This window comes from Afifella sp. YEN Y35, assembly GCF_047553465.1.
Lineage (GTDB): Bacteria > Pseudomonadota > Alphaproteobacteria > Rhizobiales > Afifellaceae > Afifella > Afifella aestuarii.
This window is the reverse complement of sequence record NZ_CP180203.1, coordinates 851071-962887: the sequence shown is the minus strand read 5'-3', so window position 1 is coordinate 962887 and position 111817 is coordinate 851071. Positions and strand designations below refer to the sequence as shown.

Annotated in this window: 113 protein-coding genes, 6 tRNA genes and 1 riboswitch (2 of these 120 running past the window's edge); of the genes, 18 read left to right on the top strand and 101 right to left on the bottom strand. The window is 62.8% G+C overall.

What is annotated here, in order from left to right; all coding sequences use genetic code 11:
* Positions 1 to 468, top strand: partial view of a MarR family winged helix-turn-helix transcriptional regulator gene (locus ACK8CP_RS04660; protein WP_414833492.1) — the 3' portion only. The gene continues 45 nt to the left of window position 1, outside the view; the window shows 468 of its 513 coding nt (coding positions 46-513); its start codon lies off the left edge, out of view; its stop codon occupies positions 466 to 468.
* On the opposite strand, the gene ACK8CP_RS04655 is transcribed toward ACK8CP_RS04660, so the two are convergent.
* From ACK8CP_RS04655 to ACK8CP_RS04635, 5 genes are all read right to left on the bottom strand, one after another.
* Complete coding sequence (locus ACK8CP_RS04655; protein ID WP_414833491.1) at positions 469 to 1659, bottom strand: AI-2E family transporter; 1191 nt, start codon at positions 1657 to 1659, stop codon at positions 469 to 471.
* Positions 1660 to 1902: 243 nt separating this feature from the next.
* Positions 1903 to 2652 carry an amino acid ABC transporter ATP-binding protein gene (locus ACK8CP_RS04650; RefSeq protein WP_274605725.1) on the bottom strand — a complete coding sequence of 250 codons (750 nt, stop codon included), beginning with the start codon at positions 2650 to 2652 and terminating at the stop codon, positions 1903 to 1905.
* Positions 2653 to 2721: 69 nt separating this feature from the next.
* On the bottom strand, positions 2722 to 4107 hold the full coding sequence (locus tag ACK8CP_RS04645) for an amino acid ABC transporter permease (protein WP_234628179.1): 1386 nt from the start codon (positions 4105 to 4107) through the stop codon (positions 2722 to 2724).
* A 3-nt stretch (positions 4108 to 4110) separates the two neighbouring features.
* Positions 4111 to 5322: an amino acid ABC transporter permease gene (locus tag ACK8CP_RS04640; protein ID WP_414833490.1), complete on the bottom strand. Its 1212-nt coding sequence runs from the start codon at positions 5320 to 5322 to the stop codon at positions 4111 to 4113.
* Between the two features lie 99 nt (positions 5323 to 5421).
* Positions 5422 to 6438 carry an amino acid ABC transporter substrate-binding protein gene (locus ACK8CP_RS04635; protein WP_414833489.1) on the bottom strand — a complete coding sequence of 339 codons (1017 nt, stop codon included), beginning with the start codon at positions 6436 to 6438 and terminating at the stop codon, positions 5422 to 5424.
* 255 nt (positions 6439 to 6693) lie between these two features.
* On the opposite strand from ACK8CP_RS04635, the gene metC reads away from it, so the two are divergent.
* Positions 6694 to 7854: a cystathionine beta-lyase gene (gene metC, locus ACK8CP_RS04630; protein ID WP_414833488.1), complete on the top strand. Its 1161-nt coding sequence runs from the start codon at positions 6694 to 6696 to the stop codon at positions 7852 to 7854.
* A gap of 49 nt (positions 7855 to 7903) precedes the next feature.
* On the opposite strand, the gene ACK8CP_RS04625 is transcribed toward metC, so the two are convergent.
* From ACK8CP_RS04625 to ACK8CP_RS04610, 4 genes are read right to left on the bottom strand one after another with little or no spacing between them, the layout of a single operon-like run.
* Positions 7904 to 8224 (bottom strand): lipid-A-disaccharide synthase N-terminal domain-containing protein, encoded by a 321-nt coding sequence (locus ACK8CP_RS04625; protein ID WP_234628183.1) that lies wholly within the window; start codon positions 8222 to 8224, stop codon positions 7904 to 7906.
* Positions 8217 to 8960, bottom strand: a complete 744-nt coding sequence (locus ACK8CP_RS04620; RefSeq protein WP_414833487.1) for a glycosyltransferase family 2 protein — start codon at positions 8958 to 8960, stop codon at positions 8217 to 8219. Before ACK8CP_RS04620 ends, ACK8CP_RS04625 begins: the two co-directional genes overlap by 8 nt.
* Positions 8957 to 9778: a phosphatase PAP2 family protein gene (locus ACK8CP_RS04615; RefSeq protein WP_414833486.1), complete on the bottom strand. Its 822-nt coding sequence runs from the start codon at positions 9776 to 9778 to the stop codon at positions 8957 to 8959. Before ACK8CP_RS04615 ends, ACK8CP_RS04620 begins: the two co-directional genes overlap by 4 nt.
* The gene (locus tag ACK8CP_RS04610; RefSeq protein ID WP_414833485.1) at positions 9775 to 11499 is read right to left on the bottom strand and encodes an ArnT family glycosyltransferase; all 1725 of its coding nucleotides are present in this window, start codon (positions 11497 to 11499) and stop codon (positions 9775 to 9777) included. The genes ACK8CP_RS04615 and ACK8CP_RS04610 overlap by 4 nt, the downstream gene beginning before the upstream one ends.
* Before the next feature lie 156 nt (positions 11500 to 11655).
* On the opposite strand from ACK8CP_RS04610, the gene ACK8CP_RS04605 reads away from it, so the two are divergent.
* Positions 11656 to 12885 carry a glycerate kinase type-2 family protein gene (locus ACK8CP_RS04605; RefSeq protein WP_414833484.1) on the top strand — a complete coding sequence of 410 codons (1230 nt, stop codon included), beginning with the start codon at positions 11656 to 11658 and terminating at the stop codon, positions 12883 to 12885.
* A gap of 71 nt (positions 12886 to 12956) precedes the next feature.
* Here the strand turns inward: ACK8CP_RS04605 and ACK8CP_RS04600 are convergent.
* Together ACK8CP_RS04600 and ACK8CP_RS04595 are read right to left on the bottom strand one after the other, a co-directional pair.
* A tRNA-Arg gene (locus tag ACK8CP_RS04600) sits at positions 12957 to 13032 on the bottom strand.
* Positions 13033 to 13051: 19 nt separating this feature from the next.
* Positions 13052 to 13357, bottom strand: coding sequence for an ETC complex I subunit (locus ACK8CP_RS04595; RefSeq protein WP_128294203.1), 306 nt, complete (start codon positions 13355 to 13357; stop codon positions 13052 to 13054).
* A 377-nt stretch (positions 13358 to 13734) separates the two neighbouring features.
* Here ACK8CP_RS04595 and ACK8CP_RS04590 point away from each other — a divergent pair, with 377 nt between their 5' ends.
* On the top strand, positions 13735 to 15276 hold the full coding sequence (locus ACK8CP_RS04590; protein ID WP_414833483.1) for a gamma-glutamyltransferase family protein: 1542 nt from the start codon (positions 13735 to 13737) through the stop codon (positions 15274 to 15276).
* A 55-nt stretch (positions 15277 to 15331) separates the two neighbouring features.
* On the opposite strand, the gene ACK8CP_RS04585 is transcribed toward ACK8CP_RS04590, so the two are convergent.
* The 22 genes from ACK8CP_RS04585 to ACK8CP_RS04480 all read right to left on the bottom strand — a co-directional run bounded on the left by ACK8CP_RS04585 (position 15332) and on the right by ACK8CP_RS04480 (position 38911).
* Complete coding sequence (locus tag ACK8CP_RS04585; protein ID WP_414833482.1) at positions 15332 to 15763, bottom strand: OsmC family protein; 432 nt, start codon at positions 15761 to 15763, stop codon at positions 15332 to 15334.
* A gap of 144 nt (positions 15764 to 15907) precedes the next feature.
* Positions 15908 to 16657 carry a hypothetical protein gene (locus ACK8CP_RS04580; protein ID WP_414833481.1) on the bottom strand — a complete coding sequence of 250 codons (750 nt, stop codon included), beginning with the start codon at positions 16655 to 16657 and terminating at the stop codon, positions 15908 to 15910.
* Positions 16658 to 16802: 145 nt separating this feature from the next.
* Entirely contained in the window at positions 16803 to 17231 is a 429-nt protein-coding gene (locus ACK8CP_RS04575) for a pseudoazurin (RefSeq protein ID WP_414833480.1), read from the bottom strand.
* 2 nt (positions 17232 to 17233) lie between these two features.
* Positions 17234 to 18019 (bottom strand): ABC transporter ATP-binding protein, encoded by a 786-nt coding sequence (locus ACK8CP_RS04570; protein ID WP_414833479.1) that lies wholly within the window; start codon positions 18017 to 18019, stop codon positions 17234 to 17236.
* The gene (locus ACK8CP_RS04565) at positions 18016 to 19065 is read right to left on the bottom strand and encodes a FecCD family ABC transporter permease (RefSeq protein ID WP_414833478.1); all 1050 of its coding nucleotides are present in this window, start codon (positions 19063 to 19065) and stop codon (positions 18016 to 18018) included. Before ACK8CP_RS04565 ends, ACK8CP_RS04570 begins: the two co-directional genes overlap by 4 nt.
* Positions 19066 to 19077: 12 nt before the next feature.
* The gene (locus ACK8CP_RS04560; RefSeq protein ID WP_414833477.1) at positions 19078 to 20085 is read right to left on the bottom strand and encodes an ABC transporter substrate-binding protein; all 1008 of its coding nucleotides are present in this window, start codon (positions 20083 to 20085) and stop codon (positions 19078 to 19080) included.
* Positions 20086 to 20214: 129 nt separating this feature from the next.
* Positions 20215 to 20448, bottom strand: a riboswitch (cobalamin riboswitch).
* A 164-nt stretch (positions 20449 to 20612) separates the two neighbouring features.
* A complete protein-coding gene (locus ACK8CP_RS04555; RefSeq protein ID WP_414833476.1) occupies positions 20613 to 22130 on the bottom strand; it encodes a class I adenylate-forming enzyme family protein in 1518 nt (505 codons plus the stop codon).
* A 3-nt stretch (positions 22131 to 22133) separates the two neighbouring features.
* Positions 22134 to 23294 carry a thiolase domain-containing protein gene (locus ACK8CP_RS04550; RefSeq protein WP_414834189.1) on the bottom strand — a complete coding sequence of 387 codons (1161 nt, stop codon included), beginning with the start codon at positions 23292 to 23294 and terminating at the stop codon, positions 22134 to 22136.
* A gap of 46 nt (positions 23295 to 23340) precedes the next feature.
* Positions 23341 to 24093, bottom strand: coding sequence for an HpcH/HpaI aldolase family protein (locus ACK8CP_RS04545; RefSeq protein WP_414833475.1), 753 nt, complete (start codon positions 24091 to 24093; stop codon positions 23341 to 23343).
* An 8-nt stretch (positions 24094 to 24101) separates the two neighbouring features.
* Positions 24102 to 25646 (bottom strand): hydantoinase B/oxoprolinase family protein, encoded by a 1545-nt coding sequence (locus ACK8CP_RS04540; RefSeq protein ID WP_414833474.1) that lies wholly within the window; start codon positions 25644 to 25646, stop codon positions 24102 to 24104.
* A complete protein-coding gene (locus ACK8CP_RS04535) occupies positions 25646 to 27724 on the bottom strand; it encodes a hydantoinase/oxoprolinase family protein (RefSeq protein ID WP_414833473.1) in 2079 nt (692 codons plus the stop codon). The genes ACK8CP_RS04540 and ACK8CP_RS04535 overlap by 1 nt, the downstream gene beginning before the upstream one ends.
* A complete protein-coding gene (locus tag ACK8CP_RS04530) occupies positions 27721 to 28503 on the bottom strand; it encodes an IclR family transcriptional regulator (protein WP_234628200.1) in 783 nt (260 codons plus the stop codon). The genes ACK8CP_RS04535 and ACK8CP_RS04530 overlap by 4 nt, the downstream gene beginning before the upstream one ends.
* 3 nt (positions 28504 to 28506) lie before the next feature.
* Positions 28507 to 29784: a TRAP transporter large permease gene (locus ACK8CP_RS04525; RefSeq protein ID WP_414833472.1), complete on the bottom strand. Its 1278-nt coding sequence runs from the start codon at positions 29782 to 29784 to the stop codon at positions 28507 to 28509.
* Positions 29781 to 30350 (bottom strand): TRAP transporter small permease, encoded by a 570-nt coding sequence (locus tag ACK8CP_RS04520; RefSeq protein WP_414833471.1) that lies wholly within the window; start codon positions 30348 to 30350, stop codon positions 29781 to 29783. The genes ACK8CP_RS04525 and ACK8CP_RS04520 overlap by 4 nt, the downstream gene beginning before the upstream one ends.
* A 98-nt stretch (positions 30351 to 30448) precedes the next feature.
* Entirely contained in the window at positions 30449 to 30826 is a 378-nt protein-coding gene (locus ACK8CP_RS04515) for a cupin domain-containing protein (RefSeq protein ID WP_234628202.1), read from the bottom strand.
* 1 nt (position 30827) lies between these two features.
* Complete coding sequence (locus ACK8CP_RS04510) at positions 30828 to 31808, bottom strand: TRAP transporter substrate-binding protein (RefSeq protein ID WP_414833470.1); 981 nt, start codon at positions 31806 to 31808, stop codon at positions 30828 to 30830.
* Positions 31809 to 32305: 497 nt separating this feature from the next.
* The gene (locus tag ACK8CP_RS04505) at positions 32306 to 33748 is read right to left on the bottom strand and encodes a gamma-aminobutyraldehyde dehydrogenase (RefSeq protein ID WP_414833469.1); all 1443 of its coding nucleotides are present in this window, start codon (positions 33746 to 33748) and stop codon (positions 32306 to 32308) included.
* A gap of 28 nt (positions 33749 to 33776) precedes the next feature.
* Positions 33777 to 34604 (bottom strand): ABC transporter permease, encoded by an 828-nt coding sequence (locus ACK8CP_RS04500; protein ID WP_414833468.1) that lies wholly within the window; start codon positions 34602 to 34604, stop codon positions 33777 to 33779.
* Complete coding sequence (locus ACK8CP_RS04495; RefSeq protein WP_414833467.1) at positions 34594 to 35574, bottom strand: ABC transporter permease; 981 nt, start codon at positions 35572 to 35574, stop codon at positions 34594 to 34596. The genes ACK8CP_RS04500 and ACK8CP_RS04495 overlap by 11 nt, the downstream gene beginning before the upstream one ends.
* Entirely contained in the window at positions 35571 to 36572 is a 1002-nt protein-coding gene (locus ACK8CP_RS04490) for an ABC transporter ATP-binding protein (protein WP_414833466.1), read from the bottom strand. The genes ACK8CP_RS04495 and ACK8CP_RS04490 overlap by 4 nt, the downstream gene beginning before the upstream one ends.
* An 83-nt stretch (positions 36573 to 36655) precedes the next feature.
* Complete coding sequence (locus ACK8CP_RS04485) at positions 36656 to 37804, bottom strand: ABC transporter substrate-binding protein (RefSeq protein ID WP_414834188.1); 1149 nt, start codon at positions 37802 to 37804, stop codon at positions 36656 to 36658.
* 180 nt (positions 37805 to 37984) lie between these two features.
* Positions 37985 to 38911, bottom strand: coding sequence for a LysR family transcriptional regulator (locus ACK8CP_RS04480; RefSeq protein ID WP_234629339.1), 927 nt, complete (start codon positions 38909 to 38911; stop codon positions 37985 to 37987).
* Positions 38912 to 39149: 238 nt separating this feature from the next.
* Here ACK8CP_RS04480 and ACK8CP_RS04475 point away from each other — a divergent pair, with 238 nt between their 5' ends.
* Entirely contained in the window at positions 39150 to 40457 is a 1308-nt protein-coding gene (locus ACK8CP_RS04475) for a glycosyl hydrolase family 28-related protein (RefSeq protein ID WP_414833465.1), read from the top strand.
* Between the two features lie 24 nt (positions 40458 to 40481).
* Here ACK8CP_RS04475 and ACK8CP_RS04470 read toward each other — a convergent pair whose 3' ends face one another.
* Genes ACK8CP_RS04470 through ACK8CP_RS04435 form a run of 8 tightly spaced genes read right to left on the bottom strand, consistent with a single transcriptional unit; the run spans position 40482 to position 47239 of the window.
* Entirely contained in the window at positions 40482 to 41552 is a 1071-nt protein-coding gene (locus tag ACK8CP_RS04470; RefSeq protein WP_414833464.1) for a LacI family DNA-binding transcriptional regulator, read from the bottom strand.
* A gap of 30 nt (positions 41553 to 41582) precedes the next feature.
* Complete coding sequence (locus tag ACK8CP_RS04465; protein ID WP_414833463.1) at positions 41583 to 42590, bottom strand: succinylglutamate desuccinylase/aspartoacylase family protein; 1008 nt, start codon at positions 42588 to 42590, stop codon at positions 41583 to 41585.
* 60 nt (positions 42591 to 42650) lie between these two features.
* Positions 42651 to 42998: a RidA family protein gene (locus ACK8CP_RS04460; RefSeq protein ID WP_414833462.1), complete on the bottom strand. Its 348-nt coding sequence runs from the start codon at positions 42996 to 42998 to the stop codon at positions 42651 to 42653.
* A 27-nt stretch (positions 42999 to 43025) separates the two neighbouring features.
* On the bottom strand, positions 43026 to 43811 hold the full coding sequence (locus ACK8CP_RS04455; RefSeq protein ID WP_128294230.1) for a transporter substrate-binding domain-containing protein: 786 nt from the start codon (positions 43809 to 43811) through the stop codon (positions 43026 to 43028).
* Positions 43812 to 43823: 12 nt separating this feature from the next.
* Entirely contained in the window at positions 43824 to 44555 is a 732-nt protein-coding gene (locus tag ACK8CP_RS04450) for an amino acid ABC transporter ATP-binding protein (RefSeq protein WP_414833461.1), read from the bottom strand.
* Positions 44542 to 45192, bottom strand: coding sequence for an amino acid ABC transporter permease (locus tag ACK8CP_RS04445; protein WP_234628212.1), 651 nt, complete (start codon positions 45190 to 45192; stop codon positions 44542 to 44544). The genes ACK8CP_RS04450 and ACK8CP_RS04445 overlap by 14 nt, the downstream gene beginning before the upstream one ends.
* Positions 45193 to 45214: 22 nt before the next feature.
* A complete protein-coding gene (locus tag ACK8CP_RS04440) occupies positions 45215 to 45883 on the bottom strand; it encodes an amino acid ABC transporter permease (protein WP_414833460.1) in 669 nt (222 codons plus the stop codon).
* Positions 45884 to 45889: 6 nt separating this feature from the next.
* Entirely contained in the window at positions 45890 to 47239 is a 1350-nt protein-coding gene (locus tag ACK8CP_RS04435; RefSeq protein WP_414833459.1) for an alanine racemase, read from the bottom strand.
* A 134-nt stretch (positions 47240 to 47373) separates the two neighbouring features.
* On the opposite strand from ACK8CP_RS04435, the gene ACK8CP_RS04430 reads away from it, so the two are divergent.
* Both ACK8CP_RS04430 and ACK8CP_RS04425 read left to right on the top strand, forming a co-directional pair.
* Positions 47374 to 48408 (top strand): succinylglutamate desuccinylase/aspartoacylase family protein, encoded by a 1035-nt coding sequence (locus ACK8CP_RS04430; protein ID WP_414833458.1) that lies wholly within the window; start codon positions 47374 to 47376, stop codon positions 48406 to 48408.
* Entirely contained in the window at positions 48405 to 49340 is a 936-nt protein-coding gene (locus ACK8CP_RS04425) for a threonine ammonia-lyase (RefSeq protein ID WP_414833457.1), read from the top strand. Before ACK8CP_RS04430 ends, ACK8CP_RS04425 begins: the two co-directional genes overlap by 4 nt.
* 392 nt (positions 49341 to 49732) lie before the next feature.
* On the opposite strand, the gene ACK8CP_RS04420 is transcribed toward ACK8CP_RS04425, so the two are convergent.
* Positions 49733 to 49809: transfer RNA gene (locus ACK8CP_RS04420), tRNA-Pro, on the bottom strand.
* A 220-nt stretch (positions 49810 to 50029) separates the two neighbouring features.
* Here ACK8CP_RS04420 and ACK8CP_RS04415 point away from each other — a divergent pair.
* Positions 50030 to 50395 carry a hypothetical protein gene (locus ACK8CP_RS04415; protein WP_414833456.1) on the top strand — a complete coding sequence of 122 codons (366 nt, stop codon included), beginning with the start codon at positions 50030 to 50032 and terminating at the stop codon, positions 50393 to 50395.
* 61 nt (positions 50396 to 50456) lie between these two features.
* Here ACK8CP_RS04415 and ACK8CP_RS04410 read toward each other — a convergent pair whose 3' ends face one another.
* From ACK8CP_RS04410 to ACK8CP_RS04400, 3 genes are all read right to left on the bottom strand, one after another.
* Entirely contained in the window at positions 50457 to 50906 is a 450-nt protein-coding gene (locus tag ACK8CP_RS04410; RefSeq protein ID WP_414833455.1) for a DUF192 domain-containing protein, read from the bottom strand.
* Positions 50907 to 51003: 97 nt separating this feature from the next.
* Complete coding sequence (locus ACK8CP_RS04405) at positions 51004 to 51579, bottom strand: cold-shock protein (RefSeq protein WP_414834187.1); 576 nt, start codon at positions 51577 to 51579, stop codon at positions 51004 to 51006.
* A gap of 137 nt (positions 51580 to 51716) precedes the next feature.
* Positions 51717 to 52508 carry an SIR2 family NAD-dependent protein deacylase gene (locus ACK8CP_RS04400; protein ID WP_414833454.1) on the bottom strand — a complete coding sequence of 264 codons (792 nt, stop codon included), beginning with the start codon at positions 52506 to 52508 and terminating at the stop codon, positions 51717 to 51719.
* A gap of 35 nt (positions 52509 to 52543) precedes the next feature.
* On the opposite strand from ACK8CP_RS04400, the gene gloA reads away from it, so the two are divergent.
* Positions 52544 to 52984: a lactoylglutathione lyase gene (gene gloA, locus ACK8CP_RS04395; protein WP_128294239.1), complete on the top strand. Its 441-nt coding sequence runs from the start codon at positions 52544 to 52546 to the stop codon at positions 52982 to 52984.
* Between the two features lie 137 nt (positions 52985 to 53121).
* A tRNA-Glu gene (locus tag ACK8CP_RS04390) sits at positions 53122 to 53197 on the top strand.
* Positions 53198 to 53387: 190 nt separating this feature from the next.
* Here ACK8CP_RS04390 and ACK8CP_RS04385 read toward each other — a convergent pair.
* On the bottom strand, positions 53388 to 54926 hold the full coding sequence (locus ACK8CP_RS04385; RefSeq protein WP_414833453.1) for an acetolactate synthase large subunit: 1539 nt from the start codon (positions 54924 to 54926) through the stop codon (positions 53388 to 53390).
* Positions 54927 to 55252: 326 nt separating this feature from the next.
* Positions 55253 to 56524: a beta-ketoacyl-ACP synthase II gene (fabF, locus tag ACK8CP_RS04380; protein WP_414833452.1), complete on the bottom strand. Its 1272-nt coding sequence runs from the start codon at positions 56522 to 56524 to the stop codon at positions 55253 to 55255.
* Positions 56525 to 56949: 425 nt separating this feature from the next.
* On the opposite strand from fabF, the gene ACK8CP_RS04375 reads away from it, so the two are divergent.
* Genes ACK8CP_RS04375 through hxlB form a run of 3 tightly spaced genes read left to right on the top strand, consistent with a single transcriptional unit; the run spans position 56950 to position 59672 of the window.
* Complete coding sequence (locus tag ACK8CP_RS04375) at positions 56950 to 58032, top strand: ABC transporter permease (protein WP_414833451.1); 1083 nt, start codon at positions 56950 to 56952, stop codon at positions 58030 to 58032.
* Positions 58033 to 58039: 7 nt separating this feature from the next.
* A complete protein-coding gene (locus ACK8CP_RS04370) occupies positions 58040 to 59098 on the top strand; it encodes an ABC transporter permease (protein ID WP_414833450.1) in 1059 nt (352 codons plus the stop codon).
* A 13-nt stretch (positions 59099 to 59111) separates the two neighbouring features.
* Positions 59112 to 59672 (top strand): 6-phospho-3-hexuloisomerase, encoded by a 561-nt coding sequence (hxlB, locus tag ACK8CP_RS04365; RefSeq protein WP_414833449.1) that lies wholly within the window; start codon positions 59112 to 59114, stop codon positions 59670 to 59672.
* A gap of 58 nt (positions 59673 to 59730) precedes the next feature.
* On the opposite strand, the gene ACK8CP_RS04360 is transcribed toward hxlB, so the two are convergent.
* The 3 genes from ACK8CP_RS04360 to ACK8CP_RS04350 all read right to left on the bottom strand — a co-directional run bounded on the left by ACK8CP_RS04360 (position 59731) and on the right by ACK8CP_RS04350 (position 63820).
* Entirely contained in the window at positions 59731 to 61221 is a 1491-nt protein-coding gene (locus ACK8CP_RS04360; protein WP_414833448.1) for a sugar ABC transporter ATP-binding protein, read from the bottom strand.
* A gap of 21 nt (positions 61222 to 61242) precedes the next feature.
* Positions 61243 to 62244: an autoinducer 2 ABC transporter substrate-binding protein gene (locus ACK8CP_RS04355; RefSeq protein ID WP_414833447.1), complete on the bottom strand. Its 1002-nt coding sequence runs from the start codon at positions 62242 to 62244 to the stop codon at positions 61243 to 61245.
* A gap of 172 nt (positions 62245 to 62416) precedes the next feature.
* Positions 62417 to 63820, bottom strand: a complete 1404-nt coding sequence (locus tag ACK8CP_RS04350) for a PLP-dependent aminotransferase family protein (protein WP_414833446.1) — start codon at positions 63818 to 63820, stop codon at positions 62417 to 62419.
* Positions 63821 to 63898: 78 nt separating this feature from the next.
* Between ACK8CP_RS04350 and ACK8CP_RS04345 the strand changes: the two genes are divergently transcribed.
* Both ACK8CP_RS04345 and ACK8CP_RS04340 read left to right on the top strand, forming a co-directional pair.
* Entirely contained in the window at positions 63899 to 64834 is a 936-nt protein-coding gene (locus ACK8CP_RS04345; RefSeq protein WP_414833445.1) for a DMT family transporter, read from the top strand.
* A gap of 121 nt (positions 64835 to 64955) precedes the next feature.
* A complete protein-coding gene (locus ACK8CP_RS04340) occupies positions 64956 to 65909 on the top strand; it encodes a DMT family transporter (RefSeq protein ID WP_414833444.1) in 954 nt (317 codons plus the stop codon).
* A 38-nt stretch (positions 65910 to 65947) separates the two neighbouring features.
* Here the strand turns inward: ACK8CP_RS04340 and ACK8CP_RS04335 are convergent, their stop codons facing one another.
* The gene (locus ACK8CP_RS04335; protein WP_234628230.1) at positions 65948 to 67480 is read right to left on the bottom strand and encodes an acyl-CoA carboxylase subunit beta; all 1533 of its coding nucleotides are present in this window, start codon (positions 67478 to 67480) and stop codon (positions 65948 to 65950) included.
* A 208-nt stretch (positions 67481 to 67688) separates the two neighbouring features.
* Here ACK8CP_RS04335 and ACK8CP_RS04330 point away from each other — a divergent pair, with 208 nt between their 5' ends.
* Both ACK8CP_RS04330 and ACK8CP_RS04325 read left to right on the top strand, forming a co-directional pair.
* Positions 67689 to 68519, top strand: coding sequence for a cytochrome b/b6 domain-containing protein (locus ACK8CP_RS04330; RefSeq protein WP_414833443.1), 831 nt, complete (start codon positions 67689 to 67691; stop codon positions 68517 to 68519).
* A complete protein-coding gene (locus tag ACK8CP_RS04325) occupies positions 68516 to 69277 on the top strand; it encodes a molybdopterin-binding protein (RefSeq protein WP_414833442.1) in 762 nt (253 codons plus the stop codon). Before ACK8CP_RS04330 ends, ACK8CP_RS04325 begins: the two co-directional genes overlap by 4 nt.
* A gap of 32 nt (positions 69278 to 69309) precedes the next feature.
* On the opposite strand, the gene ACK8CP_RS04320 is transcribed toward ACK8CP_RS04325, so the two are convergent.
* The 49 genes from ACK8CP_RS04320 to ACK8CP_RS04080 all read right to left on the bottom strand — a co-directional run bounded on the left by ACK8CP_RS04320 (position 69310) and on the right by ACK8CP_RS04080 (position 110651).
* Entirely contained in the window at positions 69310 to 70068 is a 759-nt protein-coding gene (locus tag ACK8CP_RS04320) for an ATP12 family chaperone protein (protein ID WP_414833441.1), read from the bottom strand.
* Between the two features lie 93 nt (positions 70069 to 70161).
* Positions 70162 to 71070: a DMT family transporter gene (locus tag ACK8CP_RS04315; RefSeq protein WP_414833440.1), complete on the bottom strand. Its 909-nt coding sequence runs from the start codon at positions 71068 to 71070 to the stop codon at positions 70162 to 70164.
* A gap of 5 nt (positions 71071 to 71075) precedes the next feature.
* On the bottom strand, positions 71076 to 72071 hold the full coding sequence (locus ACK8CP_RS04310; RefSeq protein WP_414833439.1) for an RluA family pseudouridine synthase: 996 nt from the start codon (positions 72069 to 72071) through the stop codon (positions 71076 to 71078).
* A 242-nt stretch (positions 72072 to 72313) separates the two neighbouring features.
* Entirely contained in the window at positions 72314 to 73948 is a 1635-nt protein-coding gene (locus ACK8CP_RS04305) for a BCCT family transporter (RefSeq protein ID WP_234628236.1), read from the bottom strand.
* A gap of 393 nt (positions 73949 to 74341) precedes the next feature.
* Positions 74342 to 75667, bottom strand: coding sequence for a replication-associated recombination protein A (locus tag ACK8CP_RS04300; protein ID WP_234628237.1), 1326 nt, complete (start codon positions 75665 to 75667; stop codon positions 74342 to 74344).
* 7 nt (positions 75668 to 75674) lie between these two features.
* Positions 75675 to 77120: a DegQ family serine endoprotease gene (locus ACK8CP_RS04295; RefSeq protein ID WP_414833438.1), complete on the bottom strand. Its 1446-nt coding sequence runs from the start codon at positions 77118 to 77120 to the stop codon at positions 75675 to 75677.
* Positions 77121 to 77323: 203 nt separating this feature from the next.
* Positions 77324 to 77749 carry a 50S ribosomal protein L17 gene (gene rplQ / locus ACK8CP_RS04290; protein WP_092816606.1) on the bottom strand — a complete coding sequence of 142 codons (426 nt, stop codon included), beginning with the start codon at positions 77747 to 77749 and terminating at the stop codon, positions 77324 to 77326.
* Between the two features lie 50 nt (positions 77750 to 77799).
* Positions 77800 to 78816, bottom strand: a complete 1017-nt coding sequence (locus ACK8CP_RS04285; RefSeq protein ID WP_092816615.1) for a DNA-directed RNA polymerase subunit alpha — start codon at positions 78814 to 78816, stop codon at positions 77800 to 77802.
* Positions 78817 to 78898: 82 nt separating this feature from the next.
* Complete coding sequence (gene rpsK, locus ACK8CP_RS04280) at positions 78899 to 79288, bottom strand: 30S ribosomal protein S11 (RefSeq protein WP_092816604.1); 390 nt, start codon at positions 79286 to 79288, stop codon at positions 78899 to 78901.
* 22 nt (positions 79289 to 79310) lie between these two features.
* Positions 79311 to 79679 (bottom strand): 30S ribosomal protein S13, encoded by a 369-nt coding sequence (rpsM, locus tag ACK8CP_RS04275; protein WP_234628239.1) that lies wholly within the window; start codon positions 79677 to 79679, stop codon positions 79311 to 79313.
* A 184-nt stretch (positions 79680 to 79863) separates the two neighbouring features.
* Positions 79864 to 80520: an adenylate kinase gene (locus ACK8CP_RS04270; RefSeq protein WP_414833437.1), complete on the bottom strand. Its 657-nt coding sequence runs from the start codon at positions 80518 to 80520 to the stop codon at positions 79864 to 79866.
* The gene (gene secY, locus ACK8CP_RS04265) at positions 80517 to 81854 is read right to left on the bottom strand and encodes a preprotein translocase subunit SecY (RefSeq protein ID WP_234628241.1); all 1338 of its coding nucleotides are present in this window, start codon (positions 81852 to 81854) and stop codon (positions 80517 to 80519) included. Before secY ends, ACK8CP_RS04270 begins: the two co-directional genes overlap by 4 nt.
* Positions 81855 to 81894: 40 nt before the next feature.
* Positions 81895 to 82401 carry a 50S ribosomal protein L15 gene (rplO, locus tag ACK8CP_RS04260; RefSeq protein WP_261211159.1) on the bottom strand — a complete coding sequence of 169 codons (507 nt, stop codon included), beginning with the start codon at positions 82399 to 82401 and terminating at the stop codon, positions 81895 to 81897.
* Between the two features lie 31 nt (positions 82402 to 82432).
* Entirely contained in the window at positions 82433 to 82621 is a 189-nt protein-coding gene (rpmD, locus tag ACK8CP_RS04255; protein WP_128294257.1) for a 50S ribosomal protein L30, read from the bottom strand.
* Between the two features lie 2 nt (positions 82622 to 82623).
* Entirely contained in the window at positions 82624 to 83208 is a 585-nt protein-coding gene (gene rpsE, locus ACK8CP_RS04250) for a 30S ribosomal protein S5 (protein WP_092816594.1), read from the bottom strand.
* A 62-nt stretch (positions 83209 to 83270) separates the two neighbouring features.
* Positions 83271 to 83618 carry a 50S ribosomal protein L18 gene (gene rplR, locus ACK8CP_RS04245; RefSeq protein WP_128294258.1) on the bottom strand — a complete coding sequence of 116 codons (348 nt, stop codon included), beginning with the start codon at positions 83616 to 83618 and terminating at the stop codon, positions 83271 to 83273.
* Positions 83619 to 83657: 39 nt separating this feature from the next.
* Positions 83658 to 84191: a 50S ribosomal protein L6 gene (rplF, locus tag ACK8CP_RS04240; RefSeq protein WP_092816590.1), complete on the bottom strand. Its 534-nt coding sequence runs from the start codon at positions 84189 to 84191 to the stop codon at positions 83658 to 83660.
* 27 nt (positions 84192 to 84218) lie between these two features.
* On the bottom strand, positions 84219 to 84617 hold the full coding sequence (gene rpsH / locus ACK8CP_RS04235; protein WP_092816588.1) for a 30S ribosomal protein S8: 399 nt from the start codon (positions 84615 to 84617) through the stop codon (positions 84219 to 84221).
* Positions 84618 to 84627: 10 nt separating this feature from the next.
* A complete protein-coding gene (gene rpsN / locus ACK8CP_RS04230) occupies positions 84628 to 84933 on the bottom strand; it encodes a 30S ribosomal protein S14 (protein WP_092816586.1) in 306 nt (101 codons plus the stop codon).
* Positions 84934 to 84977: 44 nt separating this feature from the next.
* A complete protein-coding gene (gene rplE / locus ACK8CP_RS04225; protein ID WP_128294259.1) occupies positions 84978 to 85550 on the bottom strand; it encodes a 50S ribosomal protein L5 in 573 nt (190 codons plus the stop codon).
* A complete protein-coding gene (gene rplX, locus ACK8CP_RS04220; protein WP_092816583.1) occupies positions 85543 to 85860 on the bottom strand; it encodes a 50S ribosomal protein L24 in 318 nt (105 codons plus the stop codon). Before rplX ends, rplE begins: the two co-directional genes overlap by 8 nt.
* Positions 85861 to 85873: 13 nt before the next feature.
* Complete coding sequence (gene rplN, locus ACK8CP_RS04215) at positions 85874 to 86242, bottom strand: 50S ribosomal protein L14 (RefSeq protein WP_092816581.1); 369 nt, start codon at positions 86240 to 86242, stop codon at positions 85874 to 85876.
* Between the two features lie 60 nt (positions 86243 to 86302).
* On the bottom strand, positions 86303 to 86548 hold the full coding sequence (gene rpsQ, locus ACK8CP_RS04210) for a 30S ribosomal protein S17 (RefSeq protein WP_092816579.1): 246 nt from the start codon (positions 86546 to 86548) through the stop codon (positions 86303 to 86305).
* A 10-nt stretch (positions 86549 to 86558) separates the two neighbouring features.
* Positions 86559 to 86762, bottom strand: a complete 204-nt coding sequence (gene rpmC, locus ACK8CP_RS04205; protein WP_414833436.1) for a 50S ribosomal protein L29 — start codon at positions 86760 to 86762, stop codon at positions 86559 to 86561.
* A 10-nt stretch (positions 86763 to 86772) separates the two neighbouring features.
* The gene (gene rplP, locus ACK8CP_RS04200; RefSeq protein WP_092816575.1) at positions 86773 to 87186 is read right to left on the bottom strand and encodes a 50S ribosomal protein L16; all 414 of its coding nucleotides are present in this window, start codon (positions 87184 to 87186) and stop codon (positions 86773 to 86775) included.
* Between the two features lie 40 nt (positions 87187 to 87226).
* Complete coding sequence (gene rpsC, locus ACK8CP_RS04195) at positions 87227 to 87925, bottom strand: 30S ribosomal protein S3 (protein WP_414833435.1); 699 nt, start codon at positions 87923 to 87925, stop codon at positions 87227 to 87229.
* Between the two features lie 17 nt (positions 87926 to 87942).
* Positions 87943 to 88323, bottom strand: coding sequence for a 50S ribosomal protein L22 (rplV, locus tag ACK8CP_RS04190; protein ID WP_092816571.1), 381 nt, complete (start codon positions 88321 to 88323; stop codon positions 87943 to 87945).
* A gap of 2 nt (positions 88324 to 88325) precedes the next feature.
* Positions 88326 to 88604 carry a 30S ribosomal protein S19 gene (gene rpsS, locus ACK8CP_RS04185; protein ID WP_092816569.1) on the bottom strand — a complete coding sequence of 93 codons (279 nt, stop codon included), beginning with the start codon at positions 88602 to 88604 and terminating at the stop codon, positions 88326 to 88328.
* A gap of 36 nt (positions 88605 to 88640) precedes the next feature.
* Positions 88641 to 89477: a 50S ribosomal protein L2 gene (gene rplB, locus ACK8CP_RS04180; RefSeq protein ID WP_414833434.1), complete on the bottom strand. Its 837-nt coding sequence runs from the start codon at positions 89475 to 89477 to the stop codon at positions 88641 to 88643.
* Positions 89478 to 89480: 3 nt separating this feature from the next.
* Positions 89481 to 89774 carry a 50S ribosomal protein L23 gene (locus ACK8CP_RS04175; protein ID WP_092816565.1) on the bottom strand — a complete coding sequence of 98 codons (294 nt, stop codon included), beginning with the start codon at positions 89772 to 89774 and terminating at the stop codon, positions 89481 to 89483.
* On the bottom strand, positions 89771 to 90391 hold the full coding sequence (rplD, locus tag ACK8CP_RS04170; RefSeq protein ID WP_414833433.1) for a 50S ribosomal protein L4: 621 nt from the start codon (positions 90389 to 90391) through the stop codon (positions 89771 to 89773). The genes ACK8CP_RS04175 and rplD overlap by 4 nt, the downstream gene beginning before the upstream one ends.
* Positions 90391 to 91113, bottom strand: a complete 723-nt coding sequence (gene rplC / locus ACK8CP_RS04165) for a 50S ribosomal protein L3 (RefSeq protein WP_234628247.1) — start codon at positions 91111 to 91113, stop codon at positions 90391 to 90393. Before rplC ends, rplD begins: the two co-directional genes overlap by 1 nt.
* A gap of 27 nt (positions 91114 to 91140) precedes the next feature.
* Entirely contained in the window at positions 91141 to 91449 is a 309-nt protein-coding gene (gene rpsJ, locus ACK8CP_RS04160; RefSeq protein WP_092816559.1) for a 30S ribosomal protein S10, read from the bottom strand.
* Between the two features lie 62 nt (positions 91450 to 91511).
* A complete protein-coding gene (tuf, locus tag ACK8CP_RS04155; RefSeq protein WP_234628248.1) occupies positions 91512 to 92687 on the bottom strand; it encodes an elongation factor Tu in 1176 nt (391 codons plus the stop codon).
* A 41-nt stretch (positions 92688 to 92728) separates the two neighbouring features.
* A complete protein-coding gene (fusA, locus tag ACK8CP_RS04150; protein ID WP_414833432.1) occupies positions 92729 to 94819 on the bottom strand; it encodes an elongation factor G in 2091 nt (696 codons plus the stop codon).
* Between the two features lie 21 nt (positions 94820 to 94840).
* Positions 94841 to 95311, bottom strand: a complete 471-nt coding sequence (gene rpsG, locus ACK8CP_RS04145) for a 30S ribosomal protein S7 (protein WP_092816690.1) — start codon at positions 95309 to 95311, stop codon at positions 94841 to 94843.
* Positions 95312 to 95322: 11 nt separating this feature from the next.
* Positions 95323 to 95694 (bottom strand): 30S ribosomal protein S12, encoded by a 372-nt coding sequence (gene rpsL / locus ACK8CP_RS04140; protein ID WP_026381892.1) that lies wholly within the window; start codon positions 95692 to 95694, stop codon positions 95323 to 95325.
* 1003 nt (positions 95695 to 96697) lie between these two features.
* A complete protein-coding gene (rpoC, locus tag ACK8CP_RS04135; RefSeq protein WP_414833431.1) occupies positions 96698 to 100915 on the bottom strand; it encodes a DNA-directed RNA polymerase subunit beta' in 4218 nt (1405 codons plus the stop codon).
* A 102-nt stretch (positions 100916 to 101017) separates the two neighbouring features.
* Positions 101018 to 105172 (bottom strand): DNA-directed RNA polymerase subunit beta, encoded by a 4155-nt coding sequence (gene rpoB, locus ACK8CP_RS04130; protein WP_234628251.1) that lies wholly within the window; start codon positions 105170 to 105172, stop codon positions 101018 to 101020.
* A 151-nt stretch (positions 105173 to 105323) separates the two neighbouring features.
* Positions 105324 to 105704 carry a 50S ribosomal protein L7/L12 gene (gene rplL, locus ACK8CP_RS04125; protein ID WP_092816657.1) on the bottom strand — a complete coding sequence of 127 codons (381 nt, stop codon included), beginning with the start codon at positions 105702 to 105704 and terminating at the stop codon, positions 105324 to 105326.
* Positions 105705 to 105755: 51 nt separating this feature from the next.
* Positions 105756 to 106274: a 50S ribosomal protein L10 gene (rplJ, locus tag ACK8CP_RS04120; protein ID WP_414833430.1), complete on the bottom strand. Its 519-nt coding sequence runs from the start codon at positions 106272 to 106274 to the stop codon at positions 105756 to 105758.
* Between the two features lie 328 nt (positions 106275 to 106602).
* Positions 106603 to 107301 (bottom strand): 50S ribosomal protein L1, encoded by a 699-nt coding sequence (gene rplA, locus ACK8CP_RS04115; protein WP_234628252.1) that lies wholly within the window; start codon positions 107299 to 107301, stop codon positions 106603 to 106605.
* 4 nt (positions 107302 to 107305) lie between these two features.
* Entirely contained in the window at positions 107306 to 107734 is a 429-nt protein-coding gene (gene rplK, locus ACK8CP_RS04110) for a 50S ribosomal protein L11 (RefSeq protein ID WP_092816651.1), read from the bottom strand.
* 169 nt (positions 107735 to 107903) lie between these two features.
* Entirely contained in the window at positions 107904 to 108434 is a 531-nt protein-coding gene (gene nusG, locus ACK8CP_RS04105) for a transcription termination/antitermination protein NusG (RefSeq protein ID WP_234628253.1), read from the bottom strand.
* Positions 108435 to 108453: 19 nt separating this feature from the next.
* Positions 108454 to 108651 (bottom strand): preprotein translocase subunit SecE, encoded by a 198-nt coding sequence (gene secE, locus ACK8CP_RS04100; protein ID WP_092816647.1) that lies wholly within the window; start codon positions 108649 to 108651, stop codon positions 108454 to 108456.
* 132 nt (positions 108652 to 108783) lie between these two features.
* Positions 108784 to 108859 (bottom strand) — tRNA-Trp (locus tag ACK8CP_RS04095).
* 191 nt (positions 108860 to 109050) lie between these two features.
* Positions 109051 to 110226 (bottom strand): elongation factor Tu, encoded by a 1176-nt coding sequence (gene tuf, locus ACK8CP_RS04090; RefSeq protein ID WP_234628248.1) that lies wholly within the window; start codon positions 110224 to 110226, stop codon positions 109051 to 109053.
* 247 nt (positions 110227 to 110473) lie between these two features.
* Positions 110474 to 110547: transfer RNA gene (locus tag ACK8CP_RS04085), tRNA-Gly, on the bottom strand.
* Positions 110548 to 110566: 19 nt separating this feature from the next.
* Positions 110567 to 110651, bottom strand: a tRNA-Tyr gene (locus ACK8CP_RS04080).
* Between the two features lie 198 nt (positions 110652 to 110849).
* Here ACK8CP_RS04080 and rlmB point away from each other — a divergent pair.
* The gene (rlmB, locus tag ACK8CP_RS04075; RefSeq protein ID WP_414833429.1) at positions 110850 to 111629 is read left to right on the top strand and encodes a 23S rRNA (guanosine(2251)-2'-O)-methyltransferase RlmB; all 780 of its coding nucleotides are present in this window, start codon (positions 110850 to 110852) and stop codon (positions 111627 to 111629) included.
* Positions 111630 to 111635: 6 nt separating this feature from the next.
* Here the strand turns inward: rlmB and ACK8CP_RS04070 are convergent, their stop codons facing one another.
* A protein-coding gene (locus ACK8CP_RS04070; RefSeq protein ID WP_414833428.1) for a BA14K family protein crosses the window boundary here: on the bottom strand, positions 111636 to 111817 show its 3' portion. It continues 343 nt past the right edge of the window; 182 of the gene's 525 nt are visible here — the last part of the coding sequence; the start codon falls outside the window, past its right edge; the stop codon is at positions 111636 to 111638.

Sequence of the window (111817 nt, the reverse complement as noted above, 5' to 3'; positions counted from 1 at the left end):
CTGGAGGCGGTCCACCGCAAACGCGGCTATCCCCTTGAGCGCGCCCATTATCTGCTGCTGCTGCAATTGCGCGAAGGCCCCGCCAGCGTCACCGACCTCGCCCACCACCTCGACCTCGACGATTCAACCGTCACGAGGCAGATCGCCGCCATGCAGAGGCGGCGCCTGATCCGCCGCGTCAAAAATCCGGCCGACGGACGCAGCACCCTGATTGAGCGCACACGGCTCGGCGCCGAGAGCGCCGAGACGATGCGCCTGGCAAGGCTTGGACGCATCGAGACGCTGTTTGGCGCCTGGAAGCAGGCCGACCGCGAGAAATTCGCTCAGATGCTCACGCAGGTGAATCTTGCCCTGTCGGACTCGCTCAAGGAGATGACGGAAGAGCTGCCCTCCCCGCCTCCGCAGCAACCCAAGCCGGCGCGGCCCAAGCCGGCGCGGCAACCAAGGCCCAAGCCTCAGAAAAAGTGACTATCCCCCACTCGGAGCGCTCGCTTCATCTGCCTCCTCGGGCTCCTCGACGGCGCGCCGGGGATCGCCGGAGAGAAACTCGGCCACGGCCCCGAGGCTCGGGATATTCGTCGCGAAGATCTTGATCGCCACGAGAAGCGGCACGGCCATGAACATGCCGACGAAACCCCACAGCCAGCCCCAGAAGGCGATCGACAGGAACACCGCCACCGGGTTCATTTCAAGCCGCCGTCCGACCACCATCGGAGTGATGAAATTGCCCTCCATGGCGGTGAAGAAGAGATAGATGAGCGGCGGGTAGAACGCTTCGCCGAGGGTCGGAAACGTCACGATGCCGACCACGGCTGAAAGGCCGATGCCCATCATCGACCCGACATAGGGAATGAAATTCAGCAATGTCGCCAGGATGCCCCAAAGCACCGGGTTGGGCATGCCGATGACCCACATGCCCGAACCGATCGCGATCCCGAGCATCGTGTTGATGAAGGTGACGGTGAAGAGGTAGCGCGACAGCTCGCGCTCGATGTCGTGCGCAATCCGCAAGGCCCGCTTCTTATCACTGAGCGAGGGCATCGAACGAACGAGCTTGACGTAGAAGAGCTCCGAATACGCCAGCAGGAAGAAGAGCAGGACGAGACAGAGGAGAACGCGGGCAAGGATATCGGGAGTGCTGGTCGCGACATCCGACAAGAGCCCAGGCTCGCGCAGCACCACCTCCTGGGCGGCATCGGGCGCCGAACCGCCCTTTCCCGTCGTGATCTTGTCGACTTCCTTGGAGGCACGCTCGAGCTGAGCCACCGAACCGCGCAGATGCCCGACCTTGCGCTCCAGCTCTCGCGCAATGCTCGGTGCACGGTCGACCCACTCGCCGATCGGATCGCTCAGGATGTAGGAGCCGCCGACGAACATGATGAAGGTGGATGAGACAAGAAGCGCCCCCGTCACCCACTCCGCGATCCCCCGCCGCGAAAAGAAACGCACCACGGGGCTCAGGACGAGCGCAAACAGGAACGCCAGCACGACCGGCAGGAAGAACCCCTTCGCCAGATAGAGCGAGCCGATAAGAGCGATCAGAAACAGGCCCGTCAGGGGCCAGGACGCGCGTTGGCGCTGAGGCTCAGGAGGCGCGTCGGCTTGCTGAGGCGTCGCGTCCGAGGGACGTGCAGTGGCGTCGGAATCGGTTGAAGTCATGGGCCTGGCGGGTGTCTGCTACCCGCTTCAAACGCCCTGCGAAGTCCGCAGTTCCGCCATAATCGCAAGCAGTTTGAATAGCTTCCTACCGGTCTCAGCGCCTGAGGAAGCAACTCTCCGCCTTCTGCGCTTCCAACCCGCACAAGCGGCAGGCTGAAGACAACCGACAGCGGCTCAAGCGCCGAAGGCTTCGACGTGCTCGAGCCACTGCCGGCCTGCCTGAAAACCCAGCCTGCCCGGCGATCAATGCAGAATCTGCGACAGGAAGAGCTTGGTGCGGTCGTGCTGCGGGTTCGTGAAGAACTGCTCGGGTTCGTTCTGCTCCACAATCTGACCGGCATCCATGAAGATGACCCGGTTCGCCACCTGCCGCGCAAAGCCCATCTCGTGCGTGACGACGAGCATGGTCATCCCGGATTTGGCGAGATCCACCATCACGTCGAGCACCTCCTTGATCATCTCCGGATCGAGCGCGGAGGTCGGCTCGTCGAAGAGCATGATGCGCGGGTTCATGCACAAGGCGCGGGCGATCGCCACACGCTGCTGCTGGCCACCAGAAAGCTGTCCCGGATATTTGTTGGCCTGCTCGGGGATTTTCACCCGCTCCAGATAATGCATCGCCGCTTCTTCGGCCTCGCGCTTGGGCATCTTGCGCACCCAGATCGGCGCCAGCGTGCAATTCTCCAGAATCGTGAGATGCGGGAAGAGATTGAAGTGCTGGAACACCATGCCGACCTCGCGACGAATCTCGTCGATCTTCTTCAGGTCGTTGGTGAGCTCGATCCCGTCGACGATGATGTCGCCCTTCTGATGCTCTTCGAGCCGATTGATGCAGCGGATCATCGTCGACTTGCCCGAGCCCGACGGCCCGCACACCACGATACGCTCGCCACGACGCACATTCAGATTGATATCGCGCAAGACATGGAACTCGCCGAACCATTTGTTGACGCCGCGCATCTCCACGGCAGGACCAGCGTTCGGGTCCATCATGTCGGCCGCACCATTCTCGTCGGAAGAGATGTGGGCGCTTGTCTCGGTATCACTCATCAAAGGGGGCTCCTAACGCGCATGGCCGGTGCGAAGGCGGTTTTCGGTGAAGATCGAATACCGCGACATGGAAAAACAGAAAATCCAGTAGACGCAGGCTGCAAAGAAATAGGCGGTCGTCGCCTGAACCGGCGTCGACCAGCTGGGGTCGGTAAAGCTCGACTGGATCTGGCCGAGAAAATCGAACAGGCCGATGATCAAAACGAGCGTCGTGTCCTTGAAAAGGCCGATGAAGGTGTTGACGATGCCCGGGATCACGAGCGTCAGCGCCTGCGGCAGAATGATGAGCCGCATTTTTTGCCAATAGGCAAGGCCGACCGCGTCCGCTCCCTCGTATTGCCCCTTCGGGATCGCCTGCAGCCCGCCCCGGATGACCTCGGCCATATAGGCGGCGGAGAACAGGGCGACGCCGATCAGCGCGCGCAGGAGTTTGTCGAAGGAAACGCCTTCCGGCAAAAACAGCGGCAGCATCACCGAGGACATGAACAGGACAGTGATCAAGGGGACGCCGCGCCAGAATTCGATAAAGACGACGCAGACGAAGCGTACGATCGGCATGTCGGAGCGACGCCCGAGAGCGAGCACGACGCCAAGCGGCAAAGACGCGGCAATGCCGGTGATCGCAATGACCAGCGTCACAAGCAGTCCGCCCCAGATCGACGTCGGAACGAACTCAAGCCCGAGATCGAGGCTGAGCACGAAGATGACCGCTGCCAGCGCAAGCATCATCGTCAGGACCAGCTTTAGCAGCCCACCCGCTGGAGCTCCTGTTCCGCGCGCCCACGCAAAAGCGATCCCGAGCACGACCAGGGTCAAAAGCGCATATTCGATCCAGAAATCGAGGCCGCTTCCGAGCGGTGCGAGCTCTCGCCCGATCCCGATCATGCTGTCGAACTCCATATGCCCGCCCGTCAAAAGCAGGAGCGCGGCCACAGGAAAAACCAAGGCCATGTAGATCAGATTGATGCCCTTGAAGGGTGCCGACGGGACGAGGAGCGGCACGACGCCGATGATGAAGAGAGCGAAGACGATGTTCACCCGCCAACGCTCCTCGACCGGATAGCGCCCGTAGATGAACTGGGCAAAATAGTCCTTCACGTAGGGCCAGCACGCCCCGAACCATCCGTTCGGCTGGATGCCGCCCTGGTTGATCGTGGTGCAGACATCGCGGCTTTCGCCGGACCACACCGCCTGAACCAAAGCAAAATCGACAAGCGGCGGCACGACGATCCAGATCACGTAAAGCGCGATCAGTGTCAGAAGCGCGTTCGACCAGCTCGAAAAGAGATTTTTGCGCAGCCAGCCCAGGGGTCCGCTCTCGCGGTGCGGCGGCGGAGACTGAGACAGCATCTCGTCGCGGACATAAACGAGATCGGTTTCGGATTGGATATCGGACATGGCTCAGCGCTCCACCAGCGCGACGCTGCGGTTGTACCAGTTCATGAAGAGCGAGGTGACAAGCGAGATCGTCAGATAGGTGGCCATGGTGATGAGGATGAACTCCACCGCGCGTCCCGTCTGGTTCAGCGCGGTCCCCGCGAAAACCGAAACGAGGTCGGGATAGGCGATCGCGACCGCAAGCGAGGAGTTCTTCGTCAGATTGAGATACTGGCTCGTCAGCGGTGGTATGATCACGCGCATGGCTTGCGGGATGACCACCAGCCGCAAAGTGTGACCGGGCCGCAATCCGAGGGAGTAAGATGCCTCTGTCTGGCCATTCGGCACCGCGAGAATCCCCGCCCGCACGATCTCCGCGATAAAGGAGGCCGTGTAGAAGCTGAGCGCCATCAAAAGCCCGATGAATTCAGGGAAGACACGCAAGCCACCGCGCGGGCCGAAATTGCCCGGCGTCGGATACTCCAAGGAGAACGGAGGATTGGCGAACGCAAAGCCGGCGACGAAATAGGCAACGAGCGGCAGCCCGATGATGAGCGCGAGCGCCACGCGGAAGAGCGGAAAGATCTGACCGGTCGCCATCTGCCGCCGTCTCGCCCAGGCGCGAAGAACAAAAGTTGCGACGATGCCTATTATGAAAGCAGCCACCACGAGCGCGAAGCCCCGCCCGAGGACCGGATTGGGCGCGTACCAGCCGGCGATGTTGAGAAGCCCGAACGGTCCGAGGTCGATCGCATCGCGCTTGGCCGGCAGGAGCCGCAGAACCGCAAAATACCAGATGAAGATCTGCAAAAGCAGCGGGATGTTCCGCAGAACCTCGATGTAGACATAGGCCGCCTTCGCGACGACCCAGTTCCTGGAAAGCCTGGAGATCCCGACGATGAAGCCGATGATCGTGGCGAGGAGCACGCCAATGAAGGACACAAGCAGCGTGTTGAGCAGCCCGACGAAGTAGACGCGGACGTAGGACGAGGTTTCCTGGTAGTCGATCAATGTCTGATTGATCTGGAAACCGGCCGAATCCCGCAGAATGCCGAAGCCGAAACCGATGCCTTGTGCCCGCAAATTGGCGGCGGTGTTGTGAATGATCCACCAGGCGAAACTGACAATGGCGACGATCAGGAGAACCTGAAAGATCACGCCACGTACGCGCTGGTCGTTGAGTGCAGAAAATCCACTCGAGCCTTTTCGGCTCGGCAATACGTCCTGAACAGCCATGTCCCCTCGGCTAGCAGGTTCCATGCCATCCCGGATCGTGAGCGCCCGGTTTGATGGCAAGGGGCCCGGCCGATCGCTCGGCCGGGCCCATGTTTATTCTTAGCGAACCGGCGGCGCGTATTGCAGACCGCCGTCGCTCCACAGCTTGTTCAGCCCTCGGTCGATGCCGAGCTCCGTATCGGGGCCGACATTGCGGTTGAACATCTCGCCGTAATTGCCGACGGCCTTGATCGCGTTCACCGCCCACTCTTTGTCGAGACCAATCGACTCGCCGAACGAGCCTTCAGTTCCGAGAAGGCGCTTGATCGAGGGATTGTCGGAGTTCTTCATCTCGTCGACGTTGTCCTGCGTGACGCCGAGCTCTTCGGCGTTGATGAGCGCAAACAGCGCCCACTTGACGACGTTGAACCACTGATCGTCACCCTGGCGAACGGCCGGGCCGAGCGGCTCCTTGGAGATGATCTCCGGCAGGATGACATGGTCGTCGGGATTGGTGAGCTTCAGCTTCTGGGCGTAAAGGCCCGACTGATCGGTCGTGTAGACATCGCAGCGGCCGGCATCGTAGGCGGCCACGACCTCGTCGGCCTTCTCAAAGGCGACCACTTCGTAATCCATGTCGTGGCTGCGGAAATAATCCGCGACATTGAGCTCGGTCGTGGTGCCGGTGTTCGTGCAAACGCTGGCCCCCGAAAGCTCCAGAGCCGATGAGACGCCGAGATCCTTGGGCACCATGAAGCCCTGGCCGTCGTAATAGTTCACACCCGTGAAGTTCAGCCCGAGATCGGTATCGCGCGACATCGTCCAGGTGGTGTTGCGCGTGAGAACGTCGACTTCGCCCGATTGCAGCGCGGTAAAGCGCTCCTTCGCCGAAAGAGGTGTGAACTTCGCGGCATCACCATTGCCGAAAATGGCGGCGGCGATCGCCTTGCACGTGTCCACGTCGAGGCCGGACCAATTGCCTTGCGCATCGGGGTTCGAGAAGCCTGGAAGACCCTGGCTCACGCCGCATTGCACGGAGCCTTTGGCCTTCACGTCGTCAAGCGTCGCCGCAGACGCGGAGACGGCCGTCACAGCGAGGGCCGCTCCGGCCACGAGCGGTACGATGGATTTCTTCATATGACGATTCCTGTTCACCGGTTTGGTTCTTAGAACGATGATTTGCAGTCATGCGTCCAAAGCGAAGCAGCCCCGCCTCGCTCTTCCCTGCCAGACGCCGCTTGACGCAACCCCGTCCATGCGGCCATCGAAAGCTATCTACTGGCCCCGGTCAAGCCTGCGGCCCTGAGGTCGTCTGAGGCAAACAGAGGCAATTTCGAGAGGCGATCAAATGACGCGGAGATCCGCATGAGTAAAAACAAGGACGAAACAAGCATGTCCAGCACCCCCCGCAAAGCGGCAACTCTCGTCACCCACGGCGGGCGCCACCCGAAGGAATTTCACGGCTTCATCAATCCGCCTCTGGTCCGGGCATCGACCGTTCTCTTCAACGATGTGGACGAGATGAAAGGGCGACGCGAGAGCCGCTACGCCTATGGTCTCATGAACACGCCGACAATCGAGGCCTTCAACGAGGTCTGGACCGAACTTGAAGAAGCCTCCGGAACGGTCCTCGTCCCCTCGGGCCTTGCCGCGGTCACGGTCGCGATCTTGTCGGCGCTCTCGGCCGGAGAAGAAATTCTCGTGCCCGACAACGTCTATGGGCCGACGCGGCGCTTCTGCAACCAGACATTGAAGCTCTGGGGAATGAGGACGAGCTATTACGATCCGATGGATCTTGAGGCTCTGAAATCAGCCCTCGATGGCGGTGCGAGCGCGGTCTTCGTCGAAGCCCCCGGCTCGCTCACCTTCGAAGTCCCCGATATCGGAGCGAAACTCGAACTCGCCAAGGCCGCCGGTGCGATCACGATGATCGACAACACATGGGCGACGCCGCTTCTCTACAAGCCGATCGCCGAAGGTTTCGACCTCTCCATTCAGGCGGGCACCAAATATGTCGGCGGTCATGCCGACGTGCTCATCGGCTCGATCAGCGCCAATGAGAGGATGTGGCCAAAACTCTCCGCCACGCACGCCAATCTCGGCATCCAGGCGGGCCCCGACGAGATCTATCTCGCCATGCGCGGCCTGCGCACCATGAAGCTGCGCATGGATCAGCACGAAGGTCAGGCCCTTGAGGTGGCGAAATGGCTGAGAGACCAGCCGAAGGTCGCCCGACTTCTTCATCCGGCGATGGAAAGCTGCCCAGGGCATGACAATTGGAAGCGCTATTTCGGTCGCTCGAGCGGGCTCTTCGCCTTTGAGCTGGCCGGCACCGAAGACGAAGCCGCGACCTTCCTGAACGCCCTGCGTCTTTTCGGCCTCGGCTTTTCCTGGGGCGGCTTTGAGAGCCTGGCCACTCTGGCGGAGCTGCGGGAAACGCGAAGCGTCACGACATGGCAGGCGGGCCCGGTGATCCGTCTTCAGATCGGCCTGGAGGCCGTCGAAGACCAGATCGCAGACCTTGAGCAGGCTCTTGCAGCGATCGCAGCCTGATCGACATCAGGCCGCCGAACGGATGCGTGGCAGGCCGGCTGAGAGCCCCTCAGCCGGCGCTTTTCATGGGTGATTTGTCCTCACGGAAAATCAGCCACAGGTTGCGGAAGTAAATGAAAAGGCCGAGACCCTGGCCGAGGATGAAGACGGGGTCTTGCCGATGCAGTGCATAGATAAAAAGCAGGAACCCGCCAAAGACCGAGAAGAACCAGAAGGCCACAGGAACGACGGACCTCCCTGCCCTTTCGCTCGCCAGCCATTGGATGACGAAGCGCATCATGAACATGAACTGGGCGACGAAGCCGAGCGCAATCCACAGACTGAACTGCTCGACAAAGACCTCGTGGATCCAGTTCCACACGTCACTCATCCAGGTTCTCCTCGCTCAGCTGCGGCCGCACCTTGCGCCGGCTGGCCAACCACCACACCCCGAAAAGATCGGCAATGCCAACCCAAAGGCGATCGAAGATGCCATACTTCGAGGTGCCGTGCCGCCGTTCCCGGTCCGCCACGTCGACGAGTGCGATCTCGTAGCCTTCCCGCCGCACCAGCGCGGGCAGAAAGCGGTGCCAACCATCAAAATAAGGCAGGCGCAAGAACAACGTGCGGCGGACGGCCTTGAGGCCGCAACCGGTGTCTCGCACCTGGTCATCGAGGAGTGCCCGCCGCACCCGGTTGGCGATACGCGAGCCATAGCGCTTGGCAAAGCTCGCCTTGCGCCCGACCCGCTGTCCAGCTGCCAGGCCGACCTGATCGCCACTCGCGGAGAGTGCATCGAGAAGTGCGGGAATATAGGCCGGGTCGTTCTGCCCGTCTCCGTCGATGGTGACGACAGCATCGCCCTTGGCCGCTTCGAGAGCACTGCGAATCGCAGCGCTTTGGCCGGCGCTCGTCTCATGCCGCAACAGACGCACCTGCGGGTGCTGGCGCGCGCTTGCGCGGACGGTTTCACCGGTCCCGTCACGGGATCCATCATCGACGACGAGGATTTCGAAGGACCGCCCGGAAAGCGCCGTTGCGATTTCGTCGATCAGGAACCCGATATTGCCGGCCTCGTCCTTGCACGGGACGATGACGGAGACTTCCGGCGAGAGGGGCGAAGTCATGACGTGCCTTTCTGGTGCACATGGCGCCTTTCAATGCGGCCAGCCGCGTCCAGGCGAAAGACGAGACGGCGTTCTGCGAATATGCGTGCGGTGAGCCAGGCCACGGCCCCACCGAGAAGAAAACCGGCAACCACGTCGGTCGGATAATGCGAGCGCGTCGCAAGACGGCTGACGGCGATCCAGAAGGCCCCGGTCAGGATGACGATTCGTGCCCGCGGAAACAGCAGCGCCAGTGCCACGCCGAGCGCGGCGACATTCGTCGCATGGCCCGAGGGAAAACTCGCCCAGCTCGGATCGAACGAAAACGGATGGAAGGCGGCCAGACCTTCCGTGTCGAAAAGCTTCGGACGCGCCCGCCCGATCACGTATTTCAGGACGACGACGATGAGACCGGCCGCCAGCACGGAGACGAACAGGTAGGTCGCCGTCGCGGAGGCCCGCACGACAGCCGCGCGCCGCCTGATGCCGTGCACCGAGATATCCCGAAAAATCTGGTAGATCAGAAAACCGCCGGTGGCGATCAGCATCCAGTCGGACTTGCCGATATCGGTGACGAATTCGAGGAAGTCGCGCACCTCCGGCTGCATCGTCGCCTGAAACAGCGTCAGATAGGGATCCGCCAGAATGAAAAGAACGACGAGCAGGCTCCCGACGAGAACGAAGCCGTTGAGAACGCCGATCGGGGTCGGGCGATACGGCGGATGACGGCGATCGCGCTGCCTTTCGTTCAGAAGACGCGAAAAAGCGAGCGCCCGTTCGCGTCCCCGCACGAGATGCTGCCGCACGGTCAGGCTCCAGCGGTCCTTAAAATCACTCATTGGGCAGCCGGAGCCGTTTCGTAGATGCCGACCGTGACCGGCCGCCCGCGCGAATAATTGTATCCAGAGACCTCGCCCCGGCGCACGACCGTCAGCCCGTCGGCAGCGACCGATGCGTGGAACTCAGCGTCACGCCGCGCCTCGACCAGACCGACGCGGCATCCGGGCTCTTCCAGGAATTTCGCGACGTCCTCGGAGGATCCGAGAACCACATCCGTGCCCCCGAAGAAGACGAGGCTCGGCTCAGTGTAGCCCGTCGCCGCCAGCTCCGGATTGGGGCACGAGGATACCTTCTCAGCTTCAGCGACCGCGCGCTCCGAGACGCGAATCGCATCGAGACCCGGGAAGGCCAGCTGGAAGGCCCCGACATAAAGGAGTGCGGCGGAAAGGACCGAGGCGGCGACGGCCCGCTCGTCGCGTCCCCTCGTCAACGCCCGGGCGGCGAGAAGTCCCATGACTGCGGCGGCCACCGCCGCCACATCCGCGCCGGCGGGAAGACGCTTCTCCAGATAGAGCGGCAGCACCACGATGCCGATGGCGACGAAGACCGGAACGGCCGCGGCCAAGAGCCCGATGATGATCCGCAGCGAGGCCCGGGTGAGCATCGCTCCGCGGACCATCGCCACGCCGGCGAGGAGCGCGAAAGCGGGATAAAGCGGCAAGACGTAATGGGGAAGCTTGGTCGGCACCGCCTCGAAGACGAGCCAGGCGGGCACGATCCAGACCAGACAAAAGAAAATGTCAGGATGGTGCCACTGCCGGACCATCATAGGCAGAGCAAGGAGCGCGAAGGGGGTGAGCGGCCAGGCCGTCGCGAAAAAGAGTCCAAGATAGGTGCCCGGAGGCGCCCCGTGGCTCTCCTGCCCGCTCGCCACCTTGGCCATCAAATCATGCCCGATCGAATCCCCGAAAAAAGCACCGTCGGAGAGAAGCGTAATCGCCACGAACCAGGGCAGCGTCACGATGAGCATCGCGACGAGCCCGGGCAATGGCCGGAGACGCAAGAGCGGGACGAACGAGCGCGAGCCGATCATCAGAGAAATCAGCGTCAGGCCGCAGACCATGACGATGACCGGGCCCTTGACCAGGATCCCCGCGCCAAGCGCAATCCAGAACGCGAGTGCGAGCGGCCAGGAAAGTGGCTCGCGCGAAGGCGGCGCTGTCAGTCCGGCGCTCTCTTCTGCCTCGCCCCGCCCGCTCATCCAGGCGCGCGCCATGATCGCCTGCGCAAAAACAGTGAGCGCCAGCAGCACCGCATCGGTCTTGGCAAGCCGCGCTTCGACCCCGAGAAGGATCGTGGCGGACATGAGCAGCGAGCCGATGAAGGCCGCGCGCCGGCCAAAAAGCGACAGACCGGCGAGATAGGTGGCAAGGACGGCGAGCACGGCGCCAACCGCCGACGGGATCCTGTAGGCCCAGATCGGAGCCTCGGCTCCACCGAAAGGCGCGGTCGCAGCCGCCTGCAGCCAGTAGATGCCGACGGGCTTCTTGTAGCGCGTTTCGGATTGGAAATGGATGTCGACGAAATCGCCGCTCTCATGCATCTGCTTCGTCGCCTGGACGAAACGCGCCTCGTCCCGATCGATCGGTGGCAGCGCCGTCAGACCGGGCAGAAACAGGATGATCGCGACGAGGATCGTGACCAGTCCCGCAAGGGGCGCAAAGCGGCTTGGCCAGCCGATAAGCCGCGAGCGTCGCGCATCCAACGGAGCCTCAGACATCGAAGTCTCGCCTTTTGAACATTCGCGGCTGGTGCTAAGCCGGCAAGGGCCGGCACGCAAGCGCCGCGCGCGGCGGTGCTAACGACAAGGGCCAGCGACGATGCGATCTCGATGTTGAGCGCTCCCAATCTTTCCCAGCCAAAGGCTTTCCTGCGAATGCTTTTTGCCGCGGCAGTTCGGGCTGCCGACCCGGCGACCTGCCTGCCGCCCCACCTGCCCTCGCCGCCGGCCGGCCGCACCATCGTCATCGGGGCAGGCAAGGCTTCGGCGGCCATGGCCAAAACCCTGGAAGACAATTGGAAGGGACCTCTCGAAGGCCTAGTCGTGACACGTTACGGCCACGCGGTGCCGTGCCGATCGATCGAGATCGTGGAAGCCGCCCATCCGGTCCCGGACGTGGCAGGTGAAAAGGCGGCGCGGCGCATGCTCGATCTTCTCCGAGATCTCACCGAGGACGATCTCGTCATCGCGCTGATCTCGGGTGGCGGTTCTGCCCTTTTGAGTGCTCCGGCCGATGGCCTGACCCTTGCCGACAAGCAGGAGATCAATCGGGCACTCCTCGCCTCCGGTGCCCCGATCGGCGCCATGAACTGCGTGCGCAAGCATCTCTCCGCCGTCAAAGGCGGTCGCCTGGCGGCCGCGGCCTGGCCAGCTCCGGTTTTGACCCTCGCCATCTCGGATGTTCCAGGCGACGATCCCGCGGCGATCGCTTCCGGACCGACGGTCGCCGATCCGACATCGCTCGCCGATGCCCGAAATGTCCTTGCGCGTTTCCGCATTGAGCTCCCGGCCGCAGCCGAGGCATGGCTTGCGAGCCCTGAGGCCGAAACGCCGAAGCCGGGTGCCTCGCGCCTGCCCCGCAGCACCTTCCGCCTCATCGCGGCCCCGCACCGTTCTTTGGAAGAGGCGGCCAAGATCGCCCGCGATTGTGGCGTTGCTCCGCTCATTCTCGGTGACGACCTCGAAGGCGAAGCACGGCAGCTGGGGGCAGAGCATGGCCGTCTGGCCCGCACCAAGCTCGCCCGGGGCGAGCTGGCGCGGCCCTTCGTGCTTCTCTCCGGGGGAGAAACCACCGTCACCTTGCGCGGTAACGGGCGCGGGGGCCGCAACGCGGAGTATCTTCTGGCTCTCGCGATCGCGCTCGATTCCGCGGAGGGGATCTATGCACTCTCCTGCGACACGGATGGAATCGACGGCTCCGAGGACAATGCCGGCGCGCTTTGTGCGCCCGACACGCTCGCACGCGCCAAAGACCTCGGTCTCGACGCGCACGACGCTTTGGCGCGCAACGACGCCTACAGCTTCTTCGAAGCGCTCGGCGATCTCGTCATCAGCGGTCCGACGCTGACGAACGTCAACGACTTTCGCGCGATCCTGGCTCTTTGATGGGCGCGCTGACGCGCCCCAAACAATGCCAGATCAGGAAGTTAGAGCCACTTTTCGATTCAAAAAATCAATGGCGACCCCGGCAGGATTCGAACCTGCGACCATCGGCTTAGAAGGCCGGTGCTCTATCCACTGAGCTACGGGGCCGGAAGGCGCAAAGACGCGCCTAATGGGTCCACGGCACCTGCCGATTGAATTTGAAATTGTCGGAGTAGGAGATCGTCGCCCGCTTCTTTTCCTTCGGCTCATAGACGCGATAGGCGATCTTGTTGCGCTGCGCGTAGGCCACGGCCTCCTCCTTCGAAGGGAAGCGCAGACGCACCTGCGAGCGCATGTCGCTTGAAGCCGTATAGCCCATCAAAGGCTCGATCGAGCGCGGTGTTTCCGGCTCGAATTCCAACACCCATTCATGCGTCTTGGCCTGGCCCGAGCTCATCGCCGTGCGAGCCGGTTTGTAGATGCGCGCCTGCATACGTCTCTGCCGTCCTTTGCCTTGCCGAAACCTTTCGCAGCGATTCCAGCCTTGCTTCAACAGAAGACTAGCAGGAATGCCGACAAATTCCATGCCATCGCGGCCGGCTCGGTCGTCGTCTCTATAGGATCTGGTCGGGACCACGGAAAGTCCCGTCGGCGAGCAAACGCTCTCTGCGCACGCGGAGTTTCGTCTCCGCCATCTCAGACATCGACAGGGAAGCGAGAATCTCAGGGGCCGGCTTGCCGATGCGTGGCCGCTGTAACAAGCTCGCGAGACTGCCTGTCCCGCAAGCGCCCGCCGCTTCCCCGCCATGGAGAACGACCATCTCGGCCCTTTCTTACGACAATCCCTATGTCAGCGTGCGCACCCCGATCATGGCACGCAACATGGTCTCCACCTCGCAGCCGCTGGCGGCGCAAGCGGGCCTCCGCATGCTGCTTGCCGGCGGAAACGCGATCGATGCAGCACTTGCCGCGGCAATCACTTTGACGGTGGTCGAACCGACCGGCAACGGGCTTGGCTCCGACGCTTTTGCCATCGTCTGGGACGGGAACGAGCTCCATGGCCTCAACGCGTCCGGGCGTTCGCCACGCGCCTGGTCGTCGGAACGCTTCCGCGGTCTTCCCGAAATGCCGCAGCAAGGATGGGAGAGCGTCACCGTCCCGGGGGCGGTCTCGGGCTGGGTCGCTCTGTCGGAACGTTTCGGCGCCCTTCCCTTCGCGACCTTGTTCGAGCCCGCGATCGCCTATGCCGAAGAGGGATTTGCGGTTTCACCTTCGATTGGGCTGCAATGGTCACGAGGCGCCGACAGATTGCGCCACGAACCTGGCTTCGCGCCCCACTTTCTCATCGAAGGCCGCGTTCCCCGGCCCGGCGAGACCTTTCGCAATCCGCACCTTGCCCGATCCCTCAAAAAGATCGCCGACAGCCGTGGCGAGGATTTCTATCGCGGCGAGCTCGCCCGAAAAATCTCGGATTTTGCCCGGCAACATGATGCTGTTCTCGACGAAGAGGATCTCGCGGCCCATGCCTGCGATTGGTGCGGGACGATCAGCCAGCCGTTTCGCGGAACCGAGCTCCACGAGATTCCGCCCAACGGACAAGGCATCGCCGCACTGATCGCGCTCGGCATTCTGGACAGGCTCGAGCTTGAAAGCCTCGATCCCGACGGCGCCGAGGCCCTTCATCTTGAAATCGAGGCGATGAAACTGGCGCTCGCCGACGCGCATCGTTTCGTCGCCGACCCGGCCAACATGGAGATCTCACCCGACACTCTTCTCGACGATGATTACCTTGCTTCACGCGCCGCGCTGGTCGATCGCAATTACGCGTCAGACGCGACCGCCGGCGCACCGAGGCGGGGCGGAACGGTCTATGTCACGGCCGCCGATGCCGCCGGCCGGATGGTTTCCTTCATTCAGTCAAACTATGCGGGCTTCGGTTCCGGCATAGTGGTGCCCGAAACCGGCATCCACCTGCAGAATCGGGGCTCCGGTTTCGTGCTCGCGCAAGGCCACCCAAACGAGGTCGCAGGCGGCAAGCGCCCCTTCCATACGATCATTCCGGGCTTTCTTATGGAGGACGGCATCCCCCTCATGAGCTTCGGCGTCATGGGCGGCGCGATGCAGGCGCAAGGTCACGTGCAGATGGTCCTGCGCACGCAGCTTTGGCGGCAGAACCCGCAAGCGGCGAGCGACGCGCCGCGCTGGCGCTTTATCGCCGGGCGCCGCGTTGCCCTCGAAACGGGCATCTCCGCGGATGTCGCGGCAGAGTTGGCACGGATGGGCCATCAGATCGAGCGCGTCGCGCCGGACGTGGATTTCAGCTTCGGCGGCGCGCAGCTCATTCATCGCCTCGCCGACGGCTATATTGCCGGCAGCGACCATCGCAAGGACGGTCAGGCGGTGGGCTTTTAGGCACGCGCCGCAGCCATCGCCTCGGGGAGAAGGCTGCGGCGCGAAGTCTCCCGGATCAGCCGACGAGGCTTGCCTCGAGTGTCACCTCGGCATTCAAGAGCTTGGAGACCGGGCAGCCTTCTTTGGCCTTTCCGGCGATCTCCTGGAATTTCGCTTCGTCGATGCCGGGCACTTTGGCTTTCAGCGTCAGGCGGCTGGAGGTGATGGTGAACCTCTCGCCCTGCTGCTCGATGGTCACGGCCGCGGAGGTGTCGAGCTCTTCCGGCGCCATCCCTTCCTGGGTCAACATCAGCGAAAGTGCCATCGAAAAGCAGGCGGCATGTGCGGCTGCGATGAGCTCCTCAGGGTTGCTGCCCTTGCCGCTCTCAAAGCGGCTCGCAAAGCCGTACGGATGCGCGTCGAGTGCTCTGGTCTCCGTGGAGATCGTGCCGCTTCCGTCCTTGATACCGCCCTTCCAGACAGCTGATCCGTGTTTGGTGATCGCCATTGTCGGTTGCTCCTTTGCCTGGGCTCCGCCGCCTTATCGAGCACCGCGGAGCCGGTTGCTTCGACACGATAGATGGGCCAGCGTGACCACTTGCAAAGGCGTGGATGGCGGCATGGCCTGCGCGACGCCTGTCGGAGGCGATGCCTAAGACGCGATAGAGAGCGCTTGCGGCTGTCGAAGACGATCTGAAGCGACAAGCATCGCGAGCTCCGGATATCGATCGACGTCGCCCTCGATCGCCTCGATCTCGAAGCGGGCGAAAAGCGATTCCGGCAGCCAGTCTTCGCCCCGCGCTTTCCGGATCGCCGTCGGATGCTGCCCGTCACGATAGGCGAAGGCACGCATCGCATCGATGTTTTCCCAGATGCTGAAGGTCGCAAGCTGCAACAAGGGATGGGAGCCGAAACCGACATGCCAGACGCACCCTGCAGCCTCGCTGAGCGAGCGGTCGACCTCCGGCACCTGTCGCCAGAATGACCGGACCCGTTTCGCAGCGACGCTCGCCAGCGTCAGAACCGCAAAAGGATGCCCGCCGACGTCATGTCCCGAATAATCGAAGAGTGGCTCACCGTCCCAGCTGCCATGGCCGCGCGCCGGACGGACGGTGAAATGAAGCTGCTCGATGCTTGGCCCCGCGACGCTGCGGTAAAGCCTGGTTTGGCGCAGCCCCGCCAAATCCTCCTGCCGCTCCGGAACGCCCATGAGACAGTAGCGCGTGAAGTCCGGGAGAATGGAGAAGCCGCTGCCGCTTCCACAACCCAGCAGGCGCAATTGACCGGAACGCTGCGTCGAACGGTCGATCACCCCCGGAAATCCCATGCGCAGAAAAGCGCTCCACGCTTGCCTGCGCGGGTAGCGGAAGAAGCTGAGAGTGACGAGTTTCGCAGGCACCATGGACGATCTCAGGTCGCAGCAATCGAAGAAAACGTTCAAGGATTGAGGAACGATCCCCCGGCTCGGATCGACGATGCTTTGCCGCGACTGCTTGGCGTGCCGCCGGAATCTGGGTGCCCGTGAGCCCGCTCGCGCGACCATGGCCTCACTTGCGATTTTCGGTGATGATCTCTTCCAGCCTTTGTCGCGCCCGCCTGGGCAGGTCGTCTGGAAGCACGAGTTCTCCAGGGTCCGCCTCTTCTCCGACGGCGATCATCATCACCATGCCCATGGCATAGTGGGGGCTGCATTTGAGGCCATAGATGCCCGGCGTCTCGGCCACCACATCCGCCGTTTCGCCCAGCGGCGTCTTGATTTCCTCCGCGCCTTCGGGCGCCAGTCCGGCGATGGTCCGGGCGTTGTGGCCCGGTGTCGACGCAAGGAAGCGGATCGTGTCGCCCGGCGCCACGCGCAGGAAATCCGGCTCATAGATCATCGCGCCCTTCTCTCCCCGGTTCAGCATCTTCACCTCGAAGGTCTCGGCATGCGCGAAGCTGCTCACAAGCACTAGCGTCAGAACCAGAAACCCTTTCATGATCAAACTCCTACAGAATTATTTTCTTGTGATAGCGCAAAGCGCAGGATGGGCTCGCCGTTCGCCGGGTCGCCGATTGAGCGCGAGCAGACGTCGAAAACCTGTTCGATCCGAGTGGCGGTCAGGATGTCTTTCGGGGTGCCGACCGCCTCCAATTGGCCTTTGGCCATCAACCCCAGCCGGTCGCACACCATCGCCTGATTGAGATCGTGCAGAGCGACGACCACCGTGATCGGCAGGCGCCGGACGAGCGCGAGAATCGAAAGCTGGTGGTGGATATCGAGATGGTTCGTGGGTTCATCCAGGATCAGGATGTCGGCCTTTTGGGCCAGAGCGCGGGCAATATGGGCGCGCTGACGTTCGCCGCCTGAAAGCGTCTGCCATCGACGCTCGGCGAGATGCGCGATGCCGGTTTCGGCGAGAGCCTTCTCCACGATTTCGTCGTCGTCCGCGCTGAAGGGAGTGAGAGGTCCGAGCCATGGCGTGCGCCCGAGCTCGACCGTCTCGCGGACGGTAAGCCGGTCGGAGGTATCGAGTTGTTGGGCGACGATAGCGATCCGCCGCGCGACCTCGCACCGCGTGATTTTTTGAATATCGACATCACCGACCATCACCTGGCCGCGGGATGGTTTCCGCAATCCCGAGAGCAGCAACAACAATGTCGACTTGCCGGAGCCGTTCGGTCCGACAAGACCGAAGAGCTCGCCAGGTTCGATCGTCAGATCGATGTCCGACACGATCGGAGTGCGGCCGGCGGACCAGCCGAGAGCATGCGCCGTCAGCGTCATCGCGCCCCTCCGCGACCGCGCACCAGGATCAGCGCGAAGGCCGGCGCACCGACGAGCGCCGTCACGACACCGATCGGCAGAACCTGGCCCGGAATGATGATTCGCGACACGATGTCGGCGAAGATGAGAAAAACGGCGCCGGTGATCGCCGTCATCGGGATGAGCCGGCCATGGCGCGGACCGACCAGAAGCCTTGCCGCATGCGGGACAACCAGTCCGACGAAGCCGATTGCACCGACGATGCTGACCATAACGGCCGTCACCAGAGCGGCCGCCCCGATCAGGATCGCCTGCGTCTTCAATACGTTGATGCCCAGAGAGGCCGCCGCATCCGATCCGAAGGCAAACGCGTCGAGCGCCCGCGCATGGACCGTGATGATGACAAACACCAGGATCGCGACGGGTGCGGCGAGCCATACATCAGGCCAGCGCACACCGGACAGATTGCCGAGCAGCCAGAAGATGATGCCGCGCGCCTGTTCGGCATTGGCCGAGTGCGCGATGATCAGCGACGTGAGCGCATTGAAAAGCTGGGCCCCGGCCACGCCGGCAAGGATCACCTGACCGGTCGATGTTCCCGCAAAGCCACCGGCGGCCCGAGCCAGAGCGATGACGAGCGCAAAAGCCACGAGGGCGCCTACGAAAGCACCGGCCGAGAGCGACACGAGACCACCGCCGATGCCGGCGATGGTAACAGCCACAGCTCCGGTCGATGCACCGGCCGAGATCCCCAAAATGTAAGGGTCAGCGAGCACATTGCGCAGCAGCGTCTGAAGCACCAGCCCCGAGACGGCCAGGCCTGCGCCACAGGAGGCCGCGACGATTGCCCGGCTGAAGCGGTAATTCCAGACGATGCCCTGGTCGATCGGATCGACAGGATAGCTTCCCCCGAACACCTTCATGGCAAGCACCTGCCCGACCGTTTCCAGCGGGATACGTGTCTCTCCGATCGCAGCCCCGAGGATCAGCGCGGCCCCCAGAATTGCGAGTTTCGACGACAACGATGTCAGAAGACCCGGCCAGCGGCCGGGTCGTTGAGTGGCCATGATCGGGCTCTGCTATTTCAGCTTGGGAAGTTCATCGGCGAGCATCTCGAGTGCCGAGATGTTGCGGATGGAGGGATCCATGGAATGGGCGTCCATGACGAGAATCCGCCCCGCCTTGACGGCTTCCATTTCCTTGGCGACCGGATCCGTCTTGAGGAATTCGAGCTTCTTTTCGACGTCGTCGGCAGGAAAGCGGCGGCGGGTCATCTTGGCGACGACGATGATGTCAGGATTGGCCTTGGCGATCGTCTCCCAGCCAACGGTCGGCCATTCCTCATCGCTTTCCACGACGTTGCGGACGCCGAGCTTTTCCATCATCCAGCCCGGAACGCCCTTGCGCCCGGCGACATAGGGATCGACGTCCATTTCGGCAGACGAAAACCAGAAGACCGCGGAAACGTCGCCCGCCTTCGCTTCTTTCGCTTTCTCCACCGCGGCGGCTTCGCGCTCCGAAAGATCGCTGACAAGCGCCTCACCCTCCGCCTTCACGTCGTGGATCTCCGCAAGTTCGCGGATCGCACGATACAGGGCGTCGGTGCTGTACATCTCGAGCCTGGTGCCATCGACGCCAGCGGAATTGTCTTTCACGCAATCGGTCGGAAGGATGTAGGTCGGGATGCCGACGTCATGGAACTGCTCGCGGGTCCCGACGATGCCCTGCGGCCCGATATGCCACTCATAGGAAACCGCAACGAGGCCCGGCTTCTTGGCGACGACGCTTTCGAAGCTCGGATCGTTGTCCGCGAGCCGCTCGATGCCGCTGTTGAGTTCGGCGAACTCCGGCAGCACATCGCTGAACCAGACAGAGGTCCCGACGACCTTGTCGCCGAGGCCGAGCGAGTAGAGAATCTCAGTCGCAGACTGGCCGACCGTGACGTCGCGCTCAGGCGCGGCCTCGAACGTGATGGTTTGTCCGCAATTGTCGATGCTCAGCGGGTATTTGGTTTCACCCGCATGCGCGGCGTCGATGAGCGAAAGACTGGCCAGTGCTGCAAGGCCGATCGCGACGTTTCGGTGCATTGTGTCTGCTATCCTGGTTCCGAGAGAGAACCGCGGGGGCAGGCGGAATGGATTGCCCGAAAAGAGACTCGCGCATTGTCGTCGACGACAAGATTGTCATCTCGATCCTTCCCCCGACATCCCCGCCGGGTCTGGTTGCATGATGATGGCAGGTCTCTTGACTTGCGGGTCTCTGCTTCCCCGAGCCTTCCCAGGCGTTAGACGGTGTCCGTCGCACGCCCAGTGGCATCGTTCGGGGTCGCTCTCCGCTCACAATTGCGGGGGCAGTCACGGATTTGGCGCCTACTGGCTACACCGCACCGTATTCCCTTTTCACCCAGCGAAGTCTTCGTTTCGCTGGAAACCATCGACAGAGATAAAGGCTGGATGGTGTCGGAGTGTCAAGCCGGATGCGCGCCACATTCTGTCCCGGTTGCGCAGGCTCAAACAAGCAAGCGCGCCACGCCCGCGATCTTTCAGACACGCATACGTCGGACTTCGGTCATGTGGAGCCAGACGCACCGCGTTCGCGGCCCCGTCCGATTCGCTTATGCTTGGCTCAGCAGCCTGCGAAGCTCGATTTTGAGCACCTTGCCGTAATTGTTCTTCGGAAGCTCATTCAGAAAGACGTAGTCCTTCGGGCGCTTGAAGCGGGCGATTTCCTCGCGGCAGAGCGCATCGAGTTCTTCGACATTCGGCGCGTTCTCCGGTGCGACGACGAACGCGACGACGTCCTCACCCCATTCGGGGCTCGGCCGGCCGACGACAGACACCTCCTGAACGGCGGGATGCCGCAAGAGCACTTCTTCGACCTCGCGCGGATAGATGTTGGTGCCGCCGGAGATGATGACGTCTTTGGAGCGATCCATCAGCGTCAGGAAACCGTCCTCGTCCATCGCACCGACATCACCGGTCCAGAGCCAGCCGTCGCGCAGAGATTCCGCGCTCGCCTTCTCGTTTTGCCAGTAGCCGGCCATGACGCTCGGACCGCGAACCAAAATCTCACCGCTCTCGCCCGGAGCGAGCGTATGACCGTCGCCGTCCGCCACCCGCACATCGACGCAGGATTGCGCGGTGCCGACGGAGCCGAGGCGTTCCTTCCAGCGCGGATGGGTCCTGTCGGCCACGAGATCGCGAGAGAGGGCCGTGATCGTCATCGGGCTTTCGCCCTGGCCGTAAATCTGCACGAAGCGCGGTCCGAAAAGGGAAACCGCCTCTTCGATATCGGCGACGTACATCGGCCCGCCGCCATAGACGATGGTCCGGATCCCATCGCCGTCATAGCCGGTCGTCTTCGCGTGCTGGACGAGGCGGCGGACCATGGTCGGCGCGACGAAGAAGGACAGACCGCCGAGCGAGTGGGCAAGCGAAACGATTTCCGCCGCATCAAATCCACCTGATTTTGGGACGACATGGCGGGCACCGCGGAGAACGTGCATGAAGTTGTAGAGCCCCGCCCCATGCGACATCGGCGCGGCATAGAGCGCGGCATCCTCGGTGTGCACCTCGTCGACATCGACAAAATAGGCAAAGCTCATCGCCTGCAGATTGGCGACCGAGAGCATGACGCCTTTCGGATTGCCGGTCGTTCCGGAGGTGTAGAAAAGCCAGGCGAGCGCATCCGACGACATCGCATGTGGCGCGGCAAGCGGTTCGGCGGCAAGAAGCTCCTGGTACGCCTTGCCCAGCGCGGTGATCAGACGCACGCCCTCATCGAGCCGCTGCGCCAGCACCTCGTCTCCCTCGGAGATGAAGACGAGACCCGCTCCCGAATCCTTGACGATGTAGGCCGCCTCGCGCGGATGGAGCTTGTGGTTGATCGGCACGGCGGCCGCACCGGCCCACCAGATCCCATACATGATCTCCAGATACTCGGTCGAATTGGCCATGAAGATCGCGACCCGGTCTCCCGGTGAAACGCCATGCACCTCTTTGAGCGCGCGCCCGAGCCGTGCGGCCCGTTCGGCAAACTCTCGGTAGGTCGCCACAAGTTCATCACCACGCAAAAGCGCCGGTACTTCGGGCATGCGCCGCGCCGTGCGAAGAAGCCAGTCCGCGAGGTTCATGGGTCAGACCTCCAAAGGCTCGAGGATCGAAACGTAGCTTGCGACGGCGCCTCCGCCCATGTTGAAGCAGAGGCCGAGTTTCGGATCGGCGAGCTGCATGTCCGCGGCTTCCCCAGTGAGCTGACGGGCGGCCATGACGTGCATGGAAACGCCCGTCGCGCCAACGGGATGGCCCTTGGCCTTCAGGCCGCCGGAACGGTTGATCGGCAGCCTGCCGTCCTTGTGCGTGACGCCGTCCGCAACGAGGGCAGCCGCCTCGCCGGGGCGCGCCAGCCCCATCGCCTCCATCGTCATCAGCTCGGCAATGGTGAAGCAGTCATGCACCTCCGCGAAGGAGATGTCGTCGACGGAGACACCGGCCGCCGCATAAGCCTGCCGAAACGCTTCGGCCGGCCCTTCGAGCCGCGTCAGATCCTTGGCTGACAGCGGCAGATAGTCGTTCACCTGCACGCGGGCGCGGAAGCCGACGGCCTTCTTGAACTCGCCGGCGCGGTCGGCACGGCAGACGACGATCGCCGCCGCCCCGTCGGAGACGAGCGAGCAATCCGTCTTCTTCAGCGGCTCCGCGATCATCGGGTTCTTCTCGGAAACCTCGCTGCAGAAGGCGAAGTCGAGCGGCTTCCTGAGCTGAGCGAGCGGATTGTCGACGGCGTTTGCATGGTTCTTCACGGCAATCCGCGCCATCGCTTCGCTCGGGTCGCCGAAACGCTCGCGATAGGCACGGGCGAAGCGGGCGAAAATCTCTGGGAAGGAGACGCCCGCCTCCTCCTTCTGGTAGCTCGCCGCCCCGAGGGAGGCCGTCACTTGTGCACCCGGCAGATGGGTCATCTTCTCCGCCCCGGCGACGAGAGCGACATCGATCCGCCCGGCCTCGATCGCGTCGATTGCCGCATAAATCGCGGCCGATCCCGAGGCGCAGGCATTTTCAAGCCGCGTCGCGGGCTTGAAGCGCATGCCCTCGCCCGCCCCGAGCACCATGGAGGATGCAAAGCCGTCCGCCACCATGCCGGCGTTGAAATGGCCGAGAAAGGTCGCGTCGACGTCCTCGCCGCCGATGCCCGCATCGGCAAGCGCCTCCGAGGCCGCAGCCCGGACGAGCTCTTCGAAGGACAGCTCGGATTTCCCGAAAGCCGTGTGGCCCCAGCCGACGATCGCAACATTCATTGTCATGCCCTCATTCGAGACGTCTGTTCGGCAAAGATGCCGGTTCTCAATCGGTCGCGAGCGCCGCGGCGGCGCCGGCCCTCAGAAACCCCTGGTCGGTCTTGACAAGGAAGAAGCTCGCACCCGCTCCCTCCCAGTCCGGAATCTCTTTGGCGCTGCCGACAAACATGCCCGTGCGCGCCCCATCCCCGCTGGCAACCGCAACGATCCTCCGGCAGAGCGCGCGAAGCTCATCCGATCCCGCCTCCAGACCAGAGGCGACGCCGAGATCGACCAGGCCGACGAAGAGACCGTCGACGCCTGGAACGGCAGCAATCTCGGCGGCTGCAGCAGCGCCGTCCGGATCCTCGATCTGGCAGATGAGCACGCTCTCCCTGGCCGAAAGCTCAAAATGTTCGGCGACACTGCGCTGCCCATAGCCGGCCGCTGGCGTCGACGGCGAGAAGCCGCGTCCGTCCCGCCCGAAACGCATCGCGGCCGCGATCGCCGTCGCTTGCTTCGGCGAGTGCACATGCGGCGCCATCACGCCGGCAGCGCCGCAATCGAGCACGGTCATCGTCCATTCGGGGCTCGCGACCGGCACGCGTACGACCACCGGAATGCGGGCGGCCCGCGCCGCCAGCAGACAGAGGTCGATCGCCTCGCGCCCGAGCGGGGCGTGTTCGGCATCGAGCACCAGGAAGTCGAGCCCGACCGAGCCGAGAATCTCGATCACCGCCGGGCTCGGCGTCTTGACGAACGTGCCGACGAGCCGCTCGCCGGCCTTCAGACGGGTGGCGAAGTCCGCATTGACCGTCATCCCGGCGCTCAGGCTCCGAAGCCGCCACCGCCGGGCGTGACCATGAAGACCTCGTCGTCCGGCTGCATCTCCATCTTGCGCGTGTCGAGAACCGATTTGCCGTTGATCTCGAAGCGGCCGGGCGCACCGTCGCTGCCGCCCTTCAGGCCTTCCGGCGCAGACTTCAGTCGGCTCGGAATGGTGTTGAGGAGCCACGGCGTCTTGGTGCGCATGCGATAGCCGATGCGCTGGCCGTCACCGCCCGGCTGGGCGCCCTTGCCGCCCGTGCCACGTTCCAGTTCCTTGCAGGTGAAGGCGATCGGATAGGAGGCTTCCAGCACCTCGACCGGCACCGCCGCGACACCCGTCGGATAGCAGATGGCCGAGAGGCCAGGCTTCGTCGCCCGCGCGCCCATGCCGCCCGAGTAATTGAACATGGAGCTGGTGAAGGGCCGCCCGTTCGCATCGCGGCCCTGGATCTGCACGGTCCAGACGGCGCCGGAGCCTTCCGCCACCACCCGGTCGGGAGCGACTTCGGAGAGAGCCTTCAGGATCGGGAACGGCACATACATGCCGACGACGTGGCGCGCATTCACCGGCGAGGGATAGCGCGCATTGACGATGCATTCCTCCGGCAGCGCGAGCTTGATCGGCGCCAGGCTGCCGGCGTTGTTCGGCAGGTCCGGATTGAGCGTCGAACGCACCGCGAAGGTCGCGTAGGCATGCGTATAGGCCGGCACGACGTTGATGCCCGAAGATGCGGGCCCCGAAGAGCCGGCAAAATCGATGGTGATCTCGCCCGCCTCGGCGTCGACCGTGACGGCGGTTTTGAGCTCGACCGTCTGCCCCCCCGGCACGTCGAAACTCGAAGCGCCGTGATAGGTGCCGCCCGGAAGCTTGCGGATCGCCTCGCGCATCGCCGTCTCGGAACGGGAGATGATTTCTTCCGAGAGGTCGGAGATGTCGTCGAGGCCGTAGCGGTCGCAGAGCGCGTTGAGGCGTTCCGACGCGATCATGCCGCTCGAAACCTGCGCCCCGAGATCGCCGAGAAGCGCATCCGGCGTCCGGACGTTGCGCTTGATCATCTGGAAGAGCGTCTCGTTCGGCTTGCCGGCCTCGTAAAGCTTCATGACTGGGATCCACAGCCCCTCCTCGTGGATGTCGCGCGCGCCGGAGCCGATGCCGTAGCCGCCGATATCCGTGTGATGGATCGTGGAGCCGGCATAGGCGATGATCCGGTCGCCACGGAAGATCGGCGACAGCACGGTGATGTCGAAGAAGTGGCCGGCCGACATCCACGGATCGTTGGTGATGAGGACGTCGCCCGGCTTGAGGCTGTCGACGTCGATCTCGCTCAGAAGATTGCGGGCCGCCGCTGCAAGCGAATTGATGTGGCCCGGCGTTCCGGTCACCGCCTGGGCGACCATGCGTGCCTTCTCGTCGAAGAGGCCATTGGCGAGATCGCCCGCCTCGCGCACAATCGGGCTGAAGGCGATGCGCTGGAGCGCGCGCGCCTGCTCGGAAACGATCCCGATGAGATTGCTCCAGAGGATTTGCAGTTCGACGCCGTCCATCACTCGCTGTCCTTCTTCTTCTCGGCAACCAGGCTGCCGGTCTCGTGCACGCCGAGGGTCCAGCCCTCGAGGATGAAGATCGTGGTTTCCCGTTCTTCGATGATCGCGGGGCCGACGACTTCGTCTTCCTGCGTGAGTTCTCTGCGCTGATAGATCGGCACGTCGCGGGGCTCGCCATGGAGCCAGACGGTACGGGTCGGAGCGGCCTCGGCGGATGAGCCGGCGCCGGCGGTCGCGGTCTTGCGTTCCGGCTTCAGGCCGCTGCCGGTCACGCGCCAGTTGACAACCTCAATGGCGATGTCGTCGAGCTTGAGGCCGTACTGGGCCTCGTATTCTTTCTCGAAGAGATAGCGGATAGCGCCGGCATCGCGCGCGGCGCGCGGATCGCCCGGCAAATCGATCCTGAGCTCGGACTGCTGGCCGAGGTAACGCATGTCGACGGAGAAGGTGAAGTTGAGGTCCTCCTCGCGGATGCCGGCCTCTTTCAGAGCTTCGCGGCTCTCATCGACCATCGCCTGAAGCGTCGCGTCGACCGCCTCCCAGTCGAGCGCGTCGAGGAGAGAGACGAGGCTTTTCACGAGATCGATCTGCGCCGGCGTGACGAGCGTGCCGAAAGCGGAAAGCACGCTCGCGAGCGGCGCGTAGATGATCTTCTCGCCGTCGACGAGCTCGGCGACCATGCAGGCATGGACCGGACCGGCGCCGCCGAAAGCGAGAAGCGGCAGGCCGCGATAATCGATGCCACGATCGGTGGCGTGCGTGCGGGTCGCCGCCGCCATCTGCTCGCAGACGACTTCGAAGACACCCCAGGCCGCCTTCTCGGCGGAGAGGCCGAGCTTCTCGCCGAGCGCGCCGAGCGCCTTGCGGGCGCCGGCAGCATCGAGCTTCATGTCGCCCCCGAGGAAGCGATCCGGATCGATGATGCCGAGGACGACGTCGGCGTCGGTGACGCAAGGGTTCTCGCCGCCGCGACCATAGGAAACCGGGCCCGGGATGGAACCGGCGCTTTCGGGTCCCGTCTTGAGGAGGCCGAGGGAATCGATGGAGGCGATCGAGCCGCCGCCAGCGCCGATCTCGATCATGTCGATCGACGGCACCGTGATCGGCATGCCGGAACCCGGCTTGAAGCGGTAGCGCCGGTCGACCTCGAAGGTGCCGGTGACGAGCGGCTCGTGGCCCTGGATGAGGCAGGCTTTCGCCGTCGTACCGCCCATGTCGAAGGAGATGAGGTCCGGAATGCCGAAGAGGCGCGAGAAATAGCAGGCGACGAGCGCGCCCGCGGCCGGACCGGATTCGATCATCCGCACGGGAAAGCGCCCTGCCCGCTCGGCGCCGATGACGCCGCCATTCGACAGCATGATCAGCGGCTGCTGGGAGAAGCCGCGCGTGTCGAGCTCCTCGATGAGCGCGGTCAGATAAGGACGCGTGATCGGCACCGTGTAGGCATTGATAGCAACCGTCGAAGCGCGCAGATATTCGCGCATCTGCGGGGCGATCTCGCTGGAGACCGAGACATAGATCTCCGGCGCCTCTGCCGCGAAAATCTTTCGCACCGCCTCTTCGTTCTCGCCATTGCGGTAGGCATTGAGGAGGCAGACGGCGACGGAAACGATGCCCGCCTTGCGGCATTCGGCGATGATCTTGCGAACCTCATCCGCATTGACCGCCTTCTCCACCGTGCCGTCGGCGAAGACACGCTCGTTGAGCGTGAACGTCCGCTCCGACGGGATCAGCGGCTCGGCGAACTCGATCTGCGGATCGTACATGTCGTAGCGGTGCTCTTCGCGGATATAGAGAATGTCGCGAAAGCCCTCGGTGAGAACGAGACCGACCGGCGGCCCCTTGCGCTCGATCAGCGCGTTGGTGACGACGGTCGTGGCATGCACCACGACGTCGTCGATGTCCTTCGGGCCGACACCGGCGCGGCCGCAAACGAGGTCCACGCCTCGAAAGAACCCTTCCAGAAGATCTCCATGCGTCGTCAGCGTCTTATCGACGAAGCTTCGTCCGTCGGAGGCAAGCAGGACCGCATCGGTGAACGTGCCGCCGATGTCGATCGCCAGCGAAAATCGCGTCATCCAAAATACTCCGTGCAACCGAGATTGATGGAGATCGAGCGGGCGGCTTCGCGCACGGCGTCGATCTGTGAAGGGTCGGGATCCGGCAGGATCGTTTGAACCGAACCGACGATGTTGAGAGAGCCGATCATGGCGTTGGAGACGTCGCAGATCGGCGCCGACACCGCGTTGACGCCAGGCAGAGATTCACCGGGTGCTGCCGCCCAGCCGCGCCGGCGGACCTCGGCGACCTCCGCCTCCAGGCGTGTGATGTCGGTGTTGGTTTCTTCCGTCAGGCGGGCAAGCGGACGCGCGCGCACCTGGGCCCAAAGTTCCGGCTTGCCGAAGGCGAGCGCCAGCTTGCCTTGAGCAGACGCGTGAAAATCCATGAGCGCACCCGGCTTCGTCACGATCTGCACCGGCGTCTCCACGCGCACGATATCGATGACGCGCATGCCGTCGTCTTCGAGCAGCGAAAGCGTGGTCGTCAGATGCAGGGAATCGCGCAGGCGGATCATCACCGGCCGCGCCACGGTCAGAAGCTGGGTGCCATCGGCGATCGCCTGACCGAGATGGAAGAGCTTCAGCGTCAGCCGGTATCTCTCCGTCTCCGGGTCCTGGTCGACATAGCCGATGCTCATCAGCGTCTGCAGGAAGCGGTAGATGCGCGGCTTCGGCATTCCGAGCCGGCGGGCGAGATCTGTGAGGCGAATGCCCTCGCCGAGCGGCGCCATCTCCTCGATGATGCGGAAGGCGACCTGAGTCGACTGGTTTGAGGTCTTGTCGAGCTGTTCGCCCATTTCTCAGTCTCCGAACATGGCGGGCAGCATCAGCGAGAGCTGCGGCACGGTGGCGATAAGGGCGAGCACGAAGACGCAGATGCCGATCATGGGAAGGGCCGCACGGCTCACCCTGTCGAGCGGCTCCCGTCCGATGACGCTGACGATGAAGAGGCAGAGCCCGACCGGCGGCGTGATCATGCCGATCATCAGGTTGAAGACGATCATGACGCCGAATTGCACCGGATCGAGCCCGAGCATCGGGGTGATCTGGTTGAGGATCGGCATGGCGAGAACGAGCGCGGCCAGCGGCTCCAGAAAGAAGCCCAGAACGAGCAGGACGACGTTCAAAAGGATGATGAGAAGCGCCGGCGATTCTGTCAGAGATAACATCGCCCGCGCAATGGCTTGTGGGATATTCTCGATACCGAGGATGAAGGAGGTCATCGAGGCCATGGCGACGACGAGCATGACGCCGGCCGACATCGTCGCCGTCTCATAAAAGCATTCGGCAACGCGTCGCGGCGACAGCGTCCGATAAAAGACCATGCCGACGATAAGGGCGTAGACGGCGGCGACGGCGGCCGTCTCGGTCGGGGTAAAGACACCGCTCCTGATGCCGCCGACGATGATGACCGGCAGAAAGAGCGCCGGCAGGGCCCGAGCGATGATGCCGCGGCGTTCATCGGCCGGTACCGGCGTCGGCAGAGGATGTCCCTCGCGTTGCGCCTTGATGAGCGCGTAGCCGACGAGAAGAGCGCAAAGCAGAAAGGCGGGCACGATACCGGCCAGGAAGAGGTCGGCGATCGAGGTTCCGGTCAGAACGCCGTAGAGAATGAGCGACAGCGAGGGCGGCACGAGCGGCCCAAGAAGCGAACCGGTTGCCGTCAACGCGGCGGCATAGGCCGGCGGATAGCCATCGCGGCGCATGGCCGGGATCATGACGGAGCCGAGTGCGGCCGCCTCGGCCGTCGCCGCGCCCGAAACGCCGGAGAACATCATCGAGGCGACCACATTCACGGCCGCCAGTCCTCCCCGCACCCGACCGACGAGAATCTGAGAAAAGCGGACGATCTCCTGCGTCAGGTTCGCCGCATCCATCAAATTGCCCGCGAGAATGAAGAACGGGATCGTCAGGAGAACGAAATTGTCGATGCCGGCGAGCATCTTCTGCGGGAAGGCCATGAGCAGCATGACATTGCCGGTCAGCACCAGATAGGCGAGCGATGCGAGCCCCAGAGAGAAGGCGATCGGTACGCCGATGATGAGAAAGAAAAAGAAGGCCGCGAGATAAAGGGTCATTCGGCGACCCCTTCCGGGCCGATCGGACGGAGATCGCCGACGCTGCCGCCGCTCGCCATCAGGCGGATGTAGTGCACGATGTCGACGAGGAGGCGCACGGCCATGAAGGCCATGCCGAGTGGCAGAGAAAAATAGACCCAGAAGACCGTCGGGACGTAGCTCTGCGGCCAGCCGAACGTGTCCTCGAACAGGAAACGCAATGCTGGGATCGGCTGCGAGCCGACCATCTCCGCATAGCGCCAGCCGTAATAGACGAGCGCCAGGCACAGGATGGCGGCGGCAAGATTGCAGAAGATGGCGAGCCCCAGGCCAATCCGCCTCGGCAGAGCATCCCGCAGCAGCGTCATGGCTGCGATCTCGCCCTTCTCATAGGCGAAGATGCCGGCAATCAGCGACACCCAAATCAGGAGATAGCGACAGACCTCCTCCGCCCAGATCAGCGAGGCGCTGAAGCTGTAGCGCATGATGATCTGCAGCGTCATCACGGCGAGGAGAACGCCGATCAGAAGGACGAGCAGCGCCTTCATCACCGTCTGGAAAATCCTGTAGAACGTGCCGATAGCCATGGTTTCTTGAACCGCTTGCTGACGCTTCGAGGGTGAGCTTCCCTGTCCCGCCCGGCGAGCACCGGACGGCTGTCGTCAAAATCGAGGGGGCTTCTGCCTCAGTCGGCGGAGGCGAAATCGCCTTCCTGATAGGCGGTCAGATGCCGGTAATCGTCGCGAACGGGCGCGAAGACATCGAGGTTGACCGCCACTTCCTCGCCCACCGGCTCACCGCAATGGAGGACGTCCGGCGGAATGCGGACGACCTGCCCCGCACCGACTTCCACCACGTCATCGCCAATGGTGAAGCGCACACGCCCGGCGAGAATGTAGGCGAGCTGCTCGAAGGGATGCGAATGGGGCTTCACCTCCATTCCTGGCTCCAGCCAGTTCATCACCATCAAGGCGTTGTCGCCTCGAAAGGCTGTGCGGGTGACGCCCTTGCGCACTTCCTCGCGCGGCAGTTCCGTCCAGGTATAAACGTTCGCCTTCGTCATCTCAGCGTTCCGCCCCGACTGCGTCGTAGAATTTCTGGATGAGCGGATCCTTGCCGAGCCATTCCTCGACGACGGGTTTCGTCTTCGCCCGCATGGCATCAAGATCTTCGAGCTTCCCGATCGTCACGCCGTTCTCTTTGAGAAACGCCGTCGTCTCATCTTCCTGCTCAGCCGCACGCGTGTAAGCGGCTTCCGTCGCCTCGTGACCGGCCTCGATCATGGCCTCCCTGACGTCATCAGGCAGGCGCGACCAGGTGATGTTCGAGACCATGATGACGCCCGGCCAAAAGTAATGTCCGGTGAGCGTGACGTGTTTGGCCGCCTCGTAGAGGCTCTCGGTGCGAACGGAGGAAAGATTGATCTCGACGGCGTCGATCGTGCCGGTCTCGAGCGCCGAATAAACCTCGCCATACGCCATGCCGACCGTGTTGACGCCGATCGCTTCCCACGTCGCCTTGTGCAGCGGGATCGGGACGATGCGCGTCTTCTGGCCGGCGAAATCGGCAAGCGTCGCGACCTGTTTCTCGCGAGACAGGAAATGACGCTGACCGGCCTCGATGTAGCCGAGACCTTTGATCTGCTTCGCATCCAGAGAATCGAGAAGCTCCTGCCCCACCGGCGATTCCAGCACCGAGGCAAGCTCCTCGTAGGACGAGACGACGAAAGGCAGCTGAAGCGCATCGAATGCGGTCGCGCCGATCACGAGCGGCAGCGTCGGGGAGGAAACGAGCGCGCCGTCGATCGTGCCGATCTGCAGACCTTCCAGAAGCTGCTTGTCGTCACCGAGTTGACGGTCGCCATAAACCTCGACCTTGACGCGCCCATCGGTCTTTTCCGCAACCCGCGCGGCAAAGTCTTCCAGACCCGTCTGAAACAGGTGCTTGGACGATGCTGCGTGGCCGAACTTCAGCGTGAATTCCTGCGCATGCGCTGTGCCGAGCATCAGCAGGCACGCACCCGCCAGCGCGATCATTCGTCTCATCTGCGTCCCTCCGAGTTGTTTTATTATTCGAAACTCGATATCAAGATATGAAACGACATCGAGAAAACTGTCAAGAGGTCGCAGGGCGCCCGCGGCAAGACTTTGTCTGCGAAGGTCTGGACGCGAAGGAATTTGCGCCCCCAAAAGGGCATCGCTCCCGGAGAGCCCTCATGTGTTGAGCACGGACGGTCAGCTCACGGAGCCCGCTCGAAAACACGGTCCGGCCAGATCACACGACCGCGAGCCCTCCAGGCACCGTCGGCGCCTCGGTCTCGCAGATCCCATAGGAAAAGATCTCTCGGAGTGCCCGCCTTGGCGGCTGCCAACCCGGACAACCGTTGAGCGCTTTGCGTATTCGGGCGCGTCGTTCGGCTCACCACAGAGCGGAAGACGTTCCCCGACAGAGGCGTGGTATCAAACGCGTGAAGGCGGATTCGTCCCCACACGAAGACAGGCGCCGCGTGAAGCGACGCCTGTCCTGCCGGCCGCAGAGAGGCCTACCACTTCGCCATGACGTGGCGCACGACGGTGTAATCTTCGAGCGCATAAAGGCTCATATCCTTGCCGTAGCCGGAGCTCTTCATGCCGCCATGGGGCATTTCATTGCACAGCATGAAATGCGTGTTGATCCAGGTGCAGCCATATTGAAGCTGCGCAGCCGCCGCCATGGCGCGGCCGACATCCTTCGTCCAGACGGATGATGCGAGACCATATTCGCTGTCGTTGGCCCAGGCGACCGCCTCGTCGACTTCCGAAAAGCGCGTCACGGAAACGACGGGACCAAAGACCTCGCGCTGCACGATCTCGTCCTTCTGCAAGGCGCCGGCGATCACCGTCGGCCTGTAGAAGAACCCCGGCCCTTCGGCCGCGCTGCCGCCCGTGACCGCCTCCATATGTCCGTGCGACAACGCCCTCTCGACGAAACTCGCCACACGCGAACGCTGCCTCTCGGAAATCAGCGGGCCGATCTCGACGCCCTCGTCCTCCGGAGCACCGAATTTGAGCGTCGAAACCGCATCGGCGAGATCGGCCACGAGCCGGTCGTGGATCTTCGGACCGGCATAGACGCGGCAGGCCGCCGTGCAATCCTGGCCGGCGTTGAAATAGCCGAAGGTTCGTATGCCTTCGATCACCGCTTCGAGATCGGCATCGTCGAAGACGATGACCGGCGCCTTGCCGCCGAGTTCCAGATGTGTGCGCTTCATGGCACGGCTTGCCGCCTGCAGCACCTTCTGCCCGGTCGCCACATCGCCCGTCAAAGACACCATCCCCACCCGCGGATGTTCGACGAGCGGCGCACCCACCGTCTCGCCTCGTCCGGTGACGATGTTGAGGACACCTTTCGGGAAGAGATCGGCGACGAGTTCGGCGAGGAACAACGTCGTCAGGGGCGTCTGCTCCGAGGGCTTCAGGACGGCGGTGTTGCCCGCGGCAAGCGCCGGGGCGAGCTTCCAGGCCGCCATCATCAGAGGATAGTTCCAGGGCGCGATCGAGCCCACGACGCCCACAGGATCGCGGCGGATCATGCTGGTATAGCCCGGCAGGTATTCGCCGGCCGCCATACCCGGCAGGCAGCGTGCCGCGCCGGCAAAAAAGCGGAAGCAATCGACGATCGCCGGCACTTCGTCAGCAAGTGCCGAGGCATAGGGCTTGCCGCAATTGAGGCTTTCAAGGCTCGCGATCGCCTCCGCCTCCTTCTCGATCCGGTTCGCCAGCCCCAAAAGGAGAGCGGAGCGCTCGGCCGGCGTCGTACGAGCCCAGGCCGGAAAAGCTTCCTCGGCGGCGGCGACCGCCGCATCGACCTGTTCGGAGGAGGCTTCCGGGATGACACAGATCGCCTCGCCCGTGGCCGGGTTGAGGATCGTCTCATCGGCGCCCGCACCGGCAACGAACTCCCCGCCGATGAGGAGTTTTGCAGGCAGTCTCGGCGGTAACTTCATGGTCTCACTCCTCCCTTGGAATGGAAACTCACTTGCCTCCCCCTTCCGCAAAGGCGCTCGATCGCGTCGCCCGGTAAGCGGTCAGGATCGGAATGAAGGTGACGGCAATGACGAAAACGGCGACGACATTGGTGACGGGGCGCTGACGCGGACGCACCAGCTCCGACAGCATCCAAATCGGCAAAGTCGTCTGCTGGCCGGCGGTGAAGGTGGTGACGATGACCTCGTCGAAGGACAGCGCGAAGGCGAGCATGCCACCGGCAAGAAGCGCCGTCGCGAGGTTCGGCAGAACGACATAACGGAAGGTCTGAAAACCGTTGGCGCCAAGGTCCATCGACACCTCGATGAGGCTGCCTGAGGTGCGCCGCAGGCGGGCGACGGCGTTGTTGTAGACAACGACGACGCAGAAGGTCGCGTGGCCGACAACGATCGTCCAGAACGAGAAGGGTATGTCGGCGAGGCCGAAAGCGGAGCGCAAGGCGATACCCGTGACGACACCCGGCAGAGCGATCGGCAAAATGACGAGAAGGCTCACCGCCTCGCGACCGAAAAATCGAGCGCGACTGACCGCGGCCGCCGCGAGCGTCCCCAGAATGAGCGCCATCGCCGTCGCGGTCAGGGCGACCTGAACGGACAGCGTCAGCGCATCCCACACATCCTGCCGCCCCCAGGCGACGGCGAACCATTTGAGCGTCAGGCCCGGCGGTGGAAACACATAGGATTTGTCCTCCGTCGTGAAGGCATAGAGGATGATGAAGGCCATCGGCACATGCAGGAACAGGACGCAAAAGACCGTTCCGAGCTTCAACAGGAGGCTCGCCCGCGGCCTTGCGCTGGCATGACGTCTAGAGCGCATTGAAGGCCCCCAGACGCTTGGCGACCATCAGATAGGCCGCCATGATGACGATGGGCACAGTGGAGAAAGCCGCCGCCAGAGGCAGGTTGCCGGCCGTTCCCTGATGCAGATAGACCGCCTGGCCAATGAAGAGCCGCGACGAGCCGACGACGCCCGGGATGATGTAATCGCCGAGCGTCAGCGAGAAGGTGAAGATCGAGCCCGCGACGACGCCCGGAAAGGCGAGCGGCAGGATCACCTTGCGAAAGGTCGTCCCCGGCCGCGCCCCGAGATCGGCAGACGCATCCGTCACCGTGCGCGGCACACGTTCCAGAGCCGCCTCGATCGGCAGGATCATGAACGGCAGCCGGATATAGAGAAACACCAGGAACATGCCGATATAGCTGACGGAGAGGCTCGGGCCGCCGATCACCGGCAACGCCAAGAGGGCATCGAGAAGCCAGCTCAGCCCGGTATGGGCCGCGATCCAGCTGATGATGCCTTCCTTGGCCAGAATGAGTTTCCAGGCATAGAGGCGGACGAGATAGCTCGACCACAGCGGCAGCATCACCGCGAGATAGAGAAGCCCCTTGATGCGAGGGCCGGCATAGCGCGCCATGTAATGCGCCAGCGGAAAACCGATGATCGCTGCACCCACCGTCACGCAGGCCGCCATCGTCACGGTGCGCATGATGATGTCGAGATTGGCGAGGGTGAAGAGCTGCTTCCAGGTCGCCAGCGTCAGCTCGTATTTCACCATCCCGGTGAACGGGTCGATGGCGAAGAACGAGTTGAGCAGAAGAGCAAACAGCGAGCCGACATAGACGATGCCGAGCCAGAGAAGCGGCGGCAGAAGAAGCAGCAGGAGAAAGATGCCAGGCCGGCCATAAAACCAGCGCGAGACGCGACGGCCGATTCCAACAGGCGGCCCGCCGGCATCGCCGGACGGTGCCGTCGATGTGCCATTCGGAGAGATGGAAGGGCCCGTCATTTCAGCACCTGCGTCGTGCCCTCCGCCCAGGCGAGGCGGACTGGTGTGCCGACGGCGAAGGCGGTGTCGCCGGTGAGAACATTGGGCGAGGTGACGAGAAGTGCGGCCTCTTCCACACCTTCGACGGCAATGCGGTAGCGCGTGGCGGCCCCGATGAAGTTGACCTCTCGAATGGTGGCGGCAATCCCCTCCCCGTCGCGTGACAGGACGATCTTTTCCGGTCGGATCGAGACCGGCTCAGAACTGCCGAAAAGCCGTTCGGCGAGACGCCCCTCGACGATATTGGAGGCCCCGACGAAAGAGGCGACAAAGCGGGTCAGCGGGCGGTCATAGACCTCCTGCGGCGTGCCGATCTGTTCCACGCGCCCCTTGTTGAAGACGGCGAGACGGTCCGACATCGACAGCGCCTCCGTTTGATCGTGCGTGACGAAGACGAAGGTGATGCCGACCTCGCGCTGCAGCTCCTTCAGTTCCACCTGCATCTCTTCGCGCAGTTTCTGGTCAAGCGCGCCGAGAGGCTCATCGAGAAGGAGAACACGCGGACGGTTGATGAGGGCGCGGGCGAGCGCCACACGCTGGCGCTGGCCGCCCGAAAGCTCGATCGGGCGGCGGTGCCCGTAGCCTCCGAGGCGGACGAGTTCGAGCATCTCTTCCGCCTGTTTGTGCCGCGCTTTCTTGCCGACGCCGCGCACCATCAGCCCATAGGCCACGTTGTCGGAGACGCTCATATGCGGGAACAGGGCATAGTCCTGAAACACCGTGTTGACGTCGCGCTCGAACGGCGGCAGCCGGGTGTCGTCTTTCCCATGAATGTAGACGTGGCCGGACGTCGGATATTGAAAGCCAGCGACCATCCTGAGGCAGGTCGTCTTGCCGGAGCCGGACGGCCCAAGAAGAGTGAAGAACTCTCCCTCGGCAATGTCGAAGGTCACGTCGTCGACGGCGATCACGGAGCCGAACATGCAGGTCACGTGATCGAAGCGCACCTCGGCTTGCATCTTCTATCCCTGGCGCGAAATGACGGAGGACGACTGGCGCGCCGCCTCATTAGGCGGAGCGGCGCGCCGGCCATGCGGGTCGTTCAACGGCCGCCGAGAACGGCGATGTAATCGGAGACCCAGCGATAATAGGGGACGCAGCTCTCCTGGCTGTCGCACTCGGCCTGGGGCGTCCGCCAGAAATGGATCTCGTCGAACTTGCTGAAACCGTTCGTCTCGCAACCTTTGTCGCCGAGGAGCTCGTTGCCCTCGCAGGCCGCGGGAACGGACGGATTGGCGCCGAACCAGGCGGCGACGTCACCCTGGACCTTCTTGTCGATGGAATGCTCCAGCCACTTATAGGCGCAGGTCGGATGCGCGGCTCCGGAATGCATCATCGTGGTGTCGGCCCAGCCCGTCGCCCCCTCTTTCGGGATGACACTCTCGATCGGCTGGTTCTCCGACTTCAGGAGGTTGACCTGGAACGGCCAGGAACTGGACGCGGCCACCCCTTCATTGGTGAAATCGTCGATCTGCACGAAGGCGTCGTGCCAGTAACGGTTCACCAGCTTGCGCTGCTCGCGGAGAAGCTCGAGCGCCGCCTTGTACTGGTCTTCGTTGAGCTCATACGGGTCCTTGATGCCGAGTTCGGGTTTGGTGCTCATCAGATAGAGCGCGGCATCGGCGATATAGATCGGCCCGTCGAATGCCTGGACGCGCCCTTTGTTGGTTTTGCCGTCCGGCAGATCCTGCTCCTCGAAGACGACATTCCAGGAATCGGGCGGTGAATCCTTGAACACATCGGTGTTGTACGCGAGCACGTTCGGGCCCCATTGATAGGGCACGCCGTAATGCTTGCCCTCGACGGTGTGCCAGGGCGCATCCTTCAGCCGATCGTCGAGGCTGTCCCAGGAGGGAATGAGTGCGGTGTTGATTTCCTGGACGCGGCCGCCGGCGATCAAGCGAAGCGAGGCATCGCCCGAGGCGGTGACGAGGTCGAAGCCGCCCTCGTTCATCAGCGCCACCATTTCATCGGAGGTGCCGGCGGTCTTCACATTGACCTTGCAGCCCGTCTCCTTCTCAAAGGCGGTCACCCAGTCATAGGCGGCATCGCTTTCGCCGCGTTCGATGTAGCCCGGCCAGGCGACGATATCGACCTCCCCTTCCGCCTCGCCGAGCTCTTGCAGCGGCTCGGCAAAGGCCGGACCGGCGGCCAGAACAAGTGCGGTGGTCGCTGCCACCACCCGACGGATTCTCTTCTCGCGCATGACGTTGCTCTCCCCTCTTTGAGCCGCGCCGCTATCGGCGAGAGGAAGCTAATCGGAAATCTTTCGCGGTGAGAAATATGAAAAACTGAGCTCGCCTATGAATAAAATCGAACGCTCTGTCGCTCTGCGCATCGCGCTCATTTTTGAGGCACCACGATCGAGCTTCTAGCGGCCCGGGCGAGACTGGCGGGCGCGCAGCTTCGCCTGCTCGCGGGCAAGCTCGATGAAGGCCCGCGCCGGCTCCGGCAGAAGGCTTCCCTTCCGCCAGATGAGGCCGATATCGATCGTCGGAAAAACCTCTTTCAATGGGCGGACCTCGACACGGTCGCCCTCGAGCGACCACGGGCGGTAGGTCATGTCGGGGAGAACGGCGAGGCCGATGCCGGTCCCGACGAGCGAGCGGATCGCCTCCACCGAACTCGTCCGCAAGACCGTGCGCGGCTTGATGCCCGCCTCGCGCCAATGCCGCTGCGTGATCGCGTGCATGTCGTCGGTGGTGAGTTGCACCAGCGGCTGGTCCGCAAGATCGCTGAGCGAGGGCTCATCGAGTGCCAACAGCCGATGATTGGCCGGCAGCCAGACGAGATAGGGCGAGCGCAGCAAGGTATCGCTGGCGAGCGCATCCCGATTTGACAATGCAGAGGAGATCAGCAGGCCGACATCGATCTCGCCACCGATCAAGAGATGCTCGAGGAAACGCTGCTGGTCTTCCACGACCTTGACGTCGACCTCCGGATAGACGCGCTGATAGCGTGCCAGAAGATCGGCGAGATAATAGCCTGCGACGAGCGCCGTCACCCCGATCGTGAGGGTTCCGCCCCCGGTTGGCTCGCGAACCTTGAGCGCGCGGCCCGCATCGGCCACGACCGCCATGATGCGCTCCGAATGGCGCAGGAATTGGTGACCCTCCTGGGTCAGCACCATGCCGCGCGGGGTGCGCAGGAAGAGCGCCGCCCCTACTTCCTGCTCCAGCTGCTTCAATGCAACGGTGATCGCCGATTGCGAGATGTGCAGATCACGCGCCGCGAGCGAAACCGACTGGCTGCTGGCGACAGCTATGAAATAGCGCACCTGCTTCAGCGTGATGTTCATGCGGGTTTGCCATGCTCGAAGGCGGGGCTGAAAGACTAGCGCAACTGCCGCAACGAAAGCGAGGTGCGGCGAGAGCGAGATGGGCGCCGCGCCCTTCCTGGAGATCGTGAGGTCCTCCGCCGATCTGCGGCCGCTGACATCAACGCCGGTCAGGTCGTAGAAGTCTTCGGGAACGCTCACCTCGGAGATGACGCCCTCCCCCCGACCGGGATGGCGAGCTCGCCATGGACGGATCAAAATGCACAACACCCGCAGATATCTCGGTGCAATTCTCCTTGTTTGCACAGGCTTTATCTCCGCCGCGAGAGGCGCCGACGTCGTTCCTTTCGACACGTCCTCACCCGCACAGATCGGAACGGGAGCGCCAACCGGCCGGGCACAGGCAGCAAAAGCCGGTCAGTTTGTGACCCTGACGGACTTCGGCGCATCGACCAGCGGCACCCAGGCGCAGAACACCTCCGCGGCGCAGAATGCTATCGAGGCCCTGTCGTCACAGGGCGGCGGCACACTTTACATACCGCCCGGCACCTACCCGGTCTGCGGCCTGATCCTCAGATCGAAAATCCACGTAACGGGTGCCGGCCGAAACGTCACAATATTGGACGGAAGCGCGTGCAATTCGGCCGACGCCATCGTCTACGGTCCGTCGAATGCTTATTCATTATTCAAAACAAAAGCCTCAGCCGGGATCTTTGATTGGGCGTTGAACGACATCACGATCAAAGGAAATCTGTCGCGCAGGCATGTCGATTGCCTCGGCACCTACGGATATCGGTTTACAGTTGATCAAGTCGAATTGACTGAGTGCGGACGCAATGGATGGCACACAGAAGGAGGTAATGCCACGCGCGGCCCGATGGAATCATACGTGAACAACCTTCTCGTAGATACCGTGAACGCTGCCGGCATATTCAATAACGGCCCGCACGATTCCAACTTCGACAATGTCATCATCGTCGATGCCGGACAGGGAGCCCACGACACCTATGCGGGAATGTATCTCGGCAGACATACCAACGTCCGAGCCAAGGGATTTCACGCCTGGCACAGGTCGACGGCAACAAACCGGATGCGCAACGCCCTGGATGTCGAAGGATGGGGATCGACGTTCACCTCATCCAATTTCGAAGGAAGTTTCGGACCACCCGTCCTGTTGAACACGGGCGCGTCCATGAACCAGTTTGCCTGTGACAATGCCTATTACAACAGGTTTTCAGCCGGCCCCCTCATTCTGATCAGAGGCCCGTCGAACTACATATGCGGATCCGCGATGAACAACGATCCGGGAACGCTGCCGACCAGCGTCGGCATTCAGCTCGGCGACCATACGCGTGGGGAGAATGTCAGCAACAACATGATTTCTCTCCAGCAGGAGAGCAACAATGGCGGCTCCGTCGACTTCTCGAATGACGGCGGCGGCAACATGATCAGAATCGTGGGATACCAATCGTCAGGGCCGAAATATCTGGGGAGACCACACCCCTCGGACGACATCGACCTCATCGTCACCGGCGTCGAAGGATCGAACCTCCACCAACATCCCTGACGCAGAGTCTCGCGCCCCCGCACCTTACGTCGACCCGCGCTCGATCAGACGCAGCGGGATGTTCCGGATCGCATGTCCCGCCTGCGTTTCCTCCGGCTGCGTTTCCTGCAACCGGTCGAGAAGCATCTGCCCGGCCACCGCGCCGAGCTTCCTTGTATCCGCGGCGATGGTCGTCAGGCCGGGCATGATTTCTTCCGCCAACGTCGAATCGCCGAAACCGGCGATGGCGATGTCGCCAGGGACGTCCAGACCTCTCCCACGGGCCTCGAGCAGGGCACCGATCGCGAGAAGATCGCTGGCGCAGAAGACGGCGTCGACGTCGGAGCCTTCGCCGATCAGGTCCTGCATGGCCTGACGCCCCTCGGGAATGCCGGAAACCGTGTCGCGGCTGATGCACCGACAAAGCTTAAGGCCGAGCCGCTCGCAGCTTTTCGCGAAACTGTTGAGACGAAGCATGCCACGCCCGCCGCTGCGGCCAATGAAGGCGACCTTGCGATAGCCCTTGGCGGCGAAGTGCTCCGCCACCATGCGCGCACCATCGGCGTTGGAGAATCCAACCAGCATGTCGATCGGATCGCGTGCCAACGCCCAGCTCTCGACGATGGGAATGCCCATGTTGCGGAGGAAGGTGCGGTTCGATTCCAGCTCCATCACGCCGGTGATGAAGACGGCAGCCGGGCGGATCGCCGTGAGCGAACGGATCAGCGTCGTCTCTCGTCCGTAAGAGTAGGAGGTGCGGCCGAGCGCGACCTGAAAACCGGCCGCCTCCAAGACGTCGGACAGGCCTTCGATGGCGAGGCTGAACTGCTCGCTCAGAATATTGGAGACGAAGGCGGCGACGATGTCGGAGCGGCCGCTCTTCAGTGCCTTGGCGTGGGGATTTGAGGAATATCCGGTCTCCTCCACCGCCTTCATGATGCGTTCGCGGCGCACCGCGGACACCATCTGCGGCCGACGCAGAGCACGCGACACGGTGATCGGAGAGACCTGGGCGAGGCGCGCCACCTCCTCGATGCGGACCGGCCCGTGTTCGGCCTGGCTGTCCGCCTCGGGGGAAGCGATTCGCAAGACGTCGTCGAATGTCGCGTCGCTCATCGCTTTCTGTTCCGGCCCGTCAGCACGCACCTAGCCTTCGATTTCGGCGGCCGCCTGCACAAGGCAATCGCCAGCCTGGCAATCGGCGTGCAAGCGTCGCGAGATGACGATCCCGCCACGGCGGAACCGCAGGATTTCCGGGTCGCGATCAAGGCGCTCCAGGTCGTGGTAATAGCCGGCGACATCGCTGGCTTCGACGGATTGCCCGAGGGTGACGACCGGTTCGAACCAGCCGCGGCGCGTGGCGTAAATCGCCTGTTCGTGACTTTCCAGCGCCAGCACGGTCGTCGCCACCGGCGCCCTCGCCTCGCTGATCAGCGGGGTCTCGGTGATGCCAAGCCGCAGAAGCAGATTGTCGATCGCGCGCTTGGTGTTCTGCATGGTCTTTGGCGTGACGGTGGCGCCGCCACCAAATTCGCCGCTGACACCGATCGCGCCGGCGCGGGCGACAGCGCCCATTGAGGTCGGGGAATCGTAGCCATTCTGCGCGACAAAAGCGTAGTCCTGGCCAAGATGCTCCAAGAGATCGCGCGCCTTTGCCATCATTTCCGGCGTCGGCTGCCGTTCGATCAGCGCCGTGGTCAAATGCTCCATCGACGTGCCACCGGAATGGATGTCGAAAACCACGTCATGCTGGGGAAACAACTGGTGTTCAAGATAGTACGCCAGACGTTCCGTTGGCGTGCCGGTCGGGTTGCCTGGGAAAGCGCGGTTCAGATTGCCGTCGTCGAGAGGAGATCGGCGCCGCCCGGCCATGACGGCGAGGACGTTGCTCATCGGCAGGACGGTGACGGCGCCGTGGATGCGGTCGGGATCGAGGGCGTGCAGGACATGGCCGAGGGCGAAAACGCCTTCATATTCGTCACCATGATTTCCGGCCATCAATAGGAGCCGCGGGCCGTCGCCGTTCTTGAAGCGGAAGATGGGAATCTTGACCTGGAAATAAGGCGAGCGGTCGATGGAATAAGGAATGCTGAGATAGGTCGAGGAGCGACCCTCGGCATCGAGGTCGAGATCCGTCAGAATACCGGTGTGCACGTGAGTTTTTCCAAATGTTATCGGACGGGACCGCAACTGGCCCCGCCCTGTTCTTAAGGCTCAGAGAGCCGCGACCGCCGTCATCTCCACACGCAGATCGGGATCTGCCAGGCGGGCCTCGACACAGGCGCGCGCAGGCGGATTGGCGGGGTCGATCCATTTGTCGTAAACGCCGTTCATCGCGTCGAAATCGATGATGTGCGGCAGGAACACATTGACCGCCACGATCTTCGACTTGTCTGATCCGGCGCCCTCGACAAGGGCCAGGATTTTCGCAAGGACTTCCTCGGTCTGTTGCTCGATGGAGGCCTTGCGGTTGTCGGCCACCTGGCCGGCGACATGGACGAAGCCGTTGGCCGCAACGGCCTGGCTCATGCGCGGACCGCTTTCGTAACGCGTGATGGTCATGTCTTTCCGTCTACTCTCTTTTTTCGATCAGATGTGAGGCAGGTTATCCTGCTTCACGTTGAACCACTTCTCCTGCAGCTCCGGCAGCTTGCCGTTCATGCGATTGGAGAAGAGGAAGGTGTCCAGCCAGCGCAGCAAGTCCGGCTCGCCATGACGGATGCCGATATGCGCCGGCGACTGGCGGATGAGGAACTTGAGGTCCATCTCCACGTCCGGATTGTTCTTGGCCGCTTCGGCGACGATGGCGCTGTTTTCGGCAAACGAGCTCGCCTGACCGGCCATATAGGCGGAGAGCACCGAGGGAACGTCTTCGAAGCGGATGAGATTGGCGTCGGGCGCATTATCGCTCAGCCACAGATCGAGCGTCGTGCCCTTGGCGACGGCGATGCTCTGGCCGGCGAGCTGGTCGGGCGTTTCGGCCTTTTCCATATCGGCCGGGCCGTAGACACCAAGCTGGACGGCGGCATAGGGCTGCGAGAAAGCGACCTGCTGGGCGCGTTCCGGCGTCGCGCCGAGCGCTGCCACGAGAACGTCGACCTTGTCGGCGAGCAGGCTCGGAATGCGGTTCGGACCGGTCACCTGAACGAGCTTCAGGTCGACGCCGAGATCATCTGCCAGGAGATTGGCAACATCGACGTCGAGCCCGGCGGGATCGCCGTTTTCGTCCTTGAAGCCCCAGGGGGCGACATCGAGCAGCACGCCGACGCGGATTTCGCCGGCGGACAGGATGTCCTGAAGCTTGTCGGCCTTGGCGGGGATGGTTGAAGCAATCGCGATGCCGACGGCGATCGCAAACGCTTTCAGCTTGAACATGGCTGTCTTCCTCTAGTGACGGTGTGAGCCGATGAAGCTCTGGAGCTCCGGCGTCTTGGGATTTGCGAACAATTCCGCGGGTGGTCCTTCTTCCCAGACCTTGCCCTGATGCATGAAGACGAGCTTGGTCGCCACGTTGCGGGCAAAGCCCATTTCGTGGGTGACCAGGATCATCGTCATGCCCCTCCTGGCCATGTCCTCCATGACCTTGAGAACTTCCCCGACGAGTTCGGGATCGAGCGCCGACGTGACCTCATCGAAGAGCATGAGATTGGGAGACATCGCGAGACAGCGCGCAATCGCCACGCGCTGCTGCTGGCCACCCGAAAGCTGTTCGGGGTAGGCGTCAATCTTCTCCGCCAGCCCGACTTGCGTGAGCACCTTCTCGGCAAGGGCGCGCGCGCCCGCCTTGTCGACCTTTTTCGTGCGGATCGGCGCCAGCGTGATGTTGCGCTCTACCGTCAGATGCGGAAACAGATTGAAGGCCTGAAAGACGATGCCGACCTTCTGGCGCAGTTCGCGCAGGCCCTTCATCTTCGGAGAGACGCTCTGTCCCTCGACCCGGATCTCGCCGGCCTGAATGGCTTCGAGCGCGTTAATGCAACGCAAGAGCGTGCTCTTGCCCGAGCCACTGCGCCCGATGATCGTGACGATCTCGCCTTCCTCGATATTGAGCGAGACCTCCTTCAGCACCTCCAGATCTCCGAAGGATTTGCGGACGTTCTTGATTTCAACCAGTGCCATTGAGACGCGCCTCGAGTGAACGGGACCAGGTGGTGAGCGGGAAGCAGATCGCGAAATAGACCGCCGCAACGATGGAGTAGACGAGGATCTGCTGGAACGTCGCCGCAGCGGCGATCTGGCCGGCCCGCGTCAGCTCCACGAAGCCGACGACGGCCGCAAGCGACGTGCCCTTGATGAGCTGGACGAGGAAGCCGACCGTCGCCGGCAGCGAGATCTTCAGCGCCTGCGGTGCGATGATGAAGCGGAATTGCTCGTAGCGGCTGAGCCCGAGCGAGGCCCCCGCCTCCCATTGGGTGAATTTGACCGCCTGGATGCCGCCCCGCCAGATTTCGCCCAGGAAGACGCCGGAATAGATGGAGAAGGCAACCGTCACCGCGGCCAGCGATGGCACCTCGACGCCCAGGAACACCGGCATGCCGAAATAGAAGAACATCAGGAGCGCCAGCAGCGGCACACCCTGCACGATTTGCAGGATGAGCGCGGCAAACAGGCGGAGCGGCAGGAACGGGCTCGTGCGCAGAAGCGCCAGAACGAGACCGAGCAGGCCGCCGAAGAAGAAGGAGAGCGCAACCAGCACCAGCGTCCACTGGAAGCCGTGCAAAAAGGCGATGAGGTCGACAGTCGAAAGGCTGCGCATCTTGGGCGTATCTCCGGAAGACCTAGCGGCGCACGGGCCAGCGGAAGGCAAGCGCTCCGATGGCGGCGAACATGACCCGGCTTGAGACGACGACGACGACGTAGATTGCGGAAATCAGCGCATAGACCTCAAAGGAGCGGAAGGTGCGCGATTCCACGAAGGTCGCCGTGTGGAAGAGCTCCGTCGCCGCGATCTGCGAGGCGACCGACGTGCCGAGAAGCAGCAGGACGAGCTGGCTGGTGAGCGAGGGATAGATGTTGCGCAGCGCCGGCGGAAGAATGACGAAGCTGAACACCTCAAAGGACGTCAGGCCGAGGCATTCGCCCGCCTCAATCTGGCTCTTCGGGATCGAATTGAGGCCGGAGCGGATGATCTCGATGGCATAGGCGCCGAAATAGATGCTGAGCGCGACGCAGGCGGCCAGGAACGGCGACAGGCGCACCCCAATGCTCGGAAAGATGAAGAAGATGATGAAGAGCTGGATCAGCGGCGGCGTATTGCGGATGATCTCGATGTAGCTCTTCAGCAGGATGCGAACCGGCTTCGGCCCGCGGGTGAGGAGAACCGCACCCAAGACACCGATGAGAAGCCCAAAAAAGGCGGAAATGCCGGTCATCTGCAATGTTGCCAGCAGGCCGTCGATGAATTCCTCGCGATATCGCAAGACGTGCTGGAAATTGAGATTCTGCATGAAACCTCAGCCGAAGAAGGTTTGATGGACCGACGTGACTCGATGCGCATCGTCGATCACGAAGAAGGCACGCCAGCGGTCGAAGCAGGTGCAAGGATGCGAAATGCCGAATTCGACGATGTCGCCCACCGACAGCGAAACCTCTTCGCCGATACGCAGAAAACCGTGCTGGTCGTTGAGCTTCTCGATCGCCGCAACGCCTCGAAGGTTCTCTCCCTTCTCCCCTCCCCGCCATGCGGCAAGCGCGATCGGGAAACCCTGATCGAAAGAGACATCGCGCATGCCGAGGCCGCAGATCGCGAGACTGGGCTCAGGCCGCGAAAGCACTTCGGCCCATAGCCGCATTGCCGGCTTGAAAACGTCGGACGCCGCCACGATTTCACCGTCGCGCACAAAGCCGCGACGGGCATCCATCCGCTGAAAAGCGCGCGCGTAGACGCCGTGATCGTGAAAGAAGATCGCGCCGCTCCGCAGCATCAGATCCGCATTGCCGTCGGCGTCGACGGCCGCCTTCAGTTTCTCGACGACGAGGTCGAAGAACTGCGAGCCGCCGGCCGACAGGAAGAGGCGGCGTTTCGGTTCGGCCTTGCGCACGCTGGCAAACACATCGGCCGTCAGGTGGCTGAGCGCCGCGATAGCCTTCTGCGTCGCAGCTTCGTCCTCGCTTGCAACAGCACCTTCATAGGCGGCCACACCGGCAAGCGCGATTTTCGGCGTGTCACAAGCGATATCGATGAGGCGCTGAGCTGCCTCCGCCGTCCGGCATCCGGCACGCGCGAGCCCCACCTCGATCATCACAGACTGCGGCCGTCCGGCCACCTCGCCTGCGCGCGCGGCCGCCGCCAACGCGGTCGGGGAATCGACAAAAAGCACGATCTCCGCCTCCGGATAGCGTGCAAGCAGACGCCCCAGACGTTCGCCATTCGCCTCACCGCCGATCTGGTTGGCGAGAAGCAGACGTTTTACGCCCGCCTTGAGCAGCACGCTCGCCTGCTGGAGATTGGCGGCAGAAAGCCCCCATGCGCCATGGGCGACGAGATCGCGTGCGAGCGCCGGCGACATCGGGGTCTTGGCATGCGGGGCGAGAAGCGCGCCCGCCTCACGGGCATAGGCGAAAATTGCGTCCCTGTTCGAGCGATAGGCACTTTCCTGCAACGTGAGCACGGGACAGGCGAGATCGCCCGCCGTCGGGGACCAGGCACGCGCGGCAATCTCCGCACCCGGGAAGGGGTCCGTTCCCGCCGGAATGCCGCGAAGCGTGTCGTCGACGATAAAATCATGCGCCATCTCGGCGGCCAGCGTTCCGTCGCCACTGCCAACGCTCGTGCCGCCAGACGCGGCTGCCGATGCATCCATCACCATGAACTCCCGCTCGCCCCCTGCAGACGCTTCGTGCCCCAAATGACGAGGTTGACGTTGTGGACACGGAGTAATGACAACGTTATCATTTTTGTTATGGATGACAACCCCTGGGCTGCAGGCAAGTGCAATTGACCGATTTCAATGAGAAGAGACCCCGCAAAAGTACGGCTTTTGCGACGATCGATTTCGAGCATGAAGGCCGCCAGACCGGCCATATTCACATTCCGCATTCGCCGCATGACGACGCCTGGGGGGCGGTGCGAATCCCCATCGCGGTCATCAAGAACGGCAATGGGCCGACGGTGCTCCTCACCGGCGGCAATCACGGTGACGAGCATGAGGGACCGATCGTGCTTGGCGAGCTCTTCCGCGAATTGAAGCCGGAGGACATTTCAGGCCGCGTCATCATCGTGCCGGCGCTCAACCTGCCGGCCGTCCGGGCTGCGCATCGCACCTCGCCCGTCGATGGGCTCAACCTCAACCGCACCTATCCGGGCGATCCGGCCGGCACCATCTCGCAGCAGATTTCGGCCTTCGTCTGCGACCGCCTCTATCCGATCGCCGATGCGTTCATCGATCTGCATTCCGGCGGTTCTTCGCTCGACATTCTGCCGAGCGCCATCGTCGAGCCGACAAGGGACCCCGAGCATCTGAAGCGCAACATCGAGGCCGTGCTCGCCTTCGACGCGCCGCTGACCGTCGTCATCAGCAATCTCGGCGAGGAGCGGACCTCGACCGCGGCCGCCGTCCATGCGGGGTTGACCACGGTCGGCACGGAGATGGCCGGCGCGGGCACCGTCTCGCTCGAAGCGCTGTCGATTGCCAGACGCGGCGTGCACAATGTGCTACGCCATCTCGGCGTCATCGCCGGAGAGCCAAACAAAGCGCAGGAAGAACGGAACGTCCTGGAGATACCTGGCGAGCGCGGTTACGTCTTCGCGCCGGAGGCCGGCGTCTTCGAGCCCTTCCATGCCAATGGAACCTGGGTGAAAAAGGACCAGCCGGCGGGACGCATTCATTTCGTCGACAATCCGACACGCGCCCCGCTCGATCTTGCCTACGGCCAGGACGGCATTCTCTATGGCCGGCGACATCCCGGGCGGGTCGATCCCGGCAATTGCTGTCTTGTCGTCGCCGCGCCCTACCAGAAGGATCTCACATGATCGATCTCGACGACGTTCGCGCCGCAGCCCGACGGATCGACGGCTATGTCCGGCGCACGCCCCTCTTGCCGGCAACGCAGTTTCGCAATCCCGTCTGCCCGGGCAGCCTCCATCTGAAGCTCGAATGCCTGCAGCCTTCCGGCTCGTTCAAAGCGCGCGGGGCCGCCAACAAGCTTCTCGCCTCCGATCCAAAGGATGTCGAGCGCGGCCTGGTGGCGGCTTCGGGCGGCAATCACGGCCTCGCCGTCGCCCGCAGCGCGAGCCTCAAGAACGTCCCGGCCACCATCTTCCTGCCGGAAAACGTTCAAGCCGAGAAAGTCGACAAGATGCGCCGCTGGGGCGCCGAGACGGTGATTGGCGGCGCCAATTTCGACGAGGCCAATGCGGGCGCACACGCTCATGTCGAGAAGACCGGCGCACTTTACTTCCACTCCTTCGCCGACCCCCTGATCGTCGCCGGCCAGGGAACCGTCGGCCTGGAGATTTTCGACGATCTTCCAGATGTCGAGACGGTGGTCATTGCCGTCGGCGGCGGCGGGTTCATCACCGGCGCCGCCGTGGCGCTCAAGGCATTGAAGCCCTCGATCCGGATCATCGGCGTCGAGCCGGTCGGATCGCCGACGCTCCATGCCTCGCTCAAGGCCGGGCATGTCGTCACGCTGGATCAAGTCACCAGCAACGTGCCGACGATGGCATGCCAGCGGACCGACGAGCGGCTGTTTGCGCTGACGCGGCAGGTCGTCGACGAAGTGGTCCTGATCGAAGATGCCGCCATGGAAGCGGCGGCAAAGCAGCTCTGGTTCGAGTTCGGTCTCGCTGCGGATTCGAGCGGGGCGGCCGCGATTGCGGCGCTTGCGACCGGCTCCATTCAGACGCGGGACGACGAGATTGTCTGCGCGCCGGTTTGTGGCGCCGGCCTGCCGCCTCTGTGACCGGAGCGATTCGCCACCGGCGTGGCCACATGACCTGGACGTGCTGGTCTCCGAATCGCATCTGGCGGATACGCCTGACGCTTTGCGGACAGCTCCTGGCTTGCCTTTCGGATGGAAAGATGAGCCGTCAGGAACCGACTGATGAGATCGGCGACGCAAGCGCGCTTGAGCGCCGTTTCGCGGATGCGCCGCGGCGGCTCCGTCCGTATCGCTTGCGGCCGTGCGGCACCGCACTCGACCTTTGAGTTTGAATGGCTGGCGGACGGAGATTTGCGCGAGGGCTCCAACGTTGGCGGCTTCAACGCCAACTGCGCAGAACATCAAGACCTTGCACACGTCGTTGTCAGACGACATGAGAAGCCCAAAAATCTCTTGATTATCAGAAGCTTAAATGGTCGGGGCAGCAGGATTCGAACCTGCGACCCCCTGCTCCCAAAGCAGGTGCGCTACCAGACTGCGCTATGCCCCGACGCCGCAATGGCGCGGAAACTAGGAGGCTGAGGCCGCTGGCGCAAGCAAGAATGTGCGGACGACGGCCAAAGCCCAAATTCCGGAAACTTTTGCCATCTCACCTTCGAAACGAGCCGACGTCAGCCTCGGGCCGCCGCAAGCACCCTCCCGACTTTCCTCCAGACATTGTTCAAGAGGCCAGCCCTTTGCTAAGTCCGCAGCAACACTGGAGAAAGAGAATGATGACCGACGCGCCCGCAACCGAACAGCCGATGTCCGCATCATCGCCTGCGGCGAACTCCCCCTCCCCCGCAATCACCCCGGAAGACGGGATCCTGTGGCGAGGGCGCCAATGGGCGGTGACCGATTTCGGGCTGGAACGGCTGGGTGGCGGACAATCCGTCCCGACCGACCGCCTGTTTGAAGACATCTCTGTCTATTCCTGGATCCGTCGTATGGGCGACAGGCCCGATGTCGATCTCGACGATTTCACCACCGCGTTCATGGTGGCGCTCGTCCTCCATGGCTTCGTCACCAATCTGCCCGGCGCCAAGGTTTTGGAGGACTTTCAGAAGGCTGAACGAAAGCGGGCCCGATCAGCCTGAAGGCAGGCGCGAAACGGCCGATCGAACGCGGCCTGTCTGCTTCACATCTTGCGACGGCGGATCAGTTTCGCTCGATCGCTTTGCCGGAAACCTGGTCGCCCGGCCGGATATGAAGCCGGTCCGCCGTCCCACCAGCGACCTCGAGCACGAAACGCACCGGCCGCTCAGAGGCGATCGTCGTCTCAGACAAGGGCGTGGTCTCCTTGGCGATGCTCTGCACTTTGTGGTCGGAGCCGATGAACACCATGTCGAGCGGCACATAGGTGTTTTTCATCCACATGGTGATCGGGCGATCGGAACCGAAATCGAAGAGCATGCCAGTCCCACGAGGCACCTCCCGGCGGTACATGAGACCGCGCGACCGCTCCTGTTGGGTGAGAGCGAGCTCCACATCGAAGGTGTGCGTGCCCTTGGCGCTCTTGATGGTGACCTGCTCTGTCGCGCCTTGCGCAACGGCGCCTGCCGCAAACAAAACGAGACTGACGAAGAAAGAGACCAGCCGGACGGCCATCGCACCAAGCCTTCAGTTCAAGATGAGAAATATGGTCCCGATCGCCTGAGACATCGTGGAACCCAAGATATCGTCGCCCCCCGAGACCTCGTGGCCCTCAGTGCGACACGGGAATATGGCCGCCCGAATGTGGCCGGATCTCGGCGGCCATGAGGCCCTTTTCGCCTTCGCCGTAGCGCACGAGAACGAGCTGCCCTGGGCGAAGCTCGGCCATTCCGAAGCGCCGCAAGGTTTCCATGTGGACGAAAATATCCGGAGCGTCTTCGCTTTCTGTGACGAAGCCGTAGCCCTTCAAACGGTTGAACCATTTGACCGTCGCCGTGACGAGTGGGCTCGTCGGCGTCACCGTGCTGCGCTGGCTCGTCGGCGGCAATGTGGATGGATGTGGCGCCTCGCTTTCGTCCATGGCAAGAACGCGCATCGCCTGCAGCCCCTTCGCGCCCGGCAGCACTTCGCACACCACACGGGCGCCCTCATAGGCGGCCTGGAACCCGTCACGTCTGAGACAGGTGACATGCAACAGCACGTCCGGCATGCCGTTGTCGGGCACGATGAAGCCATACCCTTTGGCGACATCAAACCATTTGATATGGCCCGAAACTTCGATCACCTCAGACGCGGCCTCGTCGCGAACAGCGTCTTCGCGGACATCCGCTTGCGGCTTGAAGCCCATACGAGACCACTCCATCGAGGACCCTCAAGCCTGCCAACGGCGGGGCTTCCAAAATCGGTCCATTGATTCGTGCAAAAAAGCATAACATCGGTGCGGCCAGAGGCCACAAGACCTTTAAGAAGTTTTCACGGCTTTCCTTACCCACCACCGCTCAGCTCGGGAAATAAAGCGCTAAGAAGCGCACCGATCTCGCCCGAAAAACAGCTGTCGGCGACGTCGTCGAGGGGCGTCTCCTCCCGGTTCAAGATCACCAGCCTCGCCCCGGATTGCTTGGCAACGAGCGGTATTGTGGCCGCCGGATGGACCACCAGCGATGAGCCGAGGACGATCATCAGGTCGCATTCGTTGGCAAGCTCGAAGGCCCGCCGCATCTCGTGCTCGGGCATCGCCTCACCGAAGGAAATAATCGCGCTCTTGATGAAACCGCCGCAATCCGGACAGCGCGGGCTTTCACCTTTCGCCTCGATCATTTTATGGACTTCGCCGAGCGTGAAAGGCTCGCGGCAGTCGAGACAATGCGCATAGGTGGCGTTGCCGTGAAGCTCGACGAGATATTCGGGCAGGAGACCGGCCCGCTGGTGCAATCCGTCGACATTCTGGGTGACGACGCCCGGCGAGCGCCCTTCCGCCACCAGATGCGCAAGGACACGGTGCGCGATGTTCGGCTCGGCCTTCGAGTAGATTTCATCGAGCATGAAACGCCGCCGCCAATCCTCGAGACGAACCTCCTCGCTCGCCATGAACTCCTGGTAGGTGATCGGCGGCATCTTCGACCAGATGCCGCCCGGCGAACGAAAATCGGGAATCCCCGATTCGGTCGAGATGCCAGCTCCGCAGAAGGCGACGATCGCCTTCGCGTCATCGACCAGCCGGTGGAGATGCGCGACCTCATCCGAGAGCGTGTCATTGTCAGTTTGGATCTGTGCCATAAGCTTTCCCGCCAACCCACTCACGGAGGCATGCAATGAAATATCTGCACACTATGGTGCGCATCAAAGACGTCGACCAGTCGCTCGACTTCTACTGCAACAAGCTCGGGATGGAAGAGGTCCGCCGCAGCGAGAGCGAGAAAGGCCGCTTCACCCTGATCTTCCTCGCAGCGCCGGATGACAAGGCCCGTGCGGAGACCGAACGCGCGCCGCTCCTGGAACTCACCTACAATTGGGATCCGGAAGAGTACGACGGCGGCCGGAATTTCGGCCATCTCGCCTTCGCCACCGACAACATCTACGACACCTGCCAGAAGCTGATGGATGGCGGTGTGACGATCAACCGCCCTCCGCGCGACGGCCATATGGCGTTCGTGCGTTCGCCGGACGGGATCTCGATCGAGCTTCTGCAAAAGGGCGACGCTCTTCCGCCGGCCGAGCCCTGGGCCTCGATGCAGAACACCGGCTCCTGGTAAGAGCGCTTTTGTGCAGGCGCGCGGCCCGCGCCGACCGCCTGCACGAGAGGATTGGCAAGGGAGATCAAATTTCCCACATATGATTTTCCTTGCATGACTTGTTTGCGGCGCCGTGCCCGACTATAAGGCGCCGCGACGCGCCCATCGTCTAGCGGTCTAGGACGCCGCCCTTTCACGGCGGAAACAGGGGTTCGATTCCCCTTGGGCGTACCATTCTCCCGGCGTCGCACATGCGATGCGCCAGGAGAATCCGGCGCAAGGCGCGTCTCTTCTCGCACATCACCAGCAAATCGGCTCCCGGGACCGCGCGCGCCTTTCGAGAATCGCGACCGGGCCGCATCCCGTGCGCGGCAGCGAAGCGACCCGGCACGCCGAACGAATCGGGCGCGCCGGAAACGTCGGATCAGATCATCAATTCGATCAGAAACGGCCCGTCGCGCTCGAAGCTCGCCTGCATCAGGTCTGCGAGCTCATCGAGCGTCTCGGCACGCGCGGCCTCCACGCCCATGCCGTTGGCGAGTTTGATCCAGCCGAGATCGGGATTGCCGAGATCGAGCATCTGCATCGCCGTTGCTCCCGGCGTCGCACCGACATTGGCGTATTCGCCGAGCAGGATCGCATATTGGCGGTTGTTCAAGATGACGGTCGTGACCGGCAGTCGCTCACGCGCCTGCGTCCACAGCGACTGGATCGTGTACATCGCCGAACCATCGGCCTGGAGATTGATCACCCGTCGCCCTGCGCCTGCAACGGCCGCCCCGGTCGCGACGGGCATGCCGTCGCCGATCGCTCCGCCTGCGAGGTGCAGCATGTCGTGCGCCGGCGCGGCATAGGTTTCATCGTACAAGCCACGGCTATAGGAGATCGCCTCTTCGCAGAGGATGGTATTCTCCGGCATCAGGGCCGCGACGGTGCGGGCCAGACCTTCAGGCGTCGGCGCGCCGTGCGCCACTTCCGGCCGCGGTCCCGGATCCGGCATCGGCACCTGAGGCGCGCCGAGCGCGTCGACGAGCGCCTGAAGCGCGACCACAACATCCTGATCGCCGCGCGCCAATGTCTGGAGCTCTGCCTCCGCACGATATTCGATCGACGGCTGACCGGGATACGCGAAGAAGGAGACCGGCGGCTTTGCGGCGACAAGGATGATCTGCTCGAATCGCTCAAGCGCGGCCCGTGCGGCTTCGGCCACATAAGGGACCCGGGCAAGCGGCACACGGCCCCGCCCCCGCGCCACCTGTCCGCAGACGAAATCCGCCATGAGCGTGGCACCCGTCGCCTGCGCCACACGCCAGGCGAGTTCCTGGGCCGGCTGCAGAAGCCCGGCGCCTCCGAGAAGAATGAGCGTCTCCCGGCCGTTCCGCAGCATCCGCGCGGCCGTCTCGACGGCATGGGGATCGAGAGGTGCCGCGGGCAGCGCCGGCAGAGCATCGGCGACGATCCCGCCCTCGCTCCAGCAGGTGTCGGACGGCAGGATCAGCGTCGCGACCTGCCCCGGCAACACACGCGCAGCCTGCGCCGCGGCCGCAGCATCCCGACCGACATCGGCAGCGCAAGTCGATGCACGCACGAAGCCCGAAACCGTATGGGCAAGGCTGCTCGTATCCATCGTCAGGGGCGCGTCGTGCGGGCGATGATACGTCGCCTGGTCACCGACGATGTTGACGATCGCGGCTCTTGCCCGGCGCGCATTGTGAAGATTGGCAAGGCCGTTCGCGAGGCCCGGCCCGCAATGCAGGAGGGTGCAGGCGGGCTTGCCCGCGATCCGCGCATAACCATCGGCCATCCCCGTGACGACGTTCTCCTGCAGTCCAAGGACACAGCGCATGCCGTCGATCTGGTCGAGCGCCGCGACGAAGTGCATCTCGCTCGTGCCGGGATTGGCGAAACAGGTGTCGACGCCTTGATTGAGGAGGGTTTTGACGAGGCTATGTGCGCCGTTCATCGCATTGTCCTTCTTGGAGGGTCCTTTTCGGAGACTTCTCTTCTGTGCCCCCAACCCAGGAACGAGGTTCCGGTTGAAGTGCAGAATGGGGCCGTGCTCCGCCCTGGTCGGTCGCTTCCAGCGGCGACGGACGCCTCCCACCCGCCCCGTCCTATGGGACGGCACGTGTGGCGACAATGAGTTTTACGAGATGAAAAAGCCGCGGCCAAAAAATCCGCGAGCCGCATCGGCCGGGCTGCTTATCCGCTGCCCGGCCAATGTCGCTGACACAGACGAAAGGCGGCTCACCACGTGAGCCGCCCTTCCTGAAAAATTGATCTGCGCCGTCAGTTCCAGCGCTTCAGGACGACGCTGGCGTTCACGCCGCCAAAGCCGAAGCCGTTCGACATGGCGACATCGATCTTCTGCTCACGGGCTTCCGGCCCGATGAGATCGAGCCCTTCCGCACCCTCCATCGGATTTTCCAGGTTGAGGGTCGGCGGCAGAATGCCATCGCGCAGCGCGAGAATGGTGAAGACCGCCTCCAGTCCGCCGGCCGCACCGAGAAGGTGGCCTGTCGCCGACTTGGTCGACGAAATCGCCACCTTGTGGTCGCCGAAGACGGACCTGACACCGGCAAGCTCACCGGCATCGCCGACGGGCGTCGACGTCGCATGGGCGTTGAGATAGCCGACGGCAGAAGGTTCAATACCGGCCTGCCGAAGCGCGATGGCCATGGCGCGGCGGTTGCCAGCCCCGTCTTCCGGACCCGCCGTCAGATGATAGGCGTCGGCAGTGGTCCCGTATCCGAGGACTTCCGCGATCGGCGTCGCGCCGCGTGCCTCGGCATGTTCCAGGGTCTCCAGCACCAGCATGGCGGCCCCCTCGCCCATCACGAAGCCGTCGTGATCGCGATCGAACGGCCGTGAGGCCTTTTCGGGCGTCTCGTTGAAATGCGTGGAAAGCGCGCGAGCCGCAGCGAAACCACCAAGGCTGACGCGGTCGATGCAGGCCTCCGCGCCACCTGCCAGAATCACATCCGCTTCGCCGTCCCGGATCAGCCGCGCGGCATCGCCGATCGCCTGCACGCTGGCCGCGCAGGCCGTGACCGGCGCGCCAATCGGCCCGCGAAAGTGATGACGGATCGAAACCTGCCCGGCCGCGAGATTGACCAGGAACGACGGAACGAGAAACGGCGACAGACGCCGTGCACCGCGGGCCGTGGTCAGGTCGGCGGCGGCACGCATCGCCGGAAAGCCGCCCACGCCCGAGCCGATCACCGTGCCGGTGCGCTCGCGCTCGCCTTCATCCTCGGGATGCCAGTCGGCCTGCCCGAGCGCCTCTTCGGCCGCCACCATCGCCATCTGGATGAAACGGTCCATCTTCTTGAGGTCTTTCTCGGGCACCACGCGCGTGGGCTCGAAGCCGCCTTCCGCATCATCCGAAACGGCGGGAACGACCCCGCCGATCTTGGAAGGGATATCCGGGACGACGTCTTCGGGGAGTGCGCGGATACCGGAGCGGGCTTCGACCAACCGGCTCCAGACGAGGTCCACACCGCAGCCGAGCGGCGAGACGACGCCGAGCCCTGTCACGACCACACGCTTGTTCGGGTTCATGGAAACATCCTGACGTTCACATTCTCAGAAAGACGATTCGGCGCAACCTGCACTCCGAAGCCGCATGTGCAAGGCGGCATGACGCGCATTGCGACATTGCACGGATCGACTCAAGCCTTCCGGCGGTCAGCCGGGTGCCGATGCCGACCTCGGTTACTCACCGTCCTATGCAGATCAAATAGCCCGACCTGACGCCGCCGACCGCCCTAATCTGATGTCATTCACAAGGGGCTACAAGCGCTACGCTACGAGGGGGCTCTCCACCAACGGGGACGCCGCGCATCACAGGCGCGTGGGCAACGAGCCACATGGTTCTTCCGTCACATAGTCGTACAAACTTGACCGTGATCAGCGAGCCATGCAATCGGACGCTGAGTGTCGGCGCTGCCTGACGCCAACAATGAGAACGAGTTCTGGGGGAGTGGATGACGACGAGGTCCACCTTTGAGCCGAATGCGCCAACGCCCGGCGCAGCCGCATCCTGGCGCGAGCGGCTATGGCCGCGCGGCGGCAGCGGATCTGGCGAGAACCTGCGGCTCCTCGCCCTGATCATCCTCGCTTACATCGTCATCGTGACGTTCCAGTCGCCGGATTTTCTGTCGCTTGCATCTCTGTTCGACCTGATCCGCACGGGCTCCGCCCTCACCATCGTCGCCCTCGGGGTTCTCGTCGTCATGGTCACGGGTGGGATCGACGTGTCCTTCCTTGCGAACGCGATTCTGTCGGCCTGGATCGCCACCGCTTTGTCCAACGCTCTCGGGATCGACAGTCTCGCATTCGCGCTCACCGTAGCGATCGGCATCGGCACCTTCGTCGGCCTCGTCAACGGCCTGATCATCTATCTGTTTTCGCTCCCGACCTTGATCACGACCCTTGCGATGCAGGGGGTTCTGCAAGGCGTGCTCATGGTCTTTCTCGGTGCACGGCCGATCACCGCGGGCTTCATGCCCTCCTCGCTGCGCGATTTCGGCACCTCAGTCCTGTTTGAGATCCCGGCCGGCCCCGGCTTCACCGGGCTTTCGGTCTTCGCAATCCCCCTCGTGATCGTGATCGTGCTCACCTGGTATCTTCTCAACCGAACGCCGATCGGACGGGCGAGCTATGCCCTCGGCTCCAATCCCCTCGGCGCCGTGCGCTCCGGCGTCGAAGTCTTGAAGATCAACCTCGTCGTCTATGGATATGCCGGTGCGCTTGCGGGCCTCACTGGCCTCATGATGGTGTCGGAAATCCGCCTCGTGAACCCGGTCTCGCTCGTCGGCAACGAACTCATCGTGCTCGCGGCCGTCGTCATCGGAGGCGCGAAGCTGACAGGCGGCACAGGCTCCGTCGGCGGCGTCGTTCTCGGCATGGCGCTGATCACGCTCTTGAGCAACACGCTGGTGACCCTTGGGCTTTCCGCCTCGTGGAATCGCTTCTTCATTGGCGCGGCCATGGTGGCCATCGCTGCGATCTCTCATTACCGGGCGAAGCAGCGCAATCTGAAGCTCCTCAACTTCCAGGATGTGTGAGCCGGCCATGGCTGATACAACGCCTTCTCACCCCGCCCCCACGAGCAAGCGGCCAGGATTGCAGGCCCGCCTCAACGAAGAATTCCTGGCCGAAGTCGTTCTCTACGGCATCGCAGCGATCGTGCTCGCTCTGATCGCCATGCGTCTTGGCGGTGCGTTCTTCAATGCCACCAACCTCGTCTCGGTTCTCGAGCAGGTGCCGGAATTCGCCCTCTTCTCGCTCGCGATGGCGATTGCCATGATCACCGGCGGCATCGATCTTTCCGTGATCGCGGTCGCCGACCTGTCGGCGATCTTCGCGGCCTACATCATGACCAATCCGAGCATAGTCGACGCGCTCGGGCCCGGCGGCGCGATCGCGCTCGCCACCGTCGTGGCGCTCGGAGCGTCCGTGCTGATGGGGCTTTTCAACGGCATCATCATCGCCCGTTTCGGCGTCCCGGCGCTGGTGACGACGCTTGGCACGATGCTGCTCTATTTCGGCCTCGCCTCAGGCCTGACGGGCGGTGTCGGTATCACCGGGATGCCTTCGGCGTTTACCGACATTTTGATGCTGAAGCTCGGGCCGATCCCGGTTTCGTTCTGCGGATTGGCGGTGCTGTTCGTCCTCGCATCCTTCTACATCCGCAATTCACTGTTTGGAAAAACCCTCTACCTCTACGGCGACAACAAGGTCGCGGCCCTCTTCACCGGCCTGCCGATCAACCGCGCCATCATCATTTCCTATGCGCTTTCCGGCCTCCTCGCCGGCGTTGCCGGCCTCATCATGCTGGCGCGCTTCAATTCCATGAAGGTCGGATTCGGCGACACGTTTCTGCTGCAGGCGATCCTGGTCGCGGTTTTGGCCGGCATGGATCCCTATGGCGGCCGCGGGCGGCTTCTCAACGTGCTCGCCGCCGTCCTGCTTTTGCAATGCGTGGAGAACGCCTTCACCATCGAAGGGCTCTCGCCCTATGCCAAGAAGATGATTTGGGGCGGTCTTCTCCTCATCTTCATGGCGCTGAACTTCTTCGTGCGCAGGATCGTGAGGCGCTCGCTGACGCGCGCCGCGCTCCGTGCTGGCTGATCAGGAGATGACAATGGAAACGATCACAAGCGGCTTTGAACGGGCCGTCGAAGAACTGAGCCAGGTGGCGAAGCGCCTGGATGAAGCCGAGATCAGCGCCTTCATGGACGCGATCGTCAAGGCGAAGCGGGTCTTTCTGATCGGTGTCGGGCGTGAAGGCCTGTCGACCCGGGCCTTCACCATGCGCCTCATGCATCTCGGCAAGGAAGCGCATTGGATCTGGGACGACACGACGCCCTCGATCGGGCCGGGTGATCTGCTGATCGCCACCTCGGGCAGCGGCTCGATCGGCCATATCGATTATGTGCACGACCAGGCCGTCGCGGCCGGCGCCGCCACCATCGTGGTCACCGGCGATCCGAGCGGCACGACGGCGCAGAAGGCGAAACAACGCCTGTTCCTGCCGGCCGCCGTCTTCAAGGGCAAGGCCGACGTGGTGCCATCCACGCAGCCGATGGGCAATCTCTTCGAGCAGGCCCTGCTCATTCTCTTCGACCAGATCGTGATCGCGCTCGCCGAGCGCATGCAGGTCGATCGCGAAACCATGGTCGAGCGTCACCGCAACGTCGAGTGACGCCGCGGCTTTTTCCAGACGCTTAAGCTCTCGATCGAGATCGAAACCGACAGGACGCTCAGTCGTCCTGCCGGATCGTTGCGGCAATGCGAGCCGACGTAATCTCCGGACCCGAAAACTCCTCGACGATCCGTCCCGTGCGGAAGACGAGGACGCGGTTGCAGCTCATGGCGAGCTCGTCGAGATCGTCGGAAATCATGATGACGCCACAGCCTTCGCGTGCCAGCGTCTGCACGATTTCATGGATCTCGGCCTTGGAGCCGACATCGATGCCGGCCGTCGGATTGTCGAGAATCAGGATCTTCGGCTCGGTCGCCAGCCATTTGGCGAGCACGACCTTCTGCTGATTGCCGCCGGAGAGGCTCTGCACCGGTTCTGCGGCCGATGGGGTTTTCACCCGCACCTTCCTCACCCATTCGTCGCCGATCGTCGCTTCCTTGTCGCTCGAAATGAGCGATAGCGCGCCCTTGATGCGCTCATAGATCGACGAGGCGATGTTCATGCGGATCGGCTTGCGGCCGAAGAGCCCCTGGCTCGCCCGATCTTCCGAGACGAGCACGATCCCGGCGCGCACGGCATCCTGCGGCGAGGTGATGCGCAATTCCGCACCATCGACGAGCACACGGCCGGACTTCGCCGGATTGAGACCGAAGAGCGAGAGCGCGGTCTCCGTGCGCCCCGAACCAGTCAGTCCGGCAAAGCCCAAAACCTCGCCCGCGCGCAGCGCGAAAGACAGATCGCGGTACTGGCCGTCGCGCTGAAGATCCTGAACTTCGAGGAGAACAGGCGCATCCGCCCTCACCTCGTCGCTCTTTCCGGCAACGACGCGCACACCCGTCATCAGGAAACCGAGCTCGCTGACGTCGATATCGGCAGGCGCGTATTCGCCCACTTCCTTCCCGTCGCGGAGCACGTAGATGCGGTCTGCGATCTCGAACACTTCGTCGAGCTTGTGGCTGACGAAGATGACGGAAATTCCGCCTTCCTTGAGGCGCCGCACCATGGTCAGCAATTGCTCGACATCGCGCGCCGGCAGCGCGCTCGTCGGCTCATCCATGATCAGCAGGCGGCATTCCTGTGTCAGGGCGCGCGCGATGGCCGTCGTTTGCTTCGCGCCGAAGGACAGATCTCCGAGCCTCGCATCGAGCGGCAGCTTCGCCCCGAGGGAGGCAAGCGCGTCTTCCGCCGTCTTTCGGCACGCCTTCCAGTCGACCCACAATCCCTTGCGATGCTGGATCTCGTGGAACGCGATGTTCTCGGCAACCGTGAGGTCCGGGAAGATCGCCAGATCCTGATAGATGATCTGGATGCCAAGGCGCATCGCCTGCGACGGGCTCAAGCGCTGATAGGCATGGCCATCGAAAACGATGTTGCCGGAATCCGGCTCCTCGGCACCGCAGATGCACTTCATGAGCGTCGACTTGCCGGAGCCGTTCGTGCCGGCGATGCACAACACCTCGCCGGCGGCAATCGACAGGTCGACATGATCGAGGGCCTGGGTCGCGATATATCGCTTGCTCAGGCCCTCCAAGCGGATCAGTTCAGCCATGATCGCTGAGCATCCCCTGGGTCAGAACTTGTAGTCCTTCCAGTTCTCTGCGGTCAGGATCAGTGTCGCATCGCCATAGACGACACCGTCCTCGATGGTGACTTTGTCGTAGCCAGGCCGCTTCAGGTCCATGCCCGCCTCGACGGTTTCGCCGTTCAGAAGCTTGTGGGCGACAAAGGCGGACGCGTAACCGGCATCGGCAGGGCGCCAGCAGAGAGCCACATTCTGATAGCCGTCCTCGAGATACGGGCCATTGATGCTCGGAAGGCCGAGACCGACCACGGCGATGTCCTTGCGGCGCAGCTTCTCGACCGCGAGGGCCGCCATCGATGTGCCCGACACCGAGCAGCCGACGATACCCTTGAGGTCCGGGTAGCGCTTCAGCACCTCGTTGACCTTGTCGAGCGCGGTCTTCTCGTCGTTGTTGTCCTCGATCGGCTCGGACAGGACGAATTCCATGTCCGGGTAATCGGCCTTGATGTGCTCCATGCCAGCATTGAACCACTGCATGTGCGTTTCCATCGTCAGCGCACCGACGATCGCGACGAACTTGCCTTCGCCATTCATGGCCTTGGCGAGCTTGTCGAACATGAGGGCGCCGAAATCCTCGTTCTTGAAGGCTTCGACATCGTAATCGGCTGTGCCCGCAAGGCTCTTCGCCTCATGGCTGACGATGACGATACCGGCGTCCTTGGCCTTCTGCAGCACCGGCTCCATGGACTTCGGATCGTTCGGGACGACGAGGATGGCGTCGACATTCTTGGCGATCAGGCTTTCGACCATCTGCGCCTGCTTGGCGGGGTCTCCGGTCTCGGGTGCGATCTGATAGGCGTTGACGCCGAAATCCTTGGCGAAATCCTCCACGCCCGTGCGCATGTCATCGAACCAGGAGATACCCTCCTGCTTGGCGCACATGACGATCTCGAATTTCTTGGGCTGAGCCCAGACTTTCGACGCTCCCGGAAGCGCGGCACCAGCCGTCAGAAGGGCGGCGGAACCGAGCAATCTTCTTCTTGTAATCACTGTTGGTCTCCTTTGTCTCCGAGGAGGAGAGCACGCTGCGCCTGCCCTTTTAATTGCACCTTGATTTGCATCAAGGACAATTTTGAGCCCGATCGTCGCGCAAAAGCGTCAGCCTGGCGGCAAAGGTACAGCCTAAGAACGCCACCCGCACGAGCGCACCAAAGCCCGCTGCTCAGACGATGAAGGCAGCCTCTCCCGGCCTTTCGTCGAGAAGCCGTTTGAGGCGCCAGAGCCCGTCTTCCACCCGCGAGTGAGACGCCTCATGGCTGAGGCAGAGGCGAACCGCGGCAGGCGCGACGGCGGGATCGACGCAAAAGGACCGTGCGGAGCGCAAGGCGACGCCCTCACGCTGCGCCGCCGCTTCGAAGGCATCCGGCCGCCATCCTTCCGGCAGATGCAGCCAAAGATGGAAGCCCGCCAGATCGGCCGCCAAGCGGCTCCCTTTCAACGTCTCACGCGCCAAGGCCTGCCGCGCCTCGGCAGCCTGGCGCTTCTCTTCGTTGAGGCGCTCCGCCGTCCCATCCTCGATCCAGCGTGTCGCGATCTCCGCCATCAGCGGCGGCGGCATCCACGAGGAGAGTGCGACACCCGCCCGCAAGGCTCTCTCATGGCGCATGGGCGCGCTCAGATAGCCGACGCGCAGACCCGGCGCGAGGCTCTTTGAGGTGCTCGCCACATAGATTGTCTGATCGGGCAGACAGGCTCCGAGAGGCGCAGGCCGCGAGCGCGGTAGAAAGCCGAAAACATCGTCCTCCAGAATGTCGATGCCGTGGCGCTCGGCGACTTCGGCGACGGCCCGACGGCGCGCCTCGGACATCGTCGCAGTCGTCGGCGTGTGCAGCGTCGGCATGGTGTAGAGAAGTCGGGCGGCCGTCGCCCTGCATTGTTCGTCGAGAGACTGAGGTAAGAGCCCCTCCCTGTCCATGGCGACAGGAAAAACCCTGAGACCGAGACGCTCGGCCGCCGCCAGGACGGGTGCATAGGAGAGCGCCTCGGCAAGGATCGCATCGCCTGGCCGCGCCAGCGCCAGGAGCGCCACGAAGAGCCCCTGCTGCGAGCCGTTGGTAAGCACGATCGACCGCCCCTGATGGGGAAACCCGAGCGTTTCGATCCATGCGCCCGCGGCCTCTGCGTGCCGCTCTGCCGTTCGTCCCGGCCAGTGATCGAGAAAAGCCCCGAGCCCCTGCTCACCCGAGATTGCGCACAGCGTTTCTGCAAGTTGCCTCTCCGCCCCGCCGAGCGGCGGCAGATTGTTGGCGAAATCGATCGCATCGCCCGCAGGCCGCGCGAGCCCCGCATTCCAAGCACCGCTTGCCGCGGCAGTGACCGCTTTCGCATCGCGCACATAGGTGCCGCGCCCGACGCTGCCTTCCAGGAAGCCCCGACGCACCGCCTCGCCATAGCCGCGTGTCACCGTCGAGAGCGACAAGCCCAGCCGCCAGGCGAGATCGCGCTGCGGCGGCAACCGCTCGCCGGCGCTCAAATCCCCCGCAGAGATCGCCGTGCCGATCGCCTCGGCGAGTGCCGTGTAGGCCGGGCCGGAAAAGCGGGAAAGATCAGGGATCCACATTGCCATCAATACAATAATCCGATTGCATTCAATATCGCACGGGACATACCAATACAATCACACGCGTCTTCTCATGGAACGGTGATGTCCCCGTCGCATCGCACCGGCATTCTCTACGCCCTTTGTTGCCTCGCCATCCTATCGGCGATGCCGGTCATCGCCGACGCGCGTCCCGAAGGATCGAGCGGCCTCTCCTTCGCCATCTGGCTCACCTTCTGGCAGCTTGTCGCGGGTCTTCCGCTCTTTATCGTCGAGCTCCGGCGCGGGGCGCCCCCGAGCGCGGCGGCACAACGGCCTTCCGCCCGAACGCTCGCAATCGCGCTCCTGACCGGGGCGATGTTCGCGGTGGCGACTTACATGTATGTGGTGGCGGCCAAGAGGGCCGGGCCCGTCAGCATGGTGATCGCGCTGCAGGCCTATCCGCTCTTCGCCATCCTTCTGGAGGCGGTTCTTCTCGGCAAACGCAAGAGCACCACCGAGCTCGGCTTCACCGCACTCCTCCTCGCGGCTCTCGTCTATCTCACCACCGGCGGCACGTTTCGCGTGGCGGACATCTCATGGTGGTCGGCCTATACCCTCGGCATCCCGGCATTGTGGGCCATCGCACATGTGCTGCTGCGCCAGGTTCTGATGACGACGTCGATCACGCCAAACCAGGTGACCGTCACCCGCCTCGTTATCTCCGGCATCGTGCTTCTCGCCCTTCAGGCGGTCATTGGCGAACCGGGCGCTCTCTTGCAGGGTTTCACCGATCCGACCTTCCAAAAGGCCGCGATCCTTCTTGGCGTCGCCTACTATCTGGAGCTCGTCCTGTGGTTCAACGCCATCCGCCATATCGATGTCTCCGTCGCGAGCTCGATCACGGTACCGACCCCAGCGGTCACCATGCTCATTACTGTGGTCGTTCTCGGCGGGCACGTGGAGACATTTCAGATCCTGGCGATGGTCGTCATCTGCGTGGCGCTATACGGGCTCCTCTTCGCCGGCCGTCAGGCGCGCCGCGCGCCCTCACCCGGATGACGATCACCGCCAGCAACGGAGACAGCAACACCGTGCGAACCGGTGCCTGATCTCACCGTGACGCCGGCCATGCCATCAGGCGTTGGTGGCTCGCCTTGCGGCTTTGTGGCAAGGACGGCGAATGGCATCGCTCCCCTCCTCTCTGACCAACACGCCCGCCGAGATGGTGCGCGGCATCATGATCTTTGTCGCCGGCGGCATAATCATCCCGACGATGGATGCCTTGAGCAAGCTCCTCATCACGCAGCACGGCCTTTCGGCCGGCGAAGTCGGAGCCGTTCGTCTCTTTCTCCAGGGCGTGCTGATCTTGCCCCTGCTCCTTCATTGGGAAGGGACCGCCGCTCTGCGCATTCCGCATCTTGGGCTCAACCTCCTGCGGGGTGCCTGTCTCGGTTTCGGCAGTCTCGCCTTCTTCGCCGCGCTGCGTTTCCTGCCGCTCGCCGACGCGATTGCGATCTTCATGATCGAACCGATGATCGTGACCCTTTTGTCCGGCCTATTCCTCGGCGAAAAGGTAGGATGGCGGAGGATCGTCGCGGTTCTGGTCGGATTTGCCGGAGCGCTCATCATCATCCAGCCGAGCTATGCGGTCTTCGGGCTGCCCGCTCTCCTGCCGGCTCTGACAGCATTCCTCGTCGGAATCTATTTCATCTTGAGCCGGCACGTGGCGCGCGGTGCGAGCGCCTTCGCGATGCAGTTTTATGCAGCTCTCGGCGGCTTTGCGGTAATCGTCGCGGCAATGATCGTCTGCCGTCCATTCGGCCTCGACGATCTGGCATTCTCATGGCCGGCGAGCACTCTTGCCTGGACCTTGTTGCTGGCGACAGGTGTAATCGGAACGTTCGCCCATCTTCTCTTCAACCGGGCCTACCAGCTCGCCCCGGCTTCGGTCCTCGCCCCTTTCGGCTATACCGAGATTGTCTCCGCGGTGGCTCTCGGCCTCCTGGTCTTCGGCGACCTCCCGAATGCCCCGAAATGGGCCGGGATGGCGATCGTCGTCGGCTCCGGCATTTTCATCTATCTGCGCGAGCATCGCATCGCCCGCACAACGGCAAAGCCGCCGGTCACGCACTGAGGCGACCGACGGCTCGAGAGGCTCAAGCGTTCAAGCGCTCAGAGCGGGATGTTGTCGTGCTTCTTCCAGGGATTGGCGAGTTCCTTGCGGCGCAGGAGCCGGAAGGCGCGGGCAACCCGCCGTCTGGTCGATTGCGGCATGATCACGTCGTCGATATAGCCCCGCTCCGCCGCCACGAACGGATTGAGGAAATGATCCTCATAGGTCTTGGCGTGCTCGGCGATCTTCTCCGGATTGTCGATATCCTTGCGGAAGATGATCTCCACCGCACCCTTGGCGCCCATGACGGCAATCTGGGCCGTCGGCCAGGCGTAGTTGATATCCCCGCGCAAGTGCTTGGAGGCCATGACGTCGTATGCGCCGCCGAAGGCCTTGCGCGTGATCACCGTCACCTTCGGCACCGTCGCCTCGGCATAGGCAAAGAGGAGCTTGGCGCCGTGTTTGATGAGGCCGCCATATTCCTGCGACGTGCCGGGCAGGAAACCCGGAACGTCGACGAAGGTGAGAATCGGGATGCCAAAACAATCGCAGAAGCGAACGAAGCGTGCCGCCTTCCGAGAGGCATCCGAATCGAGGACGCCGGCCAGAACCATCGGCTGGTTTGCCACGACACCGACCGTACGCCCCTCGATGCGGCCGAAGCCGGTGAGGATGTTTTTCGCATGGTCGGGCTGAATCTCGAAAAAGGCCCCCTCATCAAGCGTCTTCAGGATGGCTTCCTTGATGTCATAAGGCGTGGTCGCCGAATCCGGGACCAGCGTATCGAGAGATTTCTCCTGCCGATCCCAAGGATCGTGGACCGGGATTTCCGGGAGGTCGGCCTTGTTGTTGAGGGGCAGATAATCGTAGAGGCGACGGATCTCCAAAAGCGCCTCGACGTCGTTTTCAAAGCCGCCGTCCGCCACCGACGACTTCACGCAGTGCACCGACGCGCCGCCGAGCTCTTCGGCCGTCACCGTCTCGTTGGTCACGGTCTTCACGACATCCGGGCCGGTCACGAACATGTAGGACGTGCCGCGCACCATGAAGATGAAATCGGTCATCGCCGGCGAATAGACGTCGCCACCCGCACAAGGCCCCATGATCACCGAGATCTGCGGAATGACACCTGAGGCAAGAACGTTGCGCTGGAAGATCTCAGCATAGCCGCCAAGCGCCGCAACGCCCTCCTGGATGCGCGCGCCGCCGGCATCGAAAAGCCCGATGATCGGCGTGCCGTTCCTAAGCGCCATGTCCTGGACTTTGCAGATCTTCTCCGCATGCGCCTCGGAAAGCGACCCGCCGAAGACGGTGAAGTCCTTGGCGAAAACGTAGACGGGGCGGCCGTTGATCGTCCCCCATCCGGTGACGACGCCGTCGCCCGCGATCTTCTGCTCCTCCATGCCGAAGGCCGAAGAACGGTGCTCGACGAACATGTCGAACTCTTCAAACGAGCTGTCGTCGAGGAGCACCACCAGGCGCTCGCGCGCCGTCAGCTTGCCCTTGTCATGCTGGCCCGCAATACGCTTCTCGCCGCCGCCCGCGCGCGCATTGGCACGCCGCTTTTCCAACTCCACTAGAACGTCACGCATTCTACCCCCCAATCAGATTGATCTTGTTTCCATGGCCATTAGCCGGTTTAGAATCTCGTCTTCATATAACGGCCTACGCCAAACGGGAGCATTTGTTGAGAGAGATCGGATGCGAATCTGGCGTTGATGTGAAGAGGCACGACCGCTTCGTGACATTGCGGACCGTGGCGCACGCTATATTCATGGGGATCACGAAGGGAATGCATCAATGCCAGAGCCGGTCGAACCGCAAACGGAAATCGTCTACCGGCACAGATGGGCAACGCGCCTCTGGCATTGGCTGAACGCGTTCTGCCTCTTCTTCCTTCTCGCGAGCGGTCTGCAGATCTTCAACGCGCATCCCGCGCTCTATCTCGGCACCCAGTCGAACTTCTCCAACTCCCTCGTCTCCATGACCGCCATGCGTACGGGTGACGGCAGCCTGCGAGGAATTACGGAAATCGGCAGCATGGACTTCGACACGACCGGCTTTCTGGGCGCCTCACGCGACAGCAGCGGGGCACTTGTCGCGCGCGGTTTTCCCGCCTGGGCGACCATCCCGAGCTATCGCGACCTTGCGACCGGTCGGGTCGTGCACTTCTTCTTCGCCTGGGTGCTCGTGGCGGGTGGCCTCGCCTATGTCTGCGTCAGCCTTTTCAACGGCCATTTCCGCCGCGATCTCATTCCCCGCCGCGGCGAGCTACGCGCCATGCCGCGCGCGATCGGCGATCACCTCCGCTTCCGCTTCGGACGAGAGGCGCATTACAACATTCTGCAAAAGCTCTCATACCTCATCGTCATCCTCGGCCTCATGCCAACGATGGTCGCCACCGGTCTCGCGATGTCGCCGGGGATGGATGCTGCACTGCCCTGGCTGCTCGATCTGTTCGGCGGACGCCAGTCGGCACGCACGCTGCATTTCATGACGATGAGCCTGCTCGTCCTCTTCTTTGTCGTTCACATCGCCATGGTCCTGGCGGCGGGCCCGGTCAACGAAATGCGTGCCATCCTCACCGGGCGGTACCGCGTGCGGCCCGAGGCGAAGGGGGAAACCTCATGACCATCACCCTGACGCGTCGCGCCCTTATCCGGGCCGCCGCCATTGGCGGTGGAGCCGCGCTACTGTCCGGTTGCGACCGCATCGTCCAGAATCCGATGGCACGCGCTTTCTTGCAGCGGGCCGAAGATCTGACGATGGCCGCACAGCGCAGCCTCCTCGATCGCGAGGCGCTGGCGCGCGAGTATTCCGAAAGCGAGATCATCCAGCCGCAGCGTCCGAACGGCTCGATCAGTCCGCGCGATCCGGATTATCGGGAGATGGCCGCGAATGGCTTCGCCGATTGGCGTCTTTCCGTCACCGGCCTCGTCGAACGACCGCAATCCCTGTCGCTCGACGAATTACGTGCCATGCCGGCGCGCACGCAAATCACGCGGCATGACTGCGTCGAGGGATGGAGCTGCATCGCCAAATGGACGGGCGTGCCCCTCGCCGCCGTCCTCGATGAAGCCGGCGTCAAACCCGGTGGCAGCTACGTGGTCTTCCGCTGCGCCGACACGCTCGGTCGCGAAAAATACTACGAATCGATCGACATGATCGACGCACGTCACCCGCAGACGATCCTCGCCTACGGCCTCAACGATGAAACCCTGCCGGTCGCAAACGGTGCGCCGTTGCGCGTGCGCATCGAACGCCAGCTCGGCTACAAGATGGCGAAGTACGTCATGGGTATCGAGGTCGTGGGCAGCTTCGCCTCAATTCGCGGCGGCAAGGGCGGTTATTGGGAAGACCGTGGCTACGAATGGTACGCCGGCATCTGAGCGGTGTCCGCCGGCCCAAATCGAAGGACGGCTCAGGCGCGCAGCACCGTCGCAGCCACCGAGAATTCAAAGCCGCGGCGTTCGCGCCGCTCCCTCGCCTCGAAATCCTCACCCCATTGCGAGATGTTGAAATCCTCGTCGACATGCGCGGCGGCCCAGGCCGCCTCGGCATCGATCGCGCCTTCCGCCAGGGCGAGCGCGATGAGTGCCGATCCCGTCAGCGTGGTTGCCGTATGCAGAGCAGCAAGCGACAAGGGCTCGTCAAATCCCTCGAGAGCCTCGCGCACGGCCTGAAGCCCCTCTTTCGGTTGATCGACCGGCATGACCCCCTCGACCAGACGGAAACGAACCGAAAAGCGACTTTCCGCCCAGGCAAGAAGCGGGTCCCAGATCTCCCGCTGCCGGGATACGAGAGCTTCCGGCTCGCCGGCCCGGTAAAAGAGCAGATCCGTGCCCGCATAAGCCGCCACCTCTTCGCGCACCGCAGGCATTTCGTCGGCCACCCCGTCGATCGCCACATTGGCGAGGCGTGTGAGCGGCATCGTCAGAGGATCGATGCGTTCGCCTTGAGCATCCCATTCCTCAGCGAGGCTTTGCCCGAGATCTGCGCGCGCAACGGCAAGCGGCTTCTTGCCCGGCGTGCGGGCCGGACGCCCGTCGAGGCGAAGCTCGAAACCCGATTCCGTTTCAACGGCTTCGGCCCGTTTGTAGAATCTCTTTGGCAGCTCCCTTGCCGCGTGCTCGCGCGCCTTCGACATCGCATCGTCGGGCTTTGCAGGAAAATCGGGCAACAGGCTCTCCTTGCTCAACGGATCTGGGCTCACTGGGTCTGGGCTCACTGGGTCTGGGCTCACTGGGTCTGGGCGTAGTCAGGGTCCAACATCTCACGCGCCCGGCGGCACGACACGGCGGACCGACGCGGGCCTGTTGACCAGATAGATACCTCCGGCGACGAGCAAAAGGGCAAGGCCGTGACGCCAGCCGACAGGATCGCCAAGGAGCACCGCCCCGAAGAAGACACCGGAGACCGGAACGATAAAGGTGAAGGCGTGGAGCAGCGGCGCGGAATGGGTTCTCACCAGCCAGAACCAGGCGAGATAGCTCGCCCCGGCGACGACCACACCTTGATACAGGAAGGCGACGAGTTCGGTCGAGGTCACAGGCCCAATCCCCGCCTCCCCGACAAGGAACGACAAGGCAAAGCCGAGCGGGGCCGAGACCAGCAACTGGTAGAGAAGGATTTCTTCGGCGGGCGCTTCGCGCAAGCGCGTGCCCTTCACGACCAGGGTCGTCCCGCCCCAGAAGACGGCGGCCAGGATGCACAGCACGTCACCAGCGGCCGTATTGAGCGTTCCCGGGCTCAGCCCGTCGAGGAAGGCGACGATAATCCCCACGAACGCGAGCGCGAGCCCAGCGGCTTTTGCGGCAGAAATCCTGTCTCCCAGCCAAAAGTGGGCTCCGATGGCGACGAAGAAGGGAGCGGTATTGAGGAAGACGACGCTGCGTGAGGCCGTCGTCATGGTCAGACCAAAGAAAACGAGAGCGAACTCCATCCCGAAAAGCATCCCGGTCAGGACACCCGGGCCGAAACGCCGACCCGAGCGAAAAACCGGCACGCCGCGCGCAAAGCACCAGAGAAGCACCAGACCGCCGGCCACGGCAGAACGCAGCCCCATCTGCAGCATCGGCGGGAAGCCACCGAGTGCCACTTTGATGGCGACCTGATTGAGCCCCCACATCACGGTCAGGAGCACGAGCAGAGAGGCGGGCTTCGCCCCAAGCGCTTGCGACATCGCGGTCAAACGGCCTCGGCCGCAGCCTCCCCGCCAGCCTCGTCGAAGCCGAGCACGGCCCAGCTCTGCGCCATATGCGGCGGCAGCGGCGCCGTCACATCGAGAACTCCACCGGTGGGATGAGGCAAAATGATTCTCCGAGCAAGGAGATGCAGCCGGTTTTGAATGCCGCCTGGCAACTCCCAGTTCTCCACGTCGAAATATTTGGAATCGCCGATGATCGGATTGCCGATATGGGCGGCATGGGCTCGAAGCTGATGCGTGCGCCCCGTCACCGGCCGCATGATGAGCCACGAGAGCCGCGAACCGGCCTGATCGGCAACGGCGTAGTGCGACAGAGCATGATCCGCCCCCCGCTCGCCATGGCGGGCCACGCGCATACGCTCCGCGTCGTCGCCTTCGCCGCGCACCAGAAACGTCGAGATCTTGCCCTGCGGCGGCTTCGGAACGCCTTTCACCAGCGCCCAATAGAGCTTGCGGCTCTCCCGCTCCTTGAAGGCCTTGCCGAAAAACGCCGCGGCACTGCGCGTGCGGGCCACGACAAGCACGCCGGCCGTGTCGCGGTCGAGACGATGAACGAGCCGCGGCTTACGACCGTGGCGATCACGAAACGCCTCCAGCATCTCGTCGACATGACGATTGACGCCCGATCCGCCCTGAACGGCGAGGCCGGCAGGCTTGTTGAAGACGTAGACCTGGCTGTCCTCGTAGAGAAGCGCGTCGTTCAGCACATCGACATCGCGCCGGTCGCGGATGGTCGCTTTCGTCTGCGGGCGCACATCGCCTGTCGCAAGCGGCGGCACACGTACCTCCTGACCAGCGACGAGACGGGTCGAGGTTTTCACGCGCCCCCCGTCCACACGCACCTGGCCAGAGCGAAGAAGCTTCTGCAGATGGCCGAAACCCAGGCCCGGATAATGCTCCTTGAACCAACGATCGACGCGCATGCCGGATTCGTCCCGGACGACGCGCCGCATCACGACGGAGGCCGGTGCACTCATGACAGGCTCCCGGAGGCTGGCGCGCGGAGCGACCGCGACACCAAAGCCACGGGCCTCACGCGAAGGCCGGAATATCGGTCGCGGGCGATAAAGAGAACTTGCTTCATAACCGCAGCGCTTAGAGCGTTTTGTCGGCCGAATGAAGCCCGCCTCGCGACGACCGCGCGTTTTTGCATCCCGAACGTCGACAAAAAAGGGCGCGGGATGACCGCGCCCTTCTTCAGAACCGAGGTTTTGACGGGTCAGGCCGTCGCTTCTGCCTCCTGCGCTTCGACCAGCGCCCGCTGCTCGCCCTTCAAGCCCTGATAAATGCACCACACCATCAGAAGCAGAATGAAAACGAATGGAAAGCCCGTCGCGACAGCTGCCGATTGCAGGGCTTTGAGCCCGCCTCCGAGAAGGAGCGCGATGGCCACCAGCCCTTCGAAGGTCGCCCAGAAGACACGCTGCGCGACCGGCGCATCGACCTTGCCGCCGGCGGTGATCGTATCGATCACCAGCGAGCCGGAATCCGACGAGGTGACGAAGAAGACAATCACCAGGACGATGCCGATGAACGACGTGATCGAAGCGAGCGGCAAATGCTCAAGCATCAGGAAGAGCTTCACAGGCAGCTCGGCACTGACGGCCCCGTCATAACCATTCATCAGCTGCGAGATCGCGGTCCCGCCAAAGGCCGTCATCCAGAAGATGCTGACGACGGTCGGGATGATGAGGACGCAGATCATGAACTCGCGCACCGTCCGCCCATACGAAACCCGCGCAATGAACATGCCGACGAAGGGAGACCACGAAATCCACCAGGCCCAGTAGAAGGTCGTCCAGCCATTGCGGAAACTGTCATCGCTCCGGCCGATCGGGTTCGCCAGAGGAATGATGTCGCGCGCATAGGCGACGATGTTCTCAAAAAAGCCGGAGACGATCGTCAGCGTCGGTCCCACCGCCACGACGAAGACGAGCAGAAGGAAGGCCAGCGCCATATTGATCTCGCTCAGCCGCTTCACGCCCGCGTCGAGGCCGGCCAGCACCGAAGTCAGTGCGCAGCCGGTGATGGCGACGATCAGCCCCACCTTCCATGGATCGGTATCCGGGATGCCGAAGATGTGGTTGAGACCGGCCAGCGCCTGTTCCGCACCGAAGCCGAGCGAGGTCGCCAGACCGAAAAGCGTCGCAAACACCGCGAGCGTATCGATGACATGGCCGAGCCAGCCCCAGACGGCCTCACCGAAGATCGGGTAAAAGGCGGAGCGGATCGTCAGCGGCAGGCCCTTGTTGTAGCTGAAAAGCGCAAGCGCGAGCGCGACGACGGCATAGATCGCCCACGGGTGCAGACCCCAGTGGAAGATCGTGGCCGCCATGGCGAGCCGCCTTGCACCTTCCGGATTGTCGGGCGCGCCCATCAAAGGCGCATCGCTGCCGGCCTGCGCGGCGTCTGATGCGACGGACGCGTTGTAATGCGTCAGAGGCTCCGACACGCCGTAGAACATGAGCCCGATACCCATGCCCGCAGCGAAGAGCATGGCGAACCATCCAGAGTAATTGTACTCCGGTCTTGCATCAGGACCGCCCAGCCGGATTTTCCCGAGAGGCGAGACGATCAGAAACAGGGAAAACAGGACGAAGACGTTGCCGGCAATCAGGAAGAGCCAGTCGAGGTTCGATGTCAGGAACGGCCGCAGCCAGGTGAAGAAGCTCTCCGCGCCCTCTTGAAAGAGGAGGGTGAAAACGACGAACAGAATGATCGTCAGCCCTGACACGATGAATACGGGGTTGTGAAAATCGAGGCCGAAAACCTGGATATTGTCCTGACCGACTTCATAGTCGGTCGGTATATCCTCGGTCGCGTCGCCTGTTTGATCCACCGTCTGTTCGCTCATATGGCTCCTCGTTTGTCTGTTGGACGAACGAAAGCACCGCTCTGAGGCGGGATCCGTCGCACATCTTTGTGAAGCCCAAGAGGAGGTAGAAGGCGGCTCCGCAGGGTCAAGGAAGAGCACGCCAGATTTTTGCCACCTCAAGACCCATTTGTGGTGACAATCGTCACCGAAGGGCCCTTACGCCACTCGGGGGAAGCGCCCGGGCCCAGACGGATATCTTCGGAGTCTCAGGCACTTGCTCCTCGACGCCACATTCGCGGTTGAGGGTCCCCGCGCCGCAAGGAGCCTCAGCGAATAAATCCGTCGATTCTTTCGATGCAATGGCCGCCCAGGCGAGAAAAAGCCATTTTCTCACGAGAAGGCGATGCCGATTGGCATCAGGCGCACGATCGATCAGGTCTCGTCTTCGCCTCTGGCACGCTCGCGCCGCAGCCGGTCCCAATGATCGAGCCGTCGCTTGAGCTCCGCTTCGAATCCACGTCCGGTCGGCACGTAAAAGTCCTGACGCTCCAGCTCGTCGGGGAAATAATTCTGCCCCGAGAACGCCTCTTCCTGAGCATGGTCATAGGCGTAGCCGGCCCCATAGCCTTCAGACTGCATGAGCTTGGTCGGGGCATTGAGAATGTGCTTCGGTGGTTGGAGCGAGCCGGCCTCCTTGGCCGTCCGGCGCGCGGCGCCATACGCCTTGTAGAGAGCGTTCGATTTGGGGGCCGTTGCGAGATAGACCACGGCCTGGGCAATGGCGAGTTCGCCTTCGGGCGAACCCAGCATGTGGTAAGCCTCTTTTGCGGCATTCGCCTGCACGAGCCCCTGCGGATCGGCGAGGCCGATATCCTCAACCGCCATGCGGATCACCCGCCGGGCCAGATACATCGGGTCTTCGCCCGCATCGAGCATGCGCCCGAGATAGTAGAGAGCCGCCTGCGGGTCGGAACCGCGCACAGATTTGTGCAGGGCCGAAATCAGATTGTAATGACCATCCTGGCTCTTGTCGTAGATCGGCGCCCGCCGCTGCAGAACCGTCTGCAGACGCTTCGCATCGAAGGTTTCGTCCTTTCCCGCGGCGCGCCAGACCTCTTCGGCGAGCGCGAGAACGGCCCGTCCGTCGCCATCGGCCATACGCAGAAGAACGCCGCGCGCTTCCTCGTCGAGCGGCAGCTTTCGCCCTTCCTCTTTTTCGGCGCGTTCGACGAGCTTGCCGAGCGCCTCAGAATCCAGCGGGCGAAACACCAGAACGGCCGCACGCGACAGAAGCGCCGCGTTGAGCTCGAAGGAGGGGTTTTCGGTGGTCGCCCCGACGAGCGTCACCGTCCCGTCCTCCATGACGGGAAGGAAGCTGTCCTGCTGTGCGCGATTGAAGCGATGGATTTCGTCGACGAAGAGGAGCGTCCCCTGCCCCGTCTGCCGACGCGCACGCGCCGCCTCGAAATGCTTCTTGAGATCGGCAACACCGGAAAAGATCGCAGACAGCTGCTGGAAATAAAGGTCCGTTTCGCGGGCCAGAAGCCGCGCGACCGTGGTCTTGCCCGTCCCAGGCGGCCCCCAGAAGACCAGAGAGCCGAGAGAGCGCGTCCGAAGCATGCGGGTGAGCGTGCCGTCCTCACCCGTCAGATGCGGCTGGCCGACGACATCGGCGAGCTTCTTTGGTCGCAGCCGGTCAGGCAACGGCTGCGGCGCGCTCTTTTCCAATCCGGCTGCTGTGAAGAGATTGTCCGACAAATGCCCCTCATCCACCGATGACAAGCCGCGAAAGCCGGCCACCACGGTTGACCGTGATCCGCCACAATCGCTGCTTTTGGCTCGTCATACGCTTCAGCTCGCTCGACGATTCGACAGAGTGCCCCTGCAGGGCAACGACAATATCACCCGGCTGCAGGCCAAGCTGCGCGGCGGGTGAACGCGGCTCCACCTTGGTAACCGCGACGCCCTCTTGGTCACTCGGCAGCCGCAGTCTCTCCGCAAGCCTCGGCGAGAGATTGGCGACCGTCGCCCCGGTCAGCGGCGAATAGCCGTCAAGAAGCTGCTCGTCGGCCCGCACCGTCTCCGGCGCCGATTCCAACGACACAGTCAGCGTCTTCTCTGCCCCATCGCGCAGGACGACAAGCTTCTCCGTCTCGCCAATTCCCTTGATCGTCAGCCGGTATTCGAGCGAACGCGGATTGGCCACCTCGTAGCCATCGGCCGACAGGACGAGATCGCCGACCGCAAGACCGGCCTTTTCGGCAGGAGAGCCCTCGAAGACCTTGACGACGAGCGCCCCCTGCGGCCGCGGCAGATCGAGTGAGCGGGCAATATCCGGCGTCACCTTCTGGAACGTCGCCCCGATCCAGGGGCGCACAACTTCCGTCCCGCCAGCGAGCGCCTGGGCGGCCACCGCCTGCGCCATGTTGGAAGGAATCGCGAATCCGATTCCGTTCGAACCGCCAGACCGCGAGAAGATCGCTGAATTGATACCGACAAGCCGGCCCTTCACATCGATCAATGCGCCACCCGAATTGCCCGGGTTGATGGCAGCATCCGTCTGGATGAAGAATGCCATGTCGGAGATGCCGACCTCCGTTCGCGCCACCGCGGAGACGATGCCGCTGGTCACCGTCTGCCCGACCCCGAACGGGTTGCCGATCGCGAGCACGAGATCGCCGACCTCGAGATCGTCCGAATCGGCGAACGAAAGCGTCGGAAAATCCGCCTCCCCGTCCGAGATCTTCAGGATCGCGAGATCGCTCTGTTCATCGCGCAACAGAATTTCAGCCTCAAACTCGCGCCCGTCCGACAAGGCCACCTTCACTTCATCGGCACCACGGATGACGTGGTAATTCGTGACGACGAGGCCCGATGCATCGACGATGACGCCGGAACCGAGCGAATTGCGCGCACGCTCACGCGGCACGCCGAAAGGCGACCCGAAACCCCCATCACCGAAGAAATGCCGGAAGAAGGGATCGTCCGCGAAGGGCGACGGCGCTGTGCGCACGATCTGCTTCGCGTAGACATTGACGACCGCAGGAGCGGCCTTCTTCACGATCGGGGCAAAGGAAAGAGAAATCTCTTCACGGCTTTGCGGCACGTCCTCAGCATGCGCGAGCGGCACACCGACAACGACACCGCTCGAAACACCGGCAGAGGCGAGCAGGACACAGCAGGCAAGGCGAAACTGACGAAACGACGTCACGAGAGCCTCCAATTTAGCAGCGGGAATGCGGGAGCGACCTTGACGCGCGCCACGGTCGTCCGCGCTTGAAAAGAGTGAGCCAGGAACCGGTCAAATCCGGAAATTCTATGTCGTGCGGGCAATGATCCGGCCACATGCCGCCCGCGCCAACAAAAAAGGGGCCACGCGGGCCCCTTTTCGCAATCCAGGAAGACCGACAAGCCTTACGCTGCGGCTTCCGCAACCTCGGCCGCTTCCATGCGAGCCCGATCTTCGGCGCCGCGCGCATCCTCGTCGCGATCGACGAATTCGATCACACCGACCGGCGCACTGTCACCATAGCGGAAGCCGGCTTTGAGCACGCGGGTGTAACCACCGTTCCGTTCACCGTAGCGCGGACCGATCGTCTCGAAGAGCTTCTTGACCATCTCTTCATCGCGCAGCCGCGACATCGCGATCCGGCGCGCATGCAGGTCGCCCCGCTTTCCGAGCGTGACGAGCTTCTCCACGAACGGCCTTAGCTCTTTTGCCTTCGGCAGGGTTGTCACGATCTGCTCGTGGCGAATGAGCGCCGCCGCCATATTGGCAAACATCGCCTGACGATGGCTCGACGTCCGATTCAGCTTACGGCCGGTCTTTCTGTGGCGCATGGCCCTGTCTCCTCATTCGAACGACGGCTCCCGCCGCTGTTCATCAAAGCTTAATATTGGTCTTCGAAGCGTTTGGCGAGATCGTCGATATTGTCGGGCGGCCAATTGGCCACTTCCATACCGAGATGCAGGCCCATGGAGGCGAGAACCTCCTTGATCTCGTTCAGCGACTTGCGGCCGAAGTTCGGCGTGCGCAGCATCTCCGCCTCGGTCTTCTGAATGAGATCGCCGATATAGACGATGTTGTCGTTCTTCAAGCAGTTGGCCGAGCGAACCGAAAGCTCCAGCTCGTCCACCTTCTTCAGAAGCGCCGGGTTGAAGGCGAGCTCCGGGGTCGCCTCGTGGACCTCTTCCTTCTTCGGCTCGTCGAAGTTGACGAAGATCGAAAGCTGGTCCTGCAGGATCCGGGCGGCATAGGCGACGGCATCGTCCGGCGATACCGACCCATCGGTCTCGAGCGACAAGGTCAGCTTGTCATAGTCGAGGACCTGGCCTTCACGCGTATTCTCGACGCGATAGGAAACCTTCTTGACCGGCGAATAGAGGCTGTCGACCGGAATGAGGCCGATCGGCGCGTCTTCCGGGCGGTTGCGATCCGCCGGGACATAGCCCTTGCCGGTATCGACCGTCAGCTCCATGCGAATGTCCGCGCCCTCGTCGAGCGTGCACAGAACGTGTTCGGGGTTGAGCACCTCGATATCGCCGACCGTCTGAATGTCGCCCGCCAGGACCACGCCCGGACCGGACTTCCTGAGCGTCAGCCGCTTCGGACCTTCGCTCTCCATCTTGATGGCGATTTCCTTCACGTTGAGGACGATGTCGGTGACATCCTCCCGAACGCCGGCGATGGACGAGAATTCGTGCAGAACGCCGTCGATCTGCAGGCTGGTCACAGCCGCACCCTGCAGCGAGGACAACAGCACGCGGCGCAGCGCATTGCCGAGCGTCAAGCCGAAGCCGCGCTCAAGCGGTTCTGCGACGACGGTAGCGATGCGGCTCGCATCGGACCCGTGCTTCACATCAAGCTTGTTCGGCTTAATGAGATCCTGCCAGTTCTTTTGTATCACCACGGGGACGAACCTTTCGTTTTGTGCTCTCGCATGCAGACGCGACTCGCATCCGCGAGCCGCATACACCTCAAATGCGAGATCAGACGCGGCGCCGCTTCGGGGGACGGCAGCCGTTGTGGGGGATCGGCGTCACGTCACGGATCGAAGTAATGGTGAAGCCCGCAGCCTGCAGCGCGCGCAGAGCCGATTCACGGCCCGATCCCGGTCCGGAAACCTCGACCTCAAGCGTCCGCATGCCGTGCTCCTGCGCCTTCTGGGCAGCAGTCTCGGCCGCGATCTGAGCGGCATAGGGCGTCGACTTCCGCGATCCTTTGAAGCCCATCGCGCCGGCAGAGGACCACGAAATCGCGTTGCCCTGCACGTCGGTGATGGTGATCATCGTGTTGTTGAACGTCGAATTCACGTGGGCGATGCCCGACGTAATGTTCTTTCGCTCGCGCCGACGCACCCTGGTGGTATCTTTCGCCATCTAAGTCAGGCCTTCCTTGGCGTTATTTCTTCTTGCCGGCGATTGCCTTGGCCGGTCCCTTGCGGGTCCGGGCATTGGTGTGGGTGCGCTGTCCGCGCACCGGCAGCCCGCGCCGATGGCGCAGCCCGCGATAGCAGCCGAGATCCATCAGCCGCTTGATGTTCATGGCCGTCTCACGACGGAGATCGCCCTCGACGATATAGTCGCGATCGATCGCTTCGCGGATCTGCAAGATCTCCGCGTCCGACAGCTCGTTGACGCGACGCGACAGGTCGATGTTCGCTTTCTCAGCGATTTCACGCGCCATGGCCGGTCCAATTCCATGGATGGCCTGCAGCGCGATCACGACGCGCTTGTTGGTCGGAATGTTGACGCCAGCAATACGTGCCACGTCTTTCTCCTCTTTGTCTGGCGCAGTCCGCATCCGCGGCGCGCCCCGGCTTCACCTATTCGGGACGAAACGCCAAAAAACGACGCCCCAAGCTTCATCCGAGCTTCGGCGCCGTTATCCGCACTTCAGGATTGCGCCGGAGATAGTCCTTACGCGGCCGCCCGTCAACCGCATCGACAGAAGATCAGCCCTTCAAATCGCCCATAACGTCTTCGATTGCGGCTGCGACGTCTTTCGCGGGCATCATTCCGTCGACCTGACGGAGTTTTCCCTTCGCCCAGTAGTACCCGACGAGGGGTGCCGTATCGCGATAATACGCAGCAAGCCGCTTGCGAATCGTTTCCTGGTTGTCATCGTCGCGCCGCCTGAACTCGGTCGAGCCGCAGACGTCGCAGACACCTTCCTTGGCCGGCTTCTTCGTCGTGTCGTGGTAGATCTCGCCGCAATTGGCGCAAGAGTACCGACCCGCAACCCGATCGACCAGAGCCTCGTCCTCGACCGTCAAGAGCACGACGCCGTCGAGCGGCATGCCCTTTTCCGAAAGCAGGACTTCGAGCGCGTCCGCCTGCGGCAGAGTCCGCGGGAAGCCGTCGAGCACGAAGCCCCTCTGGACGTCGGCCTCGTCGAGCCGCTCCGACATGATGTTGATGACCACCTCGTCTGGAACGAGATTGCCGCTGTCCATGATGGCCTTCGCCTTGAGACCGACGTCGGTGCCCGCGGCGGCAGCGCCGCGAAGCATGTCACCCGTCGATAGCTGCACGAGGCCGTGCTTCTCTACAAGTCGCTGGGCCTGGGTGCCCTTCCCGGCTCCGGGAGGTCCCAGAATGATCAGTCTCATCGACGCCGGCTCCCGCGCAGCTTCGATTTCTTGACCAGCCCTTCGTACTGGTGCGCGAGCAAATGGCCCTGCACCTGTGAAACAGTATCCATAGTCACACTGACAACGATGAGGAGCGAGGTGCCGCCGAAATAGAACGGCACGGAAAGCTCTGCGATCAGAAATTCAGGAAGAAGACACACAATGACGAGGTAGGCGGCACCCGCAACGGTGATCCGCGTCAACACGTAGTCGATATATTCCGCGGTGCGCTCCCCCGGGCGGATACCCGGAATGAAGCCGCCATGCTTCTTCAGCTGGTCGGCCGTGTCCTTCGGATTGAACACGATCGCCGTGTAGAAGAAGGCGAAGAAGATGATCAACGCCGCGTAGATCGCCATATGCAGCGGCTGCCCACGACCGAGCATCGCCGTCACCTGAGCAAGCCAGGCGGGTCCCTGACCAGCCGAGAAATTCGCCACCGTGATCGGCAGCAGCAGAAGCGACGACGCGAAGATCGGCGGGATGACGCCCGACGTATTGAGCTTCAGCGGCAGATGCGACGTGTCGCCCTGGAACATCCGGTTGCCCATCTGACGCTTGGGATACTGGATGATGAGCCGCCGCTGGGCCCGCTCGACGAAGACGATGAAGGCGATCACGGTGACGACCAGAACCATCACGGTCAAGATCACCGGCGTCGACAAGGCGCCCTGACGTCCGAGCTCCAGCGTACCCGCCAAAGCGTTCGGCAGATTGGCGACGATGCCGGAGAAGATGATGAGCGAAATGCCGTTGCCGATGCCGCGCGAAGTGATCTGCTCACCGAGCCACATCAGGAACATCGTGCCGCCGGTCAGCGTCACGACGGCGGTAAACCGGAAGAACCAACCCGGATCTGCGACGATGCCGCTTGAGGAGCCCTCGAGGCCTACGGCAATGCCATAGGACTGGAACGCGGCCAGCACCACGGTCAGATACCGCGTGTACTGGTTGATGACCTTGCGGCCCTGCTCGCCTTCCTTCTTCAGCTGCTCGAGCGTCGGGATCACCGTCGTCATCAGCTGAATGATGATCGAAGCCGAGATATAGGGCATGATCCCGAGCGCGAAGATCGCCATGCGGCCGACGGCACCGCCGGCAAACATGTTGAAGACGCCCAGGATACCCTGCGACTGCTGCTCGAACGCCTGCTGCAGGGCTTCGATGTTGATGCCCGGCAGCGGGATATACGTGCCGAGCCGATACACGAGCAGCGCACCGAGAGTGAACCAGATCCGCTTTTTGAGCTCCGTCGCCTTCGAAAAGGCGCCGAAGTTCAAATTGGCGGCAAGCTGTTCGGCTGCAGAAGCCATTGGAACTCCGAATGCGGTTTAGGCAGGGAGCCGTCTTCGCTTAGGCGGAGGCGTCTTCGCTCTTGCCGGATTGGGATTTGGCCGGGACCGGTTCGATGATCGTGACCGAGCCGCCAGCCTTCTCCACAGCCTCGACGGCCGCGCGCGAGGCGCCGGCGACCTTGAGGGTCAACTTCGCCGTAAGCTCGCCATCTCCGAGGATACGCACACCGTCCTTCGTCCGACGGATGACACCGGCGGCCTTGAGAGCAGCCGCATCCACATCGGCCTTGGCGTCGAGCTTGCCGGCATCAACCGCCTGCTGCAGACGCCCGACATTCACTTCCGTGAAGTCTTTGGCGAAGATGTTGGTGAAGCCCCGCTTCGGCAGACGACGATGCAGCGGCATCTGGCCGCCCTCGAAGCCCTTGATTGCGACGCCCGAACGCGAGGTCTGACCCTTCACGCCGCGGCCGCCGGTCTTGCCGAGGCCCGACCCGATGCCGCGACCGACGCGCTTGCGCCCTTTGACGGCTCCCGGATTATCGGAAAGTTCGTTGAGTTTCATTGGGTTTAAGCCCCGATTCAAAATCGTTGTGTCAGTTCTCGTCGACGACGCGAACGAGATGCTGAACCTTGGCAATCATGCCGCGGGTCGCCGGAGTGTCTGGCAGAACGGACCGCCGGCGCTGCTTGTTGAGCCCGAGCCCGATCAGCGTCTGCCGCTGCACGCCAGGACGGCGCAGCGGGCTGCCGGTCTGCTCCACAGTGATCGTCTTCTCAGCCATGATCAGGCTCCCTGCGCCTCACTGCCGACTTCGTGCTGGCGACGAGCCTGCAGCGTCGACACCTTGATGCCGCGACGTGCCGCGACCGAACGCGGGCTGTCCTGCTTCTTCAGAGCCTCGAACGTCGCCCGAACCATGTTGTACGGGTTGGACGTGCCGAGCGACTTCGCGACGACATCATGCACGCCGAGCGTCTCGAAAACCGCACGCATCGGACCGCCTGCGATGATGCCGGTACCGGCCGGAGCCGCACGCATCAGAACACGTCCGGCGCCGTGGCGGCCATGAATGTCGTGATGCAGCGTGCGGCCTTCGCGCAGCGGAACCCGGATCATCGACCGCTTTGCCGCTTCCGTGGCCTTGCGGATCGCTTCCGGGACTTCGCGCGCTTTGCCGTGACCGAAGCCGACCCGACCGCGCTGATCGCCGACCACGACGAGCGCGGCGAAACCGAAGCGGCGACCGCCCTTCACGACTTTGGCGACGCGGTTGATATGCACGAGCTTGTCGACGAATTCGCTGTCGACCTTCTCCTCGCGCTCCCGGCGTCCGCCGCCACCGCGCTGTGAACGTTCTCTTTGCGCCATTTTAACCTTCGTCCGTCTGTTTGCTCGACTGCCGGGTCGGCCCGACGACCTGTCTCATATTCCTAAAAGTCCAGCCCGGCTTCGCGGGCGGCATCTGCCAGGGCTTTGATTCGCCCATGATAGATATAGCCTCCGCGGTCAAACTGCACCTTTTCGATACCGGCTGCCTTCGCACGCTCTGCCAAGAGCTTGCCAACGGCAGACGCGGCCTGGACATTCGCGCCGCTCTTCAGCGTCTCACGCAGATCCTTTTCCACGGTCGAAGCGGAAACCAAGGTCCGCCCCTGCGTGTCGTCGATGATCTGAACATAGATATGCTGCGAAGAACGGAACACGGAAAGCCGCGGCCGCCCGTAAGCAACCCGCTTCAGCGCCGCCCGCACCCGGCCCTTGCGGCGCTCGGTACGCATCCGTTGACGCGTCGTTGAGGTTCCCATCGTTGCGCTCCGTTACTTCTTCTTACCTTCCTTACGGAAGATACGTTCCTCTGCGTATTTGACACCCTTGCCCTTGTAGGGCTCCGGCGGGCGCCAATCGCGGATCTCTGCGGCCACCTGGCCGACCTGTTGCTTGTCGATACCGCTGATGACGATTTCCGTCGGGCGCGGTGTCTGAATCTGGATACCTTCCGGCACCGGATAGGTGACGTCGTGGCTATAGCCAAGCGAAAGGCTCAGCGCCTGGCCCTGGGCCTGCGCACGATAGCCAACGCCGTTGATCTCCAGACGCTTCTCAAAGCCCTGGCTCACACCGGTGACGATGTTCTGCACCAACGTGCGGGACATTCCCCAGGCTGAGCGGGCCTTCTTCGACTTGTTGACCGGATCGACCTTGATGCCGTCATCGTCCATGGCGACATCGACGTCGTCGACGAGGACCACAGAAAGCTCGCCCTTCGGGCCCTTCGCTTTGACCGTGTGGCCGTCAACCGACGCCGTCACACCGGACGGGATCGAAACGGGCTTCTTGCCAATTCGCGACATGATCTCTTACTCGCTTCTTCAGCCCGCCTAGAAGACGCGGCACAGAACCTCGCCGCCCACATTCTGCTCGCGAGCGTCATAATCCGCCATGACACCTTTCGGCGTGGAGAGGATCGAAACGCCCAAGCCCTTATGAACGGTCGGGATCGATTTCACAGACGCGTAGACCCGCCGCCCCGGCGTGGAGACGCGCTGAATCTCGCGGATGACCGGCTCGCCCTCGTTGTACTTCAGCTCGATCTCGAGCTCCGAAATACCGTTGGCGTGATCGACTTCCGAATAGCCGCGGATGTAACCTTCCGCCTGCAGGACGTCGAGAACGCGCATCCTGAGCTTGGAGGACGGAGAGCTGACCGAGGTCCGCCGGCGCCCCTGCGCATTGCGGATACGGGTCAGCATATCGCCGAGAGGATCATTGATAAGCATGATTTCTCTCCTACCAGCTCGACTTGACGAGGCCGGGGATCTTGCCCTCGTTGCCCAGCTCGCGAAGGGCAATACGGCTCATCTGAAGCTTGCGATAGAACGCACGCGGACGACCCGTCACCTCGCAACGGTTCCGCACCCGGCTCGGAGCCGAGTTCCGCGGCAGCTTCGCAAGCTTAAGCCGGGCAGCGAAACGCTCCTGGTCCGACAGCGATTCATCCGCCGCCAGCGCCTTCAGCGCCTCCCGCTTCGCCGCATACTGCTTCACGAGCTTCATGCGGTGCCGGTTCTTCTCGATTGCGCTCTTCTTCGCCATACTTACCTCTTCACGCCCTAACCGCGTCTAGCAGGCTGTGCCTGCTACTGCCGGAAGGGAAAGTTGAATTCCCTGAGGAGCGCCCGCCCCTCATCGTCCGTCTGCGCCGTCGTGCAAACGATGATGTCCATGCCCCAGATCTGATCGACCTTGTCGTAGTTCACTTCCGGGAAGACGATGTGCTCTTTGATGCCAAGCGCGTAGTTCCCGCGCCCGTCGAAGCTCTTCGGATTGAGGCCACGAAAGTCACGCACACGCGGCAGAGCCACGTTGACGAGACGATCGAGAAACTCGAACATCCGCTCGCGGCGCAGCGTCACCTTGACGCCGACCGGCATGCCCTCACGCAGCTTGAACGTCGCGATCGACTTGCGAGCCCGCGTGATGACCGGCTTCTGGCCGGCGATCAGAGCGAGATCCTCGGCAGCCGACTGAACCTTCTTGGAATCGGAGACCGCTTCGCCGACGCCCATATTGAGGACGACCTTGTCGAGCCGCGGCACCACCATCGGGTTCGCGTAGCCGAACTCTTCCTTCAGCTTCGGCACGATCACATCGCGGTAATGTGCCTGCAGCCGCGGCGAGTAGCTGTCGATATCGAAAGCAGCCTCAGCCATCGATCGTTTCTCCTGAGCGCTTGGCGTAGCGGACCTTGCGGCCGTCTTCCAGAACCCGGAAGCCAACCCGCGTCGGGCCGCCCGTCTCTTTGTCTTCGAGCGCGAGATTGGACAGATGCACCGGCGCTTCCTTGCGCACGATGCCGCCCTCTTCGCTCGCGGTCTGACGCTGATGACGGGTGATCATATTCACCCCGCGCACCAGCGCCCGGTTCTCTTTCGGGATCACCCGGATCACTTCGCCCTTGCGGCCCTTATCCTTGCCGGCAAGAACGATGACCCGATCACCCTTTTTGATCTTCGCGGCCATCAACAAACCCTTTTCACAGCACTTCCGGTGCCAGCGAGATGATCTTCATGTGGTTCTTCGCGCGGAGCTCGCGCGGAACCGGGCCGAAGATACGCGTGCCGACCGGCTCTTTCTGGTTGTTCACCAGCACAGCCGCATTCTTGTCGAAGCGGATGACGCTGCCGTCCGCACGACGAATGTCCTTCGCGGTGCGCACCACGACTGCCTTCATCACGTCGCCCTTCTTCACGCGTCCGCGCGGAATGGCTTCCTTGACGGAGACGACGATGATGTCGCCGACATGGGCGTATTTTCTCTTCGAGCCGCCGAGCACCTTGATGCACTGCACGCGGCGCGCGCCGGAATTGTCCGCCACATCGAGGTTGGTCTGCATCTGGATCATGGCCCGACGTCCTTCTTGTTCTTCATCCGGAACCGCTGTTCCGACAGTTGTTTCTGTGCGCTATTCGGTCGGTGCTTCGCGGCCGATCGCCAGCCAGCACTTGTTCTTCGAAATCGGACGGGTCTCCTGGATGAAGATCACGTCGCCGACCTTGAACTCGTTGTTCGGGTCATGCGCCTGATACTTCTTCGTCCGACGGACCGTCTTCTTCAGGAGCGGATGTGTAAAGCGCCGCTCGACGTCGACGGTAACCGTCTTGTCGGAGATGTCGCTTACCACCGTGCCTTGCAACACGCGTTTCGGCATTCTTCGCTCCTCAAGCCTTCGCCGCGGCGGCATGCTTCTGCGCCGCAATGGTTTTGATACGCGCAATCGCGCGGCGGACCTCGCGGATGCGGGCGGTCTTCTCCAGCTGGCCGGATGCCTGCTGGAAGCGCAGATTGAGCTGCTCCTTCTTCAAGCGGCCGAGCTCGTCGTTAAGCTCGTCCACCGATTTGGTATGAAGTTCGGTCGCCTTCATGGCCTCTTCCTCACTCGCCGATCCGGGTGACGACACGCGTCTTCACCGGCAGCTTCGCAGCTCCAAGACGCAGCGCCTCACGCGCAGTCGCCTCGCCGACGCCGTCGATCTCAAACATTACGCGGCCCGGATGAACGCGGCACGCCCAGTATTCCGGCGAGCCCTTGCCCTTACCCATACGCACTTCGGTCGGCTTCGACGACACCGGCACGTCCGGGAAAATACGGATCCACACACGGCCGGCACGCTTCATATGACGCGTGATCGCCCGACGAGCCGCTTCGATTTGCCTGGCGGTAATCCGCTCCGGTTCCATCGCTTTGAGGCCGAAGGAGCCGAAGTTCAGATCCGTCCCGCCCTTCGCCGCTCCGTGGATGCGGCCCTTATGCGCCTTGCGGAACTTGGTGCGTTTGGGTTGCAGCATGTTCTTCTCTCAATTCCCTTGTCCGATCAGCCGCAGCGTCTTAGGCCGACGCGCCACGGCGCGAGGCTTCAGGCCCTTCGAGCAGCCGCTTCTCGGATGCAAACGGGTCGTGCTCCAGGATTTCGCCCTTGAACACCCACACCTTGATGCCGATCGTGCCGTAGGCGGTATGCGCCGTGGCCGTGCCGAAATCGATGTCCGCGCGCAGCGTGTGCAGCGGAACGCGACCTTCGCGATACCATTCAGCCCGCGCGATTTCCGCGCCGCCGAGCCGGCCGCCGCATGCGATCCGAATGCCCTGCGCGCCAAGACGCATCGCCGACTGAACCGAGCGCTTCATCGCCCGACGGAACGCCACGCGACGCTCCAGCTGCTGCGCGATCGCCTGAGCGATCAGGGCCGCGTCGGTCTCGGGCTTGCGCACCTCAACGATGTTGATGTGCACTTCCGAGTCGGTCATCCGCGCCACCTTGCGGCGCAGCTTCTCGATATCGGCGCCCTTCTTGCCGATCACGATGCCCGGCCGAGCCGTCTGGATCGTCACGCGGCACTTCTTGTGCGGGCGTTCGATCACGATGCGCGACACCGCGGCCTGCTTGAGATCTTCCATCAGAGCGCGGCGGATCTTGAGATCCTCGTGCAACAAGGGCCCGTATTCCGCGTCACTGGCGAACCAGCGGGAATCCCAGGTCTTGTTGATGCCGAGCCTTAGGCCGATCGGATTGACTTTCTGTCCCATACCTTACTCCTCGGCGCTTAGGCCGCGTCCTCGACTTCGCGCACGACGATGGTGAGATTGGAAAACGGCTTGGTGATCCGTCCGACCCGGCCGCGCGCTCTCGGAGAAAAGCGCTTCATCACGAGCGCCTTGCCGACGTGAGCTTCCGCGACGACCAGATTGTCGACGTCCAAGTCGTGATTGTTCTCCGCATTCGCAACCGCGCTTTCCAGGGTTTTCTTCACCTGAATGGCGATGCGTTTGCGCGAGAAGGTGAGATCGGCAATCGCCGTCGACACCTTCTTGCCACGGATGAGGCCGGCAACCAGGTTCAGCTTTTGCGGCGAAATGCGCATCATGCGCGCAACCGCCTTGGCCTCGTTGTCACCGAGCGCCCGCTCACGCTTGGGCTTACCCATGGTTACTTCCTCTTCGCCTTCTTGTCCGCCGCATGACCGTAATAGGTGCGGGTCGGAGCGAATTCGCCGAACTTGTGCCCGATCATGTCTTCCGTCACGAGCACAGGGATATGCTTGTGCCCGTTATGGACGCCGAAAGTGAGCCCGACGAACTGCGGGAGAATGGTGGAGCGACGGCTCCAGATCTTGATCACTTCCTTGCGGCCGGACTCGCGGGCCTTCTCCGCCTTCTTGAGGAGGAAGCCGTCAAAGAACGGACCTTTCCAGACTGAACGTGCCACTTCGATTGAACTCCTGATCCTGCCTGTGCCGGCCCGTTACTTCTTGCGGGCGTGGCGAGAGCGGACGATGTATTTCTGCGATGCCTTGTTGGACCGCGTGCGCTTGCCCTTTGTCGGCTTGCCCCAGGGGGTCACCGGGTGACGGCCGCCTGAAGTGCGTCCTTCACCACCGCCGTGCGGATGGTCGATCGGGTTCATCGCCACACCGCGAACACTCGGCCGACGTCCAAGCCAACGCGACCGACCGGCCTTGCCGAGGCTCAGATTGGAATGATCCGGGTTGGAGACGGCGCCGACTGTCGCCATGCACACACCCTGAACCAGACGCTGCTCGCCAGATCCGAGACGCAGAACCGTATAGCCCTGGTCACGTCCGACGATCTGCGCGTAGGCGCCCGCTGAGCGCGCCATCTGGCCGCCACGGCCCGGCTTCAACTCAACATTATGCACGATCGTGCCGACCGGCATCGCCCGCAGAGGCATGGCGTTGCCCGGCTTCACGTCGATATTCGACTGGCCCGAAACGATGGTGTCGCCCTCGGCGACGCGCTGCGGCGCCAGGATGTACGAAAGCTCGCCATCCTCGTAGCGCACCAGAGCGATGAATGCCGACCTGTTCGGATCGTATTCGAGGCGCTCCACCGTTGCCGGCACGTCGAACTTGCGACGCTTGAAATCGATGATGCGATAGCTGCGCTTGTGACCACCGCCACGCCGACGCGCCGTCGCCCGACCGAGATTGTTGCGTCCGCCCGACTTTGTCAGACCTTCCGTCAAACTCTTCTCGGGCTTGCCATTCCAGAGGCCCGAGCGGTCGACGATGACCAGCTGACGCTGGCCCGGCGTACGCGGATTGAAGGTTTTCAAAGCCATCGCTTAAAGACCCGTCGTCACGTCGATCGAGTGCCCTTCCTGAAGGGTCACGATCGCTTTTTTGAAATCGCCCTGCCGGCCTTTGATGCCGCGGAAGCGCTTGGTTTTGCCCTTGCGCAGGAGCGTGTTCACCGCCGTCACTTTGACCTTGAAGAGCTCTTCCACGGCAGCACGGATTTCCGGCTTCGTGGCATCCTTCTTCACCTTGAAGACGACCTGATTGTTCTCAGACGCAAAGGTCGACTTTTCGGTGATCACCGGCGACAGGATTGTGTCGTAGTGTTTGAGGCTGGTCATTTGAACCGCTCCTCCAGCGCCTCGATCGCCGACTTCGTCAAAACCAGCTTCTCGCGACGCAGAATGTCGTAGACGTTGATGCCCTGCACAGGCAGCACATCGACATTGCGCAGATTGCGCGCCGCCTTGGCGAAGTTGTCGTCGAGCTGCGCACCGTCCACGATGAGGACGCTGTTGAGCCCGAGCCCGGCAAACTGAGCGGCAAGACCCTTGGTCTTCGCTTCGCCCGCCTTGGCGTCATCGATGATGATCAGCGTCTCCGTCTGAGCCCGCACAGAAAGGGCGTGCTTCAGAGCAAGAGCGCGAACCTTCTTCGGCAGCTCGATCGCGTGGCTGCGAGCAACCGGACCGTGCGACTTGCCGCCGCCGCGAAACACGCCAGGCTTCTTCGAACCGTGACGGGCGCGACCGGTGCCCTTCTGACGATACATCTTGGCGGTCGTCATCGAGACTTCGCCGCGATCCTTCGCCTTATGCGTACCCGCCTGACGCTTCAGGAGCTGGTAGCGGATCATGCGCTGCAGGAGATCCTGCCGCGGCTCGAGGCCGAAGACCTCGTCCGATACCGACACCTGCCCGGCAGATTCACCGGCGAGCGTGGTGACTTGAAGTTCCATTATTCTGCGCCCCCTTCGGCGGTCTCGGGCGTTGCAGCAGCGCCAGCATCCTTGCGCAGCGCGGCCGGCGTCGGAACGCCCTCAGGCGCCGCCTTCTTGATCGCGTCGCGAACCAAAAGCCAGCCGCCCTTGGCACCCGGAACGGCGCCGCGCACGAGAAGGAGACCCTTCTCGGCGTCGGTGCGGACGATCTGCAGATTCTGCGTCGTCACCCGCGTGTCGCCCATATGACCGGCCATCTTCTTGTTCTTGAAGACCTTGCCCGGATCCTGGCGGTTACCCGTGGAACCATGGGAGCGGTGCGACACGGACACGCCGTGCGTCGCACGCAGACCACCAAAATTGTGCCGCTTCATGGCACCGGCGAAACCCTTACCGATCGAAGTGCCCGTGACGTCGACATACTGACCGGGCAGAAAATGCTCGGCCGTAATCTCGGCCCCGACTTCGATCATGTTTTCCGGGCTCACGCGAAATTCGGCGACCTTACGCTTGGGCTCGACTTCGGCCTTCGCGAAATGGCCGCGCATGGCCTTCACGGTATTCTTCGGCTTGGCGCGCCCGACACCGAGCTGCACGGCCGTGTAGCCGTCCTTCTCCGCTGTGCGCTGAGCGACGACCTGGCAATTGTCGAGCCTCAAAACGGTGACCGGCACCTGTTCGCCGGCTTCCGTGTAGACCCGGGTCATGCCGAGTTTTTTTGCGATGACGCCAGAACGCATCCTGGTCTTCCCTTCGTCAGGTATCCGCTAGAGCTTGATCTCGACGTCGACGCCCGCCGCGAGGTCGAGCTTCATCAAAGCATCGACCGTCTGCGGTGTGGGATCGAGGATGTCGAGCAGGCGCTTGTGCGTGCGGATTTCAAACTGCTCGCGGCTTTTCTTGTCGACATGCGGCGACCGGTTCACCGTGAACTTCTCAATCCGGGTCGGCAGCGGGATCGGCCCGCGGACCTGCGCCCCGGTCCTCTTCGCCGTCGAGACGATTTCCGCCGTCGACGTATCGAGAACGCGGTGATCGAAGGCCTTAAGCCGGATCCGGATGTTCTGTCCGTTCATTTCATTGCCTCACAGACGGGGCGTGGTGTCCGCGGGTGCGAACAAGCCACGCCCGATCGCGGTTACTCGATGATTTCGGAGACGATGCCGGCACCGACGGTGCGGCCGCCTTCACGGATGGCGAAGCGCAGCTTCTCTTCCATCGCGATCGGCACGATCAGCGTCACGTCCATCGTCACATTGTCGCCCGGCATCACCATCTCGGTGCCTTCCGGCAGCGTCACGACACCCGTCACGTCCGTCGTCCGGAAGTAGAACTGAGGACGGTAGTTGGTGAAGAACGGCGTGTGCCGACCACCCTCTTCCTTCGTCAGAATGTACGCTTCCGCCTTGAACTTCGTGTGCGGCGTCACCGAACCCGGCTTGCACAGGATCTGCCCGCGCTCCACGCCCTCGCGGTCGATGCCGCGAAGCAGCGCGCCGATGTTGTCGCCCGCCTGGCCACTGTCGAGCAGCTTGCGGAACATCTCGACGCCCGTCACCGTCGTCTTGCGGGTGTCGCGGATGCCGACGATCTCGACTTCCTCACCCACCTTGATCTGACCGCGTTCCACACGACCCGTCACGACCGTGCCACGGCCGGAGATCGAGAACACGTCTTCGATCGGCATCAGGAACGGCTGGTCGATCGGACGCTCCGGCGTCGGGATGTAATCGTCGACAGCCGCCATCAGAGCGCGGATCGAATCCTCGCCAAGCGCCTTGTCGCCGTCCTCGAGCGCCACAAGCGCCGAGCCCTTGATCACCGGAATGTCGTCGCCCGGGAATTCGTAGGACGACAGAAGCTCGCGAACCTCGAGCTCGACGAGCTCAAGAAGCTCCTCGTCGTCAACCTGGTCGACCTTGTTCATGTAAACGACAAGCGCCGGAACACCGACCTGACGGGCGAGCAGAATGTGCTCACGCGTCTGCGGCATCGGGCCGTCGGCCGCCGACACAACCAGGATCGCGCCGTCCATCTGCGCCGCGCCCGTGATCATGTTCTTCACATAGTCCGCGTGCCCAGGGCAGTCGACATGCGCGTAGTGACGCTTCTCCGTCTCGTACTCAACATGCGCCGTCGAGATCGTGATGCCACGCGCCTTCTCTTCCGGCGCCGCATCAATCTGGTCGTAAGCCCGATACTCGCCGAAGAACTTCGTGATCGCCGCCGTCAGCGTCGTCTTGCCATGGTCGACGTGACCGATCGTCCCGATGTTCGCATGCGGCTTCGTGCGCGAAAATTTCTCTTTTGCCATCAGCTCTCTCCGTCTGACTTCTCAACCTGTTTCTGAAGAAATCAGGCGTATTTCGATTGAATTTCCTGGGCGACCTGGCTCGGCACCGGCGAGTAATGGTCGAACTGCATGGTGTACTGAGCACGCCCCTGGCTCATCGAGCGCAGCGTGTTGACGTAACCAAACATGTTGGCAAGCGGCACCATGGCGTTGATGACGGTGGCATTGCCCCGCATCTCCTGGCCCTGCACCTGCCCACGCCGGGAATTGAGGTCACCGATCACAGACCCGGTGTAATCCTCCGGCGTCACCACCTCGACCTTCATGACCGGCTCGAGAAGAACCGGCTTGGCCTTCTGGGCACCTTCGCGGAACGCGGCACGAGCCGCGATTTCGAAGGCGAGCACCGAGGAGTCAACGTCATGGTACGCACCGTCGAGGAGCGTCGCCTTGAGGTCGACCATCGGGAAGCCGGCCAGCACACCATTGCCAAGGACGCTTTCCAGACCCTTCTGGACGCCCGGAATGTATTCCTTCGGCACGTTGCCGCCGACGATCTTGGATTCGAACGCGAAACCCGCACCGGGCTCCTGCGGCTCGAATACGATCTTGACGCGGGCGAACTGGCCCGAACCGCCGCTCTGCTTCTTATGCGTGTAGTCGATCTCGGCAGCCTGCGTGATCGTCTCGCGATACGCCACCTGCGGCTGACCGACATTCGCCGCGACCTTGAACTCGCGCTTCATGCGGTCGACGAGGATGTCGAGATGAAGCTCGCCCATGCCGGCGATGATCGTCTGACCGGATTCCTCGTCCGTCTTCACGCGGAAGGACGGATCCTCCTGCGCCAGGCGGTTGAGGGCGAGGCCCATCTTCTCCTGGTCGGCCTTGGAATTCGGCTCGATCGCGATCTCGATGACCGGATCCGGGAATTCCATCCGCTCCAGGATGACCGGCTTCACCGGGTCGCACAGCGTATCACCCGTCGTCGTATCCTTAAGACCGACGAGCGCGACGATGTCGCCAGCGAACGCTTCCTTGATCTCTTCACGGTTGTTGGAGTGCATGAGAAGCATACGACCGATGCGCTCGCGCTTCTCCTTCACCGTGTTCATCAGGCTCGCACCGGATTCCAGCTTACCGGAATAGATGCGAGCAAAGGTCAGAGAGCCGACGAACGGGTCGTTCATGATCTTGAACGCGAGCATCGAAAGCGGCTCGTCGTCCGAGGACACGCGCTTGACCTCTTCGCCGGTCTTCGGATCGATGCCGCGGATGGCGTGCACTTCGACCGGGCTCGGCAGATAGTCGACCACCGCGTCGAGAAGAAGCTGAACGCCCTTGTTCTTGAAGGCTGAGCCGGCAAGGATCGGGAAGAACTGCACGGCGCAGGTGCCCTTGCGGACGAGCCGGCGGATCGTGTCGTTGTCCGGCATGTTGCCTTCGAGATAGGCTTCCATGACGGTATCGTCGAGCTCGACAACGGTCTCGATGAGCTTCTCGCGCCACTCTTCGGCCCGATCGCGAAGATCCTCAGGAATCTCCACGTCGTCCCACTGCGCACCGAGCGTCTCGTCGCGCCAGAGGCGAGCGTTCATCTCGATGAGATCGACGACGCCCTTGAAGTCGCTTTCCGCGCCGACCGGCAGCTGCAGAACCAGCGGCTGAGCACCGAGACGATCCTCGATCATCTCCACGCAGCGGTAAAAGTCGGCGCCGATCTTATCCATCTTGTTGACGAAGATCATGCGCGGAACTTTGTACTTGTCCGCCTGGCGCCAAACCGTCTCGGTCTGCGGCTCGACGCCGGCATTGGCGTCGAGAAGAGCAATCGCACCGTCGAGCACACGCAGCGAACGCTCGACTTCAATCGTGAAGTCGACGTGGCCTGGCGTGTCGATGATGTTGAGGCGCCGCTTCTTGCCGTCGCGACCCGCCCAGAAGGTGGTCGTCGCAGCCGACGTGATCGTAATGCCCCGCTCCTGCTCCTGCTCCATCCAGTCCATGGTGGCGGCGCCCTCATGGACCTCGCCCATCTTATGGCTCTTGCCGGTGTAGAAGAGGATCCGCTCCGTCGTCGTGGTCTTTCCGGCATCGATGTGCGCCATGATGCCGAAATTGCGGTAGTCCTCGATCTTATAGTCGCGTGGCATGTGGGGCCCCGTTTCTTTCGGTTACCAGCGGTAATGCGAGAAGGCGCGGTTCGCTTCCGCCATGCGGTGCGTATCTTCGCGCTTCTTCACCGCATTTCCGCGGTTGTTGGCAGCGTCCATGAGCTCGCCGGAAAGGCGCTCCTTCATGGTCCGCTCGTTACGGCCGCGGGCGGCCGTGATCAGCCAGCGAATGGCCAGCGCCTGACGGCGATCCACCCGGACTTCGACCGGCACCTGGTACGTCGCACCGCCGACACGGCGGGAGCGCACTTCCACATGCGGCATGACGTTGTCGAGCGCCTGATGGAAGACCGCGACAGGATCCTGGCGCATCCGGCCTTCCACACTCTCGAGCGCCCCGTAGACGATCGATTCAGCGGCCGACTTCTTACCGTGATACATCACGGAGTTCATGAACTTGGAGATCACGCGATCCCCATACTTCGGATCGGGATTGATTTCCCGCTTGTCTGCACGACGGCGTCGCGACATCGCCCCTCTCCTTACTTCGGCCGCTTGGCGCCGTACTTCGAACGACGCTGGCGACGGTCTTTGACGCCCTGCGTATCGAGGACGCCGCGCAGAATGTGATAGCGAACACCCGGAAGGTCCTTCACGCGCCCGCCGCGGATCATCACCACGGAGTGCTCCTGAAGATTATGGCCCTCGCCCGGGATATAGCCGACGACTTCGTAGCCGTTGGTGAGGCGCACCTTGGCAACCTTACGCAGCGCGGAGTTCGGCTTCTTCGGCGTCGTCGTGTAGACGCGCGTGCACACACCGCGCTTCTGCGGATTGGCCTCGAGCGCCGGCACCTTGTTACGCCGCGGCTTGTCGTGACGCGGCTTGCGGATGAGCTGGTTGATCGTCGGCATTAATATGTCCGGCTTCCGTTCTATCGAATCCCTCACGAACACGACGCGAATCGCGCCGCATCACCCTTCAAAGGTTGCAGCGCTCGAAACAGAGGATTGCGGGTCACCGCAATCATGATCCAAAACTCGTATCGCATTCAAACCCGGGCAGCGTTTAAGCCTTGTAGTCTCGCGCAATGGACGCACGAAACAGGGCTTGGCTTACCGCCTGCCCCTTGGGTGGTGCTCATCTAGCCAGTGGTAGGGTTCGCGTCAACCCCGAGGCCCGGGTTTTCTTAACGTTTGCGGCGACAGCGCCCGGAAACGGCGATTCAAAGCCCGCCTCCGGGTCCACCCAGGCGCCCGATCGTCCGTGACCGGGCGAAATGTCCGCCGATTGCCTTCAAAGGACGGCCGCACGTGATTCTAAACGCAAGAGAATCGCTGCCACAAGAGCTTCGGCTCGCGAAATTCACTGAAAACGAATCTCCCGATTCGTCGGCTGTTGAGCGCGACGATTCGCCGATTCGCCGAGGGCGCCGGAGACCGTCGTCGGCTGCCCAAACGAAAAAAGGCCGGCGCTAAGGCCGGCCCTTTTGTTGAACTGAAAATCTGCCTCAGTTGAGGTACGGGATCGCTGCGATCGTCGCGTACCCGAACGTCAACCCGAAAAACAGCAGGGTGCGTTTGACAAGGTGTCCGGCCATCTATCCTGTTCCGTTGAGTTCTGGTTCCCCTCGGCCCCGTTAACGGCGGGCGGCCGAAAAGGTTCATTCGCCAGAGACTGATCTTGTGAGCCTTGCGGCGGTTTTTCGCCGGCCGCGCTGCTCTAAAGGAATAGCCGGCCTGCACAAGCGATTTTCACGCGAGAAAATGTCGAGGAAGTAAATGGTCCACAGTTCGCTGGGGCCTGTGTTCCGCCGGCCACAGAGGTCGCGTCTGCGGCGCCCCGACGCAGACGTATAACGCGAAAGCCCCGGCGCTCGGCCGGGGCTTTCAAACTCAACAGAGACCCTTCGAAGGGCTATTCGGCCGCGTCGACCGGGGCTCCCTCGCCACCGCTCAGATCGACGAGAGCGGCCTTGGCGGAGATCTCCGCCCGCTTGCGCTCGTCCTCGGCGATGAGCTCGTCCCGCCGCTGAGCGATCGCGCGCAGCCGCGCAATCGCGCCGCCGGTACCGGCCGGGATAAGGCGGCCGACGATGACGTTCTCCTTGAGGCCTTCGAGCGTATCGATCTTACCGTTGACGGCAGCATCGGTGAGCACCCGAGTGGTCTCCTGGAAGGAGGCCGCGGAGATGAACGAGCGGGTCTGCAGGCTCGCTTTGGTAATGCCCAGCAGCACCGGCACGCCTTCGGCGGTCCGCTTGCCCTCTTCGTGGAGACGCGCATTGATCGCATCGAGCTCGATACGGTCGACCTGCTCACCCGAGATGAGGTCGCTGTCGCCCTGCTCGGTAATTTCGACCTTCTGCAGCATCTGGCGAACGATCACCTCGATGTGCTTGTCGTTGATCAACACGCCCTGCAGTCGGTAGACCTCCTGGATCTCGTTGACGAGGTAAGCCGCAAGCTCTTCCACGCCCTTGATCGCCAGGATGTCGTGCGGGGCCGGCAGACCATCGAGAATGAAGTCGCCCTTCTCGATCACGTCGCCTTCCTGCAGATGGAACGGCCGTCCCTTCGGGATCAGATATTCCACCGGCTCGCCTTCACCATCGACAGGCTCGATCACGATACGCCGCTTGTTCTTATAATCGCGGCCAAAGCGGACCATACCTGCCTGCTCGGCAATGATGGCGTGATCCTTCGGACGTCGCGCTTCGAAGAGCTCCGCCACCCGCGGCAGACCGCCGGTGATGTCGCGCGTCTTGGCACTTTCAAGCGGAATACGTGCCAGCACATCGCCCGGTGCCACCTCGTCTCCCGGCTCCACCGAGAGAATGGCGTCGACCGAGAGCTGGTAGCGGGCGTCGCCGCCACGCTCGAGCTTCGCCGGCTCGCCGTTCGCGTCGAAGACGACGAGAGCAGGCTTCAGGTTCGCCCCACGCGGGCTCGCCCGCCAGTCGATGACGACGCGCTTGGTGATGCCGGTCGATTCGTCGGCCGTCTCCGTCACGGAGGCGCCTTCGACCATATCCTCAAACGACACCTTGCCGCCGACTTCCGTCACGATCGGCCGGGTATACGGATCCCATTCGGCAATCCGCTGCCCCCGCTTGATCGTGTCGCCCTCGTCCACGAACAGCTTGGCGCCATACGGGACGCGGTGGCTCGACCGCTCCTTGCCCTTCTCGTCGAGAATGGCGACCTGCATGTTGCGGCCCATGGCGATGAGCCGGCCTTCGGAATTGCGCACCACAGAACGGTTGCGAATTTCGACCGTGCCCTCGAACGTCGATTCCAGGAACGACTGGTCGACCACCTGCGCGGTACCGCCGATGTGGAAGGTCCGCATGGTGAGCTGCGTTCCCGGCTCGCCGATCGACTGCGCCGCGATGACGCCGACGGCCTCGCCCATATTGACCGGCGTACCGCGAGCCAGATCGCGACCGTAGCATTTGCCGCAGACGCCGTATTTGGTCTCGCAGGTAAGAACCGAACGAATGAGCACGGATTGCACGCCGGCCGCCTCGATCGCTTCCACATGCCGCTCTTCGATGAGCTCGCCCTTCGGGACAATGATCTCGCCCGTCGCAGCATCCGTCACGTCTTCGGCTGCCGTGCGTCCAAGGACGCGCTGGCCGATCGTCGCAACAACCTGACCCGCATCGACAATCGCCTGCATGGTGAGGCCGTTCTCCGAGCCGCAATCCGTCTCGGTGATGATGCAGTCCTGGGCCACGTCGACGAGACGGCGCGTGAGATAACCCGAGTTCGCCGTCTTCAAAGCGGTGTCGGCCAGACCCTTTCGGGCACCGTGCGTGGAGTTGAAGTACTCCAGAACCGACAGGCCTTCCTTGAAGTTGGAGATGATCGGGCTCTCGATGATCTCGCCGGACGGCTTGGCCATCAGGCCACGCATGCCCGCCAGCTGCTTCATCTGAGCAGGAGAGCCACGCGCACCGGAATGCGACATCATGTAGATGGAGTTGACCTGCTTCTGGCGCCCGGTCTCTTCATCGAATTCGACCGCCTGGATCTTCTTCATCATCTCGTCGGCGACCTTGTCGGTGCACTTCGCCCACGCGTCGACGACCTTGTTGTACTTCTCGCCCTGAGTGATCAGGCCGTCGTTGTACTGCTGCTCATATTCGGCCGCGAGCTGACGCGTCTCTTCGACGAGCGCCGTCTTCGCCTCCGGAATGACCATGTCGTCCTTGCCGAACGAAATGCCGGCGCGGGCCGCCTGACGGAAGCCGAGCTGCATGATCCGGTCGCAGAAGATCACGGTCTCTTTCTGGCCCGTATGCCGGTAGACCGTATCGATCGTCCGGCTGATCTCCTTCTTCGTCATCAGCTTGTTGCAGATGTCGAACGGGATGGCCGGATGCTTCGGAAGAAGCTCGCCGATCAGCATGCGCCCAGGCGTTGTCTCGTAGATCTTCGAGTTCGGCTCGCCATCCGGGCCGATCCCCTTGTAGCGACCCTTGATCTTCGTGTGCAGCGTCACTGCACCGACCTCGAGCGCATGATGCAGCTCGTTGATCGAGCCGAACAGCATCCCCTCGCCCGGCTCGTTGTCCTGCATCACCGAGAGATAATAGAGACCGAGAACGATATCCTGCGACGGCACGATGATCGGCTGACCATTCGCCGGGTGCAGAATGTTGTTGGTCGACATCATCAGGACGCGGGCTTCGAGCTGTGCTTCCAGCGACAGCGGCACGTGGACCGCCATCTGGTCGCCGTCGAAGTCGGCATTGAAGGCTGCGCAGACGAGCGGATGCAGCTGGATCGCCTTGCCTTCCACCAGCACCGGCTCGAAAGCCTGGATGCCAAGGCGGTGCAAGGTCGGCGCCCGGTTCAGCATCACCGGATGCTCGCGGATGACCTCGTCGAGGATATCCCAGACTTCCGGCTTCTCCTTTTCCACCAGCTTCTTCGCCTGCTTCACCGTGGCCGAATAGCCCTTGGCGTCGAGGCGCGAATAGATGAACGGCTTGAACAGCTCGAGCGCCATCTTCTTCGGCAAGCCGCACTGGTGCAGCTTCATCTCCGGGCCGACCACGATGACCGAACGGCCGGAATAGTCGACGCGCTTGCCGAGAAGGTTCTGCCGGAAGCGGCCCTGCTTGCCCTTCAGCATGTCGGAGAGCGACTTCAGCGGGCGCTTGTTGGTGCCCGTGATGACGCGGCCCCGACGGCCGTTGTCGAACAGCGCGTCGACGGATTCCTGCAGCATCCGCTTTTCGTTGCGGATGATGATGTCCGGCGCACGAAGCTCGATGAGTCGCTTCAGGCGATTGTTGCGGTTGATGACGCGGCGATAGAGATCATTGAGATCCGACGTCGCGAAACGGCCGCCATCGAGCGGCACGAGCGGACGCAGATCCGGCGGGATGACCGGAACGACCGTCATCACCATCCATTCCGGACGGTTGCCGGACGCCATGAAGGCCTCGATGACCTTGAGGCGCTTGGCGAGTTTCTTCGGCTTCAGCTCCGTCGTCGCTTCGGCGATCTCCTGGCGCAGGCGCACGGCCTCCGTCTCGAGATCGATCGCCATCAACAGCTCGCGCACGGCCTCCGCGCCGATCATGGCGGTGAAGCTGTCGGCACCGTACTGATCCTGCGCCTCGAGATACTCGTCTTCGGAGAGCAGCTGCTTCTCCTGGAGCGGTGTGATGCCCGGCTCAACGACGATGTAGTTCTCGAAATAAAGGACGCGCTCGATGTCCTTCAGCGTCATGTCGAGCATGAGGCCGATGCGGGACGGCAGCGACTTCAAGAACCAGATATGAGCAACCGGAGCGGCGAGCTCGATATGGCCCATACGCTCGCGCCGAACGCGCGCGAGCGTCACTTCCACACCGCACTTTTCGCAGATGATGCCCTTATACTTCATCCGCTTGTACTTGCCGCACAGGCACTCATAGTCCTTGATCGGGCCAAAGATGCGCGCGCAGAACAGACCGTCGCGTTCAGGCTTGAACGTCCGGTAGTTGATGGTTTCCGGCTTTTTGATCTCGCCGTAAGACCAAGACAGAATCTTCTCAGGGCTCGCGAGCGAAATTCGAATCTGATCGAACGTCTGCTGCTGCGCCTGCGGGCTGAAGATGTTCATGACCTCTTGGTTCATAGGGTCATTCTCCTTGCCAATGTTCCTCGCGCCGCACCAAGCGACGCCGCGCCGCCGGGGGAAGCGGCTGGGTTAGTCTGGTCGAGGCAATGGGATGCCGCACTATTCTGCGGCATCCTTGTCGTAACTCTGTGGCAGAGAACGCATCTTCTCGGAATCTTCCAGATCGACGCTGAGGCCGAGCGAACGCATCTCTTTGACGAGAACGTTGAAGCTCTCCGGGATACCCGCTTCGAAGGTATCGTCGCCTCTGACGATCGCTTCGTAGACCTTGGTACGGCCCGCGACGTCGTCCGATTTCACCGTCAGCATCTCTTGCAAGGTATAGGCCGCGCCGTAAGCTTCCAGGGCCCAGACCTCCATTTCGCCGAAACGCTGTCCGCCGAACTGCGCCTTACCGCCCAGCGGCTGCTGGGTGACGAGCGAGTACGGGCCGATCGAGCGTGCATGGATCTTGTCGTCGACGAGATGGTGCAGCTTCAGCATGTAGATGTAGCCGACCGTGACGTTACGATCGAACGGTTCGCCGGTTTTGCCGTCGAAGAGCTGCGCCTGGCCCGAGCGGTTGAGACCCGCCTTTTCCAGAAGCTCGTCGATATCAGCCTCTTTGGCACCGTCGAAGACCGGGGTCGCAATCGGCACACCGGTGGTGAGCTGATGACCGAGACGCACGACCGATTCATCGTCGAACGACGAGATCTTCTCGTTCTTGTCGTTGTCGTCGTAGATGCCCGACAGATGTGAGCGCAAAGGCTGCACGTCGCCGCTCTTGCGGTAGGCTTCCACGAGTTCGCCGATCTGCTTGCCGAGATTGGCGCAAGCCCAGCCGAGATGCGTTTCGAGAATCTGTCCGACATTCATGCGGCTCGGCACACCGAGCGGATTGAGCACGATATCGGCATGCGTCCCGTCTGCCAGGAACGGCATGTCCTCGACCGGCACGATCTTCGACACGACACCCTTGTTGCCATGCCGGCCGGCCATCTTGTCGCCAGGCTGGATCTTGCGCTTCACAGCGACGAAGACCTTGACCATCTTCATGACGCCAGGAGGCAGCTCGTCACCGCGCTGCAGCTTCTCGACCTTGTCGATGAAGCGGTTTTCCAGACGCTTGCGGCTCTCGTCGTACTGCTGCTTCAGGCCCTCGATGTCCGACATCTTCTTGTCGTCGCCGACGGCGAACAGCCACCACTGCGAGCGGGGATATTCTGCCATCACCTCGTCGGTGATTTCAGTGCCCTTCTTGAAGCCCTTCGGTCCGGCGGCACCCGCCTCGCCGCGCAGCATGTCGGCCAGACGGCCGTAGATGTTGCGGTCGAGGATCGACTGCTCGTCGTCGCGGTCCTTGGCGAGACGCTCGATCTCTTCGCGCTCGATCGCCATCGCGCGCTCGTCCTTCTCCACGCCGTGGCGGTTGAAGACGCGCACTTCCACGATGGTGCCGTAGGTTCCTGGCGGCATGCGGAGCGAGGTGTCCCGCACATCCGAGGCCTTCTCGCCGAAGATCGCGCGCAGAAGCTTCTCTTCCGGCGTGATCGGGCTTTCGCCCTTCGGCGTGATCTTACCGACCAGAATGTCGCCCGGCTGCACTTCCGCACCGATATAGACGATGCCCGCCTCGTCGAGATTGCGAAGCGCCTCTTCCGAGACGTTCGGAATATCGCGCGTGATCTCTTCCGGACCGAGCTTCGTGTCGCGCGCCATCACCTCGAATTCCTCGATATGGATCGAGGTGAAGACGTCGTCGCGAACGATCCGCTCCGACAGGAGGATGGAATCCTCGAAGTTGTAGCCGTTCCACGGCATGAACGCGACGAGCACGTTCCGGCCGAGCGCCAGATCACCGATATCCGTCGACGGACCGTCAGCGATCACCTCGCCCTTGCGCACCTGCTCGCCGACCCGCACCAGCGGACGCTGCGTGATGCAGGTGTTCTGGTTGGACCGCTGGAACTTCTGCAGCCGGTAGATGTCGACACCGGACTTTGAGGTGTCGATCTCTTCCGTGGCCCGAATGACGATACGCGTCGCGTCGACCTGGTCGACGACGCCGGTCCGCCGCGCCGTGATCGCTGCACCGGAATCGCGCGCCACGATCGGCTCCATGCCGGTGCCGACGAGCGGCGCCTCGGCACGCACCAGAGGCACGGCCTGCCGCTGCATGTTCGATCCCATGAGCGCGCGGTTGGCGTCGTCGTTTTCCAGGAACGGAATGAGCGCGGCCGCCACCGAAACGAGCTGCTTCGGCGACACGTCCATGAGGTCGACCTTGTCGCGCGACACCATCGAGACGTCGCCGCTGTGACGGCAGGTGACGAGCTCGTTGGCGAACCGTCCCTCGTCGTCGAGCTGAGCGTTCGCCTGGGCGACCGTGTACTTCGCCTCTTCCATGGCGGAGAGATAGACGACTTCGTCCGTCACCTTGCCTTCGACGATCCGCCGATACGGGCTTTCGATGAAGCCGTATTTGTTGACGCGCGCAAAAGTGGCGAGCGAGTTGATGAGGCCGATATTCGGACCTTCCGGCGTCTCGATCGGGCAGATGCGGCCGTAATGGGTCGGATGCACGTCGCGCACTTCGAAGCCGGCCCGCTCACGCGTCAGACCACCAGGTCCGAGCGCCGACAGGCGCCGCTTGTGGGTGATTTCCGACAGCGGATTGGTCTGGTCCATGAACTGCGACAGCTGCGACGAACCGAAGAACTCGCGCACCGCGGCGGCCGCCGGCTTGGCGTTGATCAGATCCTGCGGCATCACCGTGTCGATCTCGACCGACGACATGCGCTCCTTGATCGCGCGCTCCATGCGCAGAAGGCCGACGCGGTACTGATTTTCCATCAGCTCGCCGACCGACCGCACGCGGCGATTGCCGAGATTGTCGATGTCGTCGATCTCGCCGCGACCGTCACGCAGGTCGAGGAGCATGCGGATGACCGCAAGGATGTCCTCCTTGCGCAGGACCCGCATCGTGTCCTCGGTCTGAAGGTCGAGGCGCATGTTCATCTTCACGCGGCCCACCGCAGAGAGGTCGTAGCGCTCCGGATCGAAGAACAGCGACTGGAACATCGCCTCTGCCGTCTCGATCGTCGGCGGCTCGCCCGGGCGCATCACACGATAGATATCGAACAGCGCGTCCTCGCGGCTCTCGTTCTTATCGGCCGCCAGCGTGTTGCGCATATAAGCGCCGACATTGACGTGATCGATCTCGAGGAGCGCGATCTCGTTGCGATTGAGCTCGCGAAGCTGATCGAGCATCTTCTCGGAGACCTCGTCGCCGGCCTCCGCATAGATCTCGCCCGTCTCGAAGTTGACGATGTCCTCGCCGAGGAAACGGCCGAGAACCTGCTCGTCGGAGACGACCAGCGACTTGACGCCCTTTTCCACCAGCTGACGCGCCAGACGGGCGGTGATCTTCTTGCCGGCCTCGACGACGACCTCGCCGCTCGCCGCGTCGACATAGTCTTCGCTCGCCTTCGTCCCACGCAGCTTTTCCGGGTCGAAGGGAACGATCCAGCCGTTGTCACCGCGCGTCGCCGTCACGATGTCGTAGAAGGTCGAGAGGATTTCCTCGCCGTCCATCCCGAGCGCCATCAAAAGCGACGTGACCGGAATCTTGCGGCGGCGGTCGATGCGCGCATGCACGACGTCCTTGGCGTCGAACTCGATGTCGAGCCAGGAGCCGCGATACGGAATGATGCGGGCGGCAAACAAAAGCTTGCCCGAGGAGTGCGTCTTGCCCTTGTCGTGGTCGAAGAAGACACCCGGCGAGCGATGCATCTGGGAGACGATGACGCGCTCGGTGCCGTTGATGATGAACGTGCCGTTGTCCGTCATCAACGGCATGTCGCCCATATAGACGTCCTGCTCTTTGATGTCCTTGACGGACTTCGCACCCGTATCCTCGTCCACATCGAAGACGATCAGCCGCAGCGTCACCTTGAGCGGCGCGGCGTAGGTTATGTCACGCTGCCGGCATTCGTCAGTGTCGTATTTCGGCGGCTCGAATTCGTAGCGCACAAACTCCAGCATCGCCTGGCCGGAGAAGTCCGTGATCGGGAAAACGGACTTGAAGACGGCCTGAATGCCTTCGTCGCCGCGGCCGCCCTCTGGCTCTTCCACCATGAGAAACTGATCGTAGGAGGATTTCTGCACCTCGATCAGGTTCGGCATCTCGGCCGCTTCGGTGATGTGACCGAAGAACTTGCGGATGCGGCGGCGGCCGGAAAAGCTTGCGGTCTGAACGGCAGTGTTCGCCATGGATGGTCCTCGTCCTCGCTCGGAGCGGATGTTGACGGCTGTCTGGAGGGTCGCCATGACGGGCGACCATCGAGAAAGCCTGCGGGCGGCCCCGCGTTTATGCGGGACCGCCCAATCTCAAACGCACAAAACTCTGTGCGCCAACAGAAGCTTACTTGAGCTCGACGGTAGCGCCGGCTTCTTCGAGCTTCTTCTTGATCTCTTCGGCCTCGGCCTTGGAGGCCGCTTCCTTGACCGGCTTCGGAGCGCCTTCGACGAGATCCTTCGCCTCTTTCAGTCCGAGGCCGGTGATGGCGCGGACTTCTTTGATGACGTTGATCTTCTTGTCGCCGGCAGAGGCGAGGATGACGTCGAACTCATCCTTTTCCTCTTCCGCGGCAGCCTCGCCGCCGGCAGCGCCACCGGCAGCCGCAACGGCAACCGGAGCAGCGGCGGAAACGCCCCACTTCTCTTCCAGCATCTTGGAGAGCTCAGCGGCCTCCAGCACGGTCAGGTTGGACAGATCGTCCACAATCTTAGCAAGATCAGCCATTTACTCAGTTCCTTGTCGGTTCGAACCGGATTGGTCTCTTCAAGGTCGGCCTCAAGCCGCCTCGTCCTTTTTCGCGTACGCTCCGAAAACCCGGGCAAGCTGTCCGGCCGGCGCCTGAGTGACACCCGCAAGGCGGGTGGCAGGCGTGTTGATCATGCCGACCAGCTTGGCACGCAGCTCATCCAGCGACGGAAGCTTGGCAAGTGCCTCCACTCCGTCCTTGTCCAGGTTGGTTGCACCCATGGCGCCGCCGAGAATGACGAACTTCTCCTTCGCCTTGGCGAAGTCTGCGGCGACTTTGGGGGCAGCGACGGGATCATCTGAATAGGCGATGACCGTCGGACCCTGGAACAGATCGCTGATATGCTCGGCGTCCGTGCCCTTCAGAGCGAGCTTGACGAGGCGGTTCTTGACCACCTTGAGGCTCCCGCCCGCAGCGCGCATGCGACCGCGAAGGTCGGTCATGTCGGCGACGGTCAGGCCGGAATAGCGGGCAACGACCACAACGCCCGTGTCCGAAAACACGCCGTTGAGGCTGTCGACCATTTCGCTTTTCTGCGCTCTATCCACTGCCTCTTCCTCATCTGCCTCCCCACCTTTTGACAGGGAGACGGCTTCGCTTCTGCCGCCCTGCCCTTGCGGGCCACTCCTTGCGGAGAGGGCGGCGGTGAACGCCTGTCCCCCTGCCTTCGCGACGGAAGGCGCGGGCCCCGGAAACCCGGGGGCTGAGGTTCGAACCGACTGCCTTTCGGCGAATTCGGCCCATCACCGTCTCATGCAGGCCCTTCGTGACACTCGGGCTTAAGAGGACAAAATTCCTCACCTGCAGTCTCGGACAGGTCGGCCGCCGGCTTGCCGGCGGCCTTTCCGGCCGGATCGCTCCGGCTGGAATTTCTACTCAGCTCGCAGACAGCGAGCTGACGTCGATTTTGACACCAGGTCCCTGCGTCGAAGCGATCGTCACGCGCTGAAGGTACGATCCCTTGGCGCCGCTCGGCTTGGCGCGGTTGACCGCCTCGGTGAACGCGCGGAGGTTTTCGACGAGCGCCTCCTCGCTGAACGAGGCCTTCCCGATACCGGCGTGAACAATACCCGCCTTCTCGACGCGGAACTCCACCGAACCGCCCTTGGCGTCCTTGACGGCCTTGGCAACGTCCATCGTGACGCTTCCGACCTTTGGGTTCGGCATCATGCCGCGCGGCCCGAGAATCTTGCCGAGACGACCGACGAGCGGCATCATGTCCGGCGTGGCGATGACCCGATCGAAGTTGATTTGGCCATTCTGAACCTGTTCTACAAGGTCTTCCGCCCCGACGACGTCGGCACCGGCCTTCTGCGCATCGTCGGCTTTCTCGCCACGCGCGAAGACGGCGACGCGGACCGTACGGCCCGTACCGTTCGGCAGCGAGACGACGCCACGCACCATCTGGTCGGCGTGACGCGGATCGACACCGAGATTGAACGCCACCTCGACGGTTTCGTCGAACTTCGCCTTGGCGCGCTCTTTGACCATGCGGACCGCCTCATCGGCGGCGTAGAGCTTTTCGCGATCGATGCCTTCCGAGATCGACTGCATACGCTTTGCTACTTTCGCCATGACGTCAGCCCACCACTTCCAGACCCATCGAGCGCGCGGAGCCCTCGACCATACGCATCGCCGCCTCGACGTCGGCCGCGTTGAGATCCTTCATTTTCTGCTCGGCGATCTCGCGCACCTGATCGCGCGACACCTTGCCAGCACCATCCTTGCCCGGCGCCTTCGAGCCCTTCTGGACCTTGGCGGCCTTCTTCAGGAAGTACGACACCGGCGGCGTCTTCATCGCGAAGGTGAAGGATTTGTCGGCGAAGATGGTGATCACCACCGGCACCGGAGAACCCTTCTCCATTTCCTGAGAAGCGGCGTTGAAATCCTTGCAGAACTGCATAATGTTCAGACCGCGCTGACCGAGCGCCGGTCCGATTGGCGGAGACGGATTAGCCGCACCCGCCGGTACCTGCAATTTCAGGTACCCTGTAATCTTCTTTGCCATCTTTCACTCCGTTATGTGCCGCCCGGAGACAGACCCCGGCGGCGCGGCGCGACGCGTGGTTCGGCCTTGATGGGACGCTGTGGCCACCGTCCCGACCTCCCACACTTCAACTGGAAGACCGAAGCCTTCCGTTCGACCACCGGATCGCACGGACCGGCGGCCATTCGGGTCAGAGCTTTTCGACCTGCCCGTATTCCAGCTCGACGGGGGTCGAGCGACCGAAGATCGACACCGCCACCTTGACGCGCGCCCTCTCCTCGTCGACCTCCTCGACATTGCCTTCGAAGGACGCGAAAGGTCCGTCGGCAACACGAATTCGCTCTCCAATCTCGAAATTGACGGAAGGCTTCGGACGATCGACGCCCTCCTGCACCTGCGCCATGATGCGCTCGGCTTCCGAGTCGGGAATCGGCACGGGCTTGTTGTCGGCACCAAGAAAGCCGGTCACTTTCGGCGTGTTCTTGATGAGATGGAACGCCTCGTCGGTCATATCCATCTTGACGAGCACATAGCCCGGAAAAAACTTGCGCTCTGCGTCGACCTTACGGCCGCGGCGCACCTCGACGACCTTCTCCTTCGGAACCAGGATCTCATCGATCAGATGATCGAGCCCCGCCGCCTCCGCTTTTTCGCGAATGGACTCGGCGACCTTGTTCTCAAAATTCGAGTAGGCGTGGACGATATACCAGCGTTTCGCCATCAATCTCTGCCTTGCGGGCTCAGCCGGCGGCGCCGAGCAGCAACCCGACGCCCCAGCTCATAATCTGGTCCGCGACGAAAAAGAAAATCGCCGCCAGAAATACCATGACGAAGACCATCACGGTTGTGATCAGCGTCTCGCGCCGAGTGGGCCAGGTGACCTTGCCGACTTCGGTCCGCGTCTGCTGTAGGAATTGAAAAGGATTGGTTTTCGCCATGCCGCCGAACTCAAAGGCGCGCGATCACCCTGACCGCGCGCCTCCGAACCTTCTAGTTAGTCAGTTTCATCCGTCGACGCAACCCCCTCATTAAGGCTCCCTTAAGAGTGGATCGCGATCCCGTCTGTAATCTGGCAGGGGCGGAGGGATTCGAACCCCCGACCACCGGTTTTGGAGACCGGTGCTCTACCAGCTGAGCTACACCCCTTCATCCGGCATCATCGCGAAATGCGATTTGCCGGAACGAAATTCGCTTGAGCGACCATGGCGGCCGACTCGCCTGCGCTGGAACTACACAGATGCAGCTGCCGGCGCAAGCGCAACCGAGCAACCTTCGAGCGTGAAAGGCCAATCCGCAGCAATCCGTCACGGCCGGCCCCTCTCCACGCCCGATCGCGGTTACTCGATGATTTCGGAGACGATGCCGGCGCCGACGGTGCGGCCGCCTTCACGGATGGCGAAGCGCAGCTTCTCTTCCATCGCGATCGGCACGATCAGCGTCACGTCCATCGTCACATTGTCGCCCGGCATCACCATCTCGGTGCCTTCCGGCAGCGTCACGACACCCGTCACGTCCGTCGTCCGGAAGTAGAACTGAGGACGGTAGTTGGTGAAGAACGGCGTGTGCCGACCACCCTCTTCCTTCGTCAGAATGTACGCTTCCGCCTTGAACTTCGTGTGCGGCGTCACCGAACCCGGCTTGCACAGGATCTGCCCGCGCTCCACGCCCTCGCGGTCGATGCCGCGAAGCAGCGCGCCGATGTTGTCGCCCGCCTGGCCACTGTCGAGCAGCTTGCGGAACATCTCGACGCCCGTCACCGTCGTCTTGCGGGTGTCGCGGATGCCGACGATCTCGACTTCCTCACCCACCTTGATCTGACCGCGTTCCACACGACCCGTCACGACCGTGCCACGGCCGGAGATCGAGAACACGTCTTCGATCGGCATCAGGAACGGCTGGTCGATCGGACGCTCCGGCGTCGGGATGTAATCGTCGACAGCCGCCATCAGAGCGCGGATCGAATCCTCGCCAAGCGCCTTGTCGCCGTCCTCGAGCGCCACAAGCGCCGAGCCCTTGATCACCGGAATGTCGTCGCCCGGGAATTCGTAGGACGACAGAAGCTCGCGAACCTCGAGCTCGACGAGCTCAAGAAGCTCCTCGTCGTCAACCTGGTCGACCTTGTTCATGTAAACGACAAGCGCCGGAACACCGACCTGACGGGCGAGCAGAATGTGCTCACGCGTCTGCGGCATCGGGCCGTCGGCCGCCGACACAACCAGGATCGCGCCGTCCATCTGCGCCGCGCCCGTGATCATGTTCTTCACATAGTCCGCGTGCCCAGGGCAGTCGACATGCGCGTAGTGACGCTTCTCCGTCTCGTACTCAACATGCGCCGTCGAGATCGTGATGCCACGCGCCTTCTCTTCCGGCGCCGCATCAATCTGGTCGTAAGCCCGATACTCGCCGAAGAACTTCGTGATCGCCGCCGTCAGCGTCGTCTTGCCATGGTCGACGTGACCGATCGTCCCGATGTTCGCATGCGGCTTCGTGCGCGAAAATTTCTCTTTTGCCATTTCCCTCTACCAAGGCTGAGTTCGACGGGGATTTTCGGCGCGCCTAGTACGATGGTCCGCGCGATGGTGCAAGAGGCCGTGCGTCACATGCACGCGACAAAGACGATCCTGGCGAGACGCCGCAAAGGTCTGGCGGCACGCTGTCGGCGGGGTCATGCAGCAGAGCCCCAAAGTGACGCGCGCATCAAGACGCCGCGCAATCGCTGCGCGGCGCAAAGCGGGTCTAGGTACGGCTCTTGTCGAAATCTGGAGCGGGTAGCGGGAATCGAACCCGCATATTCAGCTTGGAAGGCTGCTGCTCTACCATTGAGCTATACCCGCACAGCGCTTCGCGGGCCGCTGGTGGAGGGGGTTGGATTCGAACCAACGTAGGCATAGCCAACGGGTTTACAGCCCGTCCCCTTTAGCCACTCGGGCACCCCTCCGGTGCGGCCGTCGAAACGACTGGCGAAAGCGAGGTCTCGGTTGGTCAACCGAAACCGTCGGTGGCGGCGTATATGCAGGTGGCGCCCCGGCCTGTCAACGCCCGCAACACGAAAGCCCACCGTTGCCATTCCCTGAAGTTCGGTGCGAAGGGAGAAGCCGGTAAATTGAGCAAGCAAGCGATGTCCAACGATACGAATATGAGAAGGCGCCGTCGCCCCGGCGAGAAGAGCGGACGGCCCACTCGACGAAGCCCGCGCACGCCCCCGGCCGATTCGCCTTCGGTCATCTACGGCTTTCACGCCGTCAGCGAAGCCTTGAAGAATCCGAAGAGAAAGATCCATCGGCTCGTCGCAACGGCCAATGCGCTCAACCGGCTCAAAGGCCTCGTGCCGGACATGGAATGGCCGGAACCGTCGACGACCCGCGAGATGGACAAACTGCTCGGCGCCGACACGGTGCATCAAGGCGTCGCGCTTTTCTGCGACCCCTTGCCCGAGCCTGAACTTTCCGACTGCATCGGAGCCGACATGATCGTCGCGCTCGATCAGGTGACGGACCCGCACAATGTGGGCGCGGTCCTTCGCTCCGCCGCCGCCTTCGGCGCGAGTTTTCTGATCATGACGGCGCGCCATTCGCCGTCAGAGACCGGCGTTCTTGCGAAGACCGCCTCCGGTGCGCTGGAACATGTCGAAATCGTGCGGGTGAGAAATCTCTCCAATGCGTTGGAGGAACTGCGAGACGCAGGCTTCCACCTTCTGGGCCTCGACGGCGAGGCCACGGACGCGCTCGGCGACACCCCCGTGCCCAAACCCGCCGTTCTCGTACTCGGCGCCGAAGGCAAAGGCCTGCGTGAAAAAACCGCTGCGACTTGCGATCGGCTCGTGCGGCTTCCCACACGTCCGCCGATCGCAAGTCTCAACGTCTCCAATGCGGCAGCCATCGCGCTTTACGAAGCGAGCCGCTCCGAAAGCCGCTAAGTTGCCTCAGCGGCAGAGGCGGCGCGGGCCGTTATAGGGCTGAAACGTGCCGCTGCGCGGATCGAAGCTGCGGTACTTCGAGGCGCAATAGGCGTACCATTCGCGCGACCAAGGGGCGGGCCGTGCTCCGGCATAGGCCGGAGGGGCCGCATAATAGCGCGGCTGGGCCATGGCACTGCCGAGAGCGA

What these genes read in the sequence shown, in the direction of transcription:
- rplA (WP_234628252.1), bottom strand. Translation starts at nt 107,301, where the DNA reads ATGGCGAAAGTAGCAAAGCGTATGCAGTCGATCTCGGAAGGCATCGAT.
- hxlB (WP_414833449.1), top strand. Translation starts at nt 59,112, where the DNA reads ATGGAAACGATCACAAGCGGCTTTGAACGGGCCGTCGAAGAACTGAGC.
- ACK8CP_RS04560 (WP_414833477.1), bottom strand. Translation starts at nt 20,085, where the DNA reads ATGCACCGAAACGTCGCGATCGGCCTTGCAGCACTGGCCAGTCTTTCG.
- rplQ (WP_092816606.1), bottom strand. Translation starts at nt 77,749, where the DNA reads ATGCGCCACAGAAAGACCGGCCGTAAGCTGAATCGGACGTCGAGCCAT.
- ACK8CP_RS04585 (WP_414833482.1), bottom strand. Translation starts at nt 15,763, where the DNA reads ATGGCGATCACCAAACACGGATCAGCTGTCTGGAAGGGCGGTATCAAG.
- rplV (WP_092816571.1), bottom strand. Translation starts at nt 88,323, where the DNA reads ATGGGTAAGCCCAAGCGTGAGCGGGCGCTCGGTGACAACGAGGCCAAG.
- ACK8CP_RS04645 (WP_234628179.1), bottom strand. Translation starts at nt 4,107, where the DNA reads ATGTCCGATATCCAATCCGAAACCGATCTCGTTTATGTCCGCGACGAG.
- ACK8CP_RS04530 (WP_234628200.1), bottom strand. Translation starts at nt 28,503, where the DNA reads ATGGGCGAACAGCTCGACAAGACCTCAAACCAGTCGACTCAGGTCGCC.
- ACK8CP_RS04525 (WP_414833472.1), bottom strand. Translation starts at nt 29,784, where the DNA reads ATGACCCTTTATCTCGCGGCCTTCTTTTTCTTTCTCATCATCGGCGTA.
- fabF (WP_414833452.1), bottom strand. Translation starts at nt 56,524, where the DNA reads ATGAACCCGAACAAGCGTGTGGTCGTGACAGGGCTCGGCGTCGTCTCG.
- rpsN (WP_092816586.1), bottom strand. Translation starts at nt 84,933, where the DNA reads ATGGCGAAGAAGAGCGCAATCGAGAAGAACCGGCACCGCATGAAGCTC.
- rplK (WP_092816651.1), bottom strand. Translation starts at nt 107,734, where the DNA reads ATGGCAAAGAAGATTACAGGGTACCTGAAATTGCAGGTACCGGCGGGT.
- ACK8CP_RS04505 (WP_414833469.1), bottom strand. Translation starts at nt 33,748, where the DNA reads ATGAAGTTACCGCCGAGACTGCCTGCAAAACTCCTCATCGGCGGGGAG.
- ACK8CP_RS04620 (WP_414833487.1), bottom strand. Translation starts at nt 8,960, where the DNA reads ATGACTTCGCCCCTCTCGCCGGAAGTCTCCGTCATCGTCCCGTGCAAG.
- ACK8CP_RS04335 (WP_234628230.1), bottom strand. Translation starts at nt 67,480, where the DNA reads ATGCGTGACGTTCTAGTGGAGTTGGAAAAGCGGCGTGCCAATGCGCGC.
- ACK8CP_RS04500 (WP_414833468.1), bottom strand. Translation starts at nt 34,604, where the DNA reads ATGCGCTCTAGACGTCATGCCAGCGCAAGGCCGCGGGCGAGCCTCCTG.
- ACK8CP_RS04400 (WP_414833454.1), bottom strand. Translation starts at nt 52,508, where the DNA reads ATGGCACAGATCCAAACTGACAATGACACGCTCTCGGATGAGGTCGCG.
- rplX (WP_092816583.1), bottom strand. Translation starts at nt 85,860, where the DNA reads ATGGCCGCGAAGATCAAAAAGGGTGATCGGGTCATCGTTCTTGCCGGC.
- ACK8CP_RS04375 (WP_414833451.1), top strand. Translation starts at nt 56,950, where the DNA reads ATGACGACGAGGTCCACCTTTGAGCCGAATGCGCCAACGCCCGGCGCA.
- ACK8CP_RS04270 (WP_414833437.1), bottom strand. Translation starts at nt 80,520, where the DNA reads ATGAGACTGATCATTCTGGGACCTCCCGGAGCCGGGAAGGGCACCCAG.
- ACK8CP_RS04470 (WP_414833464.1), bottom strand. Translation starts at nt 41,552, where the DNA reads ATGAGCGACGCGACATTCGACGACGTCTTGCGAATCGCTTCCCCCGAG.
- ACK8CP_RS04315 (WP_414833440.1), bottom strand. Translation starts at nt 71,070, where the DNA reads ATGTCGCAAGCGCTTGGGGCGAAGCCCGCCTCTCTGCTCGTGCTCCTG.
- ACK8CP_RS04370 (WP_414833450.1), top strand. Translation starts at nt 58,040, where the DNA reads ATGGCTGATACAACGCCTTCTCACCCCGCCCCCACGAGCAAGCGGCCA.
- rpsH (WP_092816588.1), bottom strand. Translation starts at nt 84,617, where the DNA reads ATGCTTATCAATGATCCTCTCGGCGATATGCTGACCCGTATCCGCAAT.
- ACK8CP_RS04360 (WP_414833448.1), bottom strand. Translation starts at nt 61,221, where the DNA reads ATGGCTGAACTGATCCGCTTGGAGGGCCTGAGCAAGCGATATATCGCG.
- rpsG (WP_092816690.1), bottom strand. Translation starts at nt 95,311, where the DNA reads ATGTCGCGACGCCGTCGTGCAGACAAGCGGGAAATCAATCCCGATCCG.
- ACK8CP_RS04615 (WP_414833486.1), bottom strand. Translation starts at nt 9,778, where the DNA reads ATGAGTGATTTTAAGGACCGCTGGAGCCTGACCGTGCGGCAGCATCTC.
- rpoB (WP_234628251.1), bottom strand. Translation starts at nt 105,172, where the DNA reads ATGGCGAACACTGCCGTTCAGACCGCAAGCTTTTCCGGCCGCCGCCGC.
- ACK8CP_RS04570 (WP_414833479.1), bottom strand. Translation starts at nt 18,019, where the DNA reads ATGACGCTGACGGCGCATGCTCTCGGCTGGTCCGCCGGCCGCACTCCG.
- fusA (WP_414833432.1), bottom strand. Translation starts at nt 94,819, where the DNA reads ATGCCACGCGACTATAAGATCGAGGACTACCGCAATTTCGGCATCATG.
- ACK8CP_RS04460 (WP_414833462.1), bottom strand. Translation starts at nt 42,998, where the DNA reads ATGACCATCACGCGTTACGAAAGCGGTCCGCGCATGAGCCAGGCCGTT.
- rpmC (WP_414833436.1), bottom strand. Translation starts at nt 86,762, where the DNA reads ATGAAGGCGACCGAACTTCATACCAAATCGGTGGACGAGCTTAACGAC.
- tuf (WP_234628248.1), bottom strand. Translation starts at nt 110,226, where the DNA reads ATGGCAAAAGAGAAATTTTCGCGCACGAAGCCGCATGCGAACATCGGG.
- ACK8CP_RS04425 (WP_414833457.1), top strand. Translation starts at nt 48,405, where the DNA reads ATGATCGATCTCGACGACGTTCGCGCCGCAGCCCGACGGATCGACGGC.
- ACK8CP_RS04405 (WP_414834187.1), bottom strand. Translation starts at nt 51,579, where the DNA reads ATGGGCTTCAAGCCGCAAGCGGATGTCCGCGAAGACGCTGTTCGCGAC.
- ACK8CP_RS04340 (WP_414833444.1), top strand. Translation starts at nt 64,956, where the DNA reads ATGGCATCGCTCCCCTCCTCTCTGACCAACACGCCCGCCGAGATGGTG.
- rpsJ (WP_092816559.1), bottom strand. Translation starts at nt 91,449, where the DNA reads ATGAACGGACAGAACATCCGGATCCGGCTTAAGGCCTTCGATCACCGC.
- secY (WP_234628241.1), bottom strand. Translation starts at nt 81,854, where the DNA reads ATGGCTTCTGCAGCCGAACAGCTTGCCGCCAATTTGAACTTCGGCGCC.
- rplF (WP_092816590.1), bottom strand. Translation starts at nt 84,191, where the DNA reads ATGTCGCGAATTGGCAAGAAGCCCGTTTCGATCCCGTCCGGTGTGACG.
- ACK8CP_RS04535 (WP_414833473.1), bottom strand. Translation starts at nt 27,724, where the DNA reads ATGACGCGATTTTCGCTGGCGATCGACATCGGCGGCACGTTCACCGAT.
- ACK8CP_RS04495 (WP_414833467.1), bottom strand. Translation starts at nt 35,574, where the DNA reads ATGACGGGCCCTTCCATCTCTCCGAATGGCACATCGACGGCACCGTCC.
- ACK8CP_RS04345 (WP_414833445.1), top strand. Translation starts at nt 63,899, where the DNA reads ATGTCCCCGTCGCATCGCACCGGCATTCTCTACGCCCTTTGTTGCCTC.
- nusG (WP_234628253.1), bottom strand. Translation starts at nt 108,434, where the DNA reads ATGGCGAAACGCTGGTATATCGTCCACGCCTACTCGAATTTTGAGAAC.
- ACK8CP_RS04555 (WP_414833476.1), bottom strand. Translation starts at nt 22,130, where the DNA reads ATGAACCTCGCGGACTGGCTTCTTCGCACGGCGCGGCGCATGCCCGAA.
- ACK8CP_RS04310 (WP_414833439.1), bottom strand. Translation starts at nt 72,071, where the DNA reads ATGAGTGCACCGGCCTCCGTCGTGATGCGGCGCGTCGTCCGGGACGAA.
- ACK8CP_RS04595 (WP_128294203.1), bottom strand. Translation starts at nt 13,357, where the DNA reads ATGCAGGCGCGCATCTACAAACCGGCTCGCACGGCGATGAGCTCGGGC.
- ACK8CP_RS04625 (WP_234628183.1), bottom strand. Translation starts at nt 8,224, where the DNA reads ATGAGTGACGTGTGGAACTGGATCCACGAGGTCTTTGTCGAGCAGTTC.
- rlmB (WP_414833429.1), top strand. Translation starts at nt 110,850, where the DNA reads ATGAGAAGGCGCCGTCGCCCCGGCGAGAAGAGCGGACGGCCCACTCGA.
- tuf (WP_234628248.1), bottom strand. Translation starts at nt 92,687, where the DNA reads ATGGCAAAAGAGAAATTTTCGCGCACGAAGCCGCATGCGAACATCGGG.
- rpsQ (WP_092816579.1), bottom strand. Translation starts at nt 86,548, where the DNA reads ATGCCGAAACGCGTGTTGCAAGGCACGGTGGTAAGCGACATCTCCGAC.
- rplO (WP_261211159.1), bottom strand. Translation starts at nt 82,401, where the DNA reads ATGAAACTCAACGAACTTTCCGATAATCCGGGAGCCGTCAAAGGGCGC.
- rplN (WP_092816581.1), bottom strand. Translation starts at nt 86,242, where the DNA reads ATGATCCAGATGCAGACCAACCTCGATGTGGCGGACAATTCCGGCGCG.
- rpsC (WP_414833435.1), bottom strand. Translation starts at nt 87,925, where the DNA reads ATGGGACAGAAAGTCAATCCGATCGGCCTAAGGCTCGGCATCAACAAG.
- ACK8CP_RS04480 (WP_234629339.1), bottom strand. Translation starts at nt 38,911, where the DNA reads ATGAACATCACGCTGAAGCAGGTGCGCTATTTCATAGCTGTCGCCAGC.
- ACK8CP_RS04450 (WP_414833461.1), bottom strand. Translation starts at nt 44,555, where the DNA reads ATGGCACTGGTTGAAATCAAGAACGTCCGCAAATCCTTCGGAGATCTG.
- ACK8CP_RS04650 (WP_274605725.1), bottom strand. Translation starts at nt 2,652, where the DNA reads ATGATGGACCCGAACGCTGGTCCTGCCGTGGAGATGCGCGGCGTCAAC.
- ACK8CP_RS04445 (WP_234628212.1), bottom strand. Translation starts at nt 45,192, where the DNA reads ATGCGCAGCCTTTCGACTGTCGACCTCATCGCCTTTTTGCACGGCTTC.
- ACK8CP_RS04415 (WP_414833456.1), top strand. Translation starts at nt 50,030, where the DNA reads ATGATGACCGACGCGCCCGCAACCGAACAGCCGATGTCCGCATCATCG.
- ACK8CP_RS04330 (WP_414833443.1), top strand. Translation starts at nt 67,689, where the DNA reads ATGCCAGAGCCGGTCGAACCGCAAACGGAAATCGTCTACCGGCACAGA.
- ACK8CP_RS04520 (WP_414833471.1), bottom strand. Translation starts at nt 30,350, where the DNA reads ATGGCTATCGGCACGTTCTACAGGATTTTCCAGACGGTGATGAAGGCG.
- ACK8CP_RS04385 (WP_414833453.1), bottom strand. Translation starts at nt 54,926, where the DNA reads ATGAACGGCGCACATAGCCTCGTCAAAACCCTCCTCAATCAAGGCGTC.
- ACK8CP_RS04490 (WP_414833466.1), bottom strand. Translation starts at nt 36,572, where the DNA reads ATGCAAGCCGAGGTGCGCTTCGATCACGTGACCTGCATGTTCGGCTCC.
- ACK8CP_RS04610 (WP_414833485.1), bottom strand. Translation starts at nt 11,499, where the DNA reads ATGTCTGAGGCTCCGTTGGATGCGCGACGCTCGCGGCTTATCGGCTGG.
- rplE (WP_128294259.1), bottom strand. Translation starts at nt 85,550, where the DNA reads ATGGCTGAGGCTGCTTTCGATATCGACAGCTACTCGCCGCGGCTGCAG.
- rplC (WP_234628247.1), bottom strand. Translation starts at nt 91,113, where the DNA reads ATGCGTTCTGGCGTCATCGCAAAAAAACTCGGCATGACCCGGGTCTAC.
- ACK8CP_RS04565 (WP_414833478.1), bottom strand. Translation starts at nt 19,065, where the DNA reads ATGGCCACTCAACGACCCGGCCGCTGGCCGGGTCTTCTGACATCGTTG.
- ACK8CP_RS04575 (WP_414833480.1), bottom strand. Translation starts at nt 17,231, where the DNA reads ATGAAAGGGTTTCTGGTTCTGACGCTAGTGCTTGTGAGCAGCTTCGCG.
- ACK8CP_RS04605 (WP_414833484.1), top strand. Translation starts at nt 11,656, where the DNA reads ATGCTTTTTGCCGCGGCAGTTCGGGCTGCCGACCCGGCGACCTGCCTG.
- ACK8CP_RS04635 (WP_414833489.1), bottom strand. Translation starts at nt 6,438, where the DNA reads ATGAAGAAATCCATCGTACCGCTCGTGGCCGGAGCGGCCCTCGCTGTG.
- ACK8CP_RS04325 (WP_414833442.1), top strand. Translation starts at nt 68,516, where the DNA reads ATGACCATCACCCTGACGCGTCGCGCCCTTATCCGGGCCGCCGCCATT.
- rpsE (WP_092816594.1), bottom strand. Translation starts at nt 83,208, where the DNA reads ATGGCGCAAAGAGAACGTTCACAGCGCGGTGGCGGCGGACGCCGGGAG.
- rplB (WP_414833434.1), bottom strand. Translation starts at nt 89,477, where the DNA reads ATGGCTTTGAAAACCTTCAATCCGCGTACGCCGGGCCAGCGTCAGCTG.
- ACK8CP_RS04175 (WP_092816565.1), bottom strand. Translation starts at nt 89,774, where the DNA reads ATGACCAGCCTCAAACACTACGACACAATCCTGTCGCCGGTGATCACC.
- rplR (WP_128294258.1), bottom strand. Translation starts at nt 83,618, where the DNA reads ATGCGTACCGAGCGCCGCAAGGGCCGGGTGCGGGCGGCGCTGAAGCGG.
- ACK8CP_RS04410 (WP_414833455.1), bottom strand. Translation starts at nt 50,906, where the DNA reads ATGGCCGTCCGGCTGGTCTCTTTCTTCGTCAGTCTCGTTTTGTTTGCG.
- ACK8CP_RS04550 (WP_414834189.1), bottom strand. Translation starts at nt 23,294, where the DNA reads ATGAATGTTGCGATCGTCGGCTGGGGCCACACGGCTTTCGGGAAATCC.
- ACK8CP_RS04440 (WP_414833460.1), bottom strand. Translation starts at nt 45,883, where the DNA reads ATGCAGAATCTCAATTTCCAGCACGTCTTGCGATATCGCGAGGAATTC.
- ACK8CP_RS04580 (WP_414833481.1), bottom strand. Translation starts at nt 16,657, where the DNA reads ATGGTGCCTGCGAAACTCGTCACTCTCAGCTTCTTCCGCTACCCGCGC.
- rpsL (WP_026381892.1), bottom strand. Translation starts at nt 95,694, where the DNA reads ATGCCGACGATCAACCAGCTCATCCGCAAGCCGCGTCACGACAAGCCG.
- metC (WP_414833488.1), top strand. Translation starts at nt 6,694, where the DNA reads ATGTCCAGCACCCCCCGCAAAGCGGCAACTCTCGTCACCCACGGCGGG.
- ACK8CP_RS04545 (WP_414833475.1), bottom strand. Translation starts at nt 24,093, where the DNA reads ATGACGGTCAATGCGGACTTCGCCACCCGTCTGAAGGCCGGCGAGCGG.
- rplD (WP_414833433.1), bottom strand. Translation starts at nt 90,391, where the DNA reads ATGGAACTTCAAGTCACCACGCTCGCCGGTGAATCTGCCGGGCAGGTG.
- ACK8CP_RS04305 (WP_234628236.1), bottom strand. Translation starts at nt 73,948, where the DNA reads ATGAGCGAACAGACGGTGGATCAAACAGGCGACGCGACCGAGGATATA.
- ACK8CP_RS04655 (WP_414833491.1), bottom strand. Translation starts at nt 1,659, where the DNA reads ATGACTTCAACCGATTCCGACGCCACTGCACGTCCCTCGGACGCGACG.
- ACK8CP_RS04455 (WP_128294230.1), bottom strand. Translation starts at nt 43,811, where the DNA reads ATGTTCAAGCTGAAAGCGTTTGCGATCGCCGTCGGCATCGCGATTGCT.
- ACK8CP_RS04435 (WP_414833459.1), bottom strand. Translation starts at nt 47,239, where the DNA reads ATGGATGCATCGGCAGCCGCGTCTGGCGGCACGAGCGTTGGCAGTGGC.
- ACK8CP_RS04350 (WP_414833446.1), bottom strand. Translation starts at nt 63,820, where the DNA reads ATGGCAATGTGGATCCCTGATCTTTCCCGCTTTTCCGGCCCGGCCTAC.
- ACK8CP_RS04475 (WP_414833465.1), top strand. Translation starts at nt 39,150, where the DNA reads ATGCACAACACCCGCAGATATCTCGGTGCAATTCTCCTTGTTTGCACA.
- ACK8CP_RS04515 (WP_234628202.1), bottom strand. Translation starts at nt 30,826, where the DNA reads ATGACGAAGGCGAACGTTTATACCTGGACGGAACTGCCGCGCGAGGAA.
- rplP (WP_092816575.1), bottom strand. Translation starts at nt 87,186, where the DNA reads ATGCTGCAACCCAAACGCACCAAGTTCCGCAAGGCGCATAAGGGCCGC.
- rplL (WP_092816657.1), bottom strand. Translation starts at nt 105,704, where the DNA reads ATGGCTGATCTTGCTAAGATTGTGGACGATCTGTCCAACCTGACCGTG.
- ACK8CP_RS04510 (WP_414833470.1), bottom strand. Translation starts at nt 31,808, where the DNA reads ATGAGACGAATGATCGCGCTGGCGGGTGCGTGCCTGCTGATGCTCGGC.
- gloA (WP_128294239.1), top strand. Translation starts at nt 52,544, where the DNA reads ATGAAATATCTGCACACTATGGTGCGCATCAAAGACGTCGACCAGTCG.
- ACK8CP_RS04590 (WP_414833483.1), top strand. Translation starts at nt 13,735, where the DNA reads ATGGCACGCAACATGGTCTCCACCTCGCAGCCGCTGGCGGCGCAAGCG.
- rpmD (WP_128294257.1), bottom strand. Translation starts at nt 82,621, where the DNA reads ATGGCTGAGAAGACGATCACTGTGGAGCAGACCGGCAGCCCGCTGCGC.
- rpsK (WP_092816604.1), bottom strand. Translation starts at nt 79,288, where the DNA reads ATGGCGAAAGATACCACCAGGGTGCGTCGGCGCGAGCGAAAGAACATT.
- rpoC (WP_414833431.1), bottom strand. Translation starts at nt 100,915, where the DNA reads ATGAACCAAGAGGTCATGAACATCTTCAGCCCGCAGGCGCAGCAGCAG.
- ACK8CP_RS04540 (WP_414833474.1), bottom strand. Translation starts at nt 25,646, where the DNA reads ATGGACGGCGTCGAACTGCAAATCCTCTGGAGCAATCTCATCGGGATC.
- secE (WP_092816647.1), bottom strand. Translation starts at nt 108,651, where the DNA reads ATGGCGAAAACCAATCCTTTTCAATTCCTACAGCAGACGCGGACCGAA.
- ACK8CP_RS04640 (WP_414833490.1), bottom strand. Translation starts at nt 5,322, where the DNA reads ATGGCTGTTCAGGACGTATTGCCGAGCCGAAAAGGCTCGAGTGGATTT.